The organism is Serratia sp. CY31944, from assembly GCF_052169175.1.
Classification (GTDB): Bacteria; Pseudomonadota; Gammaproteobacteria; order Enterobacterales; family Enterobacteriaceae; genus Serratia; species Serratia sarumanii.
Genome location: NZ_JBJNLG010000022.1, coordinates 1 through 103,967, shown reverse-complemented (window position 1 = coordinate 103,967; position 103,967 = coordinate 1). Strand labels below are relative to the sequence as shown.

Genomic DNA, 103,967 nt, shown 5'->3' with positions numbered 1-103,967 from the left:
CGCGCTGATGACGGCGATCATGCCGCGTGACAGCAAAGGGGACTCGGTCGAAGGATTCATCGGGCACTCTCCGGCTGTTCGGCCATATGACGCAGGAGCTATAAATGGGGCTGCTGTGGAAAAAGGAAGGCGAAAATTCTCATTAAAACCTTTTGATTTTAAAAATGGTATTAATGAGGAGTATTTGCTGAATGAGTTGGGTGTTTCACTTGGGGTTATATATTCTTCAGTAGGTAAACTGCAGTCAGTTAATAGAAATATTAAATTTGATAGTTGATTGTTATCTTTGTTGGTGGGTCGCAATTTAATGTTGCGACCCAAAACTATCTTAGTTCGCAGTTGGCACTGAAACTATTGGAAGTATGCCGCCATATTCCGTTAATTCTCCAGAGATACATAGTGCGAAGGTTCGAGTTTTAGTGGTATTTGTTGTAGGATAAGAATTGAAGTGCCAGTGATTATAACCATTGTCTTTATCAATATGAAGGATTACTTGCCCTAAACCATCTACCTTTTGCGAAAAAAAACAAATCATTTTACCGTTAGAATCAGCAATCCAAGTCGGTGGTGATGTCCAAAACGATAGAGCGTCATCACCGTGAGTTACTAAACTGAAATCTCTATGCCCCCGTGCCTTCAGTTCAGAAAAAATTTCAGGCGTATTAAAGAATTCCATTCTATCAACTCCGTTCTGTCTGATTGATTTGGTCGGGATTCCGACCGCCAACCTCACATATTATCACTCCAACAGCCCGGCGTGGTAGCCGGATAACTGGTATCTCCCGCCAGGCGTACGCGCCACTCGCCTGGTGTATTCAGGGCCGGTAACCCGATAACCCGCAGGCGATAATCTTTGGAGTGATAAAAATGGCTTTTGATCCAAACAAGAACATGATCACCGCCGCCTTTGTGCAGCAGTTCCATGATTCTTTCGAAATCGCATCGCAGCAGAAGGACTCGCGCCTGCAAGCTGCCGTACACGATCGCGGGATGATTACCGGCGCATCGTTCACCATCAACGATATGGGCACCATTGAGATGAACCTAATCACCGAGCGCTTCGGCGATACGGTTTGGGATCTGCCTGAAGCGGGTACCCGTAACGCGCTGATGGCGGATTACGGCGTGTTCGTGCCAGTGGAAAAACGCGACCTGCGCAAGCTGATCGCTGACCCTCAGGGGCCATATCTGCAGTTGACCCTGGCGGCCGCGAACCGCAAAAAGGACGACGTGATTTACCGCGCGTTGCTGGATACCGTCCTGCGCAAAACCTCGAACACTGGCGCCTACGCTCTTGTGGCGCTGCCGGCATCTCAAAAAATTGTTGCGGGCGGTACCGGCATGACCAAGGCCAAGCTGATCGCCGCCAAGGCCATGTTCCGCCGCAATGAGTGTGACGAGCAGAACGGCGAGGAACTGTTCATCACGTACAACGCTGACATGCTCACGCAGATCCTGAGCGACACCACCCTGACCAGTGCCGACTTTATGGCGGTGAAAATGCTGCAGGAAGGCGCGGTGTCCGGCAACTGGTTGGGCTTCAAGTGGTTGGCATACGAAAAATTGGACTCGGCCAGCGCTGGCGATCCGGCTGTCACCACCAAGACCGCCGCCGCCTGGTGCAAGTCTGCGGTGCATTTCGGTACCGGTGCCGAGTACAACACCGATATCGGCCCGCGCCGCGACAAGAACAACACCATTCAGATCTCTGTCGATGCGTCCTATGGCGCCGGCCGCGCAGCCGAAAACAAGGTTGTCGCGATCGACTTCACCGCTTAATGCCAGCGCTCCTTTGCCGGGGGTAACACCCCGGCCTTTTTCATGAGGTAACGCCATGGCTTCCAGTATTTCCATCTGCTCTAACGCACTGCTCGCGCTCGGTGCACACCCGATCAACAGCTTCGACGAAAACAGCGAACATGCCCGCTTGTGCTCGAACATCTACCCGACCGTGCGTAATGATCTGCTGCGCAAGCACCCATGGAATTGCGCGGTTAAACGCGTGGTGCTTTCACCCAGCAGCACGGCTCCGGCGTTTGGATTCGGCTTTCAATTCCCGTTACCCGGTGACCTGATCCGCATCTTGTCTGTCGGCGAAGAGTGGGACGAAATCCCGTACCGCATCGAGGGAAAGAAGCTGCTGGCCAATCAGAACGTGATTCGTCTGCGCTACATATTCCGCAATGAAGACGAGTCGACCTGGGACTCGGCGCTGGTGAATCTGGCCGAAGCCACTATGGCGGCCAAGCTGGCCTATGCGGTAACGGCATCCGCCAGCCTGCGCGACAGCCTGACCCAGGAGGCTGCCTACCTGCTGCGCCAAGCCAAGGCTATTGACGGACAGGAAGATCCGCCGGAAGAACTTGGCGGCTATCCAACTTACGATTCGAGGTTCTGACCGTGCGCGCCAACCTGATAAAAACCAACTTCACCGCCGGCGAGATTTCCCCGCGCCTCATGGGCCGCGTTGATATCGCGCGTTACGCCAACGGCGCCAAGCAGATCGAGAATGCGGTTTGCGTTGTGCAGGGCGGTGTCATGCGTCGTCCTGGCACTCGTTACGCGGCAGCGGCCAAATACGGCGACCGCGGCGCCCGGCTGATCCCCTACGTGTTTAACCGCTCTCAGGCGTACGTGCTGGAGTTTGGCGACGGATACCTGCGGATTTTCCAGAACGGCGCGCAGCTGGTGAACGATGACAACACCCCGTATGAAATCGCCAGCCCGTACAGCGCCGACATGCTGCCGGCCGTAAATTACGTTCAGGGCGCCGATACCATGTTTCTGGTGCATCAGGGCGTTAAGCCTCACCGCCTGCAGCGGCGCGGGCAGCTTGATTGGGTGCTTGAGCCATGTCCATTTATCGTTGAGCCGTTCGACGAAATCCGCGACACGCCGGAAAAATGGTGCAAGCCGTCGGTTAAGGAATTTGTCGGCTCAGAAATCACGCTGACACTGAGCGACGACGAGCCACCGAAAGACAGCGAGGATCCGGCGCCATTCACCGGCCCCGGCTGGGTGGCTGAGGATGTTGGCTCATACGTCCGTATTAACAGCGGCCTGGTGCTGATCAAGAGCATCACCAGCGAGCAGATTGCCGTCGGCGTTATCCGCACTGACCTAACCGCCACACAGGCAGCGTCGCCTGGTGCGTGGACGCGCGAAGACACGGTATGGACTGACGAATACGGCTACCCTGGCGCCGTGACGCTGCACCAACAGCGCCTAGTTCTGGCCGGCTCAGTCAGGTACCCGCAAACCATCTGGTTCAGCGAAACCGGCGTTTACCTGTCATTTGAACTGGGTACCGACGACGATAAGGCGATCAGCTTTACGTTGTCTTCCGACCAGCTCAACCCGATTGTGCACCTGGCACAGATGAACACGCTGATCGCGCTGACGTACGGCGGCGAGTTCACGATCACCGCGGGCAATGATGCGGCGATCACCCCGACAAATATCTCGGTGAAAAACCCCAGCCCATACGGATGCAACGGGATCCGCCCGGTGCGCGTCGGTACCGAAATCATGTTTGTGCAGCGCGCCGGCCGCAAACTCTACGCAGTGGCCTATGACCCGGACAGTTTTGTGTCGTATTCCGCCAACGATATGACGGTGCTCGCGGAGCACATCACCGCCGGCGGGGTGATCGATATGGCGTATCAGCAGCAGCCGGACGCCTTTATCTGGCTGGTTCGCACCGATGGCGTGATGGTGACGATGGCAATCGACCGGGCGCAGGAAGTTATCGCATGGTCACGCCAGATCACCGCCGGCGGCTTTGAATCGGTGGCATCGATCCCGTCAGATAGTAACGATGTGGTCTACGCGCTGGTACGCCGTGAGATCGGCGGCCAGGTGGTTCGTTACGTCGAGGTGTTCGACACCACGCTGTATACCGACGCCGCCGTAACCGGCAGCAGCGAGGCCGGCGCAACGACGTGGTCAGGGTTAAATCATCTTGAGGGGCAGACCGTCGATATTGTTGCTGACGGCTCAGTGATGCCTGTACAGGTGGTTTCCAGCGGTCAGATCACCTTGACGCGAAAAGCCTACCGCGTGGAAATCGGTCTGCATTTTGAATCAACAATCCAAACGCTCACCCCAGAAGTGGGCACCACCGAGGGCACCACGCAGAGCGCCAAGAAGCGCACCAGCGAAGTGACGATGCGATTTCTTGAAACCACGGGCGCCGAGTGCAACGGGACGATCATCCCGTTCCGCACCTTCGGCCCGGCCATTCTCGATAAGCCGGCGCCCTTGTTCACCGGCGATCACTACTTTGGAAAATTGGGCTGGGAGAAAGGCGAGGACACATTGCTTATCCAGCAGCGCCAGCCTTTGCCGTTCCACCTCCTGGCCATCATTACCACTTTCACCAGCAACGGGGGCTGACAATGATCCGCAACGCAACCGCCGGGGATATCCCGGCACTGATTGAACTTGGCGCCCGCATGTATCTGGAATCGCGTTACGCGGAAACCTCGCCATTCGACGAGCAGAAATGCGCCGAGCTGGCGAAGCACCTGATTGCCGCTCCGAGCGGGTGCGTACTGGTGGCCGAGCGCGATAGCCAGGTGATTGGCTGGCTGGCCGGCGGCATCGCCGAGCAGTGGTTTTCGCGCAAGCTGATGGCGTTCGAGTACGGGCTGTTTATCGCGCCGGAGCACCGCGGCGGATCTGCTGGCCCGCGTCTGGCTAAAACCTTTATCGCGTGGGCTGCTGACCATGGCGCCGCCGTTATCAATATGGGCATCACCACTGGCGTGCATGAAGAACGCACCGGGGCGATGTATGAACGTCTTGGCCTGTCGCGCACTGGCCTGTTGTATTCGAAGGAGATTTGATTATGTGCACAGGTGTGGAAATAGCCCTGGTCGCATCATCGGTGCTGGCTGCCGGCGGCGCTGCTGCAAGCGGTATCCAGCAGCAGAAAATGGCGAACTACCAGGCGGATCAGGCGAACGCAGACGCCGAGGCCGCACGCGCATCAGCGCGTATACAGGCCGACAGAATACGCAAGGCAGGGCGTGAGCAGGCCGCACAGGCAAACGCGGCGCTGGCGGCGTCGGGCGTAGAAACTGGCGAGGGTACGGCGCTGCGCATCACGTCCGGCATCACCGGCGACGCCGAGCAGGACGCATACACGACGATCCTGAACGGCATGAACACCGGCGCCCGGTACAACGCGCAGGCGCAGGCCGACCGACTCAGCGGCCGCAATGCGGCGACGTCCGGCTATATCAACGCGGGCAGCTCGCTGTTGTCCGCAGCTGGCACCGGTTACTCCGGCTGGAAAAAGGCCGGCCCAACAACGACGAATACCGGCACCGCGGCGTCGAATAACATGTTCTCGAATATGGGGGTGCGCTGATGCGGATACCAACCGGAAATTTTGGCAATGTGACGCCCGAGGCGCAGCGTACGCGAATTGACGTTGGGAATGTTGGTGCCCCTGCCAATGCATTGCAGCACCTGGCGACTGTCGGGATCGGTGTTGCCGAAGATCAGCAGCGCCGAATTGCCCAGGAAAACCAGAGCCAGCTGCAGGCGCTGACGCTGCAGCTTGATGATTTCAGTAACGGGCTGGTTAACGATCCAGACCATGGCTTATTGGCACAACAGGGAACTAATGCGGAAGGTGCGACCAAAAACTACACCAGCCAGTACGAGGACTTTGCGAACAAACTTGCTGCTGATTTACCGCAGGAAATGCGCGAGCAGTTCCAGCAGCAGGCAATCGCAAAGCGCATTCAGCTCGAGCGTACAGGATTAACCCATGAACTGAGCCAACGCCGCCAGGTGGAGCAGGGTAATTTTGAGTCGACCATAGCGAACAGCTCGACGCGTGCCCAGAGCTATTGGGGTGACAACGTCAATTATCAGTTAGAGGTTGGTAGCGCGCAGCAGCAGATCGCTGAGTATGGTAAGGCCCATGGTTGGACGCCGGAGCAGGTAACCGAACAACAAAATAATTACGTTAAAACAACCGCATATAAAACCATGGAAAACTTGGTTGCGTCGGATGCCGACACGGCCGCCAGGCTGATGGGTGAGCCTTCTGACGTGGGCGGCGCGGTGCGCTACAGCGGTGGCGGCGCTTCTGATCCGGTAGGACTTCGCAACAATAACCCCGGCAATCTGGTTAAAACCGCCAACACCTGGGACGGGGAAGTAAAAGGCGATGGTCGTTTTGCGTCGTTCGCCACCCCCGAACACGGACTGCGTGCGCTCTGTAAAAATCTGCTGGCCTACAACAAGCGCGGTTACACCACGGTTGAGCAAATTATCGGGCGGTGGGCGCCACCAAACGAAAACGACACTGCAGCCTACACGGCGGCGGTATCCAAGGCGCTCGGTGTGCCGGCTGACAAACGTCTTGATCTGACCGATATCAACACGCTTACCGCGTTGTGCGCCAGCATCACCCAACATGAAAATGGCAGCAATCCCTATTCGCAAGAGCAGATCACCACCGGCGCTATGGCTGCGTTGGGTATGACCGCCTTGCCCCAGCCAGAAGGTGGAAATTTGCGTGCGGCTGGTGCAGCAACAGCGGTTACTCAGCTCGACCCGGTACAGCTGGCGCGATTGCGTAGCATGGCGCAAGGGCAGTTAAGCCAACAGCAGCGTGAATATCGTGCCGGGCTGGAAAGTGAGCTGAAAGACTTCAACGCCGTCGCCTACCAGGGCAAGAGCTATCCACGCGAGTTTAGAGAGGGCGAGTTTGTCCGCGCTTATGGATATGACGCCGGACAAAAAGAGTACGCCAGCTACCTCGACACACGCCAACTTAGCCGCGACATTTCGGTTGTACAACAGCTATCCCCGGGCGGTCAGCAGGCGCTGCTTAATGCGCGCGAGCCGGTACCCGGCGAAGGTTTCGCCGAATCGTCTAAGCGATACGAAACCTTGCAAAAAGCCGTGGCGTACGTGAACAAGGTACGCGAAGCCGACCCCATCCTTTATGCCGCTGGCCAGCAGCAGGTTAACCCTCTGGATGTGCAATCACCGGAAACATTCGGCAGCAGCCTGACAAACCGCGCCAGCGCCACCCCGGAGATCGCCCGGCACTACGGAACGCCGTTAACCGTATTTTCAAAGGCAGAAGCATCGCAGATTGGCGAGATGCTGCGTACAGCGCCAGCGTCGCAGTCAGTTGCCTACCTGGATGCGATGCGCCAGGGGTTAGGGACTGGCGCGCAGTATTCCGCAGCGCTGCAGCAGGTTAGCAGTTACGCCCCGTCTGCTGCAGTCGCAGGCGCGATTATGGGTAAAAGCGGCAATGTGATCGGTAAATCCGGATGGATCTCAGACTCTATGGTAAACCCCGATGATGCGGCAAAAACAATCATCGAAGGAGCTAATGCACGGGCTGGAATTACCACCAAAGTGAACGGAGTGGAGAACAAAACGAAAGGAATCGAGATACCGAAAGACTCTGATCTGCGCCCGGATTTCGTTGATGCAGTTGGGAACGCCTTTGCCGGTGATGCGGCTGGCGCGTCACAAGCCTATGAAGTGGCCAAGGACTACTACGCCGGGCTGATGGCTAAGAAAGGTGATGTTTCTGGTGAGTATGATCGTGACGCATGGACACAGGCAATCAACGTGGCCACCGGTGGCGTTTACGATTACAACGGGCAGGGAGAGGTTTTGCTGCCGTGGGGAATGTCAGAGGGGCAATTTGATTCTGCCGTAAACACCGCGTGGCAATCCCAGATCGTTGATGCCGGCATCAAGGCGCCGCCTGGGCAATATGGGCTGCAAAGCTTTGGCGACAGCCAATACCTGATAAAGCTGGGGGCTGGCTACCTGCTCGGTAAGGACGGTAATCCGGTTGTGCTCCGCATTAACGCTGAGCGCGTTCGCCTAGGAAACGGAGGGATACCGCAGTGAGTTATTTCGGATTCAACCAGGCGCAGCAAAATAGGGAGCTGGCAACGGCAGCAGAAAATCCGATCGGGTTAGCCCGCTCTGATGCTGATTTTTTTGATGGCGCATTCACTGCACCTTTCAAGGGGCTTTACGCCGGGGTTACACAGGCCGATCAAGTTGCCTGGGCTGGCGTGGATGCTGTTGTGTCGCCGATCTCGCGGGCTGTTAATGATGCGTTCGGGGTGAACGACACCTCTGAAAGTTTCATCAAGAATCAGCGAAAGCTGGCGGAACAGCAGGTGCGAGCGTTAACGCCTGATGCAGGAACCACCGGTACCGCCGGGCAGGTGCTTTTCTCTCTGGCGGAGGTGGGTGGGCAGGCGGCGGCTGGCACGTTGTTGGGTGGGTTGCCTGGCGCCGCGGCAACAGTTGGCGGCCTGCAGGGCTTTTCCGATTACGAGAAGTCCCGTGTTGACGGTGTGGATTATGGCACCGCTGTAGAAAAAGCGCTGGTAACTGGCGGGACAGCGGCGCTTGGCGCCGTTCTTCCTATGTCTCTCGGACTTCGTGCCGGTGGTGCAGTAGCTGAAGGTGTTGGCGCCGCTCTAACTTCCAGCGGTACAGCTGTAGGCGCTGCTGCCGGTACTGCTGCGCGGGCGGTACCTGATCTGCTTTATTCCGCAGGTACCAACGTCGCGATGGGCATGGCACAGAGGGGGTTATCAGCGGAGATCCTACGACGCGGTGGCTATGAGGATATGGCCCGCCAGTACGATGTTTTCGATAACCAGGCGTTGGCGGTCGACGCCGTGCTCGGCATAGCTTTCGGCGGGCTTGGTCGATTTATCAATAGCCGGGGCGAAAGCGTGGCGGTACGCAGCGCAGAGCCGGCAGAGATCGACGCGGCGCTGACTTCAAGCTCTCACCTCAACTATGAGGTTACGGCATCGCCTGGCGTTCCCGTCAGCGTCCTATCACGTACTGCCCATGCCCGCGCCATGGATAAAGCCATGACTGATGCGCTCGCTGGGCACCCGGTAGACGTCGGTTCATTGATGGATGGAGCCGAGTTTATTCAGCGCCGCCCGCGTGTCGATCTGGCATCGCAAGAGGTGCGTAAGGCGATGAGATTACCTGATGCCGTAATTCGCGATACTGACGCGGTTCGTTTCGACGATGTGGCCGGCGCCAATTACCTCGCAACACCGAAACCCAGAACGCGACAGCAGATCCAGCAAGATGAAATTGCGGGCGCGGAGCGCGCCATGCGCGGGGATGATTCCCGTGCAGCGGAGGCCGATACACTGGAGGCGCAGCGCGCCATTTCCGACAACCCGGATCTGCAGGTTCATGTCGTAAATCCAGATGACAGCACAACGGTGGTAAGAGCTGCCGATCTAATGGCTGAGGCCGATCGCGATGTGGCCAATGCTCAACATGACGCAAATTTATTTGATGTGGCCGTGAGCTGCTTCCTGAGGAGATAATTTCATGAGAGACGAGTGCATTCAGGCGATCACCGCAGCATCACAGCGACCACTTACCGCCGCAGAAATAAAAGGGATTGAAGATCGCATCGTGAAAAATATGCGCAACCTCGCGCGTAACGATCCAGCCTCATGGCGCAATCTTAGCGAAGCGGAACGGATGCAGCGCGCCGGGCAGATGGCGGCCGACGAATTGCAGCGCGAGGCCGCACTGAAAAAGCGGCGTGTAGCCTTAACCATTGCCGCGCGCCAGCGCCTTGATAACAACATCAACAGCTACCAGGGCAAGGATGGAAAGCTCGAGGCGCTAAACCGCACCATAGCTTTTCACGCGGACGGCAAGGCTAATTTTCTTTCCGTTGAGTCGAGAACCAAGGCGACCCGCGATTATGCTCTGAGCCAGTTGGAGGAGCTTTTCGAAGCTATCGATCCACGTTTCTTCCAGCTGTTCGAAGACAATCAAGGCGTGCGCGATCTGGTCTACGAGATGCGCGGGCAGGAAACTGGAAATCAGCGGGCTAAAAAAGGCGCCCAAGCGTGGCGCCGTGTCGCAGAACTGCTGCGCCAGCGCTTCAACGATGCTGGCGGCGATGTGGGATTCCTGGAGGATTGGGGGCTGCCGCAGCATCATTCCATGGAGAAGGTGGGTAAGGCGTCACAGGATGAATGGGTGGGCTTTGTCGTTGGGAAACTCGACCGCAATAAATATGTGAAAGAAAACGGCGAGATGATGAATGATGCGGAGCTTGCTGCGTTCCTGGGCGACGCCTACAAAACGATCGCTACTGGAGGTATGAACAAGCTGGGCGACAGCGGGCTGCGGATCTCCGGCGCTCGGGCAAATCGCGGGAGTGCTGAACGGCAGATTCATTTTCGTGATGCCGAAACATACCTCGAATACCAGCAGCGCTTTGGCGAAAAATCGATGTGGGACATTTTGGTAAATCACATTGATGGCGTGAGCAAGGATATCTCGCTGGTGGAAACCTACGGGCCCAACCCCGATCACGTATTCCGGTCTCTGCTGGATCAGCTGACCAGCGAGACAGCAAAGGCAAACCCGCAGCGGTCAGGGCGTATTAATCGCCTGCGTAACAGTACCGAGAGCCTTTACAATTTTGTTGCCGGAAAAACGCAACCCATCGCGAACCCACATATCGCGCGATGGTCGGATAACGTCCGAAACTGGCTTGTTGCAACGCGGCTCGGTTCGGCGCTGATCTCTTCACTTTCGGATAACGGCACTATGTACCTTACCGCCAAAGTGAACAATCTGCCCATGGCGCAGCTGTTGCGTAACCAGTTGGCAGCCATGAATCCGGCGAACAAAGAAGAGCTACGGCTTGCGCGCGGCGCCGGCCTATCGATGGAAACGCTGATCGGCAGCGTGAACCGCTGGGCGACCGACAACATGGGCCCGTCGGCGTCACGCTGGACGGCCAACGCGGTTATGCGTGCCAGCGGCCTATCTGCCTGGTCGGATGCCCATAAACGCGCCTATGGCGTCACCATGATGGGCGGCGTGGGTAATCTGGTGCGTCAGCATGGAAGCCTTGGGAAAATTGCTGCTGATGATGGCCGGATTCTCAAAAGCAAAGGGATTACAGAGCGCGACTGGAGTATTTGGCGCTTGGCCGAACAAGAGGATTGGGGGAACGGTAATACAACTATGCTTACCCCGGAAAGCATCATGCGTATTCCGAATGAAAAACTCGAGGCATTTGGTAACCCGGAGCGCGTGAAGTTCGAGGCGATGCGCAAACTGCTAGCCGCCGTTTCCGAAGAGGTTGATATGGCGGTGATCTCGCCTGGCGCGCGGGAGCGCATGATCGCCGGCGCGGGTGTGCAACGCGGTACTATCCATGGGGAGTTATGGCGCAGCCTGTTCCTTTTTAAATCTTTCCCGATTTCGGTAATGATGCGCCACTGGTCACGAGCATTGAATATGCCGTCCGCGGGTGGGCGCGTAGCGTATCTCGCGACGTTTTTGGCTAGCACGACGATCTTGGGGGCTATGTCTCAGCAGATCAGCGACATGATTGCGGGTAAAAACCCCCGTGAAGCTTTCGGCGACCAATCATTTAAGTTCTGGATGAATGCCTTGCTAAAAGGCGGAGGCCTCGGGCTTTACGGGGACTTTTTCTTTTCTGACCACACTAAGTATGGGTCTGATGCCTTGGCTTCAATGCTCGGCCCTGTGGCCGGCTTGGTTGATGATGCCATTAAACTGGCGCAAGGTGTCCCGCTTAATGCTGTCGAGGGAAAACCAGAACAGACGGGCGGTGATGCAGTGAAGTTCGTAAAGGGGCTGATACCTGGTCAAAACCTGTGGTACACAAAAGCCGTTTTGGATCATATGATATTCAACCAGATGCAAGAGTATTTCTCCCCCGGGTATTTGCGCCGCATGGAGAAGCGCTCACGTAAAGAGTTCAACCAAACATACTGGTGGCGCCCACAAGATAGGCTGCCGCAATAACCAATGGGGGTAAAATGGCCAATCCGGTATCGTATTTAATATTCTTTCTAGTTGCCTGGGCTTTCTTTAATTTTATTGAAAGCAGGCCGAAAGTTGGCGATATAGTGGGGAAAGCCCTTAAATATGTTTTTAGTTTTATTTGGCCAATCGCACTTCTGTTCGGTTCATATGTTTATGTTGAAAAAAATGAAACCACTGGGGCGTTTATTCTCGGCGCAATAGCATTAGCTTTAACGATACCATGTACCGTGATTGCCTCTGATGATCCTGGCAAGAAATGGTCAGAAATTAAAAAGTTCTTCCACAGGTAAACAGTCAGGAAACCGACCAACCACCCGCCACATCATAGCCCCATGACAACCATGGGGCTTTTTTATGCACAACGATTACAAAACCCGCCTTACTGCGCTGAGCGACAAGTTAACCGACGTCGTGCTCGAGGAAGCCGATCCGGATACCTGGCCGGGCGCCGACAAACCACTCGACAAACATACGAAGCAGGAGCGCGGCGATCGCTACTGGTGCAAGAAGAACGCGACGGCATCGCTCACGCTGCTGGTGAAGGTGCATTCGCTGATCGGCATGCACACGCGCGGCGGCACGCCGAAAGACGGCGACGAGCCGGACGACGAGGCGTTTCGCCTTGGGCAGCAGGTATCCGCCGCTGAGCGCGCGGCGCAGGAAGTTATCGAACGCCTGCAGCAGCGGAAAAAATGATTTCGTTCGTCGCCTTTTTCATCATGTGGGCGGAGCGGATGGGGTGGGATGTTCCCGACTGCCATTACCGCGCCTGCCACTGGCTCGAGCACCGCGGCGATCTGGCGGTGCTTCGCTGTTTCCGTGGCTTCGGTAAATCCACCATTCTGGCGGTGTATAACGCCTGGCGGTATTACCGGGATCGCCAGTACCGGATCTTGCACCAATCCGAGGCCGACGGCACGGCGTACAAAACCAGCCGCGACACGCAGAACGTGCTGCGCAATCACCCGCTGACGCGCGGCATGCTGCCAGACGGTCAGGGAACCGTTGAGCAATGGTGGGTTAACGGCTCGCTGGATATGCGTAACGGCAGCATGTATGCGAAAGGCATCCTGTCTAACGTCACCTCGGCCCGCGCCGACGAGTGCCAAAACGATGACGTCGAAGTCCCGCGAAACATCCAGACGCCGGAGGCGCGCGAGAAACTGCGCTACCGGCTCGGCGAACAAACTCACATCCTCGTGCCCGGCGGCCGCAAGCTGTTCATCGGCACGCCGCACACCCACGACAGCCTATACGACGAGGTCGAAGCCATGGGCGCCGATTGCCTGACCATCAAGCTTTTCGAGAAAGAGCACCGCATCGATGAAAAACAGGCGACGGCGCGCAGCTACGCGCTGCCGTTCCGGCCGGAGTACGTCTTTATCGGCATCCACATCGGCGCGCGCCTGCTCGCTGAGGGCGTTGATTATCAGCTGACGGCTACCGGGATCACCTTCGCTGAGCCACCGGGAACGACGGTGGACTGCTACGCCGAATGTGCATGGCCAGAGCGGTTCACGCCGGCCGAGATGGAGAAGCGCCGGCAGGAAACGCGAACTGTCAACGAATGGGATAGCCAGTACCAGCTGCACAGTAAACCGATCGGCGAATCCCGCCTCGACCCTGAACGCATCCGCGAGTACAACGTGCAGCCGGAAATCCGGTACGCGAACCGCACCGCCTCGATGTGGCTGGGCAGCCAACAGATTGTTGGCGCTGTCGCCTGGTGGGACGTGGCCACCGGCAAAGCGAAAGCCGACGCCAGCGCCTTTTCTCTGGTGCTGACCGACGCACGCGGGCACCTGTACTGGCATGTGTGCCAGGGGCTGATCGGCGATCTGGCAGAGTTCGACGAGCGTGACAAAATCACCGGCGGCCAGGTGGTGCAGATCCGCGAGCTGGTGGTGCGTTACCAGATCCCTCAGGTGGTAGTTGAGGTGAACGGTCCCGGCAGCTTCGCTGGTAAGCTGCTCCGCCAGGCGCTGAAAGGTACGGGCTGCGGGGTGAGGGAAGAGTTCACCATAACCAACAAGCAAAAACGTATCCTCGACGCCTATGAGGCACCGCTGTCGTCCCGTTTCCTGTGGGCGCATAGCGACGTACTCGACGGGCCGGCCTATGACCAAATGCGCGATTTCAACCCGGCGCTAACCAACCAGCCGGACGACTTTATCGACTCTGGTGCGGGGGCTATCAGCGAAACGCCGGTGCGCATCGGCAAATTGGTCGGGAAACCGACCGCTCAAGGGCGGGAAGATTGGCAGCCAACAGACGGGGATCATGAGGTCGCCGTAGACTACTAAGAGGCTTCCACCGATGGCGGTTCCAATCCAAACCCCTTACAACATCTACACCGCCAACGGCGTGACTACGGTATTTCCGTATGAGTTTTTAATTCTCGATGTCGGGGATTTAACAGTCTCCCTAAATGGAGAGCCTGTTACTTCTGGCTTTAGCATTACCGGCGTCGGCACAACTAATGGCGGCGATGTGATTTTCCTGACGCCGCCTGCAGCTGGCGTAACAGTGATGAATCTTCGCGAAATCCCAGCTACGCGACTGCAAAACTATCAGAACAACGGAGATCTGCTTGCGGCCACCGTCAACAACGATTTCGATCGGTTGTGGTTGGCAATCCAGCAATCTTACCTGTATCTCGGTTTGTGCCTGCAGCGCCCACTGCTCGGGGGTCCATTCAACGCCCACGGCTACCGAATCGGGAATTTAGCTGATCCTGTAAATCAGCAAGACGCGGCGACCAAAAATTATGTGCTGGTAAAAATTGCTGAATCAGACGCGGCCGGTTCTGAGGCACTGGCACAAGAGAGAGCAGCCAGAATTGCTGGGGATATAGCCGAAGCAGCCGCGCGCCAACGCGAAGACATTGCCATACGAAATGAACTTGCATCCTCAAACGCGCGCAGCGTCAGGTTCCCTTATGGTGTACAGCCTCTCCCACAATCTGGAACGGCAAATAAATTAATCGGCATCAATGCTCAAGGGCAGCCGGTGGCCGTTTCAGCTGACAGTGATTCTGGTACCGATCTTTCCCTCGAACTTTCTGATCAGTCGATACCAGGCGGCGCCGGTATGATTGGCTGGAATGGAGAGACAACCGCTGACGCGCTGGCAGGTGCATTATCATGCTCGGTGTCTCGGGTTTCGGATACGGGTTGGGGCTTCGCTAACTGGCCACAAGGGAAGGCCGTGGCTATTGGCGGTCGGGCATTCATCGGCTATAACCTGGGTTCTGATCACACATCGATTAATATGGATGCGATGTGTACGTCGACACGCGACGGCCAAAACTTTAGCCAGCCTCGGCGCATTGCTGCGCATACATCAAACGAATCTGCTGCTGCGTTCTCGCTAGGTAGAGATGCAGCCGGAACAAAATTATTTGCGTTTGTTCGATTCAGAAAGGGGACGAATGATAATGCAGAAATCCGCTACGAGATTTACGAATCAGTTAACAGTGGTGTGAATTGGTCATTCGTTAAGAATTTTAATTTTCTTAGTGATGCGGGTAATCCAGCCATTGCCCTACATGGATTTGAATTGACAGGTGATGGCAGGGGGATCGTTGGCTATCATTCTATTGATGGTGAGTTTGGTTGTCTGGTGTTCAACACATCAACGTATGAATATACAAAAATTAAGTTGTTAGATGCGTCAAGTAACTTAAATAATGGCAACATTATTCATGTGGAAGCTAACTTCTTGAAGCGGTCTGATAATGGGAAAATAATCATAATTTCCCGCAGCCAGTTTGCTGGCGTTCAAAAACCGCTGATGTGGGTGGCAGAGGATAACTTAACCTCAGTTACTGGGCCTGTAGAAACCTCTGTTCCGTTTAGTGTAAACCCAGTGAGTCCGGTATTTTCACCTGATTTCACGAAAGTACTTTTTTTCTACTGCTATCGGTTCGACCAGCAAAACCCCAACGCAGAGCAGGCCGGTCTTTGGGTTTCTGAACTTCCTGTTAATGATGCTTATAACCTGAATTGGTCTAACGCACGCACGTTTTGCCTGGTGCGCATCGCCGGTGAATATAACTTCGCTGCGGCAACTGCTGGTGTGCAGCATGCCGTTACGCTAGGCAACACGGTGCTGGTGCCGTTTGCGAGCATGGTTGAAGATAATCTCGATCGTTCTGATGTGTATTGCTTGAAGATAGATTATAACGAATCCCGTATGCAGAAGGGGGCCAGCACTCATCACTTAGGATCGCTTTCAGGAAGCCAATTTGGCGGCCGTGCGGAAATGCGTCTCAATGATGTAGGGCCATTCTCGGCGAGGATTAGGTTTAATGGACGCTCTGTTTTGGGGCTTGATGATGTATTGAGTATTGGCACCTATGGTTCAAACTTCACCCAAGGGATTGGGATGTACACATATAATGGCGGCCCACAAACCCCGGCGTTATTTATTCAGCCGTATACGGTTTCATATGATGGCTCAACGGGTCCGCTTGATATCAACAGGGATCTGAGAATCCTTGCCGCAAATAGAACAATTCACCTTGGCAAGGGCGCACGAATTAGAATTGGTGGCGACACTGGAACAGTAGGGCCGAGCCTTCTTTACCATAACAATGCGAGCAACACGATCGAGATAGGAACGACGCAGAGCGCGTATAACGTGCAGATGATTATGTACTCCTCTAACGGATTTACATTCAAACGGTCGTCATTTGCTGGCCCATCTGCTGCGGTTAATTTGATACTTGAGGATAGCAGCGGATCGCAATCTGTTATTTCTGGCGGTGGGTCAGTTAGCGGTATTGCATTCAGCACGCCTGGTGCATCGCAAGGCGTAAAAGTTACCAATGCTGGCGGGTTAACTTCAATCCGAGATTTAACACCGGGTAATTTTCTCGTTGCAGAACTCCCCGCCGGCCAAGATAAGGGGGCTTTTGTGTATGCGAGAAACGCGAGGAAAGCTGGTGAATCAGCTGGTTCCGGGACTGGCTGCCCCGTGTATTGGGATGGTTCGGCCTGGAGAACATTCTACGACAACTCAGTCGCTGCGGCTTAATCAACGCCGCCAAACGGCGGAGGTGGAGTATGAAAATGGAAAAGTTAACGACAGGTCTTTCTTATGGCGCCTCCGGTGGTGGCGCCGCATTTTGGTTTACTCGGCTGCTGGATGGTTATTCACCGGAGCAGTGGGCCGCAATAGGTGTTCTTGGAGGTCTGTTTTTCGCCTTCCTGACCTGGCTGATGAACCTTTATTTCAAGATTCGAGAGGATCGCCGCCGCGAAAGAATGGGGAGGATTGCCGATGAGCAAGCTGAATAAAACTGGCGCGGCCGGCGCAGTCTGTTCTGTCGCGGTAATCATCGGCCTGGTGCTATCAAGCGGTGAGGTAAAAACCAGCCGCGCTGGACTGGAGCTGATAGGCAATGCAGAGGGCTGCCGCCGCGACCCGTACAAATGCCCCGCTGATGTGTGGACGGATGGCATCGGCAACACGCACGGCGTTAAACAAGGCGCGCGCAAGACAGATCAGCAGATCGCCGCCGACTGGCAAAATAACATCTTGGCGGCTGAGCGGTGCGTTACAAACTATGCCGCCGGTGACAAGCTGCAGCAGGGTTCCTTCGACGCGGCGGTGAGCATCACGTTTAATGTCGGTTGCGCGGGGATGCAGAAATCGACGATGTTCCGGCTGTTCCGCCAGGGTGAAACTGTGGCCGCCTGCGAGCAGTTCCCGCGCTGGGTATATGCCGGCGGCGTAAAGCTAAACGGCCTGGTGATCCGCCGTGATAAGGAGCGCGCGCTATGTCTGGAAAAATAACGTCTGCGGTCTTGATCCTGCTGGCGCTGACGGCCGTTGTCGGCGCTGGCGCCTGGCTGGCATCTCGACACTACCAGCCAACGATTGACCGGCTCAATGAGTCGCTAACTCAATGCCGAGATACCGGCAGGCAGCTGGCGGCGATGATTGATAACCAGAGCGCTGGCATTGAGGCGCTGCGACGCGCTGATGCTGAACGAGAAGCCAAGGCCAAGGCTGATCAGGAAAAAGCCCGCAAGCAGGCTCGTAGCGATTATGAGAGGGCCAACGCAGTTATGGCCGAGCGCACTACCGGCGAATCATGCGGCGCGGCGTCTGCTGCTTTTGACGACGAGCTGCGTCGGGAGCGCGCCCAATGAAAAAACTGATCGTGGCTTCTGTTCTGGCACTGTCAGGCTGCTCAAGCGCGCCGCCGGCGCCGTCATACGTTGAAGTGAAAGTTCCGGTGGCCGTGCCATGCAAAACGGCCGACGTTGCGCGCCCGGCGTTCGCCGTTGATCAGCTGCCGATTGGTGCACCCATCGGCATGCAGATGCGGGCATTGCGTGCTGAACGCCATCAGCGCATCGGCTATGAGCGTGAGCTGCTGGCGGCGAACGAGGCATGCAAATAACGTTCGGAAGATGCAGAATTACGTTGCGCTAACTAACTGATTATAATGCGGTGCATTTGTACGGCATGTGGTGAAAATTTTCATAAAGCATTGTTTATAAATGTGTAAGCGATGAATTTAAAATCCCTCGGCTTATGGCTGTGCGGGTTCAAGTCCCGCCCCGGGTACCAGGGAACAAAAATACCGAATAATCAAAGCAATAAGTAGTAATGTCGTAACCGCCGAGAGGCGGTTTTTTTGTGCCTGAAATTCGCGTTACACCTGCATTCTTCCTTTTTTTGTCATACCCCATGCCCATGGATTGTCATCCTGCTTGCAGGGAGCCCCGCAGGGCTCCGCAGTACCAATCATAAGAAACCGAACGCCGCAGCGAGGATCCAGCCGAAGACGCAGGAGACGCTAACGCCGATCAGGCCGGGCAGAATAAAGCTGTGGTTGATCACGAAGCGGCCGATGCGGGTGGTGCCGGAGCGGTCGAACTGGATCGCTGCCAGATCGCTGGGATAGGTTGGCAGAATGTAATAGCCGTAGCAGGCCGGCGCCGAAGCGACGATATAGGCCGGGTTGACGCCGATCGCCAGCGCCACCGGCACCAGTGCCGCCAGCGCGGCGGCCTGCGAGTTGACGAATTTCGACACCAGCAGCAGGATCAGCGCATAGGCCCAGGGGTACTCTTTCACCAGCACGCCCAGCGTGGCTTCGATCTGCGCCAGGTGCGCGCCGAACATGGTTTCCGCCATCCAGGCGACGCCATACACCGCCACAATGGCGATCATGCCGGAGCGGAACACTTCGTTTTTAGAGATAGACGCCGGGTTGGTGCGGGTAATGATGACGATCAGCGCCCCGGCCATCAACATGCACATCTGGATCACCAGAACCATGGAGAGCGGCTTGCCGCCGAAGCTGGGCCGCAGCTCGGAAAATGCCCCCAGCACCGCCACCAGGGCGATGGTAGCGAGGAAAATCCACATGGCGATCCAGTTGCTGCGCGGCAGCACCCGGTCCAGCAAGGTGGCGGCATCGCCATAGACGTAGCGATGGTTCTCCGGCACCGAGATGAATTTCTGGAACTCCGGATCTTTGTCCAGGTCTTTGCCGCGGAACCAGCTGAAGATGCCGATCGCCAGAATGCCGCACAGGGTCGAAGGAATGGTGATCGACAGCAGATCGAGGAATTCCAGATGGCGGCCATTGAAGGTATAGCTGCTGAGCATCGCCACCAGTGAGACGACCGCTACCGAAACCGGGCTGGCGATAATGCCCATCTGCGCGCCGATCGAACTGGCCGCCATCGGCCGTTCCGGGCGGATGTTATTTTTGATCGCCACGTCATAAATGATCGGCAAGATGGTGTACACCACGTGCCCGGTGCCGCACAGAATAGTGAGAATGCAGGTCACGAACGGTGCGATGATCGAGACGTAACGTGGGTTGCGCCGCAGCATCCGTTCGGCGATTTGCAGCATCACGTCCAGCCCGCCAGAGGCCTGAAGGGTGGCGGAGGCCGCTACCACCGCGATGATCACCAGCATTACGTCTACCGGTGGTTTGCCGGGCTGCAGGTGAAAGCCGAACACCAGGATCATCAACCCGATACCGCCCAGTAACCCCAGCGCAATGCCGCCCTTGCGCGCCCCATACAGCAGGCATGCCAATATAACCGCTAATTGCAGAAAGAAATCCATGATAGATACGCCTTAATAATGTTGAACTTAACTGCGTTCAGTTTCCGGCGGCGGTTACAACAGAAAGTTGTTTTAAATCTAAAGGCGCTAAAAAATTGTGGTTATTAACGCTAAAGAGTGATGGTGCTCACACTCAGTGAATCAAGGGGGAAGAAGCCACCAGCACGAAAAAGCAAGCCAACAGGTCAGACCTCTACTATATGAAAGGTTTACTGATCCGAGGAGAAAACCATGGACCCGACAAAAATGACCGGGCTGGCGCTGTTACAGGCTGCAATGGCCGGCAAGATCCCAGCGGCCTCGATCGCTGAAACCGTGCCCATGAAGCCGGTTGCGGTGGAAGAAGGGTATATCCGCATCGTGGCGCGGGCAGACGGGCGCCATCTGAATCCGCTGGGTGGCGTACATGGCGGCTTTGCCGCCACGGTATTGGACTCGGTGACCGGTTGCGCGGTGCACAGTACGCTGGGCGCAGGCGTAGGCTACGGCACCGTCGATCTGCAGGTAAAAATGCTGCGCCCTGTGCCGAAGGAGAGTGACCTGATCGCCGAGGGGCGTCTGGTCTATGCGGCGAAGAACGTTGCTTTCGCTGAAGGCACGCTCAAAACGGCGGAAGGGAAGCTGCTGGCTTCGGCAACCGCCACTTGTTTTATCATTCGCCCTACCGAACAAGCACCGCAATAACTCGCTCGTGATAGGGCTTCGGGCTATCAACCCGGGGCCCGATGCATTTCTCTTCGGCTGCATAGATTGCTACGCTACGATGACAGGCGCGATACGCCATTGTGGTCTAGTATTCTTGGGGAAAAATTTATCGGAGTGATTATGCAGCCGTATAAAGAGGTTGAGTTTGATCATGAGCTTTGTCTGGCGATCGGCAAAGCCGTATTAGACGTGGTGGCGCAGGGGGAGGAAACCAGCGCTCCGGCGGTGATGAACGCGATTGAGCGGTCGGTGGAACAGGGGTTGAATGACGACGAAACGGCCATCGCCGACGACGCCCTGGATTTGATGGCTCGTCTCGTCCACGGCTTCAGCTTCATAAATCTAGCGGATGAAGAGGATACTTCCCATGCATTGGTTGAATTTCAAACGCTACAAGAGTGACGTTGCCAAACAGGCCGTGCCGCCGCATTTGAATGCGGCTGAATTTGCGCGGCATTACGCCGACAAGCCGCAAGCCGATACGGAAGAGTATCTTTCGCTGAGCGGGGAGATGTGCTGGGATGCGGTGGTGCTGTGCGCTCACCGTTCAGGCGCGCTCAGCAAGGCGAAATACAAGCAGCTGTGGCAGACGGTGTTCGATAAGCAATACAAACATTTCGTCAGCCCGGACGATACCGAGATCCGCACCATGGCCGATATGTTGCGCGCGCCGCAGGGATGTTTTATCGGCATATTTTCCCTGCGTGACGCGACGGCGCCCCGTTTGCTGCATGCCATGATCGGCACCGGTGCAGGCTTTGCCGCCGGCAATAAAAATCTTTGCATCGGCGTGGGGGGCGCGGTCGGTTGGGAAAATCTCAATCTGGCACGCGATCTGCGCTGGCAGCCGGCAGGCGGTTTTTTACGCCAGGGCGACAACGAAGTGCTGCGCATTTTTTATCGGCCTTTCCCCGCCTGAGCCGGTTCGCCTGCTTTTAGAGTAAAAACCGCCGTCTGGCGGTTTTTTGTTGGCGCGTGTCGCCCTTATTTGAACCCGCCGTTGCGAATGAATTCGAGACCGGCGGCGGTGATCCGCGTTTGATGCGGGTCGATATCATAGTTGTTCTCGTCGATGTCGCTCATCACATAGGCCTGTATCAGGCCCTTGGTTTTGAGATAGGCGAAGGGATCGGCGAAGGCGTGCGGGCTGGTGGCGTCTTGTTTCCACAGTTCATAGGTTTTTTCATCCAGCGTGCCGGGGTGATTGGCGGCCAGCCGGGTCAGGATCTGATTGTAGAACGCATAATCGGTCATGATGCGATCCTCTTTATCGCGAGCGGCAGTCTCGGAAAATGGCGGTAAGGTCTTTCAATCATAGCCGATGTTTTCCGCCGTCGGCATGGGGTTAGCCGCGTTGGCTTTCAATCCAGTGGAACAGACGTGAAATGCTCAAGGTGATATCACCGATGTTGAAGAGTGCGCCAAGCCACAGGGCGAGCATAACCAGGATGCCGATGATGATGGAAAGGTCCATCGTGCTCATGATTATGTTCTTCATTAATAAAGGTGTGCGGCAAAGCGTGCCACCAATCCCGCTTGCCATAAAATGCGCTGCGCATTATTCCTTTTGAAATCAAAGTAAAAAAGCCACCCAAACGGGTGGCTTTTGTGTTTTCGCGCCGATCAATCCAGCTTGGGATGCTGGTCGATCAGGATCTGCTTTTTCTTTTCCAATTCGGCGATCTGCGCGTTGATGTCCTCGACTTTCTGTTCGATGTTGTCGTAGGTCTCCTGCAGCAGCTCTTTCGCTTCTGAGCGATCCGAAGCGGCCGGCGTCGCGCCGCGCAGCGGCTTGTTGGCGGTTTCTTTCATGTACAGACCGGTGATAAGACCGATCACCGCCACAACCATCAGGTAGTAGGCCGGCATGTACAGGTTGCCGGTCGCTTCGACCAGCCAAGCGGCGGCGGTCGGCGTCGCACCGGCGATCAGCACCGAAATGTTGAACGAAATTGCCAGCGCGCTGTAACGGATGTGCGTCGGGAACATCGCCGGCAGAATCGAGGCCATCACCCCGGTGAAGGAGTTGAGCAGCACCGCCAGCACCAGCAGACCGACGAAGATCAGGCCAATCACGTTGCTGTTGATCAGAATGAAGCACGGGATCGCCAGCGCCAACAGGCCGATGCTGCCGCCGATAATGAACGGCTTACGGCCAATGCGGTCGCTGGTCAGGCCGATCACCGGCTGTACGAACAGCATGCCGATCATGATGGCGATGATGATCAGAACGCCGTGATCTTCCGAGTAGTGCAGGTTATGCGACAGGTAGCTCGGCATGTAGGTCAGCAGCATGTAATAGGTCACGTTGGTGGAGATGACGATACCGACGCACACCAGCAAACTTTTCCAGTGTTTGGCCGCGATCTCTTTGAACGAGGTTTTTGGCGGATTTTCGATGGCGTTGCGGTCATCTTTTTCCATCTTGTCCACGTGCTGCTGGAACGCCGGGGTTTCTTCCAACGCATGGCGCAGATAGAGACCGATCAGGCCCAGCGGTGCGGCGATGAAGAACGGGATACGCCAGCCCCAGTCGAGGAAGTTGGCTTCGCCGACGATGCTGGAGATCAGCACCACCACGCCTGCACCCATCACAAAGCCGGCGATGGAACCGAAGTCTAACCAGCTACCCATAAAACCGCGTTTGCGATCCGGCGAGTATTCGGCGACGAAGATCGCCGCACCGGAATATTCACCGCCGACGGAGAAGCCCTGCGCCAGTTTGGCCAGCAGCAGCAGGATCGGCGCCCAGATGCCGATCGACGCATAGGACGGGATCAGGCCGATACAGAAGGTGCTGACCGCCATAATGATAATGGTGATCGAGAGCACTTTCTGGCGACCGAACTTGTCGCCCATGGCGCCGAAGAACAGGCCGCCGAGCGGACGCACCAGGAAGGGCACGGAGAAGGTCGCCAGCGCGGCGATCATTTGCACGCCGGGAGAGGCGCCTGGGAAGAAGACCTGGCCGAGCGCATAGGCGACAAAGCCGTATACGCCGAAGTCGAACCACTCCATCGCGTTGCCCAGAGCCGCCGCGGTGATCGCCTTCTTGAGTTTGCTGTCATCGATGATGGTGATGTCGTTAATGTGCATCGGTTTATGTCGTTTTTTTCTTAACTTCATATAATCATCCCTTAATGAATTATTCGTTGTTCGTGAAAGCGTAATCTCCGTTCACTGTTGTTTTCGAGTTATCAAATCGGCTAATCGAATCGCGGTTCAAGACGATTCATTATCCACATTTAAGTTGGGATGTGGATCACAAAATATCGTCGTTTATGCCAAGGTTATGTCATTTAGGTGACTAATTATTTTGCATCTATAGCTTAACGTTATATCTTGCGCCGATCAAATCCAGCAGTTTAACTTAAGTGTTTGCACCGATTTGGTGCGAGAATGGTCTAATAATTGTGCGATTTGACGGTTTTTCGTCTGATTGGGAATGTTTGAAGTATAGAGAGTACGGGCGATAAAACAGGAAAAATTGATGTGTTTACCGCTAAAAAATCACCTGGCCGGAGGAGAGCCAGGCAGTTTGGTTTAGGGTACCGACGAACCGCCGAATTCCAGATAGATTTTCGCCAGGTTCTGGTACTGCGCGAAGCGGTTCTCGTCCACCGCCAGTTCCGCCTGCCGGCGCTGCTCCTGAGCATTTAGCCAGTCGATAATGGTGACGGCGCCCTGCCGGTAACGCACCTCGTTCAGCCGCTCCGATTTGCGCGCCAATGCCAGCGAGGCCTGCAGCTGCGTCTCTTGTGCCCGCAGCTGTGCGCGCAGCGACAGCGCGTTATTCACATCGCCCATCGCCTTGTACAGCGCCTGCCTGAATTCCAGCACCTGCTGTTCGTAGTCGTTACGGGCAATCTTGATATCCACCCCCATTTGCCGCCACTGCAGGAACGGCAGCGTCAGGCCGGCGCCGAGGCTGCCCGTCGGGTTGCGCAGGAACTCCAGCAGCGCGCTGCTGCTGGCGCCCAGCGAGCCGGTCAGGCTGAACGCGGGATAGTACTGCAGACGTTTCTCGTCGACGTTGGCCAGGGCGGCGCGCAACCGCAGCTCTTTGGCGCTGAGATCCGGGCGCCGGCTCAAGACGCTGGCGGGAATGCCGGTGTTGATCTGCGGCATCGCCGTCGTCGGCAGACGCGCGGGCGCGATAGTGGCCTGGCCTGAAGGCGCGCCCAGCAGCACCGCCTGTTCATTCAGCGCCTGTTGACGATCGTGTTGCAACGCCAGCAGCCGGCTTTCCTGCGTCAGCACGTTTTGTTCCGCGTTCACCATGTCCAGCGCCGAGATGCTGCCGGCCCGGTAGCGGGCGTTGGCCAGCCGCAGCGTCTGTTTGGCGTAGGCGATGCTCGCCTGGCTGACGCCGATCTGCTGATTGAGGAAGCCGATGCGCCAGTAATTCGTGGCGGCGTTGGCCAGCAGCGTCAGGCGCGCCGTCTGCAGATCCTGCGCGGAAGCCTGGCTGGCCCACTCGGCGGCGTCGCGCTGGCGCGCCAGCTTGCCCCAAAGGTCGACTTCATAGCTGGTGGTGAGCGACGCGTTGCTGGTTTTATTCCACGCGGAGGACTCCGACAGCGGGCGATTGATGCCGCTGTTCAACGAGGCGTTGACGTCGGGGGCGGTGCTGATGCCGACGCGTTCCGCCTCGAGCCGCGCACGGTAGACGCGCAGCACGGCGACGGCCAGATCGTTGTTGCTGGCCATCACCTGTTGCAGCCAGCGATCGAGCTCGGGATCGTGGAAATCGCGCCAGTCGAACGGCGTCGGCGCGGCGTTGTCGGCGGCGTGCTGCCAGCTCGTCGGATAGTTGACCTGCGGCGCGCGGTAGTCGCTTTTCAGGGCATTGCCGCAGCCGGCGGTGAGCAGGGCGGCGAGGCTTAACGCCAGGGGAGATAAAATTTTCATGGGTTACTCGCTGGCCAATGAAACGACCGGATCCATCCTTGCCGCTTTGCGGGCGGGGAGATAACCGAAGATCATGCCGATTAAGGTTGAACAGAAAAACGCCGTCGCGGCGGCTTGCCAGGAATAGATGGCGGTGAACATGCCGCCCGCCAGCGAGGTGAACAGCGAACCGGCGGCGAACGACAGTGCGATGCCTAATGCGCCGCCGATCAAACAGACCAGCACCGCCTCGATCATGAACTGTTGCATGATGTCGCCGCGCCTTGCGCCGACCGCCATGCGCACGCCGATCTCATGGGTGCGCTCGGTCACCGAGACCAGCATGATGTTCATCACGCCCAGGCTGCCGATCACCAGCGAGATCGAGGCCACCATCAGGATCAGCAAACTGAGCGTCATCGAGGTGCGCTCGATCGATTTACGGAACTGATCGCGGTTGAACGTCATGAAATCTTTTACGCCATGCCGCTGAGTCAGCAACTGCGTGATGGCGCTGACGGCGGCTTCGCTGGCGACGTCATCCTTCAAGCGCACGGTGATGCCGCTGAGCGTGGTTTTGCCGACCATACGGTACATCACCGTGCTGTAGGGCATCCAGACGCTGATGCGGTTGGGCGCGTAGCTGTGTTCGCTTTTGGCGACGCCGACCACCCGCGCCGGCACCGAGCCGAGAAACACGATCTGGCCGAGCGGCTCGACGCCGAAATCGCCGAACAGCGCCTGGCGCGCATTGTCGTCGATGATCACTTCCTGCAGCGCATTGCGATCGTCGCGGAAGGTGGCGCCTTGCACCAGCGTGATGCCGTTGACGCGGAAATAGTCGCGGCCGACGCCGGTGATTGACGCGGTGGCGGATTTGCTGCGAAAACGGATGCTGTCGGACGCGCTGACTTCCGGGCTGACGCTGTCGACGAAGCTTTGCTGCGCCAGCGCGTCGGCATCGGCCGGCACCAGGGTGCGGATGCTGTCGATGGCGTCGTCGAAGAAGTCACGCCCCGGATAGATGCTCACCACGTTGGTGCCGAGCCCCTTGATATTCTCCAGCGTGCGCTGTTTGGCGCCTTCGCCCAGCGCGACTACCGTAACGACGGCGGCGATGCCGAAGATAATGCCGGTCATGGTCAACGCGGTGCGCAGGCGGTGGGCGTTCATCGCCTTCAGCGCCATGTGCAGCGACTCGCGGGTGCGGTCGATAAGACTTTGCCAGCCGCTTTGCCGGCTGCGGTTCGGCGGCGGTAGCGCGACGGCGGGTGCCGATTGGCGTCCGCTGTCAGCGATGATTTTGCCGTCTTGCAGTTCGATGACGCGCTGCGCATGTTGCGCCACTTTCATATCGTGGGTGACGATCACCACGGTGTGGCCGCGTTGGTTCAGCTCGCTGAGGATCGCCAGCACTTCCTGGCCGGATTGGGTGTCCAGCGCGCCGGTCGGTTCGTCCGCCAGGATAATTTCGCCGCCGTTGATCAGCGAGCGCGCGATGCTGACGCGCTGCTGCTGGCCGCCGGAAAGCTGGCCGGGCTTGTGGTCTTCGCGCCCCTCCAGGCCCAACCGCGCCAGCAGTTGCGCCGCTCGCTGCCGCCGCTGATCGCGCCGGGCGTTGGCGTAGATGGCCGGGATTTCAACGTTGCTCAGCGCGTTGAGATCGGGCATCAGGTGGTAACGCTGGAAGATAAAGCCGATATGCTCGCGGCGCAGGCGGGCCAGTTCGTCCGGCGACAGGTGGGCGGCGTTCTGGCCGCTGATGTAGTAGTCGCCGCGATCCGGCACATCGAGGCAGCCCATGATGTTCATCAGCGTCGATTTGCCGGAACCGGAGGCGCCGATGATCGCCACCAGTTCGCCGGCGGCGATGGTCAAATCGATGTCTTTCAACACCGTCAGCGCCTGGCCGCCGTTGGTGTACGTTCGGCTGATGCCTTTTAGCTCGATGATCGCGTTCACAGGAAGATGCCATCCTCAGCCGGCTTGGCGGCGGGCTGCGACAGCACCACGGTTTCACCGGCTTTCAGGCCGCTGAGGATCTGAATGTCGACGTTGTTGGTGATGCCGGTGGTCACTTTGCGCGTTTCCAGCCGCTGGTCTTGGGTCAGCACCTGCACCTGCTGCTCTTTGCCATCGATTTTATGCACTGCCTGGATCGGCACCAGCAGGGTGTTCTTCGCTTCGCCGAGCAGCAAGGACACCTGCGCGGTCATGGCGATGCGCAGGCGGTTTTCCGGATTGGGCACGTCCAGCAGCGCGTTGTAATAGACCGACGCGTTCGAGGTGCCGGAACCGGAGGCGGAGCTGGTGCCGGCGAGCGAGTCGTCTTTCATTACCGATTCCGGTGCCAGTTCGATGGTGCGCAGCGTGGCGTCGTAGCGTTTATCCGGATCGGAAAAAATAGTGAAGTACGCCTTTTGCCCCGGTGAAATGCGGGTGATGTCGGCTTCGGAGATCTGCGCCTTGATGGTCATCATATCCAGCCGCGCCAGCTTGACGATGGTCGGCGCGCTTTGGCTGGAGTTGACCGTTTGCCCCTGCTGCGTAACCACGGCGATGACGATGCCGTCCATCGGCGCGACCACGCGGGTATAGCCCAGATCGATTTTTTTCTTGTCGACTTCAATCTGCGCCTGCACCAGGCGGGCATTGAGCGAAAGCTGCTCGGCGCGGGTGGTGGCGAGCGTGGCTTCGGCGGTTTCGAAGTCCTCCCGCGAGCTGGCTTCGTCGTTCAGCATGCGGCGCTGGCGTTTGAAACGCGATTCGGCCTGTTTCAGCTGCGCCTGTTTGGCCTGCAGTTCGGCCTTGATGACGTTCAGCGCCGCCTCGGCGTTGCGCAGATCGTTGCGCTGTTGCAGATCGTCGATGTCGGCGATCGGTTGCCCTTTGGTGACGCGATCGCCCAGTTTGACCTTCAGCGATTTCACTTCACCGGAGACCCGCGCACCGACGTTAACGCGTTCGACGGCATCCAGTCGCCCGGTGGCCAGCACGGCGTTCTCGATATCGCCCAGGCGGGCCGTTGCGGTAACGTAATCCTGCTGCGGCGGGCGTTGCCAATAGAGGGCCAGCGCGATGGCGACGCAGATGAAAATGATGACGGCGATCAACGCCAGACGACGGGGGGTTAGTTTCAGTGAAGTCATGCCCAGGTTTTCCATAACGATAAAAGCGGCGGTTCCAGTCTGCCATCATGGCAGCGCCAGCTTGAACTGGCGCTAAACGTGAGGCGCTTTCCCGCTGGAAAGGAGATAGTAAAGGCTTTCCCGCTAAAGATCACGGCGAGTTATTATCCTTCGGGGTGCAACCGGCTGTGTGGCGCGTTATACTGGGTAAAAAACCAGTATTCATTCATCAGCAGGATAACGCCGCCGCCATGATGCCAAACCGCCTCGAGCCGGAACTCGACATTTACCAATACCCGGAGCACCTGCGCGCCTGTCTGGCGCCGTTGCCCAAGGGGCCGGGCGTCTATCTGTTCCACGGCGAGAGCGAAAGCCTGCCGCTTTACATCGGTAAAAGCGTCAACGTACGCAGCCGGGTGATGGCGCATTTTCGCGCGCAGGACGAGGCGAAAATGCTGCGCCAAACCCGGCGCATCAGCTTTATCGAGACCGCCGGCGAGTTGGGCGCATTGCTGCTGGAGGCGCAGTTGATCAAGCAGCAACAACCGTTGTTCAACAAACGCCTGCGGCGCTCGAAACAGCTGTGTGCGCTGCGTCTGCAGGCGGACACGGTGACGATTGCCCACGCCAAAGAGATCGATTTCGCCGTCACGCCCCACCTCTACGGGCTGTTTGCCAATCGCCATGCCGCGCTGGAAAAACTGCGCGCCATCGCCGACGAGCATCGTTTATGTTATGGCAAGCTGGGGATCGACAAGCTGCCCGCGGGGCGAGCCTGCTTCCGCTACAGCCTGCGCAAGTGCGCCGGCGCCTGCTGCGGCGTGGAGTCGGCGCAGGAACATGCGCGGCGGCTCGGCGCGGCGCTTGAACAGCTGCGCATCGCCTGTTGGCCATTCGCCGGGCGCGTGGCATTGGAAGAACAGGGCGAGACGCTGCGTCAGTACCATGTGATTCACAATTGGTTTTATCTGGGCTCGGTCAGCAGCCTGGCGCAGGCGCAGCGGCTGCAGAGTGCGGCCAGCCATTTTGACAGCGATGGCTACAAGATTTTGTGCAAGCCGCTCATGGCCGGCGATTATCGGATTATTGAGCTGTCGTAATGCCATAACGCTGTCGATAGCCTAAGACTTATCTGTAAATTCAGCGCATTATGCTAAAAAAGCTTGAGTCCATAATGTTGTTATGGATAATGGCGCCCCGAAGCGAAGGAACGCGCTATTAACTCAGTTGGCAGAGTGATTGGTTTTATAATGGCTTGTTTTGGCTTGAAAATTGATAGACGCGGGTTCGAGTCCTGCATAGCGCGCCAGCTTTCTTCCCTTCATCTCACCGCGCTTACCGTAAAGCGCACCCGGGTTGATTTGCACTATCGGCTCCTCGTTGGGATTTTCGGGTGTGCTTTACCGTAACCGCTGGCTTTCCTTCCTCTTTCTCTTTCGATCCTTTGCTAAACTGTAATCAGGCAGGCTTGCTGCCCGGCAACAGGAGGTCGATATGTCTCACTCCGAGCAACTGCAGGAACTCTTGCAACGCGTCGCCGCCCTCGAGGCGAGAGAGAAAGCGCTGAGCGCCGCGTCCAACGCTTATCAGGCGATTATCACCACCATGTTGGGCAATATGGAAAAGACCGAACGCGATCGGATCATCGCGATGATCGATCAGGCCCATGAAATCGCCTACGCCCGCGCCATTCAACGCAGCAACGAACCGCAAAAGCAGAAAATCAAACAGGCCGACGATGTGGCCCAGCGCATGTTCATGTTTGCGCAAGGCAAGGCCGCCCAACCGCGCTGAAGCCGAACTATAACAGTTGCAGTCATTAAGTTGGCTAACTGATCTACCTGGCGAAACTGTACTTGTGTTACTTTTAGCGGTGAGATTTGATGGCAATGCTGTTTCCAGCATAAGGTTGTAACGATGGACGCGATTAAAAGCATCTTGGTTAAAGAGATTGAACAGATCAATCGGCGCGAAGGGCGTGACGGCAAGCCGCGCTTCAACAGCGAATTCGCTCGCACTCACCGCTATCTGTGCCTTGCCATGTTCGCCGGTTATTTCGCGGTGATCGCCGTGATGTACCAGGTGCCGTACATGGGGATATATGCTTTCCTAGGCTTCACCGCTTTTGTGCTGTTCATGTTCGCCATGCTGCTGATCGAGATCCGGCCGGTATACCGCTTCGAGGACATCGGGGTGCTCGATCTGCGGGTTTGCTACAACGGCGAGTGGTACTTTACCCGCGCGCTGTCGCCCTATGCGGTGCAGCAACTGCTGGAGGAGCCGTCCATCGGCGCCGCGCTGAAACAGAAGATGCGCGTGATCATCGGCAACAAGGGCGAAATCGACTTCTACGACGTGTACGACATGGCGTACGGAAAAAAGCCGCAGGATGAGCAGCCGCAGCTGGCGGCGGCAAACTGAAAGGTTTCCGGCCGGCGGCTTGTCGATTATACTCAGCGTTTGAACGCGAAGCAGAATGAGGATCAAGCGATGAGTGATGATATTTTCGATTTTGATATCGATGCCGAACTGGCGAAAGCCGAAGAAAAAGCGGCGCAGAAGGTAAAAGAGGTCCCTGAGTTCCTCGAAGACGAAGCGGACTGCGAAGGTTGCAAGATCTGATCGCCTGCCCCATAAAAAAAACCGCCGCGGCGTTTTTTTTTATGTCTGAGCGTCGTGGGGTGTCAATCCAGCACGAATCCCCAGATCAGCAACGTCGCCACCAGAATCAGGCAAAGCGCGGACACCGTCACCAGTATTTTCCCCAGAATGTCTTTTTCTTGTTCCTGCTGCGTCACGTTGAAATTATCCAATTAAAAGTCTATGGACCAAACCGGCGATGCTGAGATCGAGCGCCGCTACGCCCAGCGCCATAAGCATCATTACCGAAAGAAATCGAGTCTTGCCGTTCACGTCCTTAATCCCTGTGGACACCGCTGTTAAGTTTTTATATCAAAGGGATATAATTCAGCGACGCCCTAGTTCATGCATCATGATAGTGATTAAGAACGTTCTTAAGGCCAGAAGTTCCCTCGTCTGATAGCGCAGCCGGTGCGGCAGCGTCAGTCGGTTACGATCCGCACGCCTATCTTACTGACTTGATTGCCGTCCATTTCGGCGATGGTCCAGGTCAGGCCGTCCCATTCCACCTGGTCGCCGATCACCGGTTCGCCGCCGATCAGCTGAATGACGAACTGGCCCAGCGTCTGCTGCTCGTCCACGTCGTCTTGCAGATTGAGGCCATAAAGCTGCGAGATGTCGCTTAAACGGGCATCGGACTGCAGGATAAAGTCGCCGAAGAAGCGCTCGTCGAGCGTCACGGCCGGCGCCTGGCTGAACAGTTTGCCGAGGATGGGCAGGTCGTGCTCATGGCCGATAACGCACAGAATATCGTTCTCCCGCAGGCGGGTACTGCCGCTTGGGTGCAGCAGTTCTTTGCCGCGGAACAGGGCGGCGATGCGGGTATTGGGTGGCATCTTCAGCTCCCGCAACGCCGCGCCGACGCACCAGTTTTCCGCCGAAAGCTGATACACGAACTGTTCCCACTGGTTTTCCGGGTGCACGTCCAGCCCAACGCGGGAGATCGGCGTCAGCGCCGGCGGCACGATCACCTTGGCTTTTTTGGCGGCAAACGACAGCGTGGTGCCTTGCAGCAGCAGGGAGACCAGCACCACGAAGAACGCCACGTTGAAAAACAGCTGGGCGTTGGGCAGCCCGGCCATCATCGGGAACACCGCCAGGATCACCGGCACCGCGCCGCGCAGGCCGACCCAGGAAATAAAGCCGCGCTCGCGCAGGGTAAAGCTGCGGAACGGCAGCAGGCCGATAAACACCGACAGCGGACGGGCGAACAGGATCATCCACAGCGACAGCAGCAGGGCAGGGATGGCGATCGGCAGCAGCTCGTGCGGGTTGAGCAGCAGGCCAAGCACCAGGAACATGCCGATCTGGCTGAGCCACGCCAGGCCGTCGAAGGTTTGTACGATGCCGTGCCGGTTGCGGATCGGCCGGTTGCCCAGCAGCAGGCCGCACAGATACACCGCCAGAATGCCGCTGCCGTCCAGCGCGGTGGTCAGCGCAAAAATAAGAATGCCGCCGCTCACCGCCAGCAGCGGATAGAGGCCGTCCGCCAGTTTGATGTGGTTGATCAGCGTCAGCAGCAGCCAGCCGCCGCCCAGACCGAAGACGATGCCCATACCGAACTGCTGCATCAGATGCAGCGGGAAGGCCCAGCTCAGCGCGGTTTCCCCGGCGGCGATCATCGCAATCAGCGTGATGGTGAGAAACACCGCCATCGGATCGTTGCTGCCGGATTCGATCTCCAGCGTGGCGCTGACGCGTTCGTTCAAACCTTTGCCCCCCAAGAGGGAGAATACCGCGGCGGCGTCGGTGGAACCGATAATGGCGCCGATCAGCAGCCCCTGCAGCAGATCGAGATTGAACAGCCAGGCGGCGGCCATGCCGGTCAGACCGGCGGTGATCACCACGCCGATGGTGGCGAGAGACAGCGCCGGCCACAGGGCGACGCGGAAAGAGCTGACCCGGGTACGCATACCGCCGTCGAGCAGGATCACCGCCAACGCGAGGTTGCTGACCAGATAAGCGACGGGGTAATTGCTGAAGACGATGCCGCCGGGGCCATCGACGCCGGCCAACATGCCGATCGCCAGGAAGATCACCAGGATCGGAATGCCGAGCCGGGAAGAAAATGAGCTGAGCAGAATACTTGCCCCCACCAGCACGGCACCGATGACGAACAAACTGTTAATGGTGCTGGCATCCAAAATATCGCTCTCCTGAGGCTGGGGGATAGGGGGCACTGCGAGTGTGTCGATGATAACGTGTTTAGTGGGTAAAACGCCAAGGCTGATTGCGAAAACAACCGATCAATTATTGCCCTTTGGTGTGATTAAACGAAGAAAGTGAGGAGAAGAGGGAGATTCCTGCCTTTTATCCAACATTATCAGGCTGCTGTATTTCTGCTTCGGCAACAATGTTCGATCGTGGCTGAGGGAAAAACCATTAAGCCCGCGCAGGCAGGCTTAATGGTTTGCAGGCGCGGTAGGATTAATGATCGAGCGATTCCAGCGCCCGTTTGATCAGCTCGGAGGCCAGCTTGCTTTCCGCTTCGGAAATGCCGTCGAGATTGAAGTTGGAGAGCTCAGCGACCAGAATGCTGCGTTCTTTGCCGCTGATCGAAGCGTCCAGCGCGGACAGTAACCTGCCGAGGATCTTCAGCAGGGTGGCGTTTTCCGCTATGGCTTCCTGAGCTGGGGTGTTCTTGTCGGTCATTCAAAATCCTCTCTGTCGTGACGGAAGGGAGATGCAGCTAACGCCATCGAATGAATTAAACGATCGCGCAGCCCTTCGGGGGTGTTGAGCCCAATCACTACCGTAAGGCAGGGATCCGGATTTCTACTTATGCATTGCAGTTATAACGGCTAGGTTATCTATGCAGCCGTATCACTTTGCCCTAACGGGCGACGTCAGGCTGAGCAATGTGTGCTCTGCATGCAAACGACCAGTATAGGCTTTTTACACGGCGGTAATATGACAGAAAGCCCCTGCAAATGTTCTGGGTTACAGGGGCCAAGGTTATTGCGGCTTGCCGGAGAACAGGAAGCGCAGCAGCGGAACGCGTTTGTGCAGTTCATATAACGCGAAGGCCAGCGAGAACACAAACAGCAGGCCCAGCAAGAATCCCAACAGGTTGTTGCCGATATAAGGCGTCACGAAAGCGCCATATATCAGGGTCAACGGATGGTGCACCAGATATATAAACAGCGAGGCGTTGACCAGATAGGTGATGCGCGGCGAGTGATAATTCAGCAGGTTATGCCCGAAAGAGAACACCACGTTAGTCATCAGGATCCCCATTAGGGTTTTGATCACCACTTCCAGCTCGAACATATAGCTGCTGTGCGCCAGCAGCTTTTGGTTCAGCATATATGCGATAAACAGCAGCAGCGAACCGAGCAGCGCCAGCGGTGAGCGGCGCAGAAAAATCTCCTTAAGCCACACATACTTAAACGCATAAGCGCCGAGGATGAAGAACGGCAGGTAAAACATCGTCTCCATCACCACGAAATTGAACAGGCCGTTGGATAATAGCTGCGGTGCAAAAATTAAAATAATGCGGTGCGCGGCCGAATAGCATATCGCATAAATAAAGAAATACAGTGAGATGTTTCCTAATCCACGCATTCTGTTTATTAACGCAGGAATATGTTCACGGGGTTGACGCTTGATGTTGCGGAACAGATAAAAGCAGGCGCAGGTTAACAATGACAGGGTCAATAAGAACCAAAGATGAGACACCAATTCCCAAACTGTTACATTTATTTTCTGATAGAGAGAAAACTCATCCCAGCCGTTTAATTTATCGGTGAAATACTTCAGCATGAAAAACTGCGGCACCGTGATTAGCGGGATGGAACTCAACAGCGGGATCGCCACCCGCTCCAGCCGTACCTTCAGCCACTGGTGGCGCTCGTAGCGCTCGTAAAGCATGTAGGAGAAGTAGCCGGAGATCACGAAGAACACCTGCATGCGGAAGGCGTGGATGAAGTCGTTCAGCACCGTGAGCGAGAAAGAGGGCGACGGGCTGTTCACCGCCCAGGCGTGGCTGGAATAGATCAGGGAGAGGTGAAACGGGATGCCGAGCAACATCAAATAGGCTCTGATGGAGTCGAGAAAAAACTCGCGCTGTTTGCTGCCTTTAGTCATAGATTACCGCTGGTGATTTAATCGAGAGTTCATTAACACGCTTAATAAGTCGTCAAACGTTAAATTGTTATCCGGAACCCTACTATAGCCCCCCGCATTTTTCCATAGCGTCTTGTTGCGCGGCTTGCTACGCTGGTGTTCCATCAGCTGCTTAAACAATGAGCCGTAAACATGAACCATCCATTTATCATGTTGTCGGAAAGCTGAGTAATCCATTAATATGGATTTAAATGATTTGAGCACACGAATAGGGGGGGATGTGCTAGTTAATATATTATCCGGACAACCACGCGCCGCGAGCGTTCGTTGGTTAGGTGCTACCGTATTGTTCACGCTGTTCAGTTCGCCGGCATGGGCCTTTTCTATTGATGATGTGGCCAAGCAGGCGCAGGATCTGGCGGCGAAAGGTTTCGAAGCCCCGAAGAGCAACCTTCCTTCTCAGTTCCGCGAGATGAAGTTCGCAGACTATCAGCAGATTCAGTTCAATCACGATAAAGCCTATTGGAGCAAGCTGAAAACCCCTTTCAAGCTTGAGTTTTATCATCAGGGGATGTATTTCGACACGCCGGTGAAAATCAATGAAGTCACCTCCACCAGCGTAAAACAGATCAAGTACAGCCCGGATTACTTCAACTTCGGTTCGGTCAAACACGACCCTGAATCGGTGAAAAATCTCGGTTTTGCCGGCTTTAAGGTGCTCTACCCGGTCAACAGCGCCGACAAAAACGATGAGATCATGAGCCTGCTTGGCGCGAGCTATTTCCGCGTGGTGGGTAAAGGGCAGGTTTACGGGCTTTCCGCTCGCGGCCTGGCCATCGATACCGCTTTGCCGTCCGGCGAAGAGTTCCCGCGTTTCCGCGAATTCTGGGTTGAGCGTCCGAAACAGGGCGACAAGCACCTGGTGATCTATGCGCTGCTGGATTCCCCGCGCGCCACCGGCGCTTACCGTTTCACGGTGATCCCGGGCCGCGACACCACCGTGGACGTCGAGTCCAAAGTGTTCCTGCGCGACAAGGTGGGCAAACTGGGCCTGGCGCCGCTGACCAGCATGTTCCTGTTCGGGCCGAACCAGCCGTCGCCGACGTTGAACTATCGTCCGGCGTTGCACGACTCCAACGGCCTGTCTATCCATGCCGGCAACGGCGAGTGGATCTGGCGCCCGCTGAACAATCCTAAACACCTGTCCGTCAGCACCTATACCGTCGAGAATCCGAAAGGCTTCGGTCTGCTGCAGCGCGGCCGCAACTTCAAAGAATATGAAGATCTGGACGATCGTTACGATCTGCGCCCGAGCGCCTGGATTGAACCGAAGGGCGACTGGGGCAAAGGCAAGGTTGAGCTGGTGGAGATCCCGACGGCGGATGAAACCAACGACAACATCGTCGCGTTCTGGACGCCGGATACGCTGCCGGAAGCCAAAAAGCCGCTGACGCTGAGCTACCGCCTGAACTTCACCCGCGATGAAGACAAACTGCATTCGCAGGACATCGCCTATGTGGCCCGCACCATGCGTTCTACCGGTGACGTGAAGCAGTCCAACCTGATTCGCGAGCCAGACGGCAGCGTGGCCTTCCTGGTCGACTTCGTCGGCCCGGTGCTGAAAGGGCTGGACGCCAATACCCCGGTCGCCTCTCAGATCAGCATCGGCGACAACGGTGAAATGGTGGAAAACAACGTCCGCTATAACCCAGTGACCAAAGGCTGGCGCCTGACGGTGCGTCTGAAAGTGAAAGACGACAAGAAGCCGGTAGAAATGCGCGCGGCGCTGGTCAATGGCGATAAGACTCTGTCGGAAACCTGGAGCTATCAGCTACCTGCCAATGAATAAGCCTACTCAACCCGCCCAGGATTATCTTGCGGCGCTGCCTCTGACCGCCGAGCGGTCGGAGGCGCTCAACCCTCAAACGGCGGATGACGCTCAGGCACTGGAGGCGCTCCATCGGCAGATGGGCGCCGCCGACGCCAACGTCAATAGCCTGTCGGCGGATGACGTGGCGCTGGCCTCGGTCAAACCGCGTATCGAAAACGCCTGGCCGGATGCGGTCAGCGATGACGACTTCGATACCGACGCCGAAGGGCGCGCGATTCTGAAGGCGACGCCGCCGATCAAACGAACCACCATGTTCCCGGAAGCCTGGCGCACCAACCCGGTGGCGCGCTTCTGGGATTCTCTGCTGGGGCGTTCGCCGCACAACCGGCACGCCACCAAAGAGGAGGCCGAGGCCGAGAACCGCTGGCGTACCGTCGGCTCCATGCGCCGTTATGTGCTGCTGGTGCTGATGCTGGTGCAAACCGGCATCGCCACCTGGTACATGAAAACCATCTTGCCTTATCAGGGCTGGGCGCTGATCGATCCTATCGCCATGCTGGATCAGGATCTGATGCAGTCGGTGCTGCAACTGCTGCCATATGTGCTGCAAACCGGCATTCTGATCCTGTTCGCCGTACTGTTCTGCTGGGTCTCGGCCGGTTTCTGGACCGCGCTGATGGGCTTCCTGCAGCTGCTGATCGGCAAGGACAAATACAGCATTTCCTCCACCATCAAGGGCGATGAGCCGATCAATCCGGCGCACCGCACCGCGCTGATCATGCCGATCTGCAACGAAGACGTCGAACGCGTGTTCGCCGGCCTGCGTGCGACCTATGAGTCCGTTGCCGCGACCGGTCAGCTGGAACACTTCGATATCTACGTCTTGAGCGACAGCTACGATCCGGACATCTGCGTAGCGGAGCAAAAGGCGTGGATGGAGCTGTGCCGCGATGTCGACGGCCACGGCCGCATCTTCTATCGCCGTCGCCGCCGCCGCGTCAAACGCAAGAGCGGCAACATCGACGACTTCTGCCGTCGTTGGGGCGGTGAGTATAGCTACATGGTGATCCTGGACGCCGACAGCGTGATGAGCGGCGAATGCCTCACCGGGCTGGTGCGTCTGATGGAAGCCAACCCGAACGCCGGCATCATCCAGTCCGCGCCGAAGGCGTCCGGCATGGATACCCTGTATGCGCGCGTGCAGCAGTTCGCTACCCGCGTTTACGGGCCGCTGTTTACCGCCGGCCTGCATTTCTGGCAGCTGGGCGAGTCGCACTACTGGGGCCATAACGCCATCATCCGCGTGAAGCCGTTTATTGAGCACTGTGCGCTGGCGCCGCTGCCGGGCGAGGGCTCCTTCGCCGGTTCAATCTTGTCGCATGACTTCGTTGAAGCGGCGCTGATGCGCCGCGCCGGATGGGGCGTGTGGATCGCTTACGATCTGCCGGGCAGTTACGAAGAGCTGCCGCCAAACCTGCTGGACGAGCTGAAACGCGACCGTCGATGGTGCCACGGCAACCTGATGAACTTCCGCCTGTTCCTGGTGAAGGGCATGCACCCGGTGCACCGCGCGGTGTTCCTCACCGGCGTGATGTCCTACCTGTCGGCGCCGCTGTGGTTCATGTTCCTGGCGCTCTCCACCGCGTTGCAGGTGGTGCACACCCTGATGGAACCGCAATACTTCCTGCAGCCGCGGCAGCTGTTCCCGGTCTGGCCGCAGTGGCGGCCCGAGCTGGCGATAGCGCTGTTCTCCACCACGCTGGTGCTGTTGTTCCTGCCGAAGCTGCTCAGCATCGTGCTGATCTGGGCCAAGGGCGCGAAAGAGTACGGCGGGGCGTTCCGGCTGTTCATTTCGATGTTGATGGAAATGCTGTTCTCGGTGCTGCTGGCACCGGTGCGCATGCTGTTCCATACCGTGTTCGTAGTGAGCGCCTTCCTCGGTTGGGAAGTGGTGTGGAATTCGCCGCAGCGTGACGACGACGATACGCCGTGGGGCGAAGCCTTCCGCCGCCATGGCTCGCAGATGTTGCTGGGCCTGGTGTGGGCCGGCGGCATGGCGTGGCTGGATCTGCGCTTCCTGTGGTGGTTGGCGCCGATCGTGTTCTCGCTGATCCTGTCGCCGTTCGTGTCGGTGCTGTCGAGCCGCGCGACGCTGGGCATGAAGAGCAAACGCGCCAAGCTGTTCCTGATCCCGGAAGAGTACAACCCGCCGCGTGAGCTGTTGGCGACGGAAGAATACCTGCATCTCAACCGCAATCGCGCGCTGACCAACGGCTTTATGCATGCGGTGGTCAACCCGTCCTTTAACGCGCTGGCGACGGCGTTGGCGACGGCGCGTCACCATCTGCGCGCGACGCTCGATCGCAACCGCGAGGAGCGGGTGAACGAAGCGCTGCAGCTGGGGCCGGAGAAGCTGGCGAAGGGCAAACGTCTGGAGCTGCTGAGCGATCCGGTCACGCTGGCTCGTTTGCACCAGCGCGTCTGGCTGTTGCCGGAAGGCGCCGCCTGGCGTGAGCACTATCAGCAGTTGCCACACAACCCGCTGGCGCACCCAACGGGCCGGCGTTAATCGCTGAACGGCAACGCCCAGACGGGGAATGCGCATGGCGCATTCCCCGTTTTTTTTACCTTTTGCTTACGTGCGCCGGTGCCGGCGGAGAAAGGGAACTGTGGTAGACTGCGGCCGATGCGTTGTTCACTCGCGAAACAACCCCCCTTGCTCAGAGTCAATGTCGTGAATCTCTCTTCCTACCTTCGGCTGGCCTGCGTGGCGGCCGGCGTGATGGCCCTGACCGGCTGCGGCAGCATTATCAGCCGCACCGTGCCCGGCGCGGGGCATGGCCACCAGTACTATCCCGGCGTGCAGTGGGATCTGCGCGATACGCCCTGGCGCTACGTCACGGTGATAGACGTGCCGCTGTCGATGGTGGTGGACACCTTTATGCTGCCGTTCGATGCGCAGCACGGCCCCTATGAATAAACCCGCTCAGCGGGTGGCGAACACCACCAGCTGATAGCCTTTCTGTCCGCAATGGAAAGGCGCCAGCGCCGTCATGCCAAGCCCTTGCACGTGAGCGGCCAACGAATGCGGATTGTCGTCGTCGATAAACAGCGCGCCCACGTCGTAGTCATGGCTGGTGTGCGCTTTGACCGCGGCGTAAAGGCGCTTCAGCACGCCTTTGCCGCGCCAGGCGGCGGCGAGGCAGACCGGGCCGTAGAGAAACACCCGCAGTTCATTCAGCGCGCGTCCGGCGAAGGATTGCGTGGCGAGCGTCGCCAGCATCGCGTCCACCACCGGCGGGCGTGGTTGCACGTCGGCGGGCATCAGGCAAACAAAGCCCGCCAGTTGGTTTTCCTGTTCAGCCACTAGTATGCCGATGCCGCGGTTGATCGCCGCCAGCTGCGCCTCATTCATGCGCGATACGATAAATCCCTGCCGTTTTTGGCGCTCGTCGAGCGCTTCCGGCACGTTTTCCCCCTGCAGCTGCAAAATGGCGGGGTAGTCGGTGGGGCGAGCCCGGCGAATATTCATGCTGCCTCCTTGGCGATGAGTGCGTAGTGCGGGTTAACGTTCATCCCACTCATCGGCCGCGGCCTGGCCTTCTTCGGTATCCAGCGGCGGCTCGAGCTGGAAGTCGCCTTCTTCCCATTCGTACAGGGTATTTTCATCTATCCACTCGGCGGTGATCTCCACCTCGTCGTAGTCACCGTCGAAGATTGCCTGCGCCGCCGCACCGCTGCGCAGCGGCAGGCACTCCACCGCTTCGCCTTCTTCCTCGAAGAACTCGGCCTGCCACATCGTGTCGCCATCCTGCATCACGTACTTTTGCAGATTGAACTGCTGCGGCACCGGCGGTTCGTCATCGCCGCCGCCTTCGGCGGTGTCGATAAACTCTTCGCGTGCGGCCTCGATGGCTTCTTCCAGGGTTGCATACAGGCTCATGTTCGCCTCCGTTGACAATGAGAGTAGAGCGCCCGGCGGCACTGCCGGTGCGGTGGGGGAAACGTCAAACCTAATTGTTGTCTCACTGGCGCAGGATGCAAATTTTTTTGTTGTCCGCATTGCGACGATGGTTGTCCGCAAAGCGGGAGAAGAGGCGGCGAGGGCGGGAAATAATGGCGTTATCGTTCATTCAGGCGTCAGGAGAAGCCCATGTTAATCGACCCTTCAAGCAAATATCGACCCTTCCCGCCGGTGGCGTTGCCGGACCGCCAATGGCCTGCGCGTACGCTGCGGCAGGCGCCGCGCTGGTGCTCCAGCGATCTGCGCGACGGCAACCAGGCGCTGGCGGAACCGATGGATAACGCGCGCAAGCGCGAGTTCTATCAATTGCTGTTGCAGTGTGGTTTCAAAGAAATTGAAGTGGCTTTCCCTTCGGCGTCGCAAACGGATTTCGATTTTGTGCGCACGCTGATTGACGAGCAGCTGATCCCGGACGACGTCACGATTCAGGTGCTGACGCAGTCGCGCGACGATCTGATCGACCGCACCTTCGAGGCGCTGCAGGGGGCGCCACGGGCTATCGTGCATCTGTACAACGCCACGGCGCCGGTGTTTCGCGACATCGTGTTCCGCCAGGATAAGGCCGCCACCGTGGCGCTGGCGGTGAACGGCGCGCGGCGCATTCGCCGGCAGTGCGAGGCACAGCCCGATACCGCCTGGTGCTTCGAGTATTCGCCGGAAACCTTCTGTTTTACTGAATTGGCGTTCGCGCTGGAGATCTGCGAAGCGGTGGCGGCGGTGTGGCAACCGGGGCCGCAGCGGCCGATGATCATCAATCTGCCGGCGACGGTGGAAGTGAGCACGCCCAATGTGTATGCCGATCAGATTGAATGGTTCTGTCGCCACTTTAGCCGCCGCGCCGATGTAACGATCAGCGTGCATCCGCATAACGATCGCGGCACCGGCGTGGCCTGCGCGGAGCTGGCGCTGTTGGCTGGCGCCGATCGGGTCGAAGGCTGCCTGTTCGGCAACGGAGAGCGCACCGGCAACGTCGATCTGGTTACGCTGGCGTTGAATCTCTATACCCAGGGCGTGGCGCCGGGCCTGGACTTCAGCCGCCTGAAGCAGGTGGTGGAGGTGGTGGAGCTGTGCAATCAGCTGCCGGTGCACCCTCGCCATCCTTATGCCGGCGAGTTGGTGTTTACCGCCTTCTCCGGTTCGCATCAGGATGCGATTAAAAAAGGCTTCGCCGCCCAGCGCCAGCGCCAGGATGGCTGGTGGCAGGTGCCTTACCTGCCGCTCGATCCCGCCGATGTCGGCTGCAGCTATGAGGCGGTGATCCGGGTCAACAGCCAGTCCGGCAAAAGCGGAGCCGCCTGGCTGTTGGAACAAAATCACGGGCTGGCGTTGCCGCGCGGTTTGCAGATTGATTTCAGCCAGGTGGTGCAGCGCGCGACCGACGGCAGCGGCAAGGAAATGAGCGGCGCGCAGCTGTGGCGCTTATTCCGCGACACCTATGGGCTGGTGGAGCAACCGCGCTTGCAGCTGCTGAGCTACCAGACGGAAAGCCACGGCGTAGAGGCTTACAGCTTCAATGCGCGGGTTGCCTGTGAGGGAGAGCCGCTGCGGCTGCAGGGCGCCGGCAATGGCCTGCTTTCCAGCGCGGTGGATGCGCTGCGCCAGCGCTTCGGCTTGCCGCTGGCGATCGAGGATTACCACGAGCATACGCTGGGGCACCAGAGCGACAGCCGGGCGGTGGCCTATATTCGCTGCTCGTTGCCACAGGGTGAGGCGACCTACGGCGTTGGCATCGACGTCGACTCCGCCAGCGCCTCGCTGCAGGCGCTGCTTAACGTCGCCGGGCGCTATCTGGCGTCAACGTCGGCGCGGCCGGGCTGAAATAGTCGCTGGGCGCGACCCCCAGCACCCGACGAAACATGGCGCTGAACGCGCTGGGGCTGTCATAGCCGAGATCCAGCGCCACTTCCAACACCGAGCGGCCGGTCGCCAGCGCGTTCAGCGCCGCCAGCAAACGGGCGCGTCGCACCCAATCGCTAAAATGCAGCCCGGTTTCGCGCTGGAAGCGCCGCGACAGGGTGCGTCCGCTGACGCTGAGATGAGCGGCCGCCTGTTCCAGCGTCCAGGGCTGCGCCAGCGTAGCCTGGATATGGCGGCACAGGGCGAGCAGCGATGCCTCACGCGGTTCAGGCAGGTGCAGCGGCAGGATCGGCAGCATCCGCAACTCATCCAGAATCAGTTCCATGACGCGTTCATCGCGTCCGCCGCTCGGGTAATCGGGCGCAATCTCCATCGCACAGATAATCAACTCGCGCAGCAGCGGAGAAACCTGCACCACCTGGCATTGGGCCGGCAGATCGGCGCGCGCCAGCGGATCGACGAACAGCGTCCTGGCTGCCACCTGGCCGGTAATGCGCAGACTGTGCACCACCTTAGCCGGCACCCAGACGCCGCGGCCGGGCGGCACCACCCAACTGCCGAGCCGGGTCGTGACCTGCACCACGCCGCTCAGGCTGTGAATCAGCTGCGCGCAGTGATGGTAGTGATCCGGCTCGCTGTCGCCGTGGCGATAATCCTTGGCCAACGGCCGGACAGGCTGGTCGGGCGGCAGAACGTCGTGAAACAACAGCATCGTAAGCAGGCTCCGCGCGGCAAAAGGGGGAAGACAGCATGCCATGCGGCGCTGTTTCACACCAGTCTGTGGCGCGGTACGGCGAAATAGTTTATAAAATAATATTATATAATTTTATAAATTGATGGAGGGGCAATGGATATTGACGCGATGCGCAAGGCGGCGGCGCAGGCTGGCGCGATGCTGCGCACCTTGGGCAACGAAGATCGGCTGCTGCTGCTGTGCCGGCTCAGCCAGGGCGAGATGGCGGTGAGCGAGCTGGCGCAGGCGCTGGATATCCGCCAGCCGACGCTGTCCCAGCAGCTTGGCGTGCTGCGCGAGGAGGGATTGGTCTCCACCCGACGCGCCGGTAAGCAGATTTACTATGCGGTGGCCGACGCCAAAGCGCTGGCGCTGCTCCATACCCTGTATCAACTCTATTGCCCACAGCCGGAGAACCGCGATGACCATTGACTGGCAACACTTCACGCCGTATTCCGCGCTGGCGGGCGGAGCCATTATCGGCGCAGCGGTGGCGCTGCTGCTGCTGTTCAACGGCCGGATCGCCGGCATCAGCGGCATTACCGGCGGTTTATTGAGCGCGGGTGGCCGCGAGCGGGGCTGGCGCGCCGCATTTCTTGGCGGGTTGCTGATTTCCCCCTGGCTGTATGCTGCCGCAGCGGCTTTGCCGTCTGCTGAGATCGCGGCCGGCAGCGGCGGGCTGGCGGTAGCAGGGCTGTTGGTGGGGGTGGGGACTCGATTGGGCAGCGGTTGCACCAGCGGGCACGGCGTGTGCGGCGTCGCGCGGCTGGCACCGCGTTCGCTGGCCGCCACGGCGGTGTTTATGCTGCTGGGTTTTACGACCGTGTGGCTGATGCGCCACCTGCTGGGAGGGTGAGATGTTTAAATCCCTGTTGGCGCTGCTGAGCGGCGTGATTTTCGGTCTGGGGCTGATCGTCGCCGGCATGGCCAATCCGGCCAAAGTGTTGGCGTTTCTCGACGTTACCGGCCAGTGGGATCCTTCGCTGGCGCTGGTGATGGTTGGGGCGATCGCGGTGGCGGCGCCGGCCTTCTTGTGGGCGCGGCGACGCGAGCGGAGCCTGTTGGGCGAACCGCTGCAGATCCCGGCCGCCGGGCGTGTGGATCGCCGTTTGCTGGCGGGCAGCGCGCTGTTCGGCGTCGGTTGGGGCATCGCGGGCATTTGCCCTGGCCCCGCCTGGGTGTTGGCGGGGGCGGAGATACAGCGGGTATGGCCGTTCCTGCTGGCGATGCTGGCGGGCATGGCGCTGTATGAGATTATCATGAGGCGGAGGCGTACATGTCGATAGCCAAGGCGGTGTTGCGCATCGCGCGCCCGACCGATCGGTTGCAAGAGATTGCCGCGCTGTATTGTCGCGGGCTGGGGTTCGAAAAGCTGGGCGAGTTTGTCGATCATCAGGGCTTTGACGGCATAATGATCGGCCATCCGCAGCATGCCTACCATCTGGAGTTCACGCAGCATCGCGGGGTGCGGGTCGGGCAGGCGCCGACGCAGGATCATCTGCTGGTGTTTTATCTGCCGGATGAGAACGCATGGCGAGCCGCGTGCGAGCGGATGCGGGCGGCGGGATTCCTGGCTGTCACCGCCTATAACCCCTATTGGGATAGGGCGGGGCAAACCTTTGAAGATCCTGACGGCTACCGGGTGGTCCTGCAACATCAGGTCTGGCAAGGATAAAAAAAACCGGCGCCTTGAGCGCCGGTTTGCGAGATAAAAACGGGGTATCCGTCAGGCGCTGGTCGCCGGTTTCTGCGCGCTCTTGGTCTGGGTATTTTCCAGCATGCGGCGAATCGGCACGATCAGCACGATAAGCACGGCGGCGCAGATCAGCAGCGCGACTGAGCAGCGAGCGAACAGATCCGGCAGCATATCCAGTTGGTCGGCCTTGACGTGACCGCCGATCAGACCGGCCGCCAGGTTGCCCAGCGCGCTGGCGCAGAACCACAGCCCCATCATTTGCCCGCGCATTCTCTCCGGCGCCAGCAGCGTCATGGTGGCCAGGCCGATCGGGCTCAGGCACAGCTCACCCAGCGTCAGCATCAGGATACTGCCCACCAGCCACATCGGCGATACGCCGGCGCCGCCGTTGCTCAGCACATTCTGCGCGGCCAGCATCATCAGGCCGAAACCGCCGGCGGCGCACAGGATACCGATCACGAACTTGGTAATGCTGCTCGGGCGCACGTTATTGCGCGCCAGTGCAGGCCAGGCCCAGCTGAACACCGGCGCCAGCAGGATGATGAACAGGGCGTTGATCGACTGGAACCACACCGCCGGGATCTCGAAGCCGCCGACCATGCGATTGGTGTAATCGTTGGCGAACAGGTTGAACGAGGTCGGTTTCTGTTCAAACGCCGACCAGAAGAACGCGGCGGAGATCAGCAGGATAAAGCACACCAGCAGGCGAGCGCGCTCTTTGCGGCTCAGGCCGGCAAAGGCGAACAGATAGATGAAATACAGGGTGACCGACGCGGCGATCACGTACACCAGCACGCTGGCTACTTCGACCGGGTTGATGACGATGGTGCCCTGAGCGATCAGCACGATGACCGCAGCCAGGCCTACCGCCAATGCCAGCAGCCAGGCGCCGACGCCTTTTTTCTTCGCGACCGGGCTGTTCCAGGTGGAATCCAGGCCCACTTCGCGGTCATAGCGTTTCATCGCCGGGACGGCGAACACGCGGAAGATCACCAGCGCCACCAGCATCCCGATACCGCCGATGCCGAAGCCCCAGTGCCAGCCGTGTGACTTGATCAGCCAGCCGGAGATCAACGGGGCGATGAACGAACCGATGTTGATGCCCATGTAGAACAGCGAGAAACCGCCGTCGCGGCGCGCATCGCCTTTCTTGTACAGCGTGCCGACCATCACCGAGATACAGGTCTTGAACAGGCCGGAACCGAGCACGATGAACATCAGGCCGATGAAGAACAGGTTGGTGCCCATCACCGCGGACAGGGCGATCGACAGGTGGCCGAGGGCGATCAGAATCGAACCGTACCAAACGGCCTTGCGTTGGCCGAGCCAGTTGTCCGCCAGCCAGCCGCCCGGCAGCGCCGCCAGGTACATGCTGCCGGCGAAGATGCCGACGATCGCCGACGCGTTCTCGCGCGCCAGACCCAGACCGCCGTCGTATACGGTGGCGGCCATAAACAGGATCAGCAGCGGACGGATGCCGTAGAACGAAAAGCGCTCCCACATTTCGGTGAAGAACAGAGAACCCAGCGGATAGGGATGGCCGAAGAAGGTCCGGCTTTCTGACTTATTGACAGAGGATTGCATAACGATTTCCCAATAAAAAGGCGCTGCATGGCTGCAGCCCGTACTGTGGTTGTATGTGTATTTAATGAAGGCGATCCGCCCAATGCGGATTACCCGACAAAACCGCGGCTGCAACGCTGATAAACCGTGGAAAGCGTGCTGACCTTTTCTTCACTTGGCCGATGGTTCACATCTGGCGTGATATTATTTAACCATTTGATAACTGGTCGTTGGTTTTGTCTAGTACCTGTATCCCATTTTTTAGACGAAAAGTCGACAAGCATCTCCTTTTCTGGTTTTTCTGTTGGTTATGACAGGAATATGATTGACAGCGGGTTTTATGCGCTGAAGGTTAATTAATTGTTGATAAACAAGATGTTGTAGTAAGAATGTTCCGAGTGGGGCGAAAATTCGCCGGCCCGCAGGAAGCATTATTAAAAGTAGGGGAAACGCGCCGTTGATCCGGCCAATCGCGGAAATTGGCGATAAATGCAGCTATTGTTCTTCCTGCAGCGTGTCTTCCCGCATATAGCCCGGCCGCCGCCGCAGACACCACCAGGAATAACCGGCGTTGAACAGCACCACCAAAGCGGTGACGGCGAAGACCGCGCGAAAACCGTAGCCGGCGGAGACCGCGGCGCCGAGCAGCGGGCCGCTGACGTTGCCGACGTCGCGGAACGACTGGTTGTAGCTGAAAATTCGGCCGGCGACCTGATTGGTGCAGTTATAAATCAACAGGGTCTGTACCGCCGGCAGCAGCGCGCCGTCGGCCGCCCCCAGCAGAAAGCGCAGTACGCCGAGCTGCCACGGCGTTTGCACGAACGCCATCGGGATCAGCAGCAGCACCGAGACGATCAGCATAAAGACCAGAATGCGTTCCGGGCCGATGCGATCGCCCAGCTTGCCCAGCCGTGGGGCGCTCATCAATGCCGCGACGCCGGGCACCGAGGCGATCAGCCCGCTGATAAACGCCAGATTATGGGTCGCGCCGGCCAGATCGCGCACATACAGCGTCAGGATCGGGGCAATTGAGCCGGTGGCGATCTGGATGATCATGGTAGTAACGAACAGGCTGAGCACCAGCTTCGGGTTCTTCAGCGAGGCGAACACCTGTTTTGCGTGCAACATGTCGCGCTTTTGCACCGGGGTGAATTGCTCTTTGACATACAGCAGCGTCAGCACGAAGCAGACGAACAGCACCGCGGCGGTGATATAAAACACCGGGCGCAGGCCGTACAGATCGGCCAGCAGGCCGCCGATCAACGGGCCGACCAGCGCACCGCCGACGCCACCGGTAGACAGGGTGCCGAGCGCCCAGCCGCTGCGGTTGCGCGGCACCTGGGTGGCGATCAGCGCGTTGGCGTTGGGAATGAACCCGCCGAGCAACCCCAGCACCGCACGCAGCGCGAGAAACTGCCAGACCGTTTGCGCCATGCCCATCAGCACCATGACGATCGCCATGCCCAACGCCGAGCGCAGCAACATCAGTTTACGGCCGCGTCGGTCGGCCAGGGCGCCCCAGAACGGCGCGGCGATAGCGGAAAACAGGAAGGTAATGCTGAACAGCAGACCGGACCATATGTTGAGCGCCTGATGGCCGGTTACGCCCAGGGTCTCGACGTACAGCGGCAGAAACGGCATCACCAGGCTGAAGGCGGCGCCGGTGAGAAAGCACCCTACCCAGGCGACGAAAAGGTTGCGTTTCCAGTTAACGGGTTCTGCTGCCGAAGCCATAAATGTCCATTGCCGAAAGGTGACGCGTTTTGCCGGCGGCAAAAAGATGAGGGGCAAAACGTGAAAGTTAGCCTGATAAGTATGCGCCGCCGGCGCGGCTACGGCAAACCAGAGGACGGGAATAGGGCAAAAAATGAAATAAAGTTTTAAAAATGACGCTTAAACCTTATTCCGCGCTTGGCGCGCGGAATTTTCAGCGTTTTATAGGCCGGCCAGCGCCTCGAAACCGGCGGCGGTGGTGGTGGCGCTAAAGTCAGTGACCTCGTAGTGAGCCACGGCGTTGAACGGATCTTCGGCCAGGATGGCGTCCAGCCGCGCGCGCTCAATGCCCTTGGCCAGGATCACGCCGCCGGTGCGGGGATTCTTGCGGCCGGAGGCGATGAAGGTGCCGTCCTGAAAATATTTCTTAAGCCAGGCGATGTGCCCGTCAAGGTGGCTGTCGACGTCGGCGATCGGGCGATGGTAGGTCAGGCTGACAATGTACATGGCGGCTCCGGGGTTGGTGGCAAAGGCTTTACCATCCCACCCTCGCCGTCGATTCTCAAGAGGCGCGCAATAAAAAACCCGCCGGCGGCGGGTTTGCTTTATCAGTAGAGCGAAGGCTCGCCTTCCGGGCGGGTCTTGAAGCGGCGATGCAGCCACATGTATTGATCCGGCGCCATCAGGATCTCTTTTTCCACCACTTTATTCATAAAGGCGGCGGCATCGAGTTCGTTATCCAGCGGGAAGTTTTCCACCGCCGGCTGCATGATCAGCTCATAGCCTTTGCCGTCCGGCAGGCGGCGCGGGGTGAACGGAATGATCGCCGGTTTGCCCATCCGCACCAGCACGTAACTGCCGGTGGTGGTGGCGGCTTTGTCTACCGCGAACAGCGGCACGAATACGCTGCTGCGCGGGCCGTAGTCGTGATCCGGCGCATACCAGATGATATCGCCCTGTTTCAGGGCGCGGATCATGCCTTTGATGTCTTTGCGATCCAGCATCGATTTGTTGGAACGCATGCGGCCCCAGGTTTGCAGCCAGTCCATCAGCTTGTTGTCGTGCGGGCGGTAAACGCCGATGCCCGGGTTGTGAATGCCGAAGATGCGCGCGCCCAGCTCCAGCGTCAAAAAGTGCAGGCCAATCAGCAACACGCCCTGCTGGTTGTCGCGCGCCTTTTGGATGTGCTCCAGGCCGCTGACCTTGAACCAGCGCTCGATGCGCCAGTTGGGCCAGAACCACGCCATGCCGGTTTCAAACAGCCCCATGCCGACCGATTCGAAATTCTTTACCACCAGCGCATCGCGTTCGGCCTGCGGCATGTCGGGAAAACAGAGCTCGAGGTTACGCTGGGCGATAGCGACGCGTCGCTTGAGAAAGCGCATGGAAAATCGCCCAATCGAGGTGCCGAGCCAGTAGATGACGGGATAAGGCAGCAACACCAGCAGATACAGCAAGCCGATGCCGACCCAGGTCAGCCAGTAGCGCGGGTGCAATAAGGAACGATTGAAAGTAGGAACTTGAGTCATGGGTTCTCTGTTTGAATACGGTTGTTTAAGTGTAATGACAGAGTCATAGCATGGTCTGGCAGCCGGGTGAGCTCGGCGGCAAGGTTCGTTTCTGCCGTTTGTTTGCGACTATTGTGGCATTTTTCTGGCGATCCGGGAAAACACAACGCATTAAAATCCCTTTTTGGGCGTTAAATATGCATTGAATGCCGAATTTTTCCACAATCTTTCCTGCCAAAGATAATGGCGATATTATTGCTGGTAATTATTCAGAGGGTAAATATGTTGGCACCATGGATCAGTGCGGGGCTGCTGGTTTTGGGCGCGGCGGTCGGCAGCGTCGGCGCGCATCTGCAGGTGAACGCGATATTGGCGCTCGCCGGCGTGATGATGGCGCTCGGTATGCTGGCTTCCGCGTTTACCGAAGGCGGCGGACGCTGAACGGGGCGTTTGCGCCAGGGCTGCGCGGCGGCGGTTTTTCGGGTATGATGTGCGCCGCGCGCGGGCCGGCAGGCTGCGCGCGATGATCAGTCACCTCCCGAAAGACAGGAAAGTACACCATGCCAGTGTTACATAACCGAATTTCTAATGAGGAACTGAAGGCGCGCATGCTGGCGGAAACCGAGCCGCGCACCACAGTTTCTTTTTACAAATATTTCTCCATCGACGATCCCAAAGTGTTTCGCGACAGCCTGTACGTTCAGTTCGAAAAATTGAAGGTGTTCGGCCGCATCTACGTGGCGAAAGAGGGCATCAACGCGCAGATCAGCGTGCCGCAGCATAACTTCGACGCGTTCAAAGCCGCGCTGTTCGCCTCGCACCCGGCGCTGGATCAGGTTCGCCTGAATATCGCGCTCGAAGACGACGGAAAATCCTTCTGGGTGCTGCGCCTCAAGGTGCGCGAGCGCATCGTGGCCGACGGCATCGATGACGAGAGCTTTGACCCAAGCAACGTCGGCGAATATCTGCAGGCCGATCGCGTCAATCAGATGATCGACGATCCGAATACGGTGTTCGTCGACATGCGCAACCACTATGAGTACGAAGTCGGTCACTTCGAAAACGCCATCGAGGTGCCGTCGGATACCTTCCGCGATCAGCTGCCGATGGCGGTGGAGATGCTGCAGGACAGCAAAGACAAAAACATCGTCATGTACTGCACCGGCGGCATTCGCTGTGAAAAAGCCAGCGCCTATATGCTGCACAATGGCTTTAAAAACATCTACCACGTGGAAGGCGGGATCATCGAGTACGCCCGCAAAGCGAAAGAACAAGGGTTGCCGCTGAAGTTTATCGGCAAAAACTTCGTGTTCGATGAGCGTATGGGCGAGCGCATTTCCGACGATGTGATCGCCAACTGCCACCAGTGCGGGGCGCCGTGCGACACCCACACCAACTGCAAAAACGACGGCTGCCACCTGCTGTTCATTCAGTGCCCGAGCTGCGCCGCCAAGTTTGAAGGGTGCTGCAGTGAAATTTGCCGCGAAGAGCTGAAGCTGCCACGCGAAGAGCAGCGCGCGCGCCGTGCCGGCCGTGAAAACGGCGTCAAGATCTTCAATAAGTCGAAAGGCCTGTTGCAGACTACGATGCACATTCCGGCACCGGAAGAAGAAGGCCCAGCCCGCTGAGCCTGAGGAAATGAGAAGCCCGGCCGCCAAGCCGGGCTTTTTTACTTATTTCTCGCGCACGCCTTCTACGGAGATGATCAGCTCAACGTCTTGCGACGCCGGGCCCAGATCGGTGGTGATGCCGAAATCTTTCAGCTTGATCTTGCCGTTGGCTTCAAAGCCGGCGCGGTAGCCGCCCCACGGATCGTTGCCCTGGCCAATCAGTTTGGCGTCCAGCGTAACCGGTTTGGTCACGCCGTTCAGCGTCAGGTTGCCGACCACCGCATAACCGTCGCCGCTTTTCTTCACTTCGGTGGATTCAAACTTGGCCTGCTTGTTCTTCTCCACGTTGAGGAACTCGGCGCTGCGCAGGTGCTTGTCGCGTTCGGCGTGGTTGGTGTCGACGCTGGCGGTATTGATGGTCACGTTGACTTTGTCCTTGGACGGATCTTTTTCGTCGAAGGTGAAGCCGCCGTCGAAGTCTTTAAAGCTGCCGTACAGCCAGCTGTAACCCAGGTGCTGGATGCGGAACTCGATAAAGGCGTGCTGGCCCTGTTTGTCGATCTTGTAGTCCGCCGCCAGTGCGGAACCGGCGCTCAGCAGCAGGGCGCCTGCGGTCAGGCCCAATACGGTCTTTTTCAACATAGCAATCTCCATAAATCCAAAGGTTAATCGGCGCTGCTACCCAGCATCCGTTTCAAAGTGACATCACGATCGATAAAGTGATGTTTAAGCGCGGCCAGCCCGTGCAGTACCGAGAGCACTACCACGGCCCAGGCCAGGTAAAGGTGTATGGCGCCGGCGGTGTCGGCCTGTTCCGCCATGCCGGTCACGGTGGCGGGTACGTCGAACCAGCCGAATACGCTGATCGGTTGGCCGTCGGCGGTCGAGATCAGATAGCCGCTGATCAGAATGCCGAACAGCACGGCATACAGCGCCAGATGCGCGAGAATGGCGCTGACGCGAGTGAGGCGGCCATAGCTGGCCAGAGGCTTGGGCGGCGGCGAGACAAAGCGCCAGATCACGCGGATCACCATCACGATGAACAGCAGCGTGCCGATGCTTTTGTGGATCTCCGGCGCCTGGTGGTACCAGACGTCGTAATAGCCCAGCGTGACCATCCACAGGCCGAGGGCGAACATGCCGTACACCGTCAGCGCCACCAGCCAGTGGATCAACACTGACACATGGCCGAAACGATCGGCGGTATTTTTCCAGAGCATCCTGTTTCCTTCGATTACCGATTGGCTGGCTGCAATAATTAAACTTTAGGAAACATAAAATCAATAATAAATTTAACTATGTTACTTCTTAGAAATATTAGTCAGTGAATTTGTTTGAGATGTTCGGAGTTCATCAGATAAATCGTTGAAGATGATATGATTTCTTTCACGTGGCGATTATGTTAGTTGTTGAAAATTAGGCTTATTATCTATTAATGTCAGCTTTTGTCATTTTACGTAAACCGTTCATGGATTGCTGGGCGGGATTATTGGTTGGCAAAGGTTATGCCTATTTCTTGCGGCGAGGAGCAGGGCGGAAAGATTAAATTATTCGAACGGTTACGCTAAATCCTCTGCGGCGTGACGGCCGACTTTGCTACCATTAGCGCCAAGAGTCGGCTCTTTGTGGCCGGTTAACCCAGTGAAATAACAAGGAAACGTCATGGGCCGAACCCGAGTAACCGACAGCAGCCTGCGTTTGGCCGTCCTGTTGGCGATGTTGGTGATCATTTTGGCCGGGGTGAAAGCCGCCGCCGACATCGTGGTGCCGTTTCTACTGGCGGTATTCCTCGCCATGGTGCTGAACCCGCTGGTGACGATGCTGGAACGCCGCCGGGTGCCGCGCATCCTTGGGGTGACGCTGCTGGTGACGGCGGTGATCGTGGTCGTGATGCTGTTTATCGGCATGCTGGGCGCTTCGCTGAACGAGTTCGCCCGCTCGCTGCCGCAGTACCGCGGCATGATGATCGAGAAACTGCGCGAGCTGCAGCATTACGCCGATCGCTTCAATATCAGCCTCTCCAGCGAAGCGATGCTGCAGTATGTCGATCCCAGCGCGGCGATGAATCTGGTTACCCGCATGCTGGGGCACCTGTCTGGCGCCATGACCAACGTCTTCCTGCTGCTGATGACCGTGGTGTTTATGCTGTTTGAAGTGCAGCTGCTGCCTTATAAGCTGCAGCAGGCGTTGGATAAGCCGAACGAAGGCCTCGCCGCGATGCGGCGGGCGCTGGACGGCGTGACGCGCTATCTGGTGATTAAAACCATCATCAGCCTGGCCACCGGCGTGATCGTCTGGATCTTCCTGGCGGCGGTCGGGGTGCGCTTCGCCTTTATCTGGGGGCTGCTGGCGTTTCTGCTCAACTATATCCCCAATATCGGCTCGGTATTGGCCGCCATTCCACCGTTGATTCAGGCGCTGCTGTTCAACGGATTGGGCGATGCGCTGGTGGTGGCGGGCGGCTTTATCGCTGTCAACATGGTGATCGGCAATATCCTCGAACCGCGGGTGATGGGGCGCGGGCTGGGGTTGTCGACGCTGGTGGTGTTCCTGTCGCTGATCTTTTGGGGTTGGCTGCTCGGCCCGGTGGGCATGTTGCTGTCGGTGCCGCTGACGATCGTGGCGCGCATCGCGCTGGAGACCACCGAGGGCGGCTATCGGCTGGCGGTTATCCTGGGGGACGGCCGCCCGCCGCGCCAGCCTCCGGCGGCGCCGGAGTGAAGAAGATTTTTCCGCTGACGCCGGGCTGCGCGGCGTGTTGCAGCGCCGCTGCGTACTGATGCAGAGGGTAAATCGCTGCGGGCGGGCGCAGCGCCAACTGGCCGCGGCGCAGCAGCTGGAATAGCTGATAAAACGCCGTTTGCCACTGCGCCGGCGCCGCCTGCGCATTCCATTTACGCAGGTGGAACAGCGAAGCGCGCAGCTTTAACTCGTCCACTACGCGCCGCCAGTCCACCTGGCGCCCGCCTAAAAGGCCCAGCGCCACGAAATCGCCGCCGGAGCGAACCGCTCGCGCCAGCTGCAATCCGTCTTCTCCGCCGATGCAGTCGATGGCGGCGCGGGCGCCAAAATGGGTCATTTTCGCCAGCTGCGGCGCTTCGATAACGCGCCAGGCGCCGGCGGCCAGCAGCGCCTGGCGATGGGCGGCGTTGCGCACCACCACCGCCAGACGAATACCACGCAGCGCCGTCAGCTGCGCCAACAGCAGGCTAACGGCGGAGCCGCCGCCGTTGAGCAGCAGCACGTCGCCGGCGTTGAGCGGCAGCCATTGCGTCAGCAACACCCAGCAGGTGAGCGGGTTGATGTAAATCTGCGCCGCGTCGTTGTCGTCGATGTCGTCCGGCACCCACACCACCCGATCCTCAGGCAGCGTGACGAAGGTTTGCCAGCTGCCGTCACCCGCTACCGCCAGCGCGCGTCGGCCGGTCGAGCGCCCGCTCTGCGGATCGACGATGACGCCTGCGCCTTCATAGCCCGGTACCTGCGGCAGGGCGATACGGTGCGCGTATTGGCCGTGAATTGGGATCAGGTCGGAAGGATTAATCGGGGCATAGCGCATCTGCAGCAGCAGCCGGCCGGGGCGCAGCGGCGGCCTGTTCACCTGCTGCAGCCTCAGCACCTGGGCGGGATCGCCGAAGCGGTTGAAGCTCAATCGGGGAAATGACGACGGCATGGGTTACAGTACGAAGAAAAAGTAGACATCCAGCGCCAGCAGCACCAGCCACAGGCAAAGATACAGCACCAGGTGCTCACGCACGTTGTTGACGATAGCCGCCAGTATTCGGTTTAACATTTCAGCCGCCAGAAGAAAGAGACCTTTGATTATAGTCCTTTTCTCTGCGTCTTTTATAGCGCGCCGCGCATGAGCGCTGGAAGAATGGCGATCAAAAAGCCTGCGTTATCGCAGGCTTGATGTCATACCGCCAGCAGCGCCAACGGCGTCGAGTTCGTAGGCGTGTTCGGCGGGTAGAAATAACGCAGCACGTTATACAACGAGTAGAACTCCAGCCGGTTGCGCGCGTTGATCTTCTCCGTGATGTGGCGCTTGTGCACGTATACCGTATGTGAGCTGATCTGCAGCTTTTTCGCGATGCGGTAGTTGGGCATTTCCGCCATCCAATACTTCATTACCGTCAGTTCCTGCGGGCTGAACAGGGAACGCTCTTCGCCGTCATCGGCCAGCGCCAGCGGATTTTCGCGCAGCGTGCGCAAGGTGAGCGGCAGAATGCTTTTATTGAACAGAAACGCGTTATCGGCGATGCGCATTGGCGTTTCGCTGTAAGGGTAAGGCGTATCGAGATAGATAAACAGCAGGGCAGACTGGCTGGCTTCCATAAACGCCAGCAGCTGTGCGTCCGCTTCGTTATAGCGGCACTGGTTGCTGAGGTTCACCAGAATGTGGCTCGGCTGAAAGCTGGCCAACAGCGGCGTAGCGTACTCAATGCTGTGGCAGCACTTGATCGTCGTAATCCCACTATCAGCAAAGTAGCTGGCTATACCGACCCGGGTGAAGCAGCATTCGTCCACGACAAGTAGTTTCATGGTGACGTCCTTGTTGAAAGCCGATGGAGCATATCTTCTGTAAAATAGGACTTACACTGCAAGTGTTCAATTCGGAAATTCAACTGCTGAATGCAAGAAATTTCCGTTATAAGAATTTTTACTTGGTATTTAAAAGAGTTAGCAGGTTAAGAAATTGTAACCGTCGGATTTCGCTGCCCAGGGCTCGACGGGAACCAGGACAGCGACAGCCTTTGCTTAGCTAAATCGTTTCAGACCAAAGCTGGAGACGTCGACCGGCGGCGCTTTGTCCTGCGCGAACAGCGCGGCAATCTCGCCCAGTACGCTGGCGAACTTGAAGCCGTGGCCGCTCAATCCGCTGATGACCATCAGACGATCGCACTCCGGCAGGGTATCGATAATAAAGTCTTCGTCGGGGCTCATGTCATAACTGCAGGCTTCGCCGTGTAAACATACGCCTACACCCGGTAAAAACTGCCGCAGGAAGGTGAAGACTTCGGTGCCGTCGCTGGCGTGGCTGCCGAAAGGTTTACGCTGCTCGGGGGCATCCATCGGCTGGCCACCGTCGTGTTTGCCCACTTTCAGGCCGTCGTTATCCGCCGGGAAGCCGTAATAGTGCGTGCCGTCTTGCGCTTCAACGGTAAAGGCCGGGAAGCGATTGTTCACGCTGTAGCGGCCATCCGCCTGATGCCAGGAGAATACCTTGCGCAATGGCGCAACCGGCAGCTGCGGCAACAGCGCTTTCACCCAGGTGCCGGCGGTGACCACCGCTTTTCGCGCCGTGAAACGCCCTTCGCCGGTGACGACTGCAACGCCGCCATCAATAGGCTCCACCGCGCTGACCGGGCAGTTGAACAACTGGCTGCAGCCGGCCTCTTTCGCCAGCTTGATCAGGCTGGCCACCGCCAGTTCGGAACGCAGGAAGCCGGCGTCCGGCTCGAAAACGCCGACGTAACCTTCCGGCGTGCGGAATTCCGGCCAGCGTTGAGCAATCTGTTCGGCGCTGAGGGTTTGCGCGTTCAGGCGGAATTTTTGCGCGCTCTGCTGAGCATTGCGAATGAATTCGGAGTGCTGCGGCCCCAGGTTGAGTGCGCCGCAAGACTGGAACAGTTCCTCGCCGGAATGTTGAATCAGCGCATTCCACAACGCCTGCGCGCGCAGCACCAGCGGCACGTACTTTTCACCTTCGCCGTAAGCGTGACGGATGATGCGGGTATCGCCGTGATGGCTGCCGTTGCGGTGCGGGGGAATGGCGCTGTCGATCATCAGCACTTTCAAGCCGGCGCGGGTTGCGTAATACCCTGCCGCTGCGCCGACTGAACCGCTGCCCACCACAATCAAATCATATTCCACGTGCTGACCCTCTCTGATAGCGATTTCTTATCGCCCCATGATAAAAGGTTGGCGGGCGCAATGCACTGATTGAACGGCGAAGGGCAAAGAAAAAGGCGCCGGGAATGGGGCGCGGCGCCTTAGGGGTTAGGGGACGATGAATCAATGTTTTCTGCGATCAAGATCCTGATAATCCGTAGCTTCAATCTTGGCGATGCCGGCCTCTAAGATATTGATTAATTGACGGGCGACATCTGTGGTCAGCCAAAGCGTTCTGTCTACTTGGGCTTCTTCGGGCGTTTGGTCTAGTGAAGACAGGTAATGAAGGCGTATCATCATGGCGTCGTAAACGTCGACAGTACTGATATCCCAACCGACAAGCGGGTGCGTCTGAATTACTTCATCATTTCTGTCCATAAAGACCCCTTATTGAGTAGTAACTACCGTGAGTGACTAACGAGGATCAATGCGGCTCATCATCATGAGAGCAATTACAGTATACGCATCCGCTTTCATCGGTGGAGGGGGTTGTCACCAAAATTTGCAAAATAAATATTTATTTGAGCAATTATTCTACAAATTTGTATGTGCTGCAGTGGGTGAGTACAGCGCGGCGCGTTATTCCGCGTCGGCAGGTGGCGATGTGCCATACAGACATTTTTCCAGCTCTTCGGCCAAATGGGCGAAATGCTTTTGCGTTTCGGCGTCGCGATTCTGGCTGTGCGATTCCAGCTTCAGGCTGTGGATCAGCCGCTGGTTGGCTTTGTCATCCAGGCTGAAGGCCAGATAAGAGAAAGCCACTTCCAGTACGTTCAAGCGCCTTTTCTGATCGGCAATCAACGCCAGCAGTTCGCCAAACGTCATTGTGTCTTCGGATTTCACCTTGTCCGGGGCCATGCTTACTCCTTTGCGTTAAATACAGCGCTGAGGCGGATTTTGTTCCAGAGTAAGGGTAAGCGATGAATGGGCTGGGCGCCAGAAACAAAAAAGCCGGAGAGCGACCCCCGGCAAAAACAGCATTGCAGTGTTATTCTGCGCTGAACCACTCGTCCGCGCTTTCCCAGGTTTCCTGAAGGATTTCCTCGATCAGATCCCGGTCGGTTTTGGCGCCCCCCAGCACGGAGAGCCCGTTGGCGCCGGCATAACGTACGTGCACGACGGCGTCTGGAAACTGGCGATTGACCCGTTTGCCCAGTTCACCGGTCAGCGCCTCAATGGCGCCCGACGGCAGCGGCCGGGTTTTATCTATAGTGACTTCAACACGCATAATTGCCCCCGAAGCGATTTACTGTTTATTTATACAGTTAACCGACTGCGGGGGCAAGAGGGCGAAGAAAAAATATCAGTCTTTCAGCGACCAGTTCAGGGTTTCACCGGCCAGGAAGGGGATCACGGATTCATTGCCCAGGGCGATCTCTTCTGGCTGGGTGGTCGGCACGCGCTGCAGCTCGATGAAGTCTTCGTTGAGCGGCAGGCCATAGAAACGCGGGCCGTTGAGCGAGCAGAAGGCCTCAAAGTGCGCCAGCGCGCCGAGCTGTTCGAACACCGCGGCGTAAGCCGGGATGGCATTCGGCGCGTTGAAACAGCCGGCGCAGCCGCAGCTGGACTCTTTGCGATGCTTGAGGTGCGGCGCGGAGTCGGTACCGAGGAAGAAACGATCCGAACCGCTGGCGACCGCCTGACGCAGCGCTTCCTGATGGACATTGCGCTTGAGGATCGGCAGGCAGAACAGGTGTGGGCGAATGCCGCCGACCAGCATGTGGTTGCGGTTGAACATCAGGTGCTGCGGCGTGATGGTGGCGCCGAGGAAACGATTGCCTGCCTGCACATATTGCGCCGCTTCTTTGGTGGTGATGTGCTCGAAGACGATCTTCAGCTCCGGGAACTGCTGGCGGATCGGTTCCATCACCTGCTCGATAAAGCGCGCCTCGCGGTCGAAGATATCGACGGCAGGGTCGGTCACTTCGCCGTGGATCAGCAAAGGCATGCCGATTTTTTGCATCTGTTCGAACAGCGGGTAGATGCCGGTCACGTCGCTGACGCCGTGGCTGGAGTTGGTGGTGGCGTTGGCCGGATACAGCTTGGCGGCAGTAAACACCCCTTGCTCAAAGCCGTTGACCAGTTCACTGGCCGCCAGGGAGTTGGTCAGATAGCAGGTCATCAGCGGAGTGAAGTTGTGGCCCTGCGGGACCGCCGCCAAAATGCGATCGCGGTAGGCGCGCGCGGCGGCCACGGTCGTTACGGGCGGAACCAGGTTCGGCATCACGATCGCCCGGCCAAATACCTGGCTGGTATAGGGCACCACCGTTTTCAGCATCTCGTCGTCACGCAGGTGGATATGCCAGTCGTCTGGGCGGCGGATTTTCAGAACTTGAGGTTGTGCGGTCATCTAGCTAGGCTCCGGCGGTCAAATACGTCTAATGAAAAGCGAATAATGGGTTTATTCACGCCGGGGTGTAAGGATAAGCGGAAAGCGCCTGAGATGCATCTGTTTGTTGGCGACAAGTTGAAATCAATAGCGCGGCGGGCGCATAGTAACAGGGATTTCAACGATGCCGACGCCAATACCGTCGACTTTCATCAAGTGGAAAGGGAGAAAGCAATGGAAGTACGCGTTATCGCCACCCTGCAAGCGAAAGCGGGATTTGAAGACGCCGTCAGCGAAGCGGTGCACGACATTCTCGAGCCGAGCCGCCAGGAGTTGGGCAACCTGCAATATGATTTGCATCGCGATCTGGAAAAGCCGGGCGTTTTCGTGTTCTTTGAGCGTTGGGCCAGCAGCGAAGCGCTGGATAAGCATAATGAGACGGCGCATTTTCAGCAGTTCGTCAGCCGGCTTGACGGCAAGTTGGATGTTTTAGACATCAAAAAACTGAAAAAGATAGCCTGAGCCTTTTTGCAGGCAAGAAAAAACCCGCCGATGGCGGGTTTTTTTAGGGCTGCAGATTAACTTATTCGTTAACCGGCTGCGGCTTGGTGGCCGGCGCGGTGGCCTGGCTCACCGCCGAATGGCCGCCTGCCGAGCCTTTGCCTTCAAAGTTGAAGGAAGGGCGCTGCCAGTCGCTGTGCTTGCGTTCTTCCGGCACGTAGGCCGGCGCAGGCGCTTTGGTCATCGGCGCAGTGGCGATGTGTTTGTACAGTACGTCCTGCACGGCTTTCACCGGTGCCGGCTGCTGAGCAACCACAGGCGCAGGTTCTGCGGCGATTGGCGCCGGGGCTTTTTCGACCGGAGCGGCTTCCACGGCGGCTGGCGCAGGCGCTGCTTCTGCCACTGGCGTTTCTTCCGCTTGCGCAGCTTCTGCCGGCGCAGCGTCGACCACAGGCTCGTCTTCCACCGGCTTGGCTTCAACCACAGGTTCTGCCGCAACGGTTTCAGCTACCGGCTCGGCTTCCACTGCCGGGGCAGTCTCTTCCGCTTTCGGTTCTTCAACTGCGGCAGGTGCCGGCGCGGCTTCCACCGGCGCCGGGGTTTCCTCGGCCGGGGTGGCAACGACAGGCGCTACGGCTGCAGCTTCTTCCGTTACGGTAACGGCCGCAGTTTCAACGGCGGCTTCTGGTGCCGGCTCGTTGACGCTGGCCGCAGCCTGAGTTTCTTCCACGGCAACGCTGTGCTGTTCAACCGCTGCGGCGACAACCGGTGCCGCTGCCTGTTCTACTTCTACGGCTTCGGCCTGCACTTCGGCTTCTTCAACCTGAGCAACCGGGTAGCTTACCCAGACTTTGCCCGATGCCATTTCCGGCGAAGCGAACGCGCCCGCCAGCGGCATTGGGGACTGCAGCGGGTAACGCTCATCGCGGTAACGACGGCGACGCTGGCCGCTGACGCGCAGGTGGCGCGGTGAACGACGGGAACGGCGCGGCATGCCTTCGCCGTTGCCACGGTTTTCGCCCTGGGCATCGTCTTCCGGCTGAGCGGCAACGGTTTCCGGCAGCAGCTTGACGCTGTCGTCGGCGGTCGGCTGCGCGACTTCGGCTTTCGCTACCGGCGCTTTCGGCGCCAACAACTCTTCCGCTGCACGCTGCAGTTCTTCTTCCGCAGACAGGATACGCACTTTCTGCGACAGAGGGCGGCGCTGGCGGCGCTGCATGTTCTGCTGCTGGCGTTCTTCCTGCTCTTCGTCGGTGCTCTCGACAGCTTCAACGCTTTCCAGCGCTTTCACTTCCTGCTGAGCCTGACGTTTTTCTTCCTGACGACGACGCTGGCGTTCAGCACGCTGCTCACGGCGTTGCTGCTGATCTTCGCGCGGCGCTTTAGCGCTGTCTTCCGAGGCGGTTTCCTCCGCTACCGGCGCGTTCTGCTGCTGGTTGCGGCGGTTACGGCGCTGTTCATCGCGGGATTCACGCGATTCACGGCCTTCGCGGTTCTCACGCGGCTCACGGTTGTCGCGCTCGCGATTGTCACGGCCTTCACCGCGCTCTTTACGCTCGCCGCGTTCCGGACGGTCGCCACGCTCACCGCGCTCTTTACGGCCGGTGCCTTGGCGACGCTGACCGCGACGATCCTGACGACGGTTTTCACCGTTGCTTTCCGCCTTCGGCGTTTCGGCCGGTTTGGTTTCTTCGACGGCAGGTTGTTCCTCACCGGCGAACAGGCTCTTCAGACCACCGAACAGGCGGCCCAGGAAGCCCGGCTTGGCGGCGGCCGGCGCTGCGGCTTTAGCTTTGGCGGCGGCAGCGGCAGGCTTGGCCACGGCGACAGGTTCTTCAGCCGGCGGTGGCGCATCGGCGGACAGGGAGAAGGAAGCCAGGGCCGGTTGCTCCGGACGCTTGCGTTCCATCGGCGCATCTTCCAGCGGACGCTCCATGTCTTCTTCATGCAGTTTCGGCAGCAGGTAGCTGAGGGTAGAGGTTTCCTCGCCCTTGCGCACGCGCAGCACCGAGTAGTGCGGGGTTTGCATTTCATCGTTAGGCACGATGACGGCTTTCACGCCACCCTGACGTTTTTCGATCGCGCTGACGGACTCGCGCTTTTCGTTCAGCAGGTACGAAGCAACCTGAACCGGCACGATAGCGTGAACTTCTTTGGTGTTTTCCTTCAGCGCTTCTTCTTCGATCAGGCGCAGGATGGACAGCGCCAGCGATTCGTTGTCGCGAATGGTGCCGGTGCCGTTACAGCGTGGGCACACGTGGTGGCTGGACTCGCCCAGCGACGGGCTGAGGCGCTGACGGGACATTTCCAGCAGGCCGAAACGGGAAATGCGGCCGATCTGGATGCGCGCGCGGTCTTGGCGCACGGCATCGCGCAGGCGGTTTTCCACTTCGCGCTGGTGGCGAACCGGCGTCATGTCGATGAAGTCGATGACGATCAGACCGCCAAGGTCACGCAGGCGCAGCTGGCGAGCGATCTCGTCCGCCGCTTCCAGGTTGGTGTTGAACGCCGTCTCTTCGATGTCGCCGCCGCGGGTGGCGCGGGCGGAGTTGATGTCGATGGCGGTCAGCGCTTCGGTGCTGTCGATGACGATCGAGCCGCCGGACGGCAGGCGCACTTCACGCTGGAAGGCGGATTCGATCTGCGATTCGATCTGGTAGTGGCTGAACAGAGGGATTTCACCGCTGTACAGTTTGATTTTGCTGCTGAAATCCGGGCGGCCCAGCGCAGCGATGTGCTCTTTGGCCAGATCGAGAATTTTCGGGTTGTCGATCAGGATTTCGCCGATGTCCGGGCGCAGGTAATCGCGGAAGGCGCGCACGATAACGTTGCTTTCCTGGTGGATCAGGAACGGAGCGGGGCGGCCTTCGGCGGCTTTTTTAATCGCTTCCCAGTGCTTCAGGCGGAAGGAGAGATCCCACTGCAGTGCGTCGGCGGATTTGCCTACGCCCGCGGTGCGAACGATCAGGCCCATGCCGTCCGGCAGTTGCAGCGAGGAGAGCGCTTCTTTCAGCTCGGTGCGATCGTCACCCTCGATGCGGCGGGAAATACCGCCGGCGCGCGGGTTGTTCGGCATCAGCACCAGATAACTGCCCGCGAGACTGATGAAGGTGGTCAAGGCGGCGCCTTTGTTGCCACGTTCTTCTTTGTCTACCTGAACGATGACTTCCTGGCCTTCGCGCAGCACATCTTTGATGTTCGGGCGGCCATGGGAAGAGTAATTGCTAGGGAAGTATTCGCGGGCGATTTCTTTAAGAGGGAGGAAACCATGTCGTTCTGCGCCGTAGTCCACGAACGCTGCTTCAAGACTTGGTTCAATGCGGGTGATTTTGCCTTTGTAAATATTCGCTTTTTTCTGCTCATGACCCGGACTTTCGATATCCAAATCATACAGCCGCTGTCCATCTACGAGGGCAACACGCAACTCTTCCTGCTGAGTTGCGTTAATCAACATTCTTTTCATCTTAACTTACTCGTTATTTTTACATTATCGACAAAGCTGCGGGCAAAATAACCTCATGGCCGGAGTTAAACCGAAAGCCCCGTGTCTTCTCGCAAAGCCGTCAACCTCACGGTTGTCGCCTGCATAGGGGCGCATTATCTCGGTAAGCCTGCTTTTCTTTGTGAAAGACAGCACTTTTACTAGGGGAATAGCCTCTGATTTACGTCGACAGATCTGATTCCATTTGCCGGCCAAGCTGCAACCCGCAGCCCGCTAATTGTTTGATTTCGCATTACGTCTTACGCCATTGCTGCGTTTTTGCGCGATCAGACAAATTTTATAATTCCACCGTTTTCCCTGTTTAACGAGAATCAACGCGGAAAGTGACTGCATTATTCCACTGCTGATGCCGTTATAGCAAGGTGACTTTTCCTTAACTGCGGAAGAAATCGCAAACGTTCAAACCGGCTTGCTGCCTTATTGTCCGCTGGGGTTTCGCCCGCCGTCAGAGAGACAGTTAAGCACAGAAAAAGATGTGGCGCTATTCACGCGCTCTATTTAGAATCCCGCACCATGAAAACGAACAATCCAGCAGTACAATTCATCACGATTTCCGACGACGAAGCCGGTCAGAGAATCGACAACTTTCTGCTCGCTCGCCTGAAAGGCGTGCCGAAGAGCATGATTTATCGCATCGTGCGTAAGGGCGAGGTGCGGGTCAATAAAGGGCGCATCAAGGTCGAATACAAATTGGCGGCCGGCGACGTGGTGCGCGTGCCGCCGGTGCGGGTGGCCGAGCGCGAAGAGACGCCGGTGTCGGCCAAGCTGGATAAGGTAGCTGCGCTGGCCGATTGCATTCTGTATGAAGACGACCACCTGCTGATCCTCAACAAGCCTTCCGGCACCGCGGTGCACGGCGGCAGCGGCCTGAGCTTCGGCGTGATCGAAGGGCTGCGCGCGCTGCGCCCGGAAGCCCGCTTCCTCGAGCTGGTGCACCGTCTGGATCGCGATACCTCCGGCGTGCTGCTGGTGGCCAAGAAGCGCTCCGCGCTGCGCTCGCTGCATGAACAGCTGCGGCTGAAGGGCATGCAGAAGGATTATCTGGCGCTGGTGCGCGGCCAGTGGCAATCCCACTGCAAGGCCGTACAGGCGCCGCTGCTGAAAAACATTCTGCAAAGCGGTGAGCGCATCGTGCGCGTCAGCAGCGAAGGCAAGCCTTCGGAAACCCGCTTCAAGGTGGAAGAGCGTTACGAATTCGCCACCCTGGTGAAGGCCAGCCCGATCACCGGGCGCACTCACCAGATCCGCGTGCACACGCTGCATGCCGGGCATCCAATCGCCTTTGACGATCGCTATGGCGACCGCGAGTTCGATCGCCAGCTGGCGGGTACCGGCCTGAAGCGGTTGTTCCTGCACGCCGCGGCGCTGCGCTTCGAGCATCCGGCCACCGGCGAAACGATGCGCATCGAAGCGCCGATGGACCAAGAGCTGCGCCACTGCCTGCAGGTGCTGCGCCGGCAGGTGGCCAAGTAATCCGCGTCAGACCAGCGGGTTGATGCCTTCAGCCCGCAACATCTCAAACAGCGCGATCAACGGCAGGCCGATCAGGGCGTTCGGATCCCGGCCTTCCAACCTGTCGAACAGCGCGATCCCCAATCCCTCGCTCTTGAAACTGCCCGCGCAGTTCAGCGGTTGCTCCAGACGTACATAGGCGGCGATCTCCGCTTCGCTCAACGCGCGAAAATGCACGTGGAACGGCTCGCACAGGGCCTGCACCTGCTTGCTGCGGCCGTTGTACAGCGCCAGGCCGGTATAGAAGGTCACGGCCTGGCCGCTGGCCTGGCGCAGCTGCGCCCGGGCGTTTTCCTCGGTATGGGGCTTGCCGGTGATGTTGCCATCGATCACGCAGACCTGATCGGAGCCGATGATCAGATGCTCGGGATAGGCGAGGGCCAGCGCCTGAGCCTTCGCTGCCGCCAGGCGCAGCACCAGCGCTTCGGCGCTTTCGCCCGGCAGTGGGGTTTCATCCACCTCGGGTGCGGCGCAGTCGAAGGGCAGCCGTAACTTCTCCAGCAGCATTTTTCGATAGGGTGAGGTGGAGGCTAAAAGCAATCTCTGCATAATTTTTTTCGCAAACCGTAGCGTAAATGGGTATGGCATTTTAAACTGTCGGCCGCTGTGGAAGCGAATATTGGTGAAAGGAGCCGTTTTACGGCCTTTTTCTTTGACTCTATGTCGTTACAAAGTTAATATGCGCGCCCTATGCAAAAGGTAAAATTACCCTTGACCATTGATGCGGTACGTACCGCTCAGAAACGCCTGGACTATGCTGGTGTCTATGCGCCTGAGCAGGTTACTCGTGTTGCCGACTCCGTGGTCAGTGTGGACAGTGATGTCGAGGTGTCGTTGTCGTTCAATATCGACAATCAACGCCTCGCGGTGATAACAGGGCATGCGGACGTCACGGTAACGTTGATGTGCCAACGCTGTGGAGTCCCGTTCGAACATCAGGTTCACACAACATATTGTTTTAGCCCGGTCGTCAATGATGAGCAGGCTGAGGCATTACCGGAAGCGTACGAACCGATCGAAGTTGACGAGTTTGGCGAAGTCGATCTGTTGGCGATGATTGAAGACGAAATTATTCTTTCACTGCCTGTCGTTCCGGTACATGAATCTGAACACTGTGAAGTGTCCGAAGCGGACATGGTATTTGGCCAACTGCCTCCCGAGGCGGAGAAACCGAATCCGTTTGCCGTATTAGCCAGTTTAAAGCGTAAGTAATTGAGGAGTAAGGTCCATGGCCGTACAACAGAATAAACCAACCCGTTCCAAGCGTGGCATGCGTCGTTCTCACGATGCTCTGACCACGACTACTCTGTCTGTAGACAAAGTATCCGGTGAAACTCACCGTCGTCACCACATCACTGCCGACGGTTTCTACCGCGGTCGCAAGGTTATCGGCTAAGTAGCGATACCTTGACTCGTCTAACCCTGGCGTTAGATGCAATGGGCGGGGACTTCGGTCCCTGCGTCACAGTGCCTGCTTCGTTGCAGGCACTGGCCTCTAATTTACAGCTTCATCTCCTGCTGGTCGGCAATCCCGACGTCATCTCCCCTTTGCTTGCCCACGCCGATCCGGTTCTTCTGGAGCGTCTGCAAGTCGTGCCCGCCGAGTCCCTGATCGCCGGCGACGCCAAACCTTCACAAGCGATACGCGCCAGCCGCGGCACGTCGATGCGCATTGCGCTCGAGCAGCTCAGCAGCGGTAAAGCGCAGGGCTGCGTCAGCGCCGGCAATACCGGTGCGCTGATGGGGTTGGCGAAGCTGTTGGTCAAGCCGCTGGAAGGCATCGAGCGCCCGGCGCTGATGACGGCGATCCCGAATCAGCAACGCAGTAAAACCGTGGTGCTGGATTTGGGCGCCAACGTCGAGTGCGACAGCACCATGCTGGTGCAGTTTGCCGTGATGGGCGCGGTGATGGCGGAAGAGGTGATCGGCATTGCGCAACCGCGGGTGGCGCTGCTGAATATTGGCGAAGAAGAGACCAAAGGCCTGGATAATATCCGCGAAGCGGCCGCTGTGCTAAAAAATACTCCGGCAATCAACTATATTGGTTACCTGGAAGGAAACGAGCTGCTCACCGGTAAGACCGACGTGTTGGTGTGCGATGGCTTCGTGGGCAACGTCACCCTGAAAACCATGGAAGGGGTGGTCAGGGTGTTCTTATCGCTGCTGAAATCGTCCGGCGACGGCAACAAGCGAGCGTGGTGGCTGAAATTGTTGGGCCGTTGGTTGCAAAAACGGGTGGTTAAGCGGTTCGGCCACCTGAACCCCGACCAGTATAATGGCGCATGTCTGTTAGGATTGCGCAGCACCGTAGTCAAGAGCCACGGCGCTGCGAACCCTCACGCGTTTGCAGTCGCAATCGAACAGGCTGTGCAGGCGGTGCAGCGGCAAGTCCCGGAAAGGATTGCTGCGCGCCTTGAGGCTGTATTACCTAAGAGTGACTGATCGTACATGTATACAAAGATTCTCGGTACGGGGAGTTATTTGCCCGTACAAGTGCGCACCAATGCTGATTTGGAAAAAATGGTGGATACCTCTGACGAATGGATCGTCACGCGTACCGGTATCCGCGAACGTCGCATCGCCGCTGCGGATGAAACCGTCGCGACGATGAGCTTCCAGGCCGCTGAGAAAGCGCTGGAAATGGCAGGTGTGGCTAAAGAAGACATTGGGCTGATCGTCGTGGCGACCACCACGACCACTCACGCGTTCCCGAGCGCGGCGTGCCTGGTGCAGCAAATGCTGGGCATCAAAGACTGCGCGGCGTTCGATCTGGCTGCGGCCTGCGCCGGCTTTACTTATGCGCTCAGCGTGGCCGATCAGTACGTGAAGAACGGCGCGGTCAAACATGCGCTGGTTATCGGCGCGGACGTCTTGTCGCGCACGCTGGATCCTGAAGATCGCGGCACCATCATTTTGTTTGGCGATGGCGCAGGGGCGGTGGTGCTGGGGGCTTCTGAAGCGCCGGGCATTCTGTCTACCCATCTGCATGCCGACGGCAGCTACGGCAACCTGCTGACGCTGCCGTACAAGGATCGCCAGAATCAAGACAAGCCGGCCTATGTCACCATGGCGGGCAACGAAGTCTTCAAGGTTGCGGTTACCGAGCTGGCGCGCATCGTCGACGAGACGCTGCAGGCCAACAACATGGACCGCAGCGAGCTGGATTGGCTGGTGCCGCACCAGGCCAACCTGCGCATCATCAGCGCAACGGCGAAAAAACTGGGCATGGGGATGGACAAAGTGGTGGTGACGCTCGATCGTCACGGCAACACCTCTGCCGCCTCGGTGCCTTCCGCACTGGACGAAGCGGTGCGCGACGGGCGAATTCAGCGTGGCCAACTGGTGCTGCTGGAGGCCTTCGGCGGCGGCTTTACCTGGGGCTCGGCGCTGGTTCGTTTCTGATTTGGACAGGAAGAAAAAATGACGCAATTTGCTTTTGTTTTCCCGGGCCAGGGGTCGCAGACCGTTGGCATGCTGGCCGAGTTGGCCGCACAGTTCCCGATCGTCGAAGAAACCTTCGGCGAAGCCTCTTCCGCCCTGGGGTACGACCTGTGGCAGCTGGTGCAGCAAGGCCCGGCGGAAGAGCTGAACAAAACCTGGCAGACCCAACCGGCTCTGCTGGCCGCCTCGGTGGCGATTTTCCGCGTTTGGCAACAGCAGGGCGGTAAAGCGCCGGCGCTGATGGCGGGCCACAGCCTGGGCGAATACTCGGCGCTGGTCTGCGCCGGCGTGCTGGACTTCAAGGCGGCGATCCGTCTGGTTGAGCTGCGCGGCAAGCTGATGCAGGAAGCGGTGCCGGAAGGCACCGGCGCGATGTACGCCATCATCGGTCTGGACAACGACGCGATCGCCAAGGCGTGTGAAGGGTCTGCGCAGGGGCAGGTGGTTTCTCCGGTCAACTTCAACTCGCCGGGCCAGGTGGTCATCGCCGGCAACAAAGAAGCGGTTGAGCGCGCAGGCGCCGCCTGTAAAGCCGCAGGCGCCAAGCGCGCGCTGCCGCTGCCGGTGAGCGTGCCTTCGCACTGCGCGCTGATGAAACCGGCCGCCGACAAGCTGGCCGTGGCGCTGCAGGACATCACCTTCAATGCGCCGCAGGTGCCGGTGGTGAACAACGTCGACGTGCGCACCGAAAACGATCCGGAAGCGATCCGTAGCGCGCTGGTGCGTCAGCTGTACAGCCCGGTGCGTTGGACCGAGAGCGTAGAATTTATCGCAGCACAGGGAGTGACGTCGCTGCTGGAAGTGGGGCCGGGCAAAGTGCTGACCGGTCTGACTAAACGTATTGTTGACACCCTGACGGCTGCGGCGGTGAACGACACCGCCAGCCTGTCGGCGGCGCTTGAACAATAAAGAGGAAAATGATGAGCTTCGAAGGTAAAATCGTTCTGGTCACCGGCGCGAGCCGCGGTATTGGCCGAGCTATTGCAGAAACGTTTGTGGCACGCGGCGCCAAAGTGATCGGCACCGCGACCAGCGAGAGCGGCGCTGAAGCGATCAGCAGCTACCTGGGCGCAAACGGCAAAGGGTTTATGTTGAACGTTGTTGATGCGCAATCTATCGACAGCGTGCTGGCATCAATTCGCGCCGAATTTGGCGAAATCGACATTTTAGTGAATAATGCCGGCATCACGCGTGATAACCTGCTGATGCGTATGAAGGATGATGAGTGGGAGGATATCCTCGACACCAACCTGACTTCCGTATTCCGCCTGTCAAAAGCGGTAATGCGCGCTATGATGAAAAAGCGGTTTGGCCGTATCATCACCATCGGTTCCGTTGTCGGCACCATGGGGAACGCAGGGCAGGCGAACTACGCGGCGGCTAAAGCCGGTCTGATTGGTTTTAGCAAATCTTTGGCACGTGAAGTTGCTTCGCGTGGCATTACGGTCAACGTCGTGGCACCTGGCTTTATTGAGACGGACATGACACGGGCGTTGACAGATGATCAACGCGCAGGCATTTTGTCATCAGTTCCAGCCAACCGGCTGGGCGATGCTAAAGAAATCGCCAGCGCTGTTGCATTTTTGGCCTCTGATGAGGCCGGCTATATCACCGGTGAAACGTTACATGTCAATGGCGGCATGTACATGATTTAAAAAATGTGAAAACCATTTGCGTTATTTGAGGCAAAAACCGCAAAATAGCGTAAAATCGTGGTTTGACCAGCCGGGATTTAGTTGCATCTTTTTCAGCATTTTATACACTACGAAAACCATCGCGAAAGCGAGTTTTGATAGGAAATTTAAGAGTATGAGCACTATCGAAGAACGCGTTAAGAAAATCATTGTTGAGCAACTGGGTGTTAAACAGGAAGAAGTTTTGAACAACGCTTCTTTCGTTGAAGATCTGGGCGCTGATTCTCTTGACACCGTTGAGCTGGTAATGGCACTGGAAGAAGAATTCGACACCGAGATTCCAGACGAAGAAGCTGAGAAGATCACTACTGTTCAGGCAGCTATTGATTTCATCAACGCTAGCCAGCAGTAAGAGAACATATCTAGGCGGTCGCTCGACCGCCTAAGTTTTTTCTATCCCTAGTGTCATATTTTTCCCTCCCTGGAGGACAAACGTGTCTAAGCGTCGAGTAGTTGTGACCGGACTGGGCATGTTGTCTCCTGTCGGCAATACGGTAGAGTCCACGTGGAACGCTCTTCTTGCCGGTCAGAGTGGCATCAGCCTGATCGACCATTTCGATACCACTGCCTATGCGACCAAGTTTGCTGGCCTGGTAAAGAATTTTAATTCCGAGGATTTCATCTCGCGCAAAGATGCGCGCAAGATGGACGCCTTTATCCAGTACGGTATCGCTGCCGGCATGCAAGCCATGCAGGATGCAGGCCTGGACATCACCGAGGCTAACGCCAGCCGCATTGGAGCCGCGATCGGTTCCGGCATCGGCGGCCTGGGTTTGATCGAAGAAAACCACAGTTCACTGGTTAACGGTGGCCCACGGAAAATCAGTCCGTTCTTCGTGCCATCCACCATCGTGAATATGATTGCCGGTCACCTGACAATCATGTACGGCATGCGTGGCCCAAGTATTTCCATCGCCACCGCCTGTACTTCAGGTGTGCACAACATCGGCCATGCGGCGCGTATCATTGCCTACAATGATGCGGACGTGATGCTGGCCGGTGGGGCAGAGAAAGCCAGCACCCCATTGGGCGTCGGCGGCTTTGGCGCAGCGCGCGCCCTGTCCACCCGTAATGACAACCCGCAGGCGGCGAGCCGTCCGTGGGATAAAGACCGCGACGGCTTTGTGCTGGGCGACGGCGCCGGCATGATGGTGCTGGAAGAGTACGAGCACGCGAAAAAGCGCGGCGCGAAAATCTACGCCGAAGTGGTGGGCTTTGGGATGAGCAGCGATGCTTATCACATGACGTCGCCACCGGAAAACGGCGCAGGCGCTGCGCTGGCGATGGAAAATGCCCTGCTTGACGCCGGTGTGACCCCGTCACAAATCGGCTACATCAACGCGCACGGCACCTCTACGCCGGCGGGCGACCAGGCGGAAGCGCAGGCGGTGAAATCCGTCTTCGGCGCCGATGCAGAGCGCGTGCTGGTGAGCTCGACCAAATCGATGACTGGCCACCTGTTGGGTGCGGCAGGCGCGATCGAGTCTATCTTCACCGTGCTGGCGCTGCGCGATCAGGCGGTACCGCCAACCATCAACCTGGATAACCCGGATGAAGGTTGCGATCTGGACTTCGTGCCTCACGAAGCGCGCCAGGTCAGCGATATGGAGTTCAGCCTGTGTAACTCCTTCGGCTTCGGCGGCACCAATGGCTCGCTGATCTTCCGCCGAGTGTAATTCGCGCTGTGGATAGCTGATGAAAGCCCGGTTTTTTAACCGGGCTTTTTTACGCCTATCGTCTGGACACCAACAGGGCTGCGTATCGCCTCGTCGCCTGCTATTCTGCGAGCGTAATGAAATTACCCGGCAACAGGAGGAAGCATGTACTGGATTAACGGACAACGCCACGATGCGCTGGCGCCGAGCGATCGCGGCCTGCAGTTCGGCGATGGCTGCTTTACTACCGCCCGGGTTATCGATGGTAAAATCGAGCTGCTGCCCTGGCATCTGGAGCGGCTGCAGCAAGCGGCGCAGCGGCTGATGCTGCCCGCCACCGATTGGCTGGCTTTCGAGCGGGAGATGGCGCTGGCGGCCGAATCAATTCCGCTCGGCGTGGTCAAAGCGATACTGACGCGCGGCAGCGGCGGGTGGGGTTACAGCCCGACGGGGTGCGAAAACCCGACGCGTATCGTCGCCCGCAGCAGCTACCCTGCGCACTATTTGCAGTGGCGCGAGCAGGGCATCACGCTTGCGCTCAGCCCGGTGGCGCTGGGGCGCAATCCGTTGCTGGCGGGGTTGAAGCATTTGAACCGCCTGGAGCAGGTGCTGATCCGCGCGCATCTTGACCAGACGGCCGCCGACGAGGCGCTGGTGCTTGACACTGCCGGTATGCTGGTGGAATGCTGTGCGGCTAATTTGTTCTGGCGTAAGGGAAAAGCGGTATTTACCCCGGATCTGAGCCAGGCAGGCGTCGCGGGCCTGATGCGGCGGCGGGTGATCGCGCTGCTGGCGTGCTCGGAATACCGTCTGCAGTGCGTCAGTGAACCGCTGGAGACGCTGGCCGATGCCGACGAAGTCCTGGTGAGCAATGCGCTGATGCCGCTGCTGCCGGTAAACGCTGCGCAATCATGGCGCTATGCTTCGCGCCAGCTGTATGATTTTTTGCGTCCACACTGTTAACCATGGCTGATTGATGAAGAAAAGAAAGCTGAAGGTCCTGTCTATTATTGTTGTTCTGGTATTGGCGCTGCTGTTTTGGGGCTACCAGAAGATCGAACGCTTTGCCGATACGCCACTGGCTATCCAACAAGAAACCATCTTCAAACTGCCGGCCGGCACCGGTCGGGTAGCGCTGGAAGGGCTATTGGTGCGCGATAAGCTGGTGCGCAACGGCCGCTGGTTCCAGTGGCTGCTGAAGCTGGAGCCGGAGCTGGCGGAGTTTAAAGCCGGCACCTACCGGTTCACGCCGGGCATGACGGTGCGCCAGATGCTGAAACTGTTGGCCAGCGGCAAAGAGGCGCAGTTCACCGCACGCTTTATCGAAGGCTCACGCCTGCGTGACTGGCAGCAGGTGCTGCAGCAGTCCAAATACCTGAAACACACCCTGGCGGGCAAGAGCGAAGCGGAGATTGCCGCCGCGCTCGGCATTCCTGCGGGAGAAACGCCGGAAGGGCATTTGTACCCGGATACCTATCAGTATACCGCCGGCATGAGCGACATCGCGCTGCTCAAACGCGCACACGTGCGCATGAACAAAGCGCTGCAGGCCGCCTGGGCCGGCCGCGACACCAGCCTGCCGTATAAAACGCCGGAAGAGCTGCTGACCATGGCCTCGATCGTCGAGAAAGAGACCGCGGTGCCGGAAGAACGCAGCAAGGTGGCGTCGGTGTTCGTCAACCGCTTGCGCATCGGCATGCGCCTGCAGACCGATCCGACGGTGATCTACGGCATGGGCGAAAGCTATAATGGCAACATCACGCGCAAGGATCTGGAGACGCCGACGCCGTACAACACCTATGTGATCGCCGGCCTGCCGCCAACGCCGATCGCCATGCCGGGTGAGGCCTCGCTGCAGGCGGCCGCCAATCCGGCCAAAACGCCTTATCTCTATTTTGTCGCCGACGGCAAGGGTGGGCATACCTTCACCACCAATCTGGCGAGCCATAACCAGGCGGTGCGCGTGTACCGTCAGGCGTTAAAGGAAAAGAATGAAAAGTAAATTCGTTGTTATCGAAGGGCTGGAAGGCGCGGGTAAAACCACCGCGCGCGATACGGTGGTCAATGTGCTGCGCGAACACGGCGTCAGCGACATCGTCTTCACCCGCGAGCCGGGCGGCACGCCGCTGGCGGAGAAGCTGCGCGATCTGTTCAAGCGCGGCATCGACGGCGAATTGCCGACCATCAAGGCCGAAGTATTGATGCTGTACGCCGCGCGCGTGCAGCTGGTGGAAACCGTGATCAAACCGGCCCTGGCGCGCGGCGCCTGGGTGGTGGGCGATCGCCACGATCTCTCTTCACAGGCTTACCAGGGCGGCGGCCGCGGCGTGGATCCGCAGCTGATGAGCTCGCTGCGCGACACCGTGCTAGGGGATTTTCGCCCGGATCTGACGGTGTATCTCGATCTGCCGCCGCTGGTCGGCCTGCAACGCGCGCAGGCGCGCGGTCAGCTGGATCGCATCGAACAGGAGGCGCTGCCGTTCTTCGAACGCACCCGCGCTCGCTATCTCGAGCTGGCGGCGCAGGATAAAACCATCGTCACCGTCGACGCCGCCCAGCCGCTGGAGCAGGTGACCGCGGCGATCCGCGACTGCGTCGGCCACTGGCTGCGGCAGCAGGAAGGCGCATAATGAACTGGTACCCGTGGCTGAACGGCCCTTATCGCCAGCTGATTGGGCAGTACGCCGACGGCCGAGGCCATCATGCGCTGCTGCTGCACGCGGCGGCGGGCAACGGTGATGATGCGCTGGCCTACGGCCTGAGCCGCTGGTTGATCTGCCAGCAGCGCAACGGTGAAAAAAGCTGCGGCGAGTGCCACAGCTGCCGGCTGATGCTGGCGGGAAACCACCCGGATTATCACGTGCTGGCGCCGGAAAAGGGCAAGAGCAGCCTGGGCATCGAGCCGATCCGCCAGGTGATTGAAACGCTGTACGCCCACGCGCAGCAGGGCGGCGCTAAAGTGATTTGGCTGCCGCAGGCGGAACAGCTGACCGAAGCGGCGGCCAACGCGCTGCTTAAAACGCTGGAAGAGCCGCCGGAGAAAACCTATTTTCTGCTGGGCTGCCGTGAGCCGTCGCGGCTGATGGCGACGCTGCGCAGCCGTTGCCTGTATTGGCATTTGGCCAGCCCGGATGAGCAGCTCAGCCTGCAGTGGCTGGGCCGGCAGGCGGCCGGCTCTCAGACGGACCGCCTCACGGCGCTGCGCCTGCACGACGGTGCGCCGCTGGCCGCCGAACAGCTGTTGCAGCCGCAGCAGTGGCAACAGCGCAGCGCCCTGTGCGCCGCGTTGAGCGCCGCGCTGCCGCAGCGCGATATGCTGTCGCTGCTGCCGGTGTTGAACCATGAAGACGTCGCCGAGCGCCTGCACTGGCTGTGCGCGTTGCTGGTGGACGCGATGAAGTGGCAGCAGGGCGCGCATCACTATGTATTGAATCAGGATCAGCAGCCGCTGGTGCATCAACTGGCCAGCCTGCTGAGCAGCGCCTCGCTGCAGCAGATCGTGCAGCAGTGGCTGAACTGCCGCCATCAGCTGCTCAGCGTGGTGGGCGTCAATCGTGAGCTGCTGCTGACCGAACAGTTACTTCGCTGGGAACAGATGCTCGGCGCCGCCGGCTATTCCCAACCTCATTCGCTGTAAAGTAAAAGAGTTAAAAATTATGTTGTTAGTCGATTCTCATTGCCACCTTGACAGTCTGGATTATCAAACGCTGCACCAGAATGTGGACGATGCGCTGGCCAAAGCCAAGGCGCGCGACGTCGGCTATGTGCTGGCGGTTGCCACCACGCTGCCGGGTTACCGTTCCATGACCGAGCTGATCGGCGAGCGCAACGACGTGGCCTTCTCCTGCGGGGTGCATCCGCTCAATCTGGAAGAGGGGTATGATTACGCCGAACTGCGTCGCCTGGCGGCGGCGGAGCAGGTGGTGGCGCTGGGGGAGACCGGGCTCGATTACTTCTACCAGAAAGACAACCTTGAGCTGCAGCAGGACTCTTTCCGCGAACATATCCGCATCGGCCGGGATCTGAACAAGCCGGTGATCGTCCACACTCGCGATGCGCGCGCGGACACGCTGGCGATCCTGCGTGAAGAGAACGCACAGGACTGCGGCGGCGTACTCCACTGCTTCACTGAAGATCTGGCCACGGCCGAAGCTCTGCTGGATCTGGGCTTCTACATCTCCTTCTCGGGCATCGTCACCTTCCGCAACGCCGAACAGCTGCGCGAGGTGGCGCGCTATGTGCCGCTGGATCGCATTCTGGTGGAAACCGACTCGCCTTATCTGGCACCGGTGCCGCATCGCGGCAAAGAAAACCAACCCGCCTATGTGCGCGATGTGGCTGAATACATGGCGGTATTGAAGGGCGTCAGCCTGGAACAACTGGCCGAAGCCACCACCGCCAACTTTTCACGTTTATTTCACCTCGAACTGTGATCTTTGACCTAGGCTATAGCTGTAGGTCATTGTCTGCGTAATTTTTTTTAAGCTCGTAATTAATCACTGAAACGGGTAAGGTTCCCTCCCGTTTCAAGGTGATTGATGCGTGTTTTTTGGTCTGTTTCGCCAAAAAACAGCCGGTTTATGCAAAGTTACCGCGGCTCGATCATCGAAACGTGATTGTCATCAAACATTGCGCAGGCTATTTATTTTACTCTGCGTAATAAATTCAAGGGGTGCTCAGACACCCTGAATTGCAGGGGTTTTTCTCCCCCCCTTGCAGCGCGAATCATCGCGACAAGAAGTAGCAAAGCATTATTACTCAGGAGCACACTCAACTATGTTCAAGAACGCATTTGCAAACCTGCAAAAAGTAGGTAAATCGCTCATGCTGCCGGTGTCCGTGTTGCCTATCGCAGGTATCCTGCTGGGCGTCGGCTCCGCCAACTTTAGCTGGCTACCTGCGGTAGTCTCCCACGTGATGGCGGAAGCGGGCGGTTCGGTCTTCGCCAACATGCCGCTGATTTTCGCCATCGGCGTCGCCCTGGGCTTCACCAACAACGACGGCGTTTCCGCGCTGGCGGCGGTGGTGGCCTACGGCATCATGGTGAAAACCATGGCGGTGGTTGCGCCGCTGGTGCTGCACCTGCCGGCTGAAGAGATTGCGGCCAAACACCTGGCGGATACCGGTGTGCTCGGGGGGATTATCTCCGGCGCCATCGCGGCCTATATGTTCAACCGCTTCTTCCGCATTCAACTGCCGGAATACCTGGGCTTCTTTGCCGGTAAGCGTTTCGTGCCGATCATTTCCGGTCTGGCGGCGATCGTTCTGGGCGTAGTGCTGTCCTTCATCTGGCCGCCGATCGGTACGGCTATCCAGACCTTCTCGCAGTGGGCGGCTTATCAGAACCCGGTCGTGGCCTTCGGCATTTACGGCGTGGTTGAGCGTGCTCTGGTGCCATTCGGTCTGCACCACATCTGGAACGTGCCGTTCCAAATGCAAATCGGTGAATTCACCAACGCGGCGGGCCAGGTATTCCACGGTGATATCCCTCGCTACATGGCGGGCGACCCTACCGCGGGCAAACTGTCCGGCGGCTTCCTGTTCAAAATGTACGGTCTGCCTGCTGCGGCCATCGCCATCTGGCACTCGGCCAAGCCGGAAAACCGCGCGAAAGTCGGCGGCATCATGATCTCCGCCGCGCTGACCTCGTTCCTGACCGGTATCACCGAGCCGATCGAGTTCTCCTTCATGTTCGTCGCGCCGATCCTGTACGTGATCCACGCTATCCTGGCCGGCCTGGCGTTCCCAATCTGCATCCTGTTGGGCATGCGCGATGGCACCAGCTTCTCGCACGGCCTGATCGACTTTATCGTACTGAGCGGCAACAGCAGCAAAATCTGGCTGTTCCCAATCGTCGGCATCGTCTACGGTCTGGTGTACTACACCATCTTCCGCGTGCTGATCGCCAAGCTGGATCTGAAAACCCCAGGCCGTGAAGACACCGCTGCCGAGCAGACTGCGCAGGGCGGTTCCGAAATGTCCGCGGCGCTGGTTCAGGCCTTCGGCGGTAAAGAAAACATCACTAACCTGGATGCTTGTATCACCCGTCTGCGCGTCAGCGTGGCCGACGTGTCCAAAGTTGACCAGGCGGGCCTGAAGAAACTGGGCGCGGCCGGCGTAGTCGTCGCTGGCTCCGGCGTGCAGGCCATCTTCGGCACCAAGTCCGACAACCTGAAAACCGATATGGACGAATACATCCGTAATCACTGATTCAGGCAGGGGAGTTACCAAGGGAGGCGAAAGCCTCCCTTTTTTGTTGTTTATTTTATTGAAAAATATAAGTTTTATATTTTTAATGACCACATTTTTACCCATCTGATTTGCTCTGTGTCTGGCATCTCTATGAAAACAGATGATAAAAAACCCCGCTCAAAGGCGGGGCCGGTTCACAGTGACAGGTTGAGCTGATCACGCCCATAGTGGGACGTGGGGAAGGCGTTTTGCGGGATAAAGTCGGGCGGTAGCTCTTCGCGCGGGCCGCGCTTTGTTACCAGCTTTTCAACGCTGTTTAGCGTCGTGAACGTGATACTGCATTCGAAATTCTGACACTGATGATATTGGCGTATCGTCATTTCACTGAGACGGCGACTGGTGCGGGTGCGGGCCATAGCACCGCAGATCGGGCAAACAAACATGATGGCCTCCCATGGCGGGAGTTGAACTCCCCGTTATTATGGCCGTCACTTCTCACTTTCCGCAATCCATTCAGGTATTTTAGCCTCCAGTTCCAGCCGCGTGGTAAAGCCGTTCCCGTCGATCGAATGGCTTGCCCTGGCGATGATCCAATCCTGATTATCAATATCCGTTTTAAATCCCGATACCGTGCCGTGCTGCTCCGGGTATAAATCGGCGCGGCCATAAGCCAGGGTAAGGGTAAATTCAGCCGCGCCGCGTTTGAGCTGCTGCCATTTTGCAGCCGCGGCACGTTTGGCGGCCGTTTCGTTATTGTAGGTTTTGCGCAGGACATAGACGTTACCGTCGGCCCCCTCGATGTAATCACCCTCGCGGCTGCTGCTGCGCTGCACTTTCTTTTTCGCCGGCTTGCGGGACTTCACCGTGACCTTTTTCTTTTTCCCGAATTCCAGATCGAGCCAGTACGCGCGCACGCCGGTATAGGCATCACGATCGGCAATGCGGAAGGCGTGACGATCGCCGCTGCTGCGGGTGATAGCGAAGGAGGGAAGCGCCTTGCCGTTGGCGCTGACGCCGCCGCCGGGCAGGATAAACAGCAGGCTGCCATTTTTCACCGTGGCAATGGCGCCCAGCATTTCGGCCATGCGCGTCAGGAAGGACATGTCGCTTTCCTGCGTCTGGTCGGCGTGGTCGATCTCCAGATTCATCAGTTGCTGCGAGATGATGGCCTTCAGGTTGTAGCGCCTGGCGATCGCTGACACCACCCGCTCTACGGTGACGTCATGCCAGGACACTTCGCGCTTGACGTTGAACTCGTCGCGAAAATCAGCGCTGCGTGCGGTGATCGTCAGCGTGTCAGGTGGCCCGGCGTGCGCCACTTCATCGACGATAAAAATGCCTTTGTAAACCAGCGCTTCACCGTGCCAGCCCATTGACGCGGACACCTCGGCGCCGCGCGGCGGCAGCAGCAGCTGGCCGTCAGTATCGTCCACGGTGATCGTCAGCTCGTCGGCCTCAAAGCCGCGGTTGTCGGTCATCTCCAGCGACAAGATGCGTTCATCCAGTGCGGTCAGCTCCTTGCCGCCAAGCATGACGCTGAACGCCGGCACGCGCGACAGCTCCGCCTGGTAATCGTTGAACGTGCTGGCGCTGCTACCCAGCAGTGATTTGGCCTTGTCGATTGCGTCAGTAGTCAGTGCCATGGCTCCCCCTTTGGCGCTGATGGTTTCATGCGCGCGCGACGGGGAAAACCGCGCGTTGTTGTCGCCGGCGGATGACAACCACCGCCGCGTGTTGCGCCGGCGTTTTTCGGCGAATATCACCACGAACTCACAAGCATGATGGCGGTACAGTATGACCGACAATTTCTTCCATGGTGCGCGCGTCAAGGAAAACACCGACCTGCAGACTGCGATCAATGACGTTGACTCAACGGTCATTGGTCTGGTCGCTGTTGCGGATGATGCTGACGCAACCACCTTCCCGTTAGATACGCCGGTGCTGATCACGCGGGTAATCAGCGTACTCGGCAAGGCCGGTAAAACCGGTTCGCTCTATAAATCCCTGAAGGCCATTTCCGACCAGGTCAGCACCCGCGTGATCGTGGTACGTGTAGCGGCAGCCGGCACGGAAGACGGCGCAAAAACGCAGTCGCAGCTGATTATCGGCGGCTCCCAGGCGGACGGCAGCTATACCGGCATGTTCGCGCTTTTGACCGCCGAGCAGAAAGTCGGCTACCGGCCGCGCATTCTTGGCGTGCCGATGTACGACACGCAGGAAGTCACCGCACAGCTGCGGGTGATTGCCAAGCAGCTGCGAGCGTTTTCCTACAGCTATTGCGACGGCTGCGAGACCATTGCCGAGGCCAAAACCTATCGCGAGCAGTTTGCCGAGCGTGAGGGCATGCTGATTTGGCCGAACTTCATCGCTTATAACTCGGTGAGCGGCGAGAACGAAGAGTTCCCGGCGGTGGCCTACGCCCTGGGGCTCCGTGCGAAGATCGACAACGAGCAGGGCTGGCATAAGTCGCTGTCAAACGTGGCGGTCAGCAACGTGCTCGGCATTTCCAAAGACGTCTTTTGGGCGCTGCAGGCGGAGGACTCCGACGCCAACGAGCTAAACGCCAACGAAGTCACCACGCTGATTAAGCGTGACGGTTTCCGCTTCTGGGGCAACCGCACTACGGATAAGGACGAGTACATCTTCGAGGTGTACACCCGTACCGCGCAGATCCTGGCGGACACCATCGCGGAGGCGCAATTTACCACGGTAGACAGTCCGCTTACGCCGGCAAACGTCAAGGATGTGGTCAGCGGCATCAATGCCAAGCTGCAGGGGCTGGTCACTGCGGGTCGGCTGATTGGCGCCGCGTGCTGGTTCGATATCGTCGATAACCCGACAACCGGCATTCGGCAGGGCAAAGTTGTGGTGCGTTACAACTACAGCCCGGTGCCGCCACTCGAAGATCTGACCATGATCCAGACCTTCACCGATCAATACTACGAAGCGGCCTTCGCGTCGCTGGGAGGGGCATAAGTGGCTATCCCTAAAAAGCTCCGGCTGTTCACGCTGTATGTAGACGGCACCAACCACATCGGCAAGATCCCCAGCGTCACCTTGCCAAAGGTCACTCGTAAGACGGAGGACTATCAGGGCGGCGGCATGCAAGGCGCCGTAGCGGTAGACCTCGGCCTTGACGGCGGCGCGCTGGATGCGTCGATGGTGGTCGGCGGCGTCGTTGAAGAGCTGATCCTCAAGTACGGCGGCGATATCGACGAAATGCGCCTGCGTTTCGTCGGTGAAATCTACAGCGGCGGAACCAGTTCGCTGATGGAAGTGGAGATGCGCGGCCGCATCACCGAAATCGATCCGGGTGAGGCCAAGCAGGGCGATGACACCAACCACACCTACGCCATCAAGAACACCTACTACAAGCTGTCGGTTGATGATAAGGCGTTGCTGGAAATTGACCTGCTGAACTTCATCTACAAGCGCGACGGGAAAAACCTGTACCCCGATCGCATTGTGTCAGCCCTCGGCCTCGGCGGCTGATCGTTAACCCTTAACCTACTTTGAAGGCGGCACGCGTGGCCGCCAGGAGAACATGCACATGTCAGTAACGCTCACCACACCGATCAAGCGCAACGACAAAGAGATCTCCATCGTCTCTATCACCGACACCATCAAGCAGGCCGGCTCGCTGCGTGGTCTGCGCTTGGTCGACGTGCTCAACTTCGACTATGACGCCGTTTCAACGCTGCTAACGCGCGTCACTGCGCCGGCACTGACCGCCGCCGAGATCGCCACGCTGGATACCGGTGACTTTGTGGCGTTCATTGAAGAGATGACGCCTTTTTTGACCAAAGCGGCGCCGTCCGTACCGAACGTGGCGGAGACGGGGAACAAGTAAGGGAACCGCTGTTTGTCAGCGTTGACGATCTCATCGCTGACATTGCTGTAGTTTTTCACTGGCCGCCCTCCGAGATGTACGGCATGGAGCTGCGCGAGCTGATGGCATGGCGCCAGCGCGCCGCCATCCGCAGCGGCAACCATGACGATGACGAGGATGACCATGGATCTTAGTATTCGCGTCGCGTTTAACGCGATCGACAAGCTCACCCGCCCGGTTAAAGCCGCTAGCAAAGCTGTTAGCGGTCTTTCTGACTCCCTCAAGAAAACGCAAAACGCCGTTAAAGACCTGGACAAGCAAGCCGCCAGCTTTGACCGCCTGCGCTCGCAGGCCAACGACACGGCACAGAAGATCAACCGTGCGAAGCGCGAGTTTAACGGGCTGAATCAGACCGTTCGAGAGGGTGGGCAACTGACCGATGCCCAGGCCGCGCACCTGGAAAACCTGCGCGGCAAACTCACCCGACTGACGCAAACCTACAGCCAGCAAACGGCCAAGCTGCGAGAGGCGGCCCAGGCGGTACGTCAACACGGGATTAATCTGTCTGCCGGCAGCGGTGCGATACAAAGCGCCATCCGTCGAACAGAGCAATATAACCAGCAGCTTGAGCGCGAGCGGCGGCAGCTGGCCGCCGTTACCCAGGCGCAAGCTGGCTACACCCGCGCCAAAGATGCCGCCGGCAAACTGCGCGGCGCCGGCATGGGGATGGTTGCCGGGGCATCGGTTGCCGGGTATACCGGCGGCCGCTTCCTGGCGCCGGCCGTGGGATTCGATGCCGAAATGTCGCGCGTGCAGGCGCTGACGCGACTGGATAAAAGCTCGTCACAACTGGCCGACCTGCGCGCCCAGGCGAAAAAGCTCGGCGCCGAAACGGCCTTTACCACCCGCGACGCCGCCAGCGGGCAGGCGTTCCTGGCGATGGCCGGCTTTACGCCGCAGGCGATTCAGGCCGCGTTACCTGGCGTACTCAACATGGCGCTGGCCGGCGGGATGGATCTCGGTGAGTCCGCGGATATCAGTTCGAACATCCTTTCTCAGTTCCGCCTCGATCCGAAGGAGATGGATCGCGTCAGTGACGTGCTGACGGGGGCATTCACCCGCACCAACACCGATCTGCAGAACATCGGCGAGGCGATGAAGTACGCCGGTACGGGGTTATCTAACCTTGGCGTCAGCGTTGAGCAAACGACGGCAATGATCGGCGTGATGGCGAACGTGGGCCTGCGCGGCAGTATTGCCGGTACTGGGTTGCAAACCACGTTCTCACGCCTGGCCGCACCAACGAAAAAGGCCAACGACGCGCTTAAGGAGTTGGGCGTCACCGTGGCCGACTCCACTGGCAAGATGCGTCCGGCCGAGGACGTTCTCACTGACCTTTACAAATCGATCAAGAAATACGGCGCCACCGATCAACTCTCGTTCTTCAAGGATATCGCGGGCGAGGAAGCCGCGAAGTCATTCCAGGCGCTGGTTTTATCTGCCGGCAGCGGTGAGTTGCAGAAGTTGCTGGCCGACCTGAAGAAATCGCAGGGTGAGGCGCTGAAGGCCGCCAAGGTGATGGCGGATAACCTCGGCGGCGACCTGAAGGAGCTGGACTCCGCCTGGGAAGGTTTTCGTATTCAGGTAGAAGAGACTGCCGACGGCCCGCTGCGCAAACTGACGCAGGGGCTGAGTGAAGCGATCAACGCCGCGAGCCAGTGGGTGAAAGAAAACCCGCGGCTGGCGCAGTCCATTCTGTTGACCGCCGGCGCCGTCACCGCCCTGGTGGCTGTGCTGGGGATCGCCAGCCTGGCGACCGGCTTGCTGATTGGGCCGCTGGCTAAGCTGCGTTTGGGCTTCACATTGCTGACGGGCGGGCGCGGTCTGATGGGAACCATTAGCGCACTGCGGGGCTTCGTTGGCGCCGGCGGCAGCGCCATGGCGAGGGTTAGCGGCTGGTCGCGTGTGCTGGCTTCGCTCTCCGGTGGCTTCCGTGGGCTGCTGGGTTCGCTGGTGCCGCTGCGCAGCATGCTGATGGGTGTATTTATGGCGCCGTCGGCAGCGCTGGGTTCATTGGTGCGTAGTGTGATGGGATTGGCGTTGCGGCTGACGGGCCTGTCAACACTATGGGGCATTCTCACCGGTGCTATTTCAGCGCTGGGGGCGGTGCTGTCGTTCCTGCTGAGTCCGATCGGGTTGATTAGCGCCGCCTTTGTCGCGGCCGGCGTGCTGATTTGGAAATATTGGGAGCCGATCAAGGCGTTCTTTGTCGGCTTTGGTGCTGGCGTCATGACGGCGCTGGCGCCGCTGCGTGAAGCGTTTGCCCGTATTGCGCCGATCTTTGGCGTGATTGGTGACGCCCTCGGCCGCGTGTGGGACTGGTTCACCAAGCTGCTTACGCCGATGCAGACCAGCAAAGACACGCTGGACAAATGCGCCAGCGCCGGCGAGACGTTCGGGCGAGTGTTCGGCACTGCGCTGCAGGTGCTGCTGTACCCGCTGTCAAAACTGATGGATGGCGTGGGCTGGCTGTTGGAGAAAATGGGCCTCATCCCGGATGGCATCGAGCAGGCCAGGCGCAAAGCCGAAGAGCTGCGCAATCAGCCCGCGATGTGGGAATGGGATCCGCAGCAGAAAAAAATGGTGAAGAAGGGGTGGAGCTGGGCCGGCCCCGGTCTGCCTACTGGCCCGGCAACTGTTGATCCGAAGCTGGGCGGCTCGCCACCCCCGGCACTGACTGGCGACACGGGCACGCTACGCCGCCTGAACGAGATCGCCGGCAATACCAAGGCGACCGCCGACAATACCAACGCCACCAAACGCATCGGGCCGGGAGATATCATCTTCAAAAATCTGCCTCGCGCGCTGGCACTGCGTGGGGCGTACCAGGAAGCGCGGGTGATGCCGCAACCGGTGCCGCGTGTGGCGGCCGCTGCCGGCGGCGGGGTACTCTCGGTGCCGTCGGCGTCACAGCCGGCCGCGATGGCGCCCGTGTCCGCGCCTGGTGGCGGTGGCCCCATCTTCCAGTTGGTCTTTAACGACGTCGGCCAGCGTTCGGATCAGGAGCTGGAACGGATGGTGCGCAGCGCGGTGCGCGATGCGATGGCCAGCACAGTCAGGGGCAACCGCGGGTCATTCCGCGATCGAGATTAACGGGAGTCAAAACATGATGATGGTATTCGGGATGTTCGTTTTTACGCTGCGCACGGCACCGTATCAGCAGCTGCGCCATTCGCAGGACTGGCGCCACGTCAAAAACGATCGCATTAACCAGTCTGCCGGCTGGCAGTATATCGGGGCGGGGGATGACAGTATCACGCTTGACGGCGTGCTCTACCCGGAGATCACCGGCGGCAATCTGTCGCTGTCGAGTCTGGAAACGATCGGCTTTACCGGTCGGCCATGGCCGCTGATTGAGGGGGACGGGCGAATTTACGGCATGTACGTGATGACGCGGTTAGAGCGTGGTAAGTCGGAGTTTGATCGCTACGGCAACCCGAAAAAAATCGAGTTCTCCATCAGCCTGAGCCGTGTCGACAGCGATTTTCGCGAGAAGCTGCAAACGACGTCAGCGAGTGACGTGCTCGGTGAGCTGCGAACCAGCGCCAGCCAAGCGATCAACTCGGTGACAAAATCGGTAAACGGTCTGTTCGGGTGAGGTATAGCGCGATCTGACTGTACTCGATACCGGCAGATATAGACAGCGCCGGCTGTACTGCAGGAGAAGAAAAAGCCCCGAAAGGGGCTTTTTTATGCGGCGCGATACCAGCACATCAGCTTGATGTGGCTTTCAACAATGCTAAATTCCTGGCCGCCGCCGACCTCGGCAGACGCCAGTTCGAGGCTGTGGCTGTGCTTACCAATGTCTACCGTGTGATTGTGCTTGCCAATATCGACGGTGTGACTGTGCTTGCCGTTCTGACTTGTCCAGTTTCGGGTGCGGTGGCTGTCATTGTCCGAACCGACGACGTAATCGCCATCCCACGCTTCACCGGGGGCCACCATGCCGCCCTGGTGCGCGTGCTCGCCGCCTTCTGACGTCCATTTCGTACCGTGGTCAAATTCCGACGCCCACCTGGTGCCGTGGTCAAACTCGCCCACCTGGCCGCTGACGCCGTGGTTGTGCTTTGGCATATTCTCGACACTCAGTGTCGCCGTATCTGCGCCGCCCGTTCCCATCACATCGGAGCCATCTTCTTTAGCGATTCGGATCGACTTATTTTCACCGGTGTAATACCAAAGCGTGCCGGGCCACTGCTTGTTAGGGTTGAGGAACGTCGCGAAAAGCTTCACTTCACCGATGGGATACATTTCATCAAATGTGACCTTCTGGCGCGCCAGCTCGTAGGCATCGTTTGCACGCTGTACTGCCTGCCGCACCTGGTTATTCACATATTCGACGGTGGCCATAACAACCGTCGGATCGATAATCAGCTGAATGGCCGCAGTGCTGCTGACGGCGATCACTATTCTGATGGTCTGAATTCTGCCGGAACCTTCTGCCGACGTTGGTTTGTACGACGGCGGCAGATTACAGACGGCAATGAGTGCGCCGGTATCGTCAAATACCCCCGCCTCGCGACACCAGAATCCGCCGACGGCGGCCGGTATCGTCATTTCTGCGATGATCTGATTAGGGGCGCGGTCATCAATCCGTAGTGCGTTAATCGGCGTTCTATACCGTTCGCCGAGTAATTCCGTTTGCCCCGGCTCCGGTGTCGGTGATGTGCCAAGCCCATCGCCAACCGCGGCATGGGCAATATTGATTTTTTCACCATTTGCCGTTGCTGCTGCAATTTTGTTCGCGCCGACATCGGTAATGATGCTGATATACTGCGGCATGCGTCCCCCTAGCTAATCCGTGATAAAACTTCAGCATCGCGGCGGGATGCCCCCGTCAGTAACGTGAAATCCCTGAATGAGCCGTCGCAACTCTGCATGAATCCGCTGCCCTGCTTCACGTCGAACATGACATTACCCACATAAACAAATCCTGCATCACGCAACGACGCGAGCGCTCCGGTCGGCGACTGCGCCGTATTTTTTTCGCCACCGTTTTCAAACGCAGTGATCGTACCCGCCGCAATATCAAAATACGCTGCCGAGGGGATATAGGCTTCGTACGGTTCGCGAGCCACCGTGATCGCCGCGCCTGGGCTGCCTTGATTGATAAAATTGCTGGCGCGCGTGCCGTAGCGCCAGGCTTCGCGAATGCCAGTTGAGTACGGGCTTGCGATCACGCGCATATAGGCCAAACCTAAATTGGCCAGGCTTAACCCCGCCGTCAGGCCGACGGAGTCCATTGGGTCGGTATCCATCGCCAGCATTGAAATTGCGTAGGTGTTCGTATCGCCATGCTGGATTGTTTGCGCGTGCTCGCTGCGCAGGTACCCGCCGGCATACGCCGCCACCTTCACGCGAATCGACCGGCTGTTGCGATCGAACAGTGGCAGCTCCTGCGCCGGTGGGGTATCGAGCTGCTGTTTGACGGCAATAAAGTCATCGCCGCGCAGGCCGTAAACCTTTAGAACAGAGACGCCATCCGCAGCAAGTTTAACTCCGAACATCGGATTGATAGCCAACATCACCTTTTGATAAATCGCATTTGCAACCAGCATTTCAAAACGTGCCAGGCAACCCGCTTCATCGAAAATAACGCCCCCGTCCGCCATAACGCGGGCTTTGTGCGCGGCGTAAAGCTGCTCGGGACTCAGAATATACGGGCTGAGGTCGAACCCCTTTCGCTTTCCGTTATACGGTGAGCGCGTGTTATTAATTATCGCCATGCTATAGCTCTCCTGTTAGCGGGATGCGTTCAAGTACCGCCCAATTGTAAATAGGGAATGCGTCATCATTTTGTTTTACATACCTGGAAACCCACGGCGACGAGTCTCTGATACATGTTCGAGGATAAACATAACCATTATCCGATTGAGACCTGTTATTAAATCCAATCAATAGATGGTCTTCAGGTGATGGCGCTTTATCTAGCGTCAGCCTGACCTTTATTTCGTCAATGATATCTACGCGCTCAATAATTGCGGATTCGCACTCTAACGAGTGTCCGTAATTTTCGCAGTCACCCAACATCGCAGTGTCGAAGACCAGCGGCGGGAATGGCACATCACGCTCAATATCAATAATGTTATCCGTGATGGTTATTTTTTTTACGCGATTCCCTGTCCATGTTCCCTTTTTGTTGTTGTCGTATAAATGCCAGAAAATTGCCTTTTCAATCATTTCCCCCTGAATAACCTTTCCCTTTTCATTCAGGTGCGATAATGAACCATCGCTAAACAGGTGGTTTAACATGTATTTACTGCCATACATGATGGCGTTCGCGTTTCGTCTGACATAGGTCATTTGATCAACAGCTGCTACGGAATACGGTTGTACGATCACCGTCTCGCCCGTCGGGTTCCCCTCTGCGTCCACCGCGCCGGCTTTCGTGTTTATTCTGCTGCCGACCTGCCCGACAACAATGCAAATGTCGTTCTGCTGCCCCGTTATCGCCTTAAATGCTGGTATTGAATCATCCATGTAGGGCGTCATTAGCGCATCATAGTCGCCGGGATTACGGCAACTGCCGTTATCGTTATTGGTTTCCCCGTGCTCAAAAAGAACAAAATCCGCATTGACGGGCTTTCCTACGCCAGCAGCAAACGCCGTGATGTATTCCACCATTTTCATGCTTTTGATGTATGCCGGGGTACCTGCGGATATTCCTGAAAATGGCTGCCCGCCCGCATTGCATGGGGCGTTGATAATCGTCGGCAGATTCATGCCGGCATCGCGCATTTCGTACATCAGGCCATTTGCGAGCGGAATATTGTGCCCCTGGCGGTCTTTGTTATGGGCCATATCCGTTGTGCGCTCTAAATCCTGCTGGCTCCAGCTGCCGCTATTGCCGTCCGCGCGGCCGGCCGGCGACAGGCAGCGCCCGCGCAACTCTGGGTCAGCCCCCACAATGCGGATGTCCTTGCCGGGTTTGTCATACGCCGCGCCGAGGCTTTGCCCCAGGCAGATATACAGCAGAATATAGGCGGCAGATACGGGGATTTCACGAATACTTGGCACGAACAATAAGCCCGCCCCCGTGCTGCCGTCTGCGTTTTGGTATGAAAAAACGCAACCCGACTCGGTCATTTTATTGGCTGAAATGACCGGCTTTTCAGTCCAGACGGGTACGCCATTCCAAAATAGCGCAGGGGTACCGTTATGCGATTTTACCTGCGCTGACGATTGCCCCAGCGCGTCCTGCAGTGGGAGCGCCACACCGGGGATGTAGAAATCGCCGTTATCCAGCAAAACCAGCTCACCGGTGGTGCCTTCGCCGACGGCCCAACGCACGCCGGAGTATCGGTTTGAGAGCGATTCCGGCAGCATGTTGACAAGATATTCCTGCACGGCACGCGGCAGCTCTGCCAGCATCAGACCCCAATCCTTATCCAGCGCCATGCCGATATCGCGCGTGCCTGCGGCGCTACTGACTCCCCACATATATTCGTCGGAGCTGAGTAGGGGGGATTCGTCTGCCAATCGCATCATTCCGTCTACACGCTGATTTGTCGCATCTATTTTACCCAGCGCTGAAATAATGCTTTCGCCTGACGGAAGGTATTCGCCCGTTGGGGTTGCTATCCCGCCGGTATTTGAATATTCATCAACCCAGTGCCCGGAAATAATAGAACGCACGCTGAATTTCATCGCTTCGGGGATTTTTCCGCGGTCAATGTCGGCTTGAGCTTGTTCTACTGATGTATACGGCCCTTCGCCCAGGGTAACCATCCCCATTAGCGTATCAAACAGGTTTTTTAGGTAATTGGTTCTCGCGGCTAATTGTGCCGCTTGAATATTAATTACGCCAGATTCCCCGCCTTTGACACGGTCGCTATCATCGACCTGATCAATGGTTGGTTCCCATCGCGACACCTCATTAATGTTACTCATTTGCTACCCCGGTATAATGATAATTGCCGTCATAATGAATAGATGCATCGTAATAAATTGCTCTTTCTGGTATAAATCCGGCCGGGTATATATCGACAATATCCCCCTCATAGCTGGCAACACCCACATTCAACACCCCGGCCGCACCAACAATAATGTTGATGCCTGCTATATGCCGACTGACCGGTTTGGCATCCGCGACCAGGCGATTTAATTCGGCCAGCGTCTTTTCGGTGATGCCCACATCGTTGACGTCGACCTCAAGGCGAAAGGTGCCCGGCCTATCGCCGGTGTCGAACCATTCAGCAAAGGTGGCCGAAAATCCCATGCTCTCAATCACCCGCCGCACCGCGGCGCGGGTGCCCTTGCGGCGGTGCTGCCAGTAGGATTGCTGGATCGCCGCTATCTTTTTCTCTGCCGGCCAGTTCTTGTCCCAGCGGTCGACCGACAGCGCCCAGGCGAGATACGGCAACAACTCAACCGGGCAGGCGGTCGGCGTCCACAGCGTGCGCAGCGCGACGGTGATCGCCGACAACCGCGCAGTGACCGTTTCGGTGTGGCGCATCCAGGCACCGGCGGACGGGGGGAGCAGGGTGTTATTCATCCGTCCCGCCGTTCTCTACTGCATAGCCAATGTTGCGTGCGGCTTGCGTGTCGGAGATCTGCAGGTCAGTCGCCGGCGAACGCAGCACCACACGTTGCACCCCCTGCACATGCAGTGAGGCGGAGATCGCCGACCTGGCAACGTCACGCCCGATCTTCTTGTCGTTGTCGGCCAAAAAGCCACGCAGCGACGCCATGGCGGCGTTGATGATGGGTTCCGACTCCGGCCCCGGATACAGGAACAGCTCGGCATCAATCGAATAGTCGACGATATCCGCGCTGCGAACCGTCACGCGGTCGCCCAGCGGCCGCACTTCTTCATCGTTAACCGCGGCCGTCACTGCGGCCAGCAGCTCGGGCGAGGCGGTGCCGTCACCGTCGGTCGACAGAACGGCGATCACCACTTCCGCCGGCGCCGGGCTGGTTGCCCTGGCGTCGGCAACCTTGCCGCTGGCGCTGCGGGCAAAATATTCATACGCCGCCGACGGGCCGGCCACGCTCATGCCCTCGAACGCGGATTGCGCGCGCAGGCGCAGGGCTTCGTCACTCTCCATTACCGCGTCGGACGTGTCCGTTTCCGGGGTGATCGTCAGGCGCTCGGTGTCGAGGTTTGCGGCCAGGTTGTCCAGGTCGGTGCCTTCGGCGTGGCTAAGCATGCAGGCGGCTGCCCCCTCGTTGATCCGCCGGCGCAACAACAATTCGCGGTAGGCCATCGCCTGGGCGATCACGTTGAGCGGCTCGGACTCCAGCGACAGGGCGGCGGCAACCGACGCCTGCTGGTCAGCAGGGAAGGCGGCGATCATCACTGCCTTGACGTCAACGAGTATCGTCTCGAAGTCGAGCGGCTCGATGATCTGCGGCGATGGCAGTTGCGACAGGTCAATCGTTGGCATCGTTGTAGCTCCTTAACTCAATCGTCCCGGTGCTTTTCTCCATGCTTTCCGTCAGCATGCCGGCCATCTCGGCCGTGACGGCGCCAGTGGGTGAATAGCTGATGTTGATGGTGTCCAGCGCAAGGCGCGGCTCCCATGCCGCCAGCGCGATCACGGTCGCGCTCATGAGCTGCAGGCGGGTGACGTCGTTCTGCGGGCTGTCGAGCAGATCGGGCACAAGCGAGCCGTAATTACGGCGCATGATGCGCGAACCGATGGGCGTCAGCAGAATGTCATTGGCTGACTGCCAGACGTGATCCGCATCGGTCAGCGTGCCGGTGCCGCTGTTATTCATGCCGCGGTACTTCTCGCTCATCGGGTGCCCTCCGTCCAGTCGCCGCCGCGCTGCACGCCGCCGTGGCCGTGATTGTCGACCTTCACGCCGTTCGACACGAAGGCGCCGCCGGTGTGATTGAAATCACCGTGCATCTCGCCGCCTTCGCTGACGTCGAATTGCCGGGTCTTCAGCAGGTTGGTGCATTCGACGACGGGCGAATCCAGGATCACTTTGACCTCGGCTGTTAATTTGGCGGTCTTGACGCCGCTGACTTCCAGCTCGCCGGCATCGGCGTCATAACGGAATTTGGCGCCGTCCGGGGCGGTGATCACCATCTCGTTACGCGAGCCGCCGGGGGCGGGGTGATCGTTGCTGTACAGGCTGCCGCCGATAATGGCCGTCTCCGGGTTGCCGCCGATGCACAACAGCCAGACCTGCTCACCGAGTGACGGCGGCATCCAGATGTTGAATGCGCCGGCGCGCTGCGCATTCCAGCGTAGCCAGGAGGTATCTAACCCGCCGGTGGCGACGCGCACGCGCTTGTTGTCTTCGTCGATCGCCGTGACCACGCCAACGCGGATCAGGTTTTCCAGCAGGCGAATGAGTTCTGCCGCGTCCACTATTTCACCCCCAGCGAGTCAATGACCGAACGGGCGATCGCCATGCGGTCGGCTTTGGTGATCCCCAGCACCTCGCGGCGTGGGTAGGATGCCATCGCGCCGGACTTGTTCACCCTGTCGCGCAGGCCGTACTGGTGCGTGCGCGCAATACGGCCCGCAACGCCGGTAAAACCGACGGTGGCGCCGCCGGCATCGGCGCGCGCCTTCAGGAATCGCGCGGTGCGCAACCGGCGAAACATCGGATCGGCCTTGGTGGTGTCCTTGCGCGTCTGGCTGAAGTTGATATCGAGGTAACGCTCGATATCCTCGCGATAGAATGAGCGGACGGCACCGCGACCTTCATCGAAACCGGTCAGCATGCGGCCGCGGCTGCCCTTGGTTGCCCGCCAGTTTTTCAGGCGGCGGGTTTCGCCGTTCCAGATAAAGCCAATCCCGGCCTGTGAGCGCAGCACCTTGCGGCGGCGCTTCTCGAATTTTGAGCCGTCCGGGTTTTCCTGGCGTGCAATGCGCCGCGACTGGCTCTGGCGCAGCATGCGGCCGACCTCGCGCGCGGTGCGTATACGCCCGGCGGGGGACATGCCGCCGAGAATATCGGCGAACACCTGATCCAGTTTATGAAACAGCGCGGCATCGGTCATGGCACCAGCTCCCCGTCACTCTCAGGATCGAACACGATTTGCCAGTCGCCGCCGTTGATGCGGGGCTTGTCTTCCGCCAGGTGCTGTGTAAGAAGCTTTCCATTTTGGCGTGTTACCATGACACGCTCCCAAATTGGCACCTTCAGCAACAGATCGGCAGTGTCGTCGTTTGCAATATCGGCTTCGAACTCAATGCTTTTGTTTTTATCCGGGTTCAATAGCAGGTCTGGCTGGTATTCCCATATCCATCCCAACAGTGGCAGCATCAGGTCATCTAGATCACCCGGATAGTTCATCACGAATACCTGGAGCGGATAAACGTACATAAACGAAGGCTCGCCGGTCGCCTGGATTTCGATATGCCCCTTTTCAACAAAAACGGTGAACAGCTCAGGGTTGGCCTTGCACCAGGCACTGGCCGCAGTCAGCGCGTCGCGCAGCAGTTCGGCTTTTTTCACTTCATCCCCCTGGCGATACGCCGTAGTTCGAGTTCTCGTATGGCCGCCTTATCGGCGTTGCAGGTGTCCAGCGCATCCAGCAACCGATCCGCCCAGGGCGCCAGGCTGCCGTAAGTCATCGGTGACGGTGCTGCAGGTACATCAGTGTTTGCCGTTAGGCTGGCCGGCAAAGGTTCCTGAATAATCTGCGGCGCGGACTTCCGCGGCGCGCTTTTGCAGGCTGTCAGCGACAGCAGCAGGCACAGGAGTAACGGCGCACGTTTCGCCGGCCAGCGCAGTCTTGATGGTTTCACGTCGTTGCTCTCCATTTGTGCCGCGCTTCTCGCTCAGCTTCTTCATGCCTGCCTCAATCTCGCCGACGTCGGCACGCAGGGCGCGCACTTCGGCCAGTACATCGTTGGTCTGTTTCAGCACCTGCACGGTGCTGCTCAATTCTTTCTCTGCGGCTATGCGTTTTCTGGTTTCGGCTTTTTTTTGCATGAATGCCAAAGCGAGCAAAATGGCAAAAATCAAAGTAAAACAACCTAACCCTTTCATTTTTCGACCTTCAGATCCGGGTCAGACAGGCACCAGGCTTTGAACTCTTCCCGACGGTTAACCAGCCCTTGCAGGCGTTTGCCGCCGGAGTTCACAAAGTCGGTCAGGCGCAGGCACACGCCGGGCCAATTGCCCGCCTGCGCGTATTTCCACAGCGTGGTGCGCTGCTTTTTGCCCTGGCGATCGGTGAACCAACTGATCCCGGTGCAACCCACGTTGAAACTGACGTCGGTTAGCGCTTCAAACACGAATTGCGGGGCGGCGGCGCCGTTAAAGTTGCTGTTGATACACTTTTCCGCGCGTACCAGGTCGTTTACCCAGCGTTCGGCGATCTCCGTTTCCGAGTACTGCCGATCTTCGACGTGGGTCGTTGAGCCCATGCCGATGGTCAGCACCCCGGCGGGGCAGTAGTAGGGCGTCTTGCGGCAGTCCTCATACTTCGCCATTTTTAACTGTGCCGCCTGGCTGGTGCGCACCTTCTCGGGCCACAGGGCACCGACCAGCGCCACAATGGCGGCCACGCTGCAGGCGATAACGCTTTTTCTTCTCACCGGTGGCCCCCTTTCAGCTCGCTGATAAGCGCCTTCACATCCTGCCGGTTCTCGGCATCGCTGCGCACTGCGTCAACCAGCTGCGCCAGCAGGGCGTTGGTGGTCGCCTGGCTGCGCGCCACCCGGCGGCGGTGGATTTCGCCCAGCGCCGCGGCGATAAGGCCGATCACCAGCCCGCCGGTCGCCAGCCATTCGCGCTGCGTCATCATGCCGATGCCCATCAGCACGGTGGAATAGGAGTAGATCACCCAGCTCCAGAGGCGGTCGATTACGTCCATAGCTGCACCGTCTCCTGTTGGGTTGAACGTTCGATCTCCGGCAGTTCGACCACCTGGCCGGCGGTCAAAAATATCTGTTCGGCGATCCCCGGATTGGCGGCTAGCACGATTTCGGTCACGCCTTGCGTGGTGCCGTAGTGTCGCTGGCACAGCAGATCCAGCGTGTCGCCCTGCATTGCTTGCACCTTCACTAAAATGCCTCCGCAAAATTGCGCACTTCATCGCGAATATCGGCGATAGCCCAGCGGGCATCCCGCCACAGATCTGCCGCCTGCAGCGTCAACCCGGCGGCGCGTTTCTCGCCGGCGTCGCCGGTGGTGTCGACGTCGCGATAGTTTTCGATCAGCAGCGCGCGTGTGATGCTGAATACCGCGCGGCGGTAGCGGTGGATCTTCACGCTCACGTCATTGATTTGACGGGCTGGCACGGTCTCCAGCGACGCGAAGCCGGCTTTCGACTGGTTTTCTTGCCAGCCCGTCAACTGGTCGATCACATGGCCTGTCGCCTCAATCGCGGCCTGTTTTAAGCGGGTGGTGGTCACCGCGCCGGTGATGCGCATCTCAAGGCGCACGTCCTTGAGCGCAATCGCGGGCCAGAAGGGGCCGGCGGTGATGGTCTCGCCGCCATCGTCGGTATCTGGCACATCGTCAGCGGCGGGGGTGACGGTACGCCCGGCAACAAGGCTCATGGCCCAATCTCCTCAAAAGGTGGCGGTGAGCGGATGGGGAAAAGCACACGCGAAGCGCTGCAGATCTCCGCCCGCGCCGCCAGCGCACGGGGCGCAAGTCGTTTTATTCGGTGGCGTCCTGTTTGGCTTTCTTACCGGCGGCCTTGCCGGCGGGTTTATTAGCGACTGACGGCTTACGCGGGGTGCTACTGCGCTGCCGGCGCTGGGCGGCCGGTACAGTCGTTTTTGATGCTGCTGCAGCGTCGGTTGTTGCCGCGGTGCCGGCATCGTTATCGCCTGCGCCGTCGGTGTTCTGGCCGGCTTTCTTGACCTGGCGTGCCAGGCTCTCGATCGCTTTCTTCACGCCGGCGTTGGCGTCCAGTTTCAGCGCCTGGCGCAGCAGTTCCAGCGCCTTCGCCTGGGCGGCATCATCGCCACCGCGTAAGGCAAAGCCGCGCACCTTGAACAGCTTGGCGAGCACGACGTCAGGCATGTCCTTGCCATCGACGATGTGCGCGAGCTCGTCCAGCACCTGCAGGTGTGCGGTCAAATCGGTGCTCTCGTCGGCCTTGACCTGCACCAGAATGGGATCGCAAAGCTCTTCCACGAGGGCCGTCGCTGCCGTGCGGCGGAACTGGTCAGGCATTGCGAGGTTGTGCTCGATGACATAGCGGCCGATACGCACCGCCAGCGGGTAATCGCCGGCGTCAATCGCCCAGATCATCAGGGTGACGATGACCTCGTCCTGCCGGCCGCTGTTGCCGTCGAGCGTGCCTTCGATCCAGCCGTCGTACTGCGGTAAAAGCTGCTTTTTCATCTCCGCTTTCGCCTGGTCGGACTGCACGCGTTTGAGTGCACTCTGATCCATGCGCAGGCGGTGAAGGATTTGTTCATGCGCAGTGCGGGCGGCGTCTGTGAACTCCTCGGTCTTACCGTGGCGTTCCGCCATCACGCGCTGAAAATGTCGTTGTGCCGGTGTCAGCATTGTCCTGTCCCCAAAGGGGGGCGGGCAGGTGCCCGCCCGGGTGATTAACCGCCGTTCTCAGGCTGCGCGAAGGTGATGCCGTCGATAAAGGCGACGTTGCCGTAGTCCTCGACCACGAAGTCATCGTTCGATGACTGGTAGGTCGCGACGCGGTTGTACTCCGGCTCTTCCTTGATGGTTCGGCGCAGGCCGCCGCGCTGGTAGTAGATCGACAGGTTCTTAAACGGCGTGATCAGGATGCCGTTGACCGGGAAGAACGGCGCGATGAAGGTCGGCATGTTCCCGACGCGCTCCTGCGCGACAATGAGCTGACCGGCCAACATTTCGGTGTTCGGGTTGGTCTGGCTCATGGCGTTGATTGCCGGGAAATTGCTGGTTGTCAGCAGATCGCCGGCCAGGATCACCACGTTATCCGGGTTACGCTTGTGCCATTCGTCCATCAGGCTGTTTTTGGCGTCATACACCGCAGCCGATACGTTGCCGTAGGTGCCTTTGGTGATGATCTTGTTGTCTTCATCCCGCGAGGTGACCGTGATATTTGAAATAACGCGATGCGGTGCTTCCTTACGGATTTTCTCAAGGAAGCCGATGCCGCAGTCCTGCAGCAGCGGGTTGGCGGCGCGGTTGGACGGATCGGCGTAGCTGGTGCCGTTGAAACCGATCATGATGCGGTCAAGCGACATCTGTCGCGCCATTGCGCTGCTGATCAGCGGCTGGAAGTTAGGCTGATGCGCCCAGGCGTCCAATTGCTCGTAGCTGATGCCGTAGTCGTAGTTGACCTTGCGGCACATGTAGTCGTACGGCTCCATTTTGCTGTTATCGGCTGGATTGCGGCGCGTGGTGGTGCTGTTGTTCACCCCGGCCAGCGGGCCTTTGCTGCCGATCAGCACTTTTTGGCCGATCTGTTGGGTCACGCCGAAGACGTTAATCTTGCTCAGGAAAGAGTCGCTTTCCTGCGCGGCGGCTTCCAGCTTCTGCTGCACCGTCGGATCGACAGCGAATTTTGCCGCGACGGCGGCCGGCGATACGCGGTTTAGCTGGGCCTGCCGGCTGATGTACTGGTCGAACAGCTCGCGGGTAATGTTTTCCATGTTCGTTTCTCTTGTAGTGAATATCGATCAGACGCTGACTTAGTAGTCAGCCAACTGCGCGTTGCCACCACCGCCGGCCGGCGGGCGACGGTTGAAGTTACCGTCCGTGGTTACAACCTTCTGCTGCATCGCAGCCAGGTCAGCGGTCAACTTCGCGATGGCCTGCTTGTTGCTGGCGCTTTCCTGCGCGGTGGCGCTGAACTGGTCGGTCAAATCGGCCTGCGACTGCGCCACGGCCTCTACCGCCTGATGCACCTGGCTGAAACGTTCATCGTCGGTTTTCTTGCCCTTGCCGAGGATGCCCATGACGCGGGAGAACCACTCGTTGCCGGTGGTTGAGCGCGACTGGTCTGCCTGCATCAGCTCAGCTTCGAAAGCGGTAGTGAACATCGTCGTTTCAGCATCCGCAGCACTGAATCGCATGATCTCCCCGCGTTTTTCGGCGGTGAATTTCAGCTTGTCAGTGCCCAGGCTGGCCGGGGTGTCGGTCATCGCCAGGCCGACCAGATACGGGCCGTTGGTCGTCGGGAATTTGGGATGGATCTCGACGCTGGAAAAGATTTTCTTACCGTCGTCGGTCATGGCCCTCATGCGAGCCGTGGGTTCGATCTCAGCGAACAAAGATGCTTCCCCTGCTAACGGCCCTTCGGAAATGTCTTCGGCGGATAGGGCCGCAACATCCCCCATTGCGCAAAACTCGCTGTCTGGGAACGGAGAAAGGTAGTGCTCGATATTGACGCGGGCGCCATAGAGAGACGGGTTATACGACGCCGCCATCGCATGGATCTGATCGCGGGTGACCTGACGGCCGTCGATAGTGACGCCGGAGGTCATAATGCGGAATTTCTTACGGGTGCTCGTTGTGCTTGCCATGTCTGCTTGCTCACGATTCTGTTGAGTTCCCGGTGATGATGGCAGGGCGTCCGGCCCTGTCTCAACGCGTTGTTGTTGTCGGAGAACGGCGACAGCCGGCACTGAGAGAAAGCCCCCGCGCGCGCGGGTTAACCTCCCCGGCAGGACATGGGGGAGACAATGACGGTTCAGGAAACATTCACTAGGCACCGCGCACGACAGCTTTACTGGCAGGGCTACCCGCCGGCGGAGATCGCGCGCCTGATGGGTATCAACCAGAACACGGTTTACGCCTGGAAGAAGCGCGACGAATGGGACGAAACGCCACCGATCCAGCGCGTTACCACCTCGATTGATGCGCGCCTGGTGCAGCTGACCGGCAAGGACAAGAAGAGCGGCGGCGACTTCAAGGAAATCGACCTGCTGACGCGCCAGCTGAAGAAGCTGGACAACGGCACGCTGGCCACCCAGCCGAAAAAGAAGGTGCGCAAGAAGCAAAACTTCTTCTCTGAGTCGCAGATCGCGCAGCTGCGGCAGAACATTCTGGGGTCGCTGCACTGGCACCAGCAAGGCTGGTATGACAATCACCACCACCGCAACCGGATGATCCTGAAGAGCCGCCAGGTGGGGGCGACCTGGTATTTTGCGCGCGAGGCGCTGATCCGCGCGTTATCTGACGATGTGAAGTACAAGCACCAGCTCAACCAGATCTTTCTGTCGGCCAGCCGCCGTCAGGCGTACCAGTTCCGCAGCTTCATTCGTTCGGCTGCGGCGGAGGTCGACGTCGAGCTGAAAGGCGGCGACATGATCCAGCTGTTCAACGGTGCGGAGCTGCACTTCCTCGGCACGTCTGCAGCGACGGCGCAGTCCTACACCGGCAACCTGTTCTTTGACGAGTTTTTCTGGGTGGGTCAGTTCGCGAACCTGAAGAAGGTGGCCGGCGCTATGGCGACGCTGAAAGGGCTGACGCGTACCTACTTCTCCACGCCATCGGCGGAAAGCCATGAAGCGTACCCGTTTTGGACAGGGGAGGCGTTCAACAAGGGGCGCGCCAGCAGTAGCCGCGTGGAATTCGACACGTCCTGGAAGACGCTGAACAGCGGGCTGATGTGCCCGGACAAGATCTGGCGCCAGATCGTCACGTTGCAGGACGCCATCGATCACGGCTGGGATTTGACCGATATCGATGAAATCCGCGACGAGAACAGCCCGGAGGAATACGACAACCTCTACGGCTGCCAGTTTATCCGCAACGGCGAATCGGCCTTTGACTACAACATGCTGCTGACCTGCGGCGCCGATGGTTATGACGACTGGCTCGACTGGAAACCCTATGCCATGCGGCCGCTGGCCGATCGGCCTGTCTGGATTGGCTACGATCCCAACGGCGCCAGCGGGAAGGGTGACAGCGGGGCGATCTCCGTCAACGCCGTGCCGCTGGTCGCCGGTGGCAAGTTCCGCACCATCGAGACGCAGCGCATCCGTGGCATGGAGTTCGAGGCGCAGGCCAATCTGATCATTGGCATGCTGGATCGCTATAACGTGCAGCATGTCGGCATTGACGGGCAGGGGATTGGTGAGGCGGTCTGGCAGTTGGTGAAGAAGAAGTTCCCGGCGGCGGTCTGCTACCAGTTCAACCCGGCCAGCAAGCGCATGCTGGTATTGAAGATGCAGCAGCTGGTTCGCGGCGGTCGCTGGGAGTTCGACCGTGGGGAGCGTGACCTGATCACGGCATTCAGCGCGGTGCGCAAAGTGGTAACGCCTGGCGGGGTTATCACCTATGACACCGACCGCAGCCGCGGTGTCAGCCATGGCGACCTTGCCTGGGCGACGATGCTGGCCATTATCAACGAGCCGCTGGGACAAGATGGCGGCAGCACAATGACGGTTATGGAGTATTAACGTGAGCAAACGAAAATCACCGCGGCAGCGCCAGCAGCCCGCCGCAGACACGCAGCTTGATCTGGCGACCGAGCTGCAAAAACTCCCTGGCCTGAGTACCTTCTCATTCGACGGCCCCTGGCCGGTCAGCTCGTCCTATGACCTGCTCGATTCGATGTACTGCGCCGACAACGGCCGTTACTACGACACGCCGATCAGCTGGTACGGGCTGGCTCGCCAGTTCGGCCACGCCAGCTGGCACCAGTCGGCGCTGATATTCAAGCGTAACGTGCTGGCCGGTTGTTTCATTCCGCATAAGCTGCTGTCGCGCCAGGCCTTCTCCGCCTTCGCCATGGATTGGGTGGTGTTCGGCAATGCCTACCTGGAGCTGCGCCGCAACGTGTTAGGTGGCCCGTTGGCGCTGCACCACACGCTGGCGAAGTACACGCGCCGCGGCTCTGACCTGGACACCTACTGGTTTATCCAGGCGGGGCTTGATGATTATCAGTTTCCCACCGGCGCCGTCTGCCATGTGATCAACCCGGATATTCACCAGGAGATCTACGGCATGCCGGAATACTTCGCGGGCCTGCTGTCCGCGAACCTTTCGCACTCGGCCGACACGTTCCGCAAGCTGTACTACGACAACGGCAGCCATGCCGGCTGCATCGTCTACGTCAACAGCGCTATCGCCGATCAGGAGAGTCTCGACAAGCTCAAGAAGACGCTGACCGACACGCGCCGCGGCGGGGCATTCAAAAACATCCTGCTGCACGCGCCTAACGGCGGTAAGGACTCGGTGCAGATCCTGCCGTTCAGCCAGATCTCGGCCAAGGATGAATTCCTGGGCGTCAAGTCAGCCACGCGTGACGATATCCTTGCCGCTCACCGTGTTCCGCCGCAGCTGATGGGCGCCATGCCGGAAGGTAACGGCACCTTCGGCGACGTGGAGAAGGCGGCGCGGGTGTTCGCCATCAACGAGCTGACGCCCATCATGGAAGCCATGAAGCACGTCAACGACTGGATGGGGGAGGAGGTGATCCGCTTCAACCCGTATGCATTGCTCGATGTAGAGTAACCCCGGTACTGCAGCACGGCCGCCGCTGTCTATGACGGCCATCCCCCGACAAGTAGCCCCATCAAGCGCCCCGCCCATCACGTCGAACCGCTCCCCACCGCCAGCCGCGCTATGCGGGCCGCTGGCGCGATATCGTCTGTTCATCACGCCCAGAGTAACGTGACGGCGAGAGCCGCACAGCGGCCCATTCAGGCAACACACGCCCCCCTTCCCATACCCCAAAGCGCGCGCTTGCTCCCCCGCCTCGCCTGCGCGCCTCACACCCTCTTTTTTGTGCAAGATCCAAAGTAGATCGAACCCGTGCCAGTACTGGCACAGGTTCGCAATGTGGGAGATCGAATTATTGTGCAAAATTGTGCGGGTTCGTGCAGAAGGATTCAATGGCCTCTCCTCCCAAATCTTGGGAGGAGAGGTGATCTGATTACGGTCTGATGGTAATAGATGTTTGAGGTTGAATTGGAACCAGTATCTGATTGTAAGCGCGCAATATCTCGTTATAGAGGTCCTGATGTTTTGCCGCTCGTACTGTAATGATAAGCGCGTATTTAATTTTGTCGGCTTTGTGGCTAACGATGCTTGCTCCAGCTTCGCGCGCATTATAGTGAATGTCGAACACTGGATTCTTTAATGAAGAACCGCGCATGTTTTTTGTGCTATGCAACACTGTTTCCCATTTCCCCATGTCAGAACGCCGTTCACTTTCTGTTGAAAACTTCTTCAAATCAAAGAAACCGGCAGTGTCTGCATTTTTGCTACCTTCTTTTACTTTGGCATCATTTGGCCTAAACGATATTTCTAACCCTGCTTTTGTATAAGAGGCTGAGTCTTGCGGGTCTGTAGCCGTTGCATAACAGAATGTGGCTGTCAGGTTTACAGTTCCTTTTAATCCGCCATCAGGAATAGGCACCGGCGCTCGTAGGTATTTTCCCGGTTTTAATTCCCCTTGGTAGACGATTCTGGCAACTCCATCTGGGCTTATAATCACTTCACTTAAATTTTCCGGTAGTTTTCCCCAACCTACCTCAGTACATGGGTGTTCAAGAGGTTTGGAGGCATGAATAAGTAATGCCTTAATAGCAAGTTGACTTAGTTCACTACCCAATATAGAACGTATTCCCACAGCAGATCGCAAAGCGTAAGGAGCCGCGAAGCTCGTTCCTCTTTCTGGCGATACTACAGGCTTTTCTCCCTTACTAAGCACATGGAAATATTCAGTGGTTTCACCACCAAAAGCCACTAGGTCCGGCTTCATGACACCGGGACTTCTTCCTGGCCCCATTGCACTATATGAAGCCCTTTTCCATTGACTGTCATTAGTTGAGTCACTTGACCCAACAGCGAGCGCATTAACACAGTCAGAGGGTACTTGAATTCGAGCATTACCCGATTGACGATCTCTTTCGCCGTTGTTTCCAACTGCTACGGTCATCAGTGTATCGCCATCACTCAATAAATCGTCTATCACAGAGGTCCATGCGTGGACATCTGTATCTTCGATAGGTAAATCTGGCCCTAGGCTAAGATTCAAAAATTGATATTGTCTAGAAAGCAATACTTCCTCTATAAAACCTAAGGTTCGGTATAGTTCTAATGGGTCTTCTTCACATGTTTTATTGTCAAGCACCCTCAAATTATCAATGGAGGAATACGGTCGAGGTATTTCTCCTTTGGTATTGATTGGCCCGAATAAAAATGCAGAGGAGACAGCCAACCCGTGATCAAGTGCATCCGGATCATCGTCGGCATGATCATCCATTACTCGATACGATCTCAGCCATGGCGAAATAGGGTGCTTTTCTGGCAATCCACCATCAAGAATCGCAACCCTAATTTCTGGGGATAGTGGCCCTTCTGATGGAAGAATGCACTGTGCCTCAGCTCCCCCTGCTCGACGCATAGGACGGATGCCACGTAGCTTTGGTACAGGTCGAATTACCCGTACAAATGTAAACTTAGCTAATTTATTGATTTCTGTAATATGACCTTTGATTGGTAGGAACCAAAGCGTTCCTGCGGTAAAGGCCAGTTCATTATGAACAGTAATACCTAATGATGTGGCATACTTTATGAAATGTTGTTGAATGAAGTCACGAC

Annotated in this window: 111 protein-coding genes and 1 tRNA gene; 60 read left to right on the top strand and 52 right to left on the bottom strand. The window is 58.4% G+C overall.

Features of this window, described 5'->3' with window-relative positions; all coding sequences use genetic code 11:
- The coding region (locus ACJ8IN_RS20815) for a hypothetical protein (RefSeq protein ID WP_442519521.1) at nucleotides 1-277 on the top strand (277 nt) is incomplete at its 5' end.
- 51 nt (nucleotides 278-328) lie between these two features.
- Here ACJ8IN_RS20815 and ACJ8IN_RS20810 read toward each other — a convergent pair.
- Nucleotides 329-676, bottom strand: a complete 348-nt coding sequence (locus tag ACJ8IN_RS20810) for a hypothetical protein (protein WP_308325608.1) — start codon at nucleotides 674-676, stop codon at nucleotides 329-331.
- Between the two features lie 191 nt (nucleotides 677-867).
- On the opposite strand from ACJ8IN_RS20810, the gene ACJ8IN_RS20805 reads away from it, so the two are divergent.
- The 16 genes from ACJ8IN_RS20805 (at nucleotide 868) to ACJ8IN_RS20730 (ending at nucleotide 18,277) form a co-directional block, all read left to right on the top strand.
- Nucleotides 868-1,779: a phage capsid protein gene (locus ACJ8IN_RS20805; RefSeq protein ID WP_308325609.1), complete on the top strand. Its 912-nt coding sequence runs from the start codon at nucleotides 868-870 to the stop codon at nucleotides 1,777-1,779.
- 55 nt (nucleotides 1,780-1,834) lie between these two features.
- On the top strand, nucleotides 1,835-2,398 hold the full coding sequence (locus ACJ8IN_RS20800) for a hypothetical protein (RefSeq protein ID WP_308325610.1): 564 nt from the start codon (nucleotides 1,835-1,837) through the stop codon (nucleotides 2,396-2,398).
- Nucleotides 2,399-2,400: 2 nt separating this feature from the next.
- The gene (locus tag ACJ8IN_RS20795) at nucleotides 2,401-4,395 is read left to right on the top strand and encodes a hypothetical protein (protein ID WP_442519520.1); all 1,995 of its coding nucleotides are present in this window, start codon (nucleotides 2,401-2,403) and stop codon (nucleotides 4,393-4,395) included.
- Nucleotides 4,396-4,397: 2 nt separating this feature from the next.
- Entirely contained in the window at nucleotides 4,398-4,847 is a 450-nt protein-coding gene (locus tag ACJ8IN_RS20790; protein ID WP_308325612.1) for a GNAT family N-acetyltransferase, read from the top strand.
- Between the two features lie 2 nt (nucleotides 4,848-4,849).
- Complete coding sequence (locus ACJ8IN_RS20785; RefSeq protein ID WP_308325613.1) at nucleotides 4,850-5,374, top strand: hypothetical protein; 525 nt, start codon at nucleotides 4,850-4,852, stop codon at nucleotides 5,372-5,374.
- Nucleotides 5,374-7,899: a hypothetical protein gene (locus ACJ8IN_RS20780; RefSeq protein WP_308325614.1), complete on the top strand. Its 2,526-nt coding sequence runs from the start codon at nucleotides 5,374-5,376 to the stop codon at nucleotides 7,897-7,899. The genes ACJ8IN_RS20785 and ACJ8IN_RS20780 overlap by 1 nt, the downstream gene beginning before the upstream one ends.
- Nucleotides 7,896-9,365, top strand: a complete 1,470-nt coding sequence (locus ACJ8IN_RS20775; protein WP_308325615.1) for a hypothetical protein — start codon at nucleotides 7,896-7,898, stop codon at nucleotides 9,363-9,365. Before ACJ8IN_RS20780 ends, ACJ8IN_RS20775 begins: the two co-directional genes overlap by 4 nt.
- Nucleotides 9,366-9,369: 4 nt before the next feature.
- Nucleotides 9,370-11,844, top strand: coding sequence for a hypothetical protein (locus tag ACJ8IN_RS20770; protein WP_308325616.1), 2,475 nt, complete (start codon nucleotides 9,370-9,372; stop codon nucleotides 11,842-11,844).
- Nucleotides 11,845-11,858: 14 nt separating this feature from the next.
- On the top strand, nucleotides 11,859-12,155 hold the full coding sequence (locus ACJ8IN_RS20765) for a hypothetical protein (RefSeq protein WP_308325617.1): 297 nt from the start codon (nucleotides 11,859-11,861) through the stop codon (nucleotides 12,153-12,155).
- 64 nt (nucleotides 12,156-12,219) lie between these two features.
- Nucleotides 12,220-12,561, top strand: coding sequence for a hypothetical protein (locus ACJ8IN_RS20760; protein WP_308325618.1), 342 nt, complete (start codon nucleotides 12,220-12,222; stop codon nucleotides 12,559-12,561).
- Nucleotides 12,558-14,168 carry a phage terminase large subunit gene (terL, locus tag ACJ8IN_RS20755; RefSeq protein ID WP_308325619.1) on the top strand — a complete coding sequence of 537 codons (1,611 nt, stop codon included), beginning with the start codon at nucleotides 12,558-12,560 and terminating at the stop codon, nucleotides 14,166-14,168. Before ACJ8IN_RS20760 ends, terL begins: the two co-directional genes overlap by 4 nt.
- Before the next feature lie 13 nt (nucleotides 14,169-14,181).
- Nucleotides 14,182-16,902, top strand: coding sequence for a phage tail fiber domain-containing protein (locus tag ACJ8IN_RS20750; protein ID WP_308325620.1), 2,721 nt, complete (start codon nucleotides 14,182-14,184; stop codon nucleotides 16,900-16,902).
- Between the two features lie 29 nt (nucleotides 16,903-16,931).
- Nucleotides 16,932-17,165 carry a class II holin family protein gene (locus ACJ8IN_RS20745; RefSeq protein WP_060706595.1) on the top strand — a complete coding sequence of 78 codons (234 nt, stop codon included), beginning with the start codon at nucleotides 16,932-16,934 and terminating at the stop codon, nucleotides 17,163-17,165.
- Nucleotides 17,149-17,664 carry a lysozyme gene (locus ACJ8IN_RS20740; RefSeq protein ID WP_308325621.1) on the top strand — a complete coding sequence of 172 codons (516 nt, stop codon included), beginning with the start codon at nucleotides 17,149-17,151 and terminating at the stop codon, nucleotides 17,662-17,664. The genes ACJ8IN_RS20745 and ACJ8IN_RS20740 overlap by 17 nt, the downstream gene beginning before the upstream one ends.
- Nucleotides 17,649-18,023, top strand: coding sequence for a hypothetical protein (locus tag ACJ8IN_RS20735; protein WP_308325622.1), 375 nt, complete (start codon nucleotides 17,649-17,651; stop codon nucleotides 18,021-18,023). The genes ACJ8IN_RS20740 and ACJ8IN_RS20735 overlap by 16 nt, the downstream gene beginning before the upstream one ends.
- Entirely contained in the window at nucleotides 18,020-18,277 is a 258-nt protein-coding gene (locus ACJ8IN_RS20730; RefSeq protein ID WP_308325623.1) for a hypothetical protein, read from the top strand. Before ACJ8IN_RS20735 ends, ACJ8IN_RS20730 begins: the two co-directional genes overlap by 4 nt.
- 347 nt (nucleotides 18,278-18,624) lie before the next feature.
- Here ACJ8IN_RS20730 and ACJ8IN_RS20725 read toward each other — a convergent pair whose 3' ends face one another.
- A complete protein-coding gene (locus ACJ8IN_RS20725; protein ID WP_033646470.1) occupies nucleotides 18,625-19,965 on the bottom strand; it encodes an anaerobic C4-dicarboxylate transporter in 1,341 nt (446 codons plus the stop codon).
- 231 nt (nucleotides 19,966-20,196) lie between these two features.
- Between ACJ8IN_RS20725 and ACJ8IN_RS20720 the strand changes: the two genes are divergently transcribed.
- The 3 genes from ACJ8IN_RS20720 to ACJ8IN_RS20710 all read left to right on the top strand — a co-directional run bounded on the left by ACJ8IN_RS20720 (nucleotide 20,197) and on the right by ACJ8IN_RS20710 (nucleotide 21,589).
- Nucleotides 20,197-20,649: a PaaI family thioesterase gene (locus tag ACJ8IN_RS20720; protein WP_033654150.1), complete on the top strand. Its 453-nt coding sequence runs from the start codon at nucleotides 20,197-20,199 to the stop codon at nucleotides 20,647-20,649.
- A 141-nt stretch (nucleotides 20,650-20,790) separates the two neighbouring features.
- Nucleotides 20,791-21,072 carry a hypothetical protein gene (locus tag ACJ8IN_RS20715; protein ID WP_033638003.1) on the top strand — a complete coding sequence of 94 codons (282 nt, stop codon included), beginning with the start codon at nucleotides 20,791-20,793 and terminating at the stop codon, nucleotides 21,070-21,072.
- A complete protein-coding gene (locus ACJ8IN_RS20710) occupies nucleotides 21,038-21,589 on the top strand; it encodes a hypothetical protein (RefSeq protein ID WP_047568113.1) in 552 nt (183 codons plus the stop codon). The genes ACJ8IN_RS20715 and ACJ8IN_RS20710 overlap by 35 nt, the downstream gene beginning before the upstream one ends.
- A gap of 65 nt (nucleotides 21,590-21,654) precedes the next feature.
- Here the strand turns inward: ACJ8IN_RS20710 and ACJ8IN_RS20705 are convergent, their stop codons facing one another.
- From ACJ8IN_RS20705 to ACJ8IN_RS20680, 6 genes are all read right to left on the bottom strand, one after another.
- Complete coding sequence (locus tag ACJ8IN_RS20705) at nucleotides 21,655-21,924, bottom strand: hypothetical protein (RefSeq protein WP_033646469.1); 270 nt, start codon at nucleotides 21,922-21,924, stop codon at nucleotides 21,655-21,657.
- 91 nt (nucleotides 21,925-22,015) lie between these two features.
- Nucleotides 22,016-22,153: a hypothetical protein gene (locus ACJ8IN_RS20700; protein ID WP_162062229.1), complete on the bottom strand. Its 138-nt coding sequence runs from the start codon at nucleotides 22,151-22,153 to the stop codon at nucleotides 22,016-22,018.
- 140 nt (nucleotides 22,154-22,293) lie between these two features.
- The gene (proP, locus tag ACJ8IN_RS20695; protein ID WP_033638006.1) at nucleotides 22,294-23,796 is read right to left on the bottom strand and encodes a glycine betaine/L-proline transporter ProP; all 1,503 of its coding nucleotides are present in this window, start codon (nucleotides 23,794-23,796) and stop codon (nucleotides 22,294-22,296) included.
- A gap of 417 nt (nucleotides 23,797-24,213) precedes the next feature.
- A complete protein-coding gene (locus ACJ8IN_RS20690; protein WP_197846649.1) occupies nucleotides 24,214-25,581 on the bottom strand; it encodes a TolC family protein in 1,368 nt (455 codons plus the stop codon).
- Nucleotides 25,582-25,584: 3 nt separating this feature from the next.
- A complete protein-coding gene (locus ACJ8IN_RS20685) occupies nucleotides 25,585-27,522 on the bottom strand; it encodes a MacB family efflux pump subunit (protein WP_047568108.1) in 1,938 nt (645 codons plus the stop codon).
- Nucleotides 27,519-28,700 carry an efflux RND transporter periplasmic adaptor subunit gene (locus tag ACJ8IN_RS20680; protein WP_047571648.1) on the bottom strand — a complete coding sequence of 394 codons (1,182 nt, stop codon included), beginning with the start codon at nucleotides 28,698-28,700 and terminating at the stop codon, nucleotides 27,519-27,521. The genes ACJ8IN_RS20685 and ACJ8IN_RS20680 overlap by 4 nt, the downstream gene beginning before the upstream one ends.
- A gap of 239 nt (nucleotides 28,701-28,939) precedes the next feature.
- Between ACJ8IN_RS20680 and cho the strand changes: the two genes are divergently transcribed.
- From cho to ACJ8IN_RS20655, 5 genes are all read left to right on the top strand, one after another.
- On the top strand, nucleotides 28,940-29,788 hold the full coding sequence (cho, locus tag ACJ8IN_RS20675) for an excinuclease Cho (protein WP_308325624.1): 849 nt from the start codon (nucleotides 28,940-28,942) through the stop codon (nucleotides 29,786-29,788).
- A 112-nt stretch (nucleotides 29,789-29,900) separates the two neighbouring features.
- Nucleotides 29,901-29,997 (top strand) — tRNA-OTHER (locus ACJ8IN_RS20670).
- A 185-nt stretch (nucleotides 29,998-30,182) separates the two neighbouring features.
- Nucleotides 30,183-30,482: a sigma-S stabilization anti-adapter protein IraP gene (locus ACJ8IN_RS20665; RefSeq protein ID WP_016928230.1), complete on the top strand. Its 300-nt coding sequence runs from the start codon at nucleotides 30,183-30,185 to the stop codon at nucleotides 30,480-30,482.
- 123 nt (nucleotides 30,483-30,605) lie between these two features.
- Nucleotides 30,606-31,109 carry a YlaC family protein gene (locus ACJ8IN_RS20660; protein ID WP_033638009.1) on the top strand — a complete coding sequence of 168 codons (504 nt, stop codon included), beginning with the start codon at nucleotides 30,606-30,608 and terminating at the stop codon, nucleotides 31,107-31,109.
- Nucleotides 31,110-31,178: 69 nt separating this feature from the next.
- A complete protein-coding gene (locus ACJ8IN_RS20655) occupies nucleotides 31,179-31,310 on the top strand; it encodes a hypothetical protein (protein WP_015377413.1) in 132 nt (43 codons plus the stop codon).
- A 62-nt stretch (nucleotides 31,311-31,372) separates the two neighbouring features.
- On the opposite strand, the gene ACJ8IN_RS20650 is transcribed toward ACJ8IN_RS20655, so the two are convergent.
- The 4 genes from ACJ8IN_RS20650 to mdoC all read right to left on the bottom strand — a co-directional run bounded on the left by ACJ8IN_RS20650 (nucleotide 31,373) and on the right by mdoC (nucleotide 35,414).
- Nucleotides 31,373-31,501 carry a hypothetical protein gene (locus ACJ8IN_RS20650; protein ID WP_033638010.1) on the bottom strand — a complete coding sequence of 43 codons (129 nt, stop codon included), beginning with the start codon at nucleotides 31,499-31,501 and terminating at the stop codon, nucleotides 31,373-31,375.
- Between the two features lie 249 nt (nucleotides 31,502-31,750).
- Nucleotides 31,751-33,472, bottom strand: a complete 1,722-nt coding sequence (locus ACJ8IN_RS20645; RefSeq protein WP_033638011.1) for a potassium/proton antiporter — start codon at nucleotides 33,470-33,472, stop codon at nucleotides 31,751-31,753.
- A gap of 283 nt (nucleotides 33,473-33,755) precedes the next feature.
- Nucleotides 33,756-33,980, bottom strand: a complete 225-nt coding sequence (locus ACJ8IN_RS20640) for a hypothetical protein (RefSeq protein ID WP_033638012.1) — start codon at nucleotides 33,978-33,980, stop codon at nucleotides 33,756-33,758.
- Between the two features lie 303 nt (nucleotides 33,981-34,283).
- Nucleotides 34,284-35,414 (bottom strand): glucans biosynthesis protein MdoC, encoded by a 1,131-nt coding sequence (gene mdoC, locus ACJ8IN_RS20635; RefSeq protein WP_047568104.1) that lies wholly within the window; start codon nucleotides 35,412-35,414, stop codon nucleotides 34,284-34,286.
- A 259-nt stretch (nucleotides 35,415-35,673) separates the two neighbouring features.
- On the opposite strand from mdoC, the gene mdoG reads away from it, so the two are divergent.
- The 3 genes from mdoG to ACJ8IN_RS20620 all read left to right on the top strand — a co-directional run bounded on the left by mdoG (nucleotide 35,674) and on the right by ACJ8IN_RS20620 (nucleotide 40,204).
- The gene (gene mdoG, locus ACJ8IN_RS20630) at nucleotides 35,674-37,242 is read left to right on the top strand and encodes a glucans biosynthesis protein MdoG (RefSeq protein ID WP_170310366.1); all 1,569 of its coding nucleotides are present in this window, start codon (nucleotides 35,674-35,676) and stop codon (nucleotides 37,240-37,242) included.
- Nucleotides 37,235-39,793, top strand: coding sequence for a glucans biosynthesis glucosyltransferase MdoH (mdoH, locus tag ACJ8IN_RS20625; protein ID WP_033638017.1), 2,559 nt, complete (start codon nucleotides 37,235-37,237; stop codon nucleotides 39,791-39,793). Before mdoG ends, mdoH begins: the two co-directional genes overlap by 8 nt.
- A 165-nt stretch (nucleotides 39,794-39,958) precedes the next feature.
- Nucleotides 39,959-40,204 (top strand): YceK/YidQ family lipoprotein, encoded by a 246-nt coding sequence (locus tag ACJ8IN_RS20620; RefSeq protein ID WP_033638018.1) that lies wholly within the window; start codon nucleotides 39,959-39,961, stop codon nucleotides 40,202-40,204.
- Nucleotides 40,205-40,210: 6 nt separating this feature from the next.
- Here ACJ8IN_RS20620 and ACJ8IN_RS20615 read toward each other — a convergent pair whose 3' ends face one another.
- Together ACJ8IN_RS20615 and ACJ8IN_RS20610 are read right to left on the bottom strand one after the other, a co-directional pair.
- A complete protein-coding gene (locus ACJ8IN_RS20615) occupies nucleotides 40,211-40,756 on the bottom strand; it encodes a GNAT family N-acetyltransferase (RefSeq protein ID WP_033638019.1) in 546 nt (181 codons plus the stop codon).
- A gap of 33 nt (nucleotides 40,757-40,789) precedes the next feature.
- The gene (locus ACJ8IN_RS20610) at nucleotides 40,790-41,167 is read right to left on the bottom strand and encodes a MysB family protein (RefSeq protein WP_033638020.1); all 378 of its coding nucleotides are present in this window, start codon (nucleotides 41,165-41,167) and stop codon (nucleotides 40,790-40,792) included.
- Between the two features lie 210 nt (nucleotides 41,168-41,377).
- Between ACJ8IN_RS20610 and leuA the strand changes: the two genes are divergently transcribed.
- Nucleotides 41,378-43,066, top strand: a complete 1,689-nt coding sequence (gene leuA / locus ACJ8IN_RS20605) for a 2-isopropylmalate synthase (protein ID WP_101455813.1) — start codon at nucleotides 41,378-41,380, stop codon at nucleotides 43,064-43,066.
- Here the strand turns inward: leuA and ACJ8IN_RS20600 are convergent.
- Nucleotides 43,017-43,817: an AraC family transcriptional regulator gene (locus tag ACJ8IN_RS20600; RefSeq protein ID WP_033654140.1), complete on the bottom strand. Its 801-nt coding sequence runs from the start codon at nucleotides 43,815-43,817 to the stop codon at nucleotides 43,017-43,019. The genes leuA and ACJ8IN_RS20600 overlap by 50 nt on opposite strands.
- A 135-nt stretch (nucleotides 43,818-43,952) precedes the next feature.
- Between ACJ8IN_RS20600 and ACJ8IN_RS20595 the strand changes: the two genes are divergently transcribed.
- From ACJ8IN_RS20595 to ACJ8IN_RS20580, 4 genes are read left to right on the top strand one after another with little or no spacing between them, the layout of a single operon-like run.
- On the top strand, nucleotides 43,953-44,270 hold the full coding sequence (locus tag ACJ8IN_RS20595) for an ArsR/SmtB family transcription factor (protein WP_033638023.1): 318 nt from the start codon (nucleotides 43,953-43,955) through the stop codon (nucleotides 44,268-44,270).
- Complete coding sequence (locus tag ACJ8IN_RS20590; RefSeq protein ID WP_033638024.1) at nucleotides 44,260-44,694, top strand: YeeE/YedE family protein; 435 nt, start codon at nucleotides 44,260-44,262, stop codon at nucleotides 44,692-44,694. The genes ACJ8IN_RS20595 and ACJ8IN_RS20590 overlap by 11 nt, the downstream gene beginning before the upstream one ends.
- Before the next feature lies 1 nt (nucleotide 44,695).
- A complete protein-coding gene (locus ACJ8IN_RS20585) occupies nucleotides 44,696-45,124 on the top strand; it encodes a YeeE/YedE family protein (protein ID WP_039566628.1) in 429 nt (142 codons plus the stop codon).
- The gene (locus ACJ8IN_RS20580; protein WP_074026543.1) at nucleotides 45,115-45,513 is read left to right on the top strand and encodes a VOC family protein; all 399 of its coding nucleotides are present in this window, start codon (nucleotides 45,115-45,117) and stop codon (nucleotides 45,511-45,513) included. The genes ACJ8IN_RS20585 and ACJ8IN_RS20580 overlap by 10 nt, the downstream gene beginning before the upstream one ends.
- A 51-nt stretch (nucleotides 45,514-45,564) precedes the next feature.
- On the opposite strand, the gene ACJ8IN_RS20575 is transcribed toward ACJ8IN_RS20580, so the two are convergent.
- The 4 genes from ACJ8IN_RS20575 to ACJ8IN_RS20560 all read right to left on the bottom strand — a co-directional run bounded on the left by ACJ8IN_RS20575 (nucleotide 45,565) and on the right by ACJ8IN_RS20560 (nucleotide 50,339).
- On the bottom strand, nucleotides 45,565-47,118 hold the full coding sequence (locus ACJ8IN_RS20575) for a peptide MFS transporter (RefSeq protein WP_033638027.1): 1,554 nt from the start codon (nucleotides 47,116-47,118) through the stop codon (nucleotides 45,565-45,567).
- Nucleotides 47,119-47,592: 474 nt separating this feature from the next.
- Nucleotides 47,593-48,831, bottom strand: coding sequence for a multidrug efflux MFS transporter MdtG (gene mdtG, locus ACJ8IN_RS20570; protein ID WP_060426377.1), 1,239 nt, complete (start codon nucleotides 48,829-48,831; stop codon nucleotides 47,593-47,595).
- A gap of 201 nt (nucleotides 48,832-49,032) precedes the next feature.
- A complete protein-coding gene (locus ACJ8IN_RS20565; protein ID WP_033655070.1) occupies nucleotides 49,033-49,317 on the bottom strand; it encodes a YciI family protein in 285 nt (94 codons plus the stop codon).
- 101 nt (nucleotides 49,318-49,418) lie between these two features.
- Nucleotides 49,419-50,339: a Kdo(2)-lipid IV(A) acyltransferase gene (locus ACJ8IN_RS20560; protein WP_033638030.1), complete on the bottom strand. Its 921-nt coding sequence runs from the start codon at nucleotides 50,337-50,339 to the stop codon at nucleotides 49,419-49,421.
- A 261-nt stretch (nucleotides 50,340-50,600) separates the two neighbouring features.
- Here ACJ8IN_RS20560 and ACJ8IN_RS20555 point away from each other — a divergent pair, with 261 nt between their 5' ends.
- Together ACJ8IN_RS20555 and trhO are read left to right on the top strand one after the other, a co-directional pair.
- Entirely contained in the window at nucleotides 50,601-50,759 is a 159-nt protein-coding gene (locus ACJ8IN_RS20555; protein WP_033638031.1) for a hypothetical protein, read from the top strand.
- A gap of 119 nt (nucleotides 50,760-50,878) precedes the next feature.
- Complete coding sequence (gene trhO / locus ACJ8IN_RS20550) at nucleotides 50,879-51,946, top strand: oxygen-dependent tRNA uridine(34) hydroxylase TrhO (protein ID WP_308325625.1); 1,068 nt, start codon at nucleotides 50,879-50,881, stop codon at nucleotides 51,944-51,946.
- A 45-nt stretch (nucleotides 51,947-51,991) separates the two neighbouring features.
- Here trhO and ACJ8IN_RS20545 read toward each other — a convergent pair whose 3' ends face one another.
- On the bottom strand, nucleotides 51,992-52,570 hold the full coding sequence (locus ACJ8IN_RS20545; protein WP_016928208.1) for a YceI family protein: 579 nt from the start codon (nucleotides 52,568-52,570) through the stop codon (nucleotides 51,992-51,994).
- A 23-nt stretch (nucleotides 52,571-52,593) separates the two neighbouring features.
- Nucleotides 52,594-53,148, bottom strand: coding sequence for a cytochrome b (locus ACJ8IN_RS20540; protein WP_004927830.1), 555 nt, complete (start codon nucleotides 53,146-53,148; stop codon nucleotides 52,594-52,596).
- A gap of 442 nt (nucleotides 53,149-53,590) precedes the next feature.
- On the opposite strand from ACJ8IN_RS20540, the gene ACJ8IN_RS20535 reads away from it, so the two are divergent.
- Nucleotides 53,591-54,649 (top strand): AI-2E family transporter, encoded by a 1,059-nt coding sequence (locus ACJ8IN_RS20535; protein WP_033646455.1) that lies wholly within the window; start codon nucleotides 53,591-53,593, stop codon nucleotides 54,647-54,649.
- Here ACJ8IN_RS20535 and ACJ8IN_RS20530 read toward each other — a convergent pair.
- The 8 genes from ACJ8IN_RS20530 to pyrC all read right to left on the bottom strand — a co-directional run bounded on the left by ACJ8IN_RS20530 (nucleotide 54,597) and on the right by pyrC (nucleotide 60,170).
- Nucleotides 54,597-55,601 carry a zinc-dependent alcohol dehydrogenase family protein gene (locus ACJ8IN_RS20530; protein ID WP_308325626.1) on the bottom strand — a complete coding sequence of 335 codons (1,005 nt, stop codon included), beginning with the start codon at nucleotides 55,599-55,601 and terminating at the stop codon, nucleotides 54,597-54,599. The genes ACJ8IN_RS20535 and ACJ8IN_RS20530 overlap by 53 nt on opposite strands.
- 3 nt (nucleotides 55,602-55,604) lie before the next feature.
- Entirely contained in the window at nucleotides 55,605-55,721 is a 117-nt protein-coding gene (locus ACJ8IN_RS20525) for a DUF2770 family protein (protein ID WP_033638034.1), read from the bottom strand.
- A gap of 122 nt (nucleotides 55,722-55,843) precedes the next feature.
- Nucleotides 55,844-56,470, bottom strand: coding sequence for a LuxR C-terminal-related transcriptional regulator (locus tag ACJ8IN_RS20520; protein WP_033646453.1), 627 nt, complete (start codon nucleotides 56,468-56,470; stop codon nucleotides 55,844-55,846).
- A 216-nt stretch (nucleotides 56,471-56,686) separates the two neighbouring features.
- Nucleotides 56,687-57,802, bottom strand: a complete 1,116-nt coding sequence (gene solA, locus ACJ8IN_RS20515; RefSeq protein WP_308325627.1) for an N-methyl-L-tryptophan oxidase — start codon at nucleotides 57,800-57,802, stop codon at nucleotides 56,687-56,689.
- 141 nt (nucleotides 57,803-57,943) lie between these two features.
- Nucleotides 57,944-58,198, bottom strand: coding sequence for a biofilm formation regulator BssS (bssS, locus tag ACJ8IN_RS20510; RefSeq protein ID WP_004927812.1), 255 nt, complete (start codon nucleotides 58,196-58,198; stop codon nucleotides 57,944-57,946).
- A 201-nt stretch (nucleotides 58,199-58,399) separates the two neighbouring features.
- On the bottom strand, nucleotides 58,400-58,678 hold the full coding sequence (locus tag ACJ8IN_RS20505) for a hypothetical protein (protein WP_060424712.1): 279 nt from the start codon (nucleotides 58,676-58,678) through the stop codon (nucleotides 58,400-58,402).
- 130 nt (nucleotides 58,679-58,808) lie between these two features.
- Nucleotides 58,809-59,048, bottom strand: coding sequence for a DNA damage-inducible protein I (gene dinI, locus ACJ8IN_RS20500; protein ID WP_033638037.1), 240 nt, complete (start codon nucleotides 59,046-59,048; stop codon nucleotides 58,809-58,811).
- A gap of 75 nt (nucleotides 59,049-59,123) precedes the next feature.
- A complete protein-coding gene (pyrC, locus tag ACJ8IN_RS20495; RefSeq protein WP_047568077.1) occupies nucleotides 59,124-60,170 on the bottom strand; it encodes a dihydroorotase in 1,047 nt (348 codons plus the stop codon).
- Between the two features lie 213 nt (nucleotides 60,171-60,383).
- Here pyrC and ACJ8IN_RS20490 point away from each other — a divergent pair, with 213 nt between their 5' ends.
- The gene (locus ACJ8IN_RS20490) at nucleotides 60,384-60,671 is read left to right on the top strand and encodes a putative quinol monooxygenase (RefSeq protein ID WP_033647446.1); all 288 of its coding nucleotides are present in this window, start codon (nucleotides 60,384-60,386) and stop codon (nucleotides 60,669-60,671) included.
- 61 nt (nucleotides 60,672-60,732) lie between these two features.
- Here the strand turns inward: ACJ8IN_RS20490 and rne are convergent, their stop codons facing one another.
- Nucleotides 60,733-64,113: a ribonuclease E gene (gene rne, locus ACJ8IN_RS20485; RefSeq protein ID WP_072270428.1), complete on the bottom strand. Its 3,381-nt coding sequence runs from the start codon at nucleotides 64,111-64,113 to the stop codon at nucleotides 60,733-60,735.
- A gap of 552 nt (nucleotides 64,114-64,665) precedes the next feature.
- Between rne and rluC the strand changes: the two genes are divergently transcribed.
- Nucleotides 64,666-65,625, top strand: a complete 960-nt coding sequence (gene rluC / locus ACJ8IN_RS20480) for a 23S rRNA pseudouridine(955/2504/2580) synthase RluC (RefSeq protein ID WP_033646448.1) — start codon at nucleotides 64,666-64,668, stop codon at nucleotides 65,623-65,625.
- Nucleotides 65,626-65,631: 6 nt separating this feature from the next.
- On the opposite strand, the gene ACJ8IN_RS20475 is transcribed toward rluC, so the two are convergent.
- Nucleotides 65,632-66,213 (bottom strand): Maf family protein, encoded by a 582-nt coding sequence (locus tag ACJ8IN_RS20475; RefSeq protein WP_052475412.1) that lies wholly within the window; start codon nucleotides 66,211-66,213, stop codon nucleotides 65,632-65,634.
- A 141-nt stretch (nucleotides 66,214-66,354) separates the two neighbouring features.
- Between ACJ8IN_RS20475 and yceD the strand changes: the two genes are divergently transcribed.
- From yceD to ptsG, 14 genes are all read left to right on the top strand, one after another.
- Nucleotides 66,355-66,876 (top strand): 23S rRNA accumulation protein YceD, encoded by a 522-nt coding sequence (gene yceD, locus ACJ8IN_RS20470; protein ID WP_004927780.1) that lies wholly within the window; start codon nucleotides 66,355-66,357, stop codon nucleotides 66,874-66,876.
- Between the two features lie 16 nt (nucleotides 66,877-66,892).
- Nucleotides 66,893-67,060, top strand: a complete 168-nt coding sequence (rpmF, locus tag ACJ8IN_RS20465) for a 50S ribosomal protein L32 (RefSeq protein WP_004927778.1) — start codon at nucleotides 66,893-66,895, stop codon at nucleotides 67,058-67,060.
- 11 nt (nucleotides 67,061-67,071) lie between these two features.
- Nucleotides 67,072-68,106: a phosphate acyltransferase PlsX gene (gene plsX / locus ACJ8IN_RS20460; RefSeq protein WP_103829396.1), complete on the top strand. Its 1,035-nt coding sequence runs from the start codon at nucleotides 67,072-67,074 to the stop codon at nucleotides 68,104-68,106.
- 6 nt (nucleotides 68,107-68,112) lie between these two features.
- Nucleotides 68,113-69,066: a beta-ketoacyl-ACP synthase III gene (locus ACJ8IN_RS20455; protein ID WP_025302411.1), complete on the top strand. Its 954-nt coding sequence runs from the start codon at nucleotides 68,113-68,115 to the stop codon at nucleotides 69,064-69,066.
- Nucleotides 69,067-69,084: 18 nt separating this feature from the next.
- On the top strand, nucleotides 69,085-70,014 hold the full coding sequence (fabD, locus tag ACJ8IN_RS20450) for an ACP S-malonyltransferase (RefSeq protein WP_442519519.1): 930 nt from the start codon (nucleotides 69,085-69,087) through the stop codon (nucleotides 70,012-70,014).
- An 11-nt stretch (nucleotides 70,015-70,025) separates the two neighbouring features.
- Entirely contained in the window at nucleotides 70,026-70,760 is a 735-nt protein-coding gene (gene fabG, locus ACJ8IN_RS20445; protein WP_016928193.1) for a 3-oxoacyl-ACP reductase FabG, read from the top strand.
- 154 nt (nucleotides 70,761-70,914) lie between these two features.
- A complete protein-coding gene (acpP, locus tag ACJ8IN_RS20440; protein WP_004719003.1) occupies nucleotides 70,915-71,151 on the top strand; it encodes an acyl carrier protein in 237 nt (78 codons plus the stop codon).
- Nucleotides 71,152-71,233: 82 nt separating this feature from the next.
- Nucleotides 71,234-72,475, top strand: coding sequence for a beta-ketoacyl-ACP synthase II (gene fabF / locus ACJ8IN_RS20435; protein ID WP_033638042.1), 1,242 nt, complete (start codon nucleotides 71,234-71,236; stop codon nucleotides 72,473-72,475).
- 144 nt (nucleotides 72,476-72,619) lie between these two features.
- The gene (pabC, locus tag ACJ8IN_RS20430; RefSeq protein WP_308325629.1) at nucleotides 72,620-73,417 is read left to right on the top strand and encodes an aminodeoxychorismate lyase; all 798 of its coding nucleotides are present in this window, start codon (nucleotides 72,620-72,622) and stop codon (nucleotides 73,415-73,417) included.
- A gap of 13 nt (nucleotides 73,418-73,430) precedes the next feature.
- Nucleotides 73,431-74,456 (top strand): endolytic transglycosylase MltG, encoded by a 1,026-nt coding sequence (mltG, locus tag ACJ8IN_RS20425; RefSeq protein WP_033646443.1) that lies wholly within the window; start codon nucleotides 73,431-73,433, stop codon nucleotides 74,454-74,456.
- The gene (gene tmk, locus ACJ8IN_RS20420; protein ID WP_033646442.1) at nucleotides 74,446-75,084 is read left to right on the top strand and encodes a dTMP kinase; all 639 of its coding nucleotides are present in this window, start codon (nucleotides 74,446-74,448) and stop codon (nucleotides 75,082-75,084) included. The genes mltG and tmk overlap by 11 nt, the downstream gene beginning before the upstream one ends.
- Nucleotides 75,084-76,091: a DNA polymerase III subunit delta' gene (holB, locus tag ACJ8IN_RS20415; protein WP_033638046.1), complete on the top strand. Its 1,008-nt coding sequence runs from the start codon at nucleotides 75,084-75,086 to the stop codon at nucleotides 76,089-76,091. The genes tmk and holB overlap by 1 nt, the downstream gene beginning before the upstream one ends.
- A 19-nt stretch (nucleotides 76,092-76,110) precedes the next feature.
- Nucleotides 76,111-76,887 (top strand): metal-dependent hydrolase, encoded by a 777-nt coding sequence (locus tag ACJ8IN_RS20410; RefSeq protein ID WP_016928186.1) that lies wholly within the window; start codon nucleotides 76,111-76,113, stop codon nucleotides 76,885-76,887.
- Between the two features lie 343 nt (nucleotides 76,888-77,230).
- Entirely contained in the window at nucleotides 77,231-78,664 is a 1,434-nt protein-coding gene (ptsG, locus tag ACJ8IN_RS20405) for a PTS glucose transporter subunit IIBC (RefSeq protein ID WP_016928184.1), read from the top strand.
- A 176-nt stretch (nucleotides 78,665-78,840) separates the two neighbouring features.
- Here ptsG and ACJ8IN_RS20400 read toward each other — a convergent pair whose 3' ends face one another.
- Nucleotides 78,841-79,089, bottom strand: a complete 249-nt coding sequence (locus tag ACJ8IN_RS20400) for an ogr/Delta-like zinc finger family protein (RefSeq protein WP_308325630.1) — start codon at nucleotides 79,087-79,089, stop codon at nucleotides 78,841-78,843.
- A gap of 45 nt (nucleotides 79,090-79,134) precedes the next feature.
- A complete protein-coding gene (locus ACJ8IN_RS20395; RefSeq protein WP_308325631.1) occupies nucleotides 79,135-80,289 on the bottom strand; it encodes a phage late control D family protein in 1,155 nt (384 codons plus the stop codon).
- 151 nt (nucleotides 80,290-80,440) lie between these two features.
- Between ACJ8IN_RS20395 and ACJ8IN_RS20390 the strand changes: the two genes are divergently transcribed.
- From ACJ8IN_RS20390 to ACJ8IN_RS20365, 6 genes are read left to right on the top strand one after another with little or no spacing between them, the layout of a single operon-like run.
- Nucleotides 80,441-81,622: a phage tail sheath subtilisin-like domain-containing protein gene (locus ACJ8IN_RS20390; RefSeq protein WP_308325632.1), complete on the top strand. Its 1,182-nt coding sequence runs from the start codon at nucleotides 80,441-80,443 to the stop codon at nucleotides 81,620-81,622.
- The gene (locus ACJ8IN_RS20385; RefSeq protein WP_048233361.1) at nucleotides 81,623-82,138 is read left to right on the top strand and encodes a phage major tail tube protein; all 516 of its coding nucleotides are present in this window, start codon (nucleotides 81,623-81,625) and stop codon (nucleotides 82,136-82,138) included.
- 58 nt (nucleotides 82,139-82,196) lie between these two features.
- A complete protein-coding gene (locus tag ACJ8IN_RS20380; RefSeq protein WP_308325633.1) occupies nucleotides 82,197-82,496 on the top strand; it encodes a phage tail assembly protein in 300 nt (99 codons plus the stop codon).
- A gap of 8 nt (nucleotides 82,497-82,504) precedes the next feature.
- Entirely contained in the window at nucleotides 82,505-82,669 is a 165-nt protein-coding gene (locus tag ACJ8IN_RS20375) for a GpE family phage tail protein (protein ID WP_072055827.1), read from the top strand.
- Entirely contained in the window at nucleotides 82,659-85,628 is a 2,970-nt protein-coding gene (locus ACJ8IN_RS20370) for a phage tail tape measure protein (protein ID WP_308325634.1), read from the top strand. The genes ACJ8IN_RS20375 and ACJ8IN_RS20370 overlap by 11 nt, the downstream gene beginning before the upstream one ends.
- A gap of 13 nt (nucleotides 85,629-85,641) precedes the next feature.
- Nucleotides 85,642-86,133, top strand: a complete 492-nt coding sequence (locus tag ACJ8IN_RS20365) for a phage tail protein (protein ID WP_188239911.1) — start codon at nucleotides 85,642-85,644, stop codon at nucleotides 86,131-86,133.
- Nucleotides 86,134-86,225: 92 nt separating this feature from the next.
- Here ACJ8IN_RS20365 and ACJ8IN_RS20360 read toward each other — a convergent pair whose 3' ends face one another.
- From ACJ8IN_RS20360 to ACJ8IN_RS20275, 18 genes are all read right to left on the bottom strand, one after another.
- Nucleotides 86,226-87,317: a phage tail protein gene (locus tag ACJ8IN_RS20360; protein WP_308325635.1), complete on the bottom strand. Its 1,092-nt coding sequence runs from the start codon at nucleotides 87,315-87,317 to the stop codon at nucleotides 86,226-86,228.
- Between the two features lie 8 nt (nucleotides 87,318-87,325).
- Nucleotides 87,326-88,261, bottom strand: coding sequence for a hypothetical protein (locus tag ACJ8IN_RS20355; protein WP_308325636.1), 936 nt, complete (start codon nucleotides 88,259-88,261; stop codon nucleotides 87,326-87,328).
- Between the two features lies 1 nt (nucleotide 88,262).
- Entirely contained in the window at nucleotides 88,263-90,425 is a 2,163-nt protein-coding gene (locus ACJ8IN_RS20350; protein ID WP_308325637.1) for a hypothetical protein, read from the bottom strand.
- Entirely contained in the window at nucleotides 90,418-91,029 is a 612-nt protein-coding gene (locus ACJ8IN_RS20345; RefSeq protein WP_308325638.1) for a phage tail protein I, read from the bottom strand. The genes ACJ8IN_RS20350 and ACJ8IN_RS20345 overlap by 8 nt, the downstream gene beginning before the upstream one ends.
- On the bottom strand, nucleotides 91,022-91,921 hold the full coding sequence (locus tag ACJ8IN_RS20340) for a baseplate assembly protein (protein WP_070914649.1): 900 nt from the start codon (nucleotides 91,919-91,921) through the stop codon (nucleotides 91,022-91,024). The genes ACJ8IN_RS20345 and ACJ8IN_RS20340 overlap by 8 nt, the downstream gene beginning before the upstream one ends.
- A complete protein-coding gene (locus ACJ8IN_RS20335) occupies nucleotides 91,908-92,276 on the bottom strand; it encodes a GPW/gp25 family protein (RefSeq protein ID WP_308325639.1) in 369 nt (122 codons plus the stop codon). The genes ACJ8IN_RS20340 and ACJ8IN_RS20335 overlap by 14 nt, the downstream gene beginning before the upstream one ends.
- A complete protein-coding gene (locus ACJ8IN_RS20330; protein WP_308325640.1) occupies nucleotides 92,273-92,857 on the bottom strand; it encodes a phage baseplate assembly protein V in 585 nt (194 codons plus the stop codon). The genes ACJ8IN_RS20335 and ACJ8IN_RS20330 overlap by 4 nt, the downstream gene beginning before the upstream one ends.
- Nucleotides 92,857-93,495: a phage virion morphogenesis protein gene (locus ACJ8IN_RS20325; RefSeq protein ID WP_308325641.1), complete on the bottom strand. Its 639-nt coding sequence runs from the start codon at nucleotides 93,493-93,495 to the stop codon at nucleotides 92,857-92,859. The genes ACJ8IN_RS20330 and ACJ8IN_RS20325 overlap by 1 nt, the downstream gene beginning before the upstream one ends.
- Nucleotides 93,492-93,953: a phage tail protein gene (locus tag ACJ8IN_RS20320; RefSeq protein WP_308325642.1), complete on the bottom strand. Its 462-nt coding sequence runs from the start codon at nucleotides 93,951-93,953 to the stop codon at nucleotides 93,492-93,494. Before ACJ8IN_RS20320 ends, ACJ8IN_RS20325 begins: the two co-directional genes overlap by 4 nt.
- Entirely contained in the window at nucleotides 93,950-94,135 is a 186-nt protein-coding gene (gene lysC / locus ACJ8IN_RS20315) for an Rz1-like lysis system protein LysC (protein ID WP_422663550.1), read from the bottom strand. Before lysC ends, ACJ8IN_RS20320 begins: the two co-directional genes overlap by 4 nt.
- Nucleotides 94,095-94,490 (bottom strand): DUF2570 domain-containing protein, encoded by a 396-nt coding sequence (locus ACJ8IN_RS20310; protein WP_308325643.1) that lies wholly within the window; start codon nucleotides 94,488-94,490, stop codon nucleotides 94,095-94,097. The genes lysC and ACJ8IN_RS20310 overlap by 41 nt, the downstream gene beginning before the upstream one ends.
- Nucleotides 94,487-95,041, bottom strand: coding sequence for a lysozyme (locus ACJ8IN_RS20305; protein WP_308325644.1), 555 nt, complete (start codon nucleotides 95,039-95,041; stop codon nucleotides 94,487-94,489). The genes ACJ8IN_RS20310 and ACJ8IN_RS20305 overlap by 4 nt, the downstream gene beginning before the upstream one ends.
- Nucleotides 95,038-95,319 carry a hypothetical protein gene (locus tag ACJ8IN_RS20300; protein WP_049200211.1) on the bottom strand — a complete coding sequence of 94 codons (282 nt, stop codon included), beginning with the start codon at nucleotides 95,317-95,319 and terminating at the stop codon, nucleotides 95,038-95,040. Before ACJ8IN_RS20300 ends, ACJ8IN_RS20305 begins: the two co-directional genes overlap by 4 nt.
- A complete protein-coding gene (locus tag ACJ8IN_RS20295) occupies nucleotides 95,310-95,510 on the bottom strand; it encodes a tail protein X (RefSeq protein ID WP_033640714.1) in 201 nt (66 codons plus the stop codon). The genes ACJ8IN_RS20300 and ACJ8IN_RS20295 overlap by 10 nt, the downstream gene beginning before the upstream one ends.
- Complete coding sequence (locus ACJ8IN_RS20290; protein ID WP_308325645.1) at nucleotides 95,510-96,007, bottom strand: head completion/stabilization protein; 498 nt, start codon at nucleotides 96,005-96,007, stop codon at nucleotides 95,510-95,512. Before ACJ8IN_RS20290 ends, ACJ8IN_RS20295 begins: the two co-directional genes overlap by 1 nt.
- Nucleotides 96,008-96,110: 103 nt before the next feature.
- Nucleotides 96,111-96,971, bottom strand: a complete 861-nt coding sequence (gene gpM / locus ACJ8IN_RS20285; RefSeq protein ID WP_308325647.1) for a phage terminase small subunit — start codon at nucleotides 96,969-96,971, stop codon at nucleotides 96,111-96,113.
- Between the two features lie 44 nt (nucleotides 96,972-97,015).
- Nucleotides 97,016-98,062: a phage major capsid protein, P2 family gene (locus tag ACJ8IN_RS20280; protein WP_060447368.1), complete on the bottom strand. Its 1,047-nt coding sequence runs from the start codon at nucleotides 98,060-98,062 to the stop codon at nucleotides 97,016-97,018.
- Between the two features lie 39 nt (nucleotides 98,063-98,101).
- Entirely contained in the window at nucleotides 98,102-98,935 is an 834-nt protein-coding gene (locus ACJ8IN_RS20275) for a GPO family capsid scaffolding protein (protein ID WP_308325648.1), read from the bottom strand.
- A gap of 159 nt (nucleotides 98,936-99,094) precedes the next feature.
- Here ACJ8IN_RS20275 and ACJ8IN_RS20270 point away from each other — a divergent pair, with 159 nt between their 5' ends.
- Complete coding sequence (locus ACJ8IN_RS20270; protein ID WP_308325649.1) at nucleotides 99,095-100,816, top strand: terminase large subunit domain-containing protein; 1,722 nt, start codon at nucleotides 99,095-99,097, stop codon at nucleotides 100,814-100,816.
- A gap of 1 nt (nucleotide 100,817) precedes the next feature.
- Nucleotides 100,818-101,873, top strand: coding sequence for a phage portal protein (locus tag ACJ8IN_RS20265; protein WP_033640705.1), 1,056 nt, complete (start codon nucleotides 100,818-100,820; stop codon nucleotides 101,871-101,873).
- A gap of 421 nt (nucleotides 101,874-102,294) precedes the next feature.
- Here ACJ8IN_RS20265 and ACJ8IN_RS20260 read toward each other — a convergent pair.
- The coding region (locus tag ACJ8IN_RS20260; protein WP_442519518.1) for a S8 family peptidase at nucleotides 102,295-103,967 on the bottom strand (1,673 nt) is incomplete at its 5' end.

Coding starts and splice junctions, on each gene's coding strand:
- ACJ8IN_RS20810 (WP_308325608.1), bottom strand. CDS start 676: ATGGAATTCTTTAATACGCCTGAAATTTTTTCTGAACTGAAGGCACGG.
- ACJ8IN_RS20805 (WP_308325609.1), top strand. CDS start 868: ATGGCTTTTGATCCAAACAAGAACATGATCACCGCCGCCTTTGTGCAG.
- ACJ8IN_RS20800 (WP_308325610.1), top strand. CDS start 1,835: ATGGCTTCCAGTATTTCCATCTGCTCTAACGCACTGCTCGCGCTCGGT.
- ACJ8IN_RS20790 (WP_308325612.1), top strand. CDS start 4,398: ATGATCCGCAACGCAACCGCCGGGGATATCCCGGCACTGATTGAACTT.
- ACJ8IN_RS20785 (WP_308325613.1), top strand. CDS start 4,850: ATGTGCACAGGTGTGGAAATAGCCCTGGTCGCATCATCGGTGCTGGCT.
- ACJ8IN_RS20780 (WP_308325614.1), top strand. CDS start 5,374: ATGCGGATACCAACCGGAAATTTTGGCAATGTGACGCCCGAGGCGCAG.
- ACJ8IN_RS20770 (WP_308325616.1), top strand. CDS start 9,370: ATGAGAGACGAGTGCATTCAGGCGATCACCGCAGCATCACAGCGACCA.
- ACJ8IN_RS20765 (WP_308325617.1), top strand. CDS start 11,859: ATGGCCAATCCGGTATCGTATTTAATATTCTTTCTAGTTGCCTGGGCT.
- ACJ8IN_RS20760 (WP_308325618.1), top strand. CDS start 12,220: ATGCACAACGATTACAAAACCCGCCTTACTGCGCTGAGCGACAAGTTA.
- terL (WP_308325619.1), top strand. CDS start 12,558: ATGATTTCGTTCGTCGCCTTTTTCATCATGTGGGCGGAGCGGATGGGG.
- ACJ8IN_RS20750 (WP_308325620.1), top strand. CDS start 14,182: ATGGCGGTTCCAATCCAAACCCCTTACAACATCTACACCGCCAACGGC.
- ACJ8IN_RS20745 (WP_060706595.1), top strand. CDS start 16,932: ATGAAAATGGAAAAGTTAACGACAGGTCTTTCTTATGGCGCCTCCGGT.
- ACJ8IN_RS20740 (WP_308325621.1), top strand. CDS start 17,149: ATGAGCAAGCTGAATAAAACTGGCGCGGCCGGCGCAGTCTGTTCTGTC.
- ACJ8IN_RS20735 (WP_308325622.1), top strand. CDS start 17,649: ATGTCTGGAAAAATAACGTCTGCGGTCTTGATCCTGCTGGCGCTGACG.
- ACJ8IN_RS20730 (WP_308325623.1), top strand. CDS start 18,020: ATGAAAAAACTGATCGTGGCTTCTGTTCTGGCACTGTCAGGCTGCTCA.
- ACJ8IN_RS20725 (WP_033646470.1), bottom strand. CDS start 19,965: ATGGATTTCTTTCTGCAATTAGCGGTTATATTGGCATGCCTGCTGTAT.
- ACJ8IN_RS20720 (WP_033654150.1), top strand. CDS start 20,197: ATGGACCCGACAAAAATGACCGGGCTGGCGCTGTTACAGGCTGCAATG.
- ACJ8IN_RS20715 (WP_033638003.1), top strand. CDS start 20,791: ATGCAGCCGTATAAAGAGGTTGAGTTTGATCATGAGCTTTGTCTGGCG.
- ACJ8IN_RS20710 (WP_047568113.1), top strand. CDS start 21,038: ATGCATTGGTTGAATTTCAAACGCTACAAGAGTGACGTTGCCAAACAG.
- ACJ8IN_RS20705 (WP_033646469.1), bottom strand. CDS start 21,924: ATGACCGATTATGCGTTCTACAATCAGATCCTGACCCGGCTGGCCGCC.
- ACJ8IN_RS20700 (WP_162062229.1), bottom strand. CDS start 22,153: ATGAGCACGATGGACCTTTCCATCATCATCGGCATCCTGGTTATGCTC.
- proP (WP_033638006.1), bottom strand. CDS start 23,796: ATGAAGTTAAGAAAAAAACGACATAAACCGATGCACATTAACGACATC.
- ACJ8IN_RS20690 (WP_197846649.1), bottom strand. CDS start 25,581: ATGAAAATTTTATCTCCCCTGGCGTTAAGCCTCGCCGCCCTGCTCACC.
- cho (WP_308325624.1), top strand. CDS start 28,940: ATGATGCCAAACCGCCTCGAGCCGGAACTCGACATTTACCAATACCCG.
- ACJ8IN_RS20665 (WP_016928230.1), top strand. CDS start 30,183: ATGTCTCACTCCGAGCAACTGCAGGAACTCTTGCAACGCGTCGCCGCC.
- ACJ8IN_RS20660 (WP_033638009.1), top strand. CDS start 30,606: ATGGACGCGATTAAAAGCATCTTGGTTAAAGAGATTGAACAGATCAAT.
- ACJ8IN_RS20655 (WP_015377413.1), top strand. CDS start 31,179: ATGAGTGATGATATTTTCGATTTTGATATCGATGCCGAACTGGCGAAA.
- ACJ8IN_RS20640 (WP_033638012.1), bottom strand. CDS start 33,980: ATGACCGACAAGAACACCCCAGCTCAGGAAGCCATAGCGGAAAACGCC.
- mdoC (WP_047568104.1), bottom strand. CDS start 35,414: ATGACTAAAGGCAGCAAACAGCGCGAGTTTTTTCTCGACTCCATCAGA.
- mdoH (WP_033638017.1), top strand. CDS start 37,235: ATGAATAAGCCTACTCAACCCGCCCAGGATTATCTTGCGGCGCTGCCT.
- ACJ8IN_RS20615 (WP_033638019.1), bottom strand. CDS start 40,756: ATGAATATTCGCCGGGCTCGCCCCACCGACTACCCCGCCATTTTGCAG.
- ACJ8IN_RS20610 (WP_033638020.1), bottom strand. CDS start 41,167: ATGAGCCTGTATGCAACCCTGGAAGAAGCCATCGAGGCCGCACGCGAA.
- leuA (WP_101455813.1), top strand. CDS start 41,378: ATGTTAATCGACCCTTCAAGCAAATATCGACCCTTCCCGCCGGTGGCG.
- ACJ8IN_RS20600 (WP_033654140.1), bottom strand. CDS start 43,817: ATGCTGTTGTTTCACGACGTTCTGCCGCCCGACCAGCCTGTCCGGCCG.
- ACJ8IN_RS20595 (WP_033638023.1), top strand. CDS start 43,953: ATGGATATTGACGCGATGCGCAAGGCGGCGGCGCAGGCTGGCGCGATG.
- ACJ8IN_RS20590 (WP_033638024.1), top strand. CDS start 44,260: ATGACCATTGACTGGCAACACTTCACGCCGTATTCCGCGCTGGCGGGC.
- ACJ8IN_RS20585 (WP_039566628.1), top strand. CDS start 44,696: ATGTTTAAATCCCTGTTGGCGCTGCTGAGCGGCGTGATTTTCGGTCTG.
- ACJ8IN_RS20580 (WP_074026543.1), top strand. CDS start 45,115: ATGTCGATAGCCAAGGCGGTGTTGCGCATCGCGCGCCCGACCGATCGG.
- ACJ8IN_RS20575 (WP_033638027.1), bottom strand. CDS start 47,118: ATGCAATCCTCTGTCAATAAGTCAGAAAGCCGGACCTTCTTCGGCCAT.
- mdtG (WP_060426377.1), bottom strand. CDS start 48,831: ATGGCTTCGGCAGCAGAACCCGTTAACTGGAAACGCAACCTTTTCGTC.
- ACJ8IN_RS20565 (WP_033655070.1), bottom strand. CDS start 49,317: ATGTACATTGTCAGCCTGACCTACCATCGCCCGATCGCCGACGTCGAC.
- ACJ8IN_RS20560 (WP_033638030.1), bottom strand. CDS start 50,339: ATGACTCAAGTTCCTACTTTCAATCGTTCCTTATTGCACCCGCGCTAC.
- ACJ8IN_RS20555 (WP_033638031.1), top strand. CDS start 50,601: ATGTTGGCACCATGGATCAGTGCGGGGCTGCTGGTTTTGGGCGCGGCG.
- trhO (WP_308325625.1), top strand. CDS start 50,879: ATGCCAGTGTTACATAACCGAATTTCTAATGAGGAACTGAAGGCGCGC.
- ACJ8IN_RS20545 (WP_016928208.1), bottom strand. CDS start 52,570: ATGTTGAAAAAGACCGTATTGGGCCTGACCGCAGGCGCCCTGCTGCTG.
- ACJ8IN_RS20540 (WP_004927830.1), bottom strand. CDS start 53,148: ATGCTCTGGAAAAATACCGCCGATCGTTTCGGCCATGTGTCAGTGTTG.
- ACJ8IN_RS20535 (WP_033646455.1), top strand. CDS start 53,591: ATGGGCCGAACCCGAGTAACCGACAGCAGCCTGCGTTTGGCCGTCCTG.
- ACJ8IN_RS20530 (WP_308325626.1), bottom strand. CDS start 55,601: ATGCCGTCGTCATTTCCCCGATTGAGCTTCAACCGCTTCGGCGATCCC.
- ACJ8IN_RS20525 (WP_033638034.1), bottom strand. CDS start 55,721: ATGTTAAACCGAATACTGGCGGCTATCGTCAACAACGTGCGTGAGCAC.
- ACJ8IN_RS20520 (WP_033646453.1), bottom strand. CDS start 56,470: ATGAAACTACTTGTCGTGGACGAATGCTGCTTCACCCGGGTCGGTATA.
- bssS (WP_004927812.1), bottom strand. CDS start 58,198: ATGGACAGAAATGATGAAGTAATTCAGACGCACCCGCTTGTCGGTTGG.
- ACJ8IN_RS20505 (WP_060424712.1), bottom strand. CDS start 58,678: ATGGCCCCGGACAAGGTGAAATCCGAAGACACAATGACGTTTGGCGAA.
- dinI (WP_033638037.1), bottom strand. CDS start 59,048: ATGCGTGTTGAAGTCACTATAGATAAAACCCGGCCGCTGCCGTCGGGC.
- pyrC (WP_047568077.1), bottom strand. CDS start 60,170: ATGACCGCACAACCTCAAGTTCTGAAAATCCGCCGCCCAGACGACTGG.
- ACJ8IN_RS20490 (WP_033647446.1), top strand. CDS start 60,384: ATGGAAGTACGCGTTATCGCCACCCTGCAAGCGAAAGCGGGATTTGAA.
- rne (WP_072270428.1), bottom strand. CDS start 64,113: ATGAAAAGAATGTTGATTAACGCAACTCAGCAGGAAGAGTTGCGTGTT.
- rluC (WP_033646448.1), top strand. CDS start 64,666: ATGAAAACGAACAATCCAGCAGTACAATTCATCACGATTTCCGACGAC.
- ACJ8IN_RS20475 (WP_052475412.1), bottom strand. CDS start 66,213: ATGCAGAGATTGCTTTTAGCCTCCACCTCACCCTATCGAAAAATGCTG.
- yceD (WP_004927780.1), top strand. CDS start 66,355: ATGCAAAAGGTAAAATTACCCTTGACCATTGATGCGGTACGTACCGCT.
- rpmF (WP_004927778.1), top strand. CDS start 66,893: ATGGCCGTACAACAGAATAAACCAACCCGTTCCAAGCGTGGCATGCGT.
- ACJ8IN_RS20455 (WP_025302411.1), top strand. CDS start 68,113: ATGTATACAAAGATTCTCGGTACGGGGAGTTATTTGCCCGTACAAGTG.
- fabD (WP_442519519.1), top strand. CDS start 69,085: ATGACGCAATTTGCTTTTGTTTTCCCGGGCCAGGGGTCGCAGACCGTT.
- fabG (WP_016928193.1), top strand. CDS start 70,026: ATGAGCTTCGAAGGTAAAATCGTTCTGGTCACCGGCGCGAGCCGCGGT.
- acpP (WP_004719003.1), top strand. CDS start 70,915: ATGAGCACTATCGAAGAACGCGTTAAGAAAATCATTGTTGAGCAACTG.
- pabC (WP_308325629.1), top strand. CDS start 72,620: ATGTACTGGATTAACGGACAACGCCACGATGCGCTGGCGCCGAGCGAT.
- mltG (WP_033646443.1), top strand. CDS start 73,431: ATGAAGAAAAGAAAGCTGAAGGTCCTGTCTATTATTGTTGTTCTGGTA.
- tmk (WP_033646442.1), top strand. CDS start 74,446: ATGAAAAGTAAATTCGTTGTTATCGAAGGGCTGGAAGGCGCGGGTAAA.
- holB (WP_033638046.1), top strand. CDS start 75,084: ATGAACTGGTACCCGTGGCTGAACGGCCCTTATCGCCAGCTGATTGGG.
- ACJ8IN_RS20410 (WP_016928186.1), top strand. CDS start 76,111: ATGTTGTTAGTCGATTCTCATTGCCACCTTGACAGTCTGGATTATCAA.
- ptsG (WP_016928184.1), top strand. CDS start 77,231: ATGTTCAAGAACGCATTTGCAAACCTGCAAAAAGTAGGTAAATCGCTC.
- ACJ8IN_RS20400 (WP_308325630.1), bottom strand. CDS start 79,089: ATGTTTGTTTGCCCGATCTGCGGTGCTATGGCCCGCACCCGCACCAGT.
- ACJ8IN_RS20395 (WP_308325631.1), bottom strand. CDS start 80,289: ATGGCACTGACTACTGACGCAATCGACAAGGCCAAATCACTGCTGGGT.
- ACJ8IN_RS20390 (WP_308325632.1), top strand. CDS start 80,441: ATGACCGACAATTTCTTCCATGGTGCGCGCGTCAAGGAAAACACCGAC.
- ACJ8IN_RS20380 (WP_308325633.1), top strand. CDS start 82,197: ATGTCAGTAACGCTCACCACACCGATCAAGCGCAACGACAAAGAGATC.
- ACJ8IN_RS20370 (WP_308325634.1), top strand. CDS start 82,659: ATGGATCTTAGTATTCGCGTCGCGTTTAACGCGATCGACAAGCTCACC.
- ACJ8IN_RS20365 (WP_188239911.1), top strand. CDS start 85,642: ATGATGATGGTATTCGGGATGTTCGTTTTTACGCTGCGCACGGCACCG.
- ACJ8IN_RS20360 (WP_308325635.1), bottom strand. CDS start 87,317: ATGCCGCAGTATATCAGCATCATTACCGATGTCGGCGCGAACAAAATT.
- ACJ8IN_RS20355 (WP_308325636.1), bottom strand. CDS start 88,261: ATGGCGATAATTAATAACACGCGCTCACCGTATAACGGAAAGCGAAAG.
- ACJ8IN_RS20350 (WP_308325637.1), bottom strand. CDS start 90,425: ATGAGTAACATTAATGAGGTGTCGCGATGGGAACCAACCATTGATCAG.
- ACJ8IN_RS20345 (WP_308325638.1), bottom strand. CDS start 91,029: ATGAATAACACCCTGCTCCCCCCGTCCGCCGGTGCCTGGATGCGCCAC.
- ACJ8IN_RS20340 (WP_070914649.1), bottom strand. CDS start 91,921: ATGCCAACGATTGACCTGTCGCAACTGCCATCGCCGCAGATCATCGAG.
- ACJ8IN_RS20335 (WP_308325639.1), bottom strand. CDS start 92,276: ATGAGCGAGAAGTACCGCGGCATGAATAACAGCGGCACCGGCACGCTG.
- ACJ8IN_RS20325 (WP_308325641.1), bottom strand. CDS start 93,495: ATGACCGATGCCGCGCTGTTTCATAAACTGGATCAGGTGTTCGCCGAT.
- ACJ8IN_RS20310 (WP_308325643.1), bottom strand. CDS start 94,490: ATGAAAGGGTTAGGTTGTTTTACTTTGATTTTTGCCATTTTGCTCGCT.
- ACJ8IN_RS20300 (WP_049200211.1), bottom strand. CDS start 95,319: ATGGACGTAATCGACCGCCTCTGGAGCTGGGTGATCTACTCCTATTCC.
- ACJ8IN_RS20290 (WP_308325645.1), bottom strand. CDS start 96,007: ATGAGCCTTGTTGCCGGGCGTACCGTCACCCCCGCCGCTGACGATGTG.
- gpM (WP_308325647.1), bottom strand. CDS start 96,971: ATGCTGACACCGGCACAACGACATTTTCAGCGCGTGATGGCGGAACGC.
- ACJ8IN_RS20280 (WP_060447368.1), bottom strand. CDS start 98,062: ATGGAAAACATTACCCGCGAGCTGTTCGACCAGTACATCAGCCGGCAG.
- ACJ8IN_RS20275 (WP_308325648.1), bottom strand. CDS start 98,935: ATGGCAAGCACAACGAGCACCCGTAAGAAATTCCGCATTATGACCTCC.
- ACJ8IN_RS20270 (WP_308325649.1), top strand. CDS start 99,095: ATGACGGTTCAGGAAACATTCACTAGGCACCGCGCACGACAGCTTTAC.